Genomic DNA, 113328 nt, shown 5'->3' on the forward strand with positions numbered 1-113328 from the left:
GAACGTCGCTTTCGAGTGCGTCGCTGCGGGCGCCGTCCAGAAAAATCCAGGGGCGGATACCGTGTTCCAGCGAGGTCCAATCCGGACATGGCAATGTACTTACCACCCGACGCGTCCATCTGGACGCATCGGCCATCAAATCAGTCGCCGCTCCCGCCATGTGAGTTTCACTCGTTGATTGAACAAAAAGTCGTTCAATCTAAGGCGGAGCCGCGCCCTTGCACATATGAATACTTCGAAACTGCTGAGGCGCGAGTCTGAGTTACCAGAAAGAAAAATCCCCACGCAGCGTAACGCTTCGTGGGGATCGATCTGACCAACTTATTAAGACCGGGAAAGACGCCGGCCCTTCACGACGGCAGCCAGCGGCATTTCCGCCGCCGCGCCGCCGACCGCTCACACCGTCAGTTCCTTCCAAATCGCCAGCGGCGCTTCGGAATGGTTCAGCGTGTAGAAATGCAGGCCGGGCGCGCCGTTGTCCAGCAGCGTCTGGCACAGCTCGGTCACGACGTCCACGCCAAAGGCGCGGATCGAAGCCTTGTCGTCGCCGAATTCGGCCAGGCGCAGGCGGATCCAGCGCGGGACTTCCGCGCCGCACATCTCCGAGAACCGCAGCAGCTGCGTGTGGTTCGTGATGGGCATGATGCCCGGCACGATCGGCACGTTCACGCCCTTGGCGCGGGCCCGGTCGACGAAGTCGAAATAGGCGTCGGCATTGAAGAAGTACTGCGTGATGGCGGCATCGGCGCCCGCCTTCACCTTGGTCACGAAATGATCCAGGTCGGCCGAGGGATTGGCGGCCTGGGGATGCATTTCGGGATAGGCGGCCACTTCGATGTGGAACCAGTCGCCGGTTTCCTCGCGGATGAACGACACCAGCTCGTTGGCGTAGCGCAGCTCGCCCGCGTCGCCGCCCATGCCCGACGGCAGGTCGCCGCGCAGGGCCACCACGCGCCGCACGCCTTCGCGCTTGTAGGCCTGCAGGATGTCCCGCAGATCCTGGCGCGATGCGCCCACGCACGACAGGTGCGGCGCGGCGTCACAACCCAGGTTGCGCAGCGTGCGCACGGCGTCGGCCGTGCCGGCGCGCGTGGAGCCGCCCGCGCCGAACGTCACGCTGACGTACTTGGGCTGGATGGCCAGCATCTGCTTGGCCGCGCGCACCAACCGCTCCTGGCCGGCCAGGTCGCGGGGAGGAAAGAATTCCAGACTGAAAGCAGGAGAAATCGATTCGGACATATCAGTATTTTTATGGCTAAGCGCCGCATTCGGCCAGTGTGACAGCGCGGGGTGCCGCGGATCCGGGCTCCGCCGGTCCGCAGGCACGCCCCTGGGGGAAGCGCGCAGCGCTCGGGGGGGATCTCTACCCTACGGGATCAGCTTGGTCAGGAGACCGGAAATGATGCTGTACAGGATCGCGCCACCCACGGCCCACCAGAACCCGTTGACCTGGAAGCCCTTGAGCACTGAGCCCACGAACCAGAACAGCAAGGCGTTGATGACGATGAGGAAAAGCCCGAGGGTAACGATCGTGATGGGCAGCGTCAGCAGCACCAGGACCGGCTTGACCAGCATGTTCACCAGGCCCAGCACCAGCGCGGCGATGAGCGCCGAACCGAAACTGGCCACCGTGATGCCGGGCAGCAGGTAGGCAACGGCCAGCAAGGCCACCGCGTTCAGGATCCAGACGAGTATCAGTGTCACCATGTTCGAACTCCTGTATTGACGCTCCGCGGACCCGTCGACGCCGGGCGAAGACGGGCGTGACCCGCAGATCGGAAAATCCGCGCCGACATGGCGCGGTATTTTCCTATTGTGCTACATCCATCAATAGCGGTAGTGGTTGGGCTTGTAGGGGCCCTCGACCGGCACGCTGATGTAGTCGGCCTGATCCTGGCGCAGCGTCGTGAGCTTGACGCCCAGCTTCTTCAGGTGCAGGCGGGCGACCTTCTCGTCCAGGTGCTTGGGCAGCACGTAGACTTCGCCGGACTTGTAGGCTTCGTTGCGCGTGAACAGTTCGATCTGGGCGATCGTCTGGTTGGCGAACGAGGACGACATCACGAACGAGGGGTGGCCGGTGGCGCAGCCCAGGTTCACGAGACGGCCCTGCGCCAGCAGGATGATGCGCTTGCCGTCCGGGAAGATGACGTGGTCGACTTGGGGCTTGATTTCTTCCCACTTGCAGTCGGCCAGGGCAGCGACGTCGATTTCGTTGTCGAAGTGGCCGATGTTGCAGACGATGGCCTGGTCCTTCATGGCGTTCATGTGCTCGCGGGTGATCACATGGTAGTTGCCGGTGGCGGTGACAAAGATGTCGCCGTGGGCGGCGGCTTCTTCCATCGTCACGACCTTGAAGCCTTCCATGGCGGCCTGCAGGGCGCAGATCGGGTCGATTTCGGTGACCCACACTTGCGCGCGCAACGCGACCAGCGCCTGGGCGCAGCCCTTGCCCACGTCGCCGTAACCGGCCACAACCGCAATCTTGCCGGCGACCATGACGTCGGTGGCGCGCTTGATGCCGTCAACCAGCGATTCGCGGCAGCCGTACAGGTTGTCGAACTTGGACTTGGTGACCGAGTCGTTGACGTTGATGGCGGCAAACGCCAGCTCGCCCTTCTGCGACATCTGGTACAGGCGATGCACGCCGGTGGTGGTTTCTTCGGTCACACCCTTGATCAGCGCCAGGCGGGTCGAGTACCACCTCGGATCGCGCTTGAGCGTTTCCTTGATGGCGGCGAACAGGATGCGCTCTTCGTCGCTGCCCGGGTTGGCCAGGACGGAGAGGTCCTTTTCGGCCTTGGTGCCCAGGTGCAGCATCAACGTGGCGTCGCCGCCATCGTCCAGGATCATGTTGGCGTTCTGGCCGTTGGGCCATTCGAAGATCTTGTGCGTGTACTGCCAGTACTCTTCCAGCGTCTCGCCCTTGACGGCGAAGACCGGCGTGCCGGACGCGGCGATGGCGGCGGCGGCGTGGTCCTGCGTGGAGAAGATGTTGCACGAGGCCCAGCGCACTTCGGCGCCCAGCGCCACCAGCGTTTCGATCAGCACGCCGGTCTGGATGGTCATGTGCAGGCTGCCGGCGATGCGCGCGCCCTTGAGCGGCTGCGACGCGGCGAATTCCTCGCGGATGGCCATCAGGCCGGGCATTTCGGTTTCGGCGATGGCGAGTTCGCGGCGGCCCCAGCCGGCCAGCGACATGTCGGCGACGAGGTAGTCGGTAAAGGATTTATCAGTCACAGCGTTCATGGTGTGTAGGCTCCACGTAAATTACGAACGGCGCACGAGATGGCCGGACAACGCGAATACACCACGACAGTCGAGTGCTCGCCTTTCCCGCCATACGCGACAAAGGTGAGCGCCGTTGCTGTAGCGACGCGCAAGGCGCGGCGCTTGAACAAGGATTCCTGAGCCTGGCGAGCCGGGGTCCGCATGGGGTGGCCGCGCAAGGGGGCCACCTGGGGGACCGCAGGGTCGTCGCAACGCTCCTCAGGATTGCCGGGCATTGTACAAGGTTGGCGCCCCGAACGGCCAGCACATCCGGGCCGAGCGTCTGTATCAGGTTGTGGTGGCCCAGGCGTTGGCCGCCCCGCGCGAATCCCCCTGCGTCAGCGGCACCAGTGCATCCAGCAGGTCCGCGGCGACCGAATCCCAGCTGCGGGTCAGCGCGTGTGCCCGCACGGCGTCGCGGTCCAGCGGCAGCGCGGCCAGGCAGGCGCGCTTCAGGTCGTCGTCCAGCCGGCCCGTGACGCCCTCCTGCACCACGGCAATGGGCGCCTCGCTGCGGAAGGCGGCAACCGGCGTGCCGCAGGCCATCGCCTCCAGCATGACAAGCCCGAAGGTATCGGTCAGGCTGGGAAACACGAAGACGTCGGCCGCCGCGTAATACCCCGGCAGCGCGCCGTCCTGCTGCATGCCCAGGAAGACGGCGTCCGGAAATCGCTTTTTCAGGCGCGCCTCGTCGGGCCCCGCGCCCACCACCACCTTCGTGCCCGGCAGATCCAGGGACAGGAAGGCATCCAGGTTCTTTTCCTTGGCGACGCGGCCCACGCTCAGCCAGACGGGCCGGGGCAGATCCCGGAACGCCTGGCTGGACGCGGGCTGGAACTTGCGCGGATCCACCCCGCGCGACCAGACCCGCAGATTCGCCAGCCCGCGCCGCACGAGGATGTCGCGCACCGTGGGCGTGGGCACCAACACGCACTGCGACGGCCGGTGAAACCAGCGCAGGTAGCGCCACGGGAGCGCGGCGGGAATGCCCATGCGCGCCTGCAGGTAGTCCGGAAACATGGTGTGAAAGGACGTGGTGAAGCGCCAGCCGCGCCGCAGCGCCATGCGGCGGGCCGCCAGCCCCAGCGGGCCTTCCGTGGCGATGTGCAGCGCATCGGGAATGGTGTCGCCCAGCACGCGGCGCAATTGCCGGCCGGGCGTGAGGCACAGGCGCAGATCGGGTTCGGAAGGCGCGGGGAGGGTTCGGCTGCCCTCGGGGCTCACCACGATCAGCTCGTGGCCCCATTCGCTGAGGATCTGCCGCATGGTCGTCCAGGTGCGGACGACGCCGTTGACTTGCGGATGCCAGGCATCCGTGACGAGAACGATGCGCATGATGGAGCCGGAAGTGGGCAATGGCGCTATTGAGCCTACGCCATGTGACAAGCCCAAGACGGGGACAGGGTCCCGGCCCTCAAGGCCACGAAAGCGGTGTGGCGCCCCCGGCGCGGCGCGTCAGTTGTTGCGCCGCGGATACCCTTGCGAGCGGATGCGGATCCAGACTTCGCGCTTTTCGGCTTCCGACATGAACACCCAGTTGGCGACTTCCATGGCGGTGCGGCCGCAGCCGCGGCAGATGTCGTCAAACAGCGTGGAGCAGACGGCCACGCAGGGCGAATCCGAGGCCTTGAAGGCGCGTTGCGCGTCCTCGGCGTCGGGCAATTCGGAAAGATCGGCGAAGTAACGATTCATGGGGCGAAGGTTAACACCAGGGGTGCGTCCCTTTTTGGATATCCCTATCGCCCGCCAAGGCTTGGTCGACACGCGGACCCGCCCGGCCTGCCTCAGCGCCAACCGAAGAAATCGCCTGCCTCGGCCAGCACCGCGTCCGGTGATTCCTCGGCGAGGTAATGCGCGCCGGGTAGCGGCCCGCCCGTCACGTCGTCGGCCACCGCGCGCCACAGCGCCAGCACATCGAAGTTGCGGCCGACGGCCCCGCGCTCGCCCCACATCGCGCGCACCGGCATGCGCAGGCGCTCGCCGGCCGCGCGGCCCGCTTCGTCATGCGAAAGATCGATCGTGGCCGAGGCGCGGTAGTCCTCGCAGATGCCCGTGGCCCACCCGGGCTGACACGCGGCGCGCTCGTATTCCGCCATGGCCTCGTTGGAAAAGTGCGCCAGCCCGCCCGGCCGGCCGCCCATCACGGACCGCAGGTAGAAGATCGGGTCGTGTTCGATCATCGTTTCAGGCACGGGGGCCGGCTGGATCAGCCAGAACCAATGGAAATAGGCCTGCGCAAAGGCGCGCGTCGTGCCTTCGTACATATCCAGCGTGGGCGCGATGTCCAGCAGCATCATGCGGGCGACGGCCTCGGGATGGTCCAGCGCCAGCCGGTGCGCGACCCGCGCGCCGCGGTCATGGGCCAGGATCTCGAAGCGGTCGTGACCCAGCCCGCGCATCAACGCCACCATGTCCGCCGCCATGACCCGCTTGGAATGAGCGGCGTGATCGGCGCTGGCGGCGGGCTTGCCGCTGTCGCCATAGCCGCGCAGGTCCGCGGCCACGCAGGTGCGATGACGCGTCAGCTCGGGCCAGACGCGGTGCCAGATGGCGTGGGTCTGCGGATGCCCGTGCAAGAGCAGCAGGGGCGGACCCGAGCCGTCGATGCGGGCGGCGATCTCCACACCGTTGGCGGCAAAGCGCCGCACCGGCAGGTCGAAAAAGGCGGTCATCTGCGTCATCTCCTATCGTCGTGGCGCGGCTGCCGCGTCAGGCGGCGTCCAGCCGGTCGCGCACCTGGCGCGCCACGTCCTTCATCCACGGAAAGCGCGCCCAATGGCGGGCTTCGAAACGCGCGACCTCTGGCAACTGCTGCAGCGTCGCACCCACCATGTCCTGCCCCTGCGCGAACATGCTGCGATGACGCGCCGGCAGGTCAAAGCGGGCCTGCCAGCCATCGGCGGCGCGCACCTGGCCGGCCATCACGTCGATGCCGACGCGGTTGGATCCGGCCGCCGGGGTATTGGACACCTTCGAGAGCAGCGCGTCGACCTCGGCGGGTGGCAGCGTCACCAAGAGCAAGCCGTTGTTGAGCGCGTTGAAATAGAAGATCTCGCCAAAGCTGGACGCGATCACCGCCCGGATGCCGAACTGCTGCAAGCCCCAGACGGCGTGTTCACGGCTGGAGCCGCAGCCAAAGTTGGGGCCCGCCACCAGAATGCTGGCGCCCGCATAGGCCGGCTGATTCAGCACGCAGTCCGGCCGCGGCGCGCCCTGCGCGTCAAAGCGCAGGTCGTACAGCAGGCCCTTGTCCAGCCCGGCCTTGTCGATGATGCGCAGAAACTGCTTGGGCATGATCTGGTCGGTGTCCAGATTGGAATACGGCAACGGCGCGGCCACGCCTTCGATCATTGCAGTCATTTGGCGTCTCCCCATGCGCGCACGTCGACGATACGGCCGGCCAGTGCGGCGGCGGCGGCCATGGCGGGACTCATCAGGTGCGTGCGCCCTGCCCGCCCCTGGCGTCCCTCGAAATTCCGGTTGGTGGTGGATGCGCAGCGCTCGCCCGGGCGCAGCACGTCGTCGTTCATCGCCAGGCACATCGAACAGCCGGGCTGGCGCCATTCGAAGCCCGCCGCGATCAGGTCGGCCGCCAGCCCCTCGGCTTCGGCCTGGGCGCGCACGGCGCCGGACCCCGGCACCACCATCGCGCGCACCCCCGCGGCCACCTTCCTGCCGCGCACCAGACCCGCCACGACGCGCAGGTCCTCGATTCGGCCATTGGTACAGGAGCCGATGAACACCCGATCGATCGGCACCCCGGCAATCGGCTCGCCGGCGGCAAGGCCGATATAGTCCATCGCCTTCTCCAGCGCCAGCCGGGCCAGCGTGTCCGGCTCGTCGCGCGGATCCGGCACCGCGCCGTCGACGGCAATCGCCTGGTCCGGGCTCGTGCCCCACGTCACGAAGGGCGCAATGCGGCTCGCCTCGAACACGTGTTCCACATCGAAGTGCGCGCCGTCGTCCGAGCGCAGCGTGGCCCACCAGGCGCGCGCCTCGTCCAGCAACGCGCCGCGCAGCTGCGGCGCGTGCGCCGTGACGTAGGCGTCGGTGACGGCGTCCGGTGCGATCAGCGCGGCGCGCGCGCCGGCCTCGACCGTCATGTTGCACAGGGTCATGCGCGCTTCGGCGGACAGCGCGGCCACGGCCTCGCCGCAGAACTCCACGGCATGGCCGCGCGCGCCCTGCGCGCCGATGCGGTGCACGATGTAGATGACCAGATCCTTGGCCGACACATGCGCCGGCAGCGTGCCGTCGATGCGGATACGCATGTTGCGCGCCACGCGGTACACCAGCGTCTGCGTCGCCAGGATGTGCTCGACTTCGCTCGTGCCGATGCCAAAGCCCAGCGCGCCCAGCGCGCCATATGTGGTGGTGTGGCTGTCGCCGCACAGCACCACCATGCCGGGCAGGATCATGCCGTGTTCCGGCGCGATGACGTGCTCGATGCCCTGCAGCGGATCGGTGGTGTCAAAGAGCGCGATGCGCTGTTCGTCGCAATTGCGCTTCAGGTTCAGCGCCTGGCGCGACGAGGCATCATCGGCGATCACGCGCAGCGCGGACGGCACGGGATGCGTGGGGATGATGTGGTCCACCACCGCCATCTGCTGACCCGGCCGCAACACGCCCCGGCCGCGCGCGGCCAGGCCGCTGAAGGCTTGCGGGCTGGTGTACTCGTTCATGATGTGCAGGTCGACGTAGAGCAGCACGTGCTCGCCGTCGATCCGGGCCACCTCATGGCTGGCCACCAGTTTGTCGTATAGCGTCATGCCGGGCATGTCTGTACTTCCTTGCTTGAAGAATGCGCCCGCGGCGCGCGCGGGCGGGTAATGCGCGTTAAACCTTGAAAAGCGCTCAATTCGCCTCGATCCCGGCTTCCTTGACGATGCCGGACCAGCGCGTCATCTCCGCGGCCACCATCGCATCGGTCTTGTCCGGCGACGTGATCAGGGGTTCGAAGCCCTCTTTCTGCATGCGCTGCGTCAGCGCGGCCGATTTCAGCGCCTGGCCAAGCTTGGCGTTCAGCGTGTCGATGACCGGCTGCGGCGTCCCCGCCGGCGCGCTGATGACGAACCAGGTGTTGAATTCGTAGCCGGGCAGGCCGGACTCGGCGATGGTCGGCACGTCGGGCAGCAGCGGCGAGCGTGCCGTGCCCGTCACCCCGAGCGCGCGCAGCTTCTTGCCATCGACCTGCGGCTTGGCCGCGGACAGCACCGGAAAGCTCATCTGCACCTGTCCGCTGATCGTGTCCAGCATGGCGGGACCGCCGCCCTTGTACGGCACGTGCATGATCTGCGTCTTGGAAACGGACTTGAACAACTCGGCCGCCATGTGGAACGTGCTGCCGGTGCCGGCCGAGCCAAAGCTCAGGTCGTTGGCGGGACGGGCGCGCACATAGGCCAGCAGTTCGCTCACCGACTGCACGGGCAACGCATTGGTGACCGTCAGCACATGCTGCGACGTGCCCACCGTGCCCACGGAACGCAAGTCCTTCGCGGTATCGAACGGCATGGTCTTGAAGAGCGCCGGATTGATGGCCAGCGACATGGTGTTGATGCCCAGCGTGTAGCCGTTGGGCTCGGCGCGCGCCACGGCCGTCATGCCGATGTTGCCGGACGCGCCGGCGCGGTTCTCCACGATCACGCTCTGCCCCAGTTCCTTGGCCCACGCGTCGGAGATCAGGCGGGCCGCGATGTCCACGCTGCCGCCCGGCGCGAACGGCACGATCAGCGTCACCGCACGCTCGGGAAAGGCGTTGCTGGCGGCGGCGGAATGGGCCCAACAGGATGCGGCAAGGGCGGCGCACAATGCGCCGGCCAATCTGGCTGTCTTCATTTTTCGGGTCTCCTCGGTTGGCCGCGTGGATGCGGCTCTGTGTCGGTGAACCCAGTGTATAGACCCAGTCGGTTCTTATAATTCGGAGAAAAAATAAAGCTTTGTTAAATCGGATTTATAAATAGCCATGGATGCGCTCTCCGATCTCGCCTTTTTCTCGCTCGTGGTCAAGCACGGCAACCTGTCCGCCACCGCCCGCGAACTGGGGTTGACCCCGCCCGCGGTCAGCACGCGTCTGGCCAAGCTGGAGCAGCGCCTGGGAGTGCGCCTCTTGAACCGCACCACCCGCCGGGTCAGCGTGACGCAGGAAGGCGAGCTGTATCTTGCCGAGGGATCCCGCATCCTGGCCGACCTGCAGGCGCTGGAGCGATCGGTGTCCAGTGCGCGCGCCCAGCCCCAGGGGCTGCTGCGGCTGAACGCCACGTTCGGCTTCGGACGGGCCCACATCGTGCCGGCCGTCTCGGACTTTTGCCGGCAGTACCCCGATGTGGAAGTGCAGATGCGGCTGACCGACAGGCCGCTGAACCTGATCGAGGAAGGCTTTGACGTGGCGGTGCGGTTCGGCGACCTGCCCGATGCGCGGCTGACGGCACGCCGGATCGCGTCCAACCGGCGCCTGCTGTGCGCATCGCCCCGCTACCTGGAAACGCATGGCGAGCCGCGCACGCCCGGCGACCTGCAGCGCCACCGCTGCATCGTCGTGCGCGAGAACGACGTGGCCTACGGCACCTGGCGGCTGGAATCGGGCGCCCGCGCGGAAACCGTGAAGGTGCGCGGGCCGGTCAGCTCGAACGACGGCCAAAGCGCATTGGAATGGGCGCTGGACGGCCACGGCATCGTCATGCGCTCCGAATGGGAAACCGCGGCGCACCTGCGCGAAGGCCGGTTGCGCGAAGTCCTGACGGACTGGCGCACCCCGCCCGCCGACATCCACGCCCTCTATCCGGAACGGCTGAACCTGCCGGCCAAGACGCTGGCCTTCGTCGACTTCCTGTCGCGGCGCTTTGCGCGACGCGTGCGCGCGCCGGGCTCGGACGCCGCGGTGTGGTGAGCGCTCAGATCTCGTCGATGGGCGTGCGGGCCGCAGCGCCCGCGGGCGCGCTGTCCGCGTCGATGGCGTAGCGGTCGCGCGTGCGCACATAGAAGCTGGCGCCAAACCGCCCCACCGGAAAATAGTCCTGCAGCCGCACGCGCCACGTTTCCGTGTCGATCAGCCCGTCGCGCGCATGCAGCCAGCGGACCTGGCCGATGAAGATCTGGCGGCTGGCTGTCTCCAGGGTTTCAAAGAGCGTGCACTCGAACGCAACGGGGGCCTGCACGATCCGCGGCGGCGCCACGCGGTGGCTGGGCGCGGCGTCCAGGCCCGCATGCGCCAGTTCGCTGACATCGGACGGCAGGCGGTCGCCGCAGCGGTGCATCTTTTCCGCCATGGCCTCGTCGGTCAGGTGGACCACGAATTCCTTGTCCCGCGCGATGTTGACCGCCGTGTCCTTCAGGCCGCCGTCTTCCAGGCGGTTGATGCTGACCATCACGATGGGCGGGTCCTCGCCCAGCATGTTGAACATGCTGAACGGCGCGGCGTTGACCACGCCGGTCTCGGACAGCGTGGTGATCAGCGCGATCGGCCGGGGCACGATCAGGCTGGCCATCAGCTTGTAGCGCTGGTATTCGGTGATAGCGTCGAAGTCGATTTCCATATCAGGCCAGTCCCAGCATCTGGGCAAGGGTTTGCGCGGGCTGCGGGCGCTCCAGGCTGATGCGCCGCTCCAGGTCCGCAAGGTGGTTGTCGTTGATCCGCACGGCTTCGGCCACGTCGCCGCGCTCCAGCATGTCCACGATCAGCACGTGTTCGCCGTGTTCGCAGGCGGCATTGCCCGGCGGCTCGTACAGCGCCACGATGAGCGAACAGCGCGACACCAGCTCGGCCAGGTAGCCGTGCAGGATGGTGTTGCCGGACAGTTCGCCCAGGCGGACGTGAAAGGCGCTGGCCTGCCGCGCCCAGGCCGGTTGCCCGGCGCGATGCAGCAGCGCGTGCTCGTCGCGCAGCTGCCGGCGCAGCGAGGCGTAATCGGCGCGCGTCGCACGGGCCGCGGCCAGCGGCAGCAGCGCGGCTTCCAGCGCGCGGCGCGCCTGGAAGATCTGGCGGGTGTCTTCAGGCGTGGGTTCGGCCACCACCGCGCCGCGGTTGTGATGCAGGTCCACCACATGCTCGTGCGCCAGCCGCTGCAACGCCTTGCGGGCCACCGACCGCGACACGCCGAACAGTTCGCAGATCGCGGCTTCGGGCAGCTTGGTGCCGGGCGTGAGCCGCTGGCTCATCACGCTTTCGTAGACCGCTTCGCAGATGCGGCGCTCCATGTCGGCGTCGGGCAGGACGTCATCGTCCGCGGCGGGCTTGGCGGACTTGGACCGCGCGGTGGCGGAACTGTTGGGTTTGGCGGCGCTTTTGGTGGACATGCGGGACTCGGTTCAACAAGGGAAACACATCAAGGGGCGGGACAGCGCCTAGTCGATCACGCCCGGCGGCAGGCTGTCCACGTGCCGGCAGATCTCGCCCGGCGTGGTGAACCAGATCTCGCCCCGGTCGCGGGCGGCGGCCAGCGGCGCCAGCGCGCGCCGCAAATGACGCAGCCGGTACGGCTGGCCGACGATGTACGGATGCAGCGCGATGCCCATGACCAGCGGCTGGCGGACCGCCTGCGCGCGCATTTCCTCGAACTGGTCAAGGATCATATCGGCAAAATCGCGCGCGTCCATCTTGCGGCCCATGATCATCGGAATGTCATTGAGCTCCTGCGGATAAGGAATCGCCCACAGGTCGCCCGCGCGGGTGCGCATGCGCATCGGCTGGTCGTCATGGCACCAGTTCAGCGTGTACCGGTAGCCCGACTCGGCCAGCAGATCGGGCGTCGCGTGGCTCTCGGAGATCCAGGGCGACAGCCAGCCGGCCGGCTCGCTGCCCGCATGCCGCAGGATGCGGTCGCGGCAATGCGCAAGCAGCGCGCGTTCCTCCGCTTCGGGCAGCCCGCCCTGCCGGTGCGCGTTGCTGTACCCGTGGCCGATCAGCTCATCGCCGCGCGCGAGAAACGCATCCACCAGTTCCGGGCAGTGCTCGTACAGCGCGGTATTGATCAGCACGCCAGCCGGCAGGCGCAGTTCGTCGAACAGTTCCAGGCAGCGCCAGGCCCCCACGCGGTTGCCGTATTCGCGCCAGGCGTAGTTCAGGACGTCCGGATGCGGCGACGGCGGGCCCAGCTCGGCGCCCAGTCCCTCTCCGAAGGCGAAATGCTCGATGTTGAACCCCAGGTACACGGCCAGGCGCGCGCCATTGGGCCAGGAATAGTCGGCGCGGCCGGCGATGCCGCGATACGGAAAGCGGCCGTGGCAGGCCAGGGGTTGCGGCGTCCACGGCGACTGATCGTCGCGCCCCGGTTTAGTGCTTTGAAGCGAGGATGGATTCATTTTGGTGCAAATCCTGAAGCATGATTGTGAACAAAATCGCTGCGGTTTTGGCGACAAAATCCTGGCATCGGTGTGCACAAACCCCGTCTGCGCCGCCCGCGCCCTGCGGCGGCGGGGCGAAGTCGGCATGCGGCAGGCGGCGTGGAACAGGTGGCATGGATCTTGCATGAGGGAACGAAGCAGCACTTAACCCCATGCAAGATTCATTCCACTTTTTCAGGAGTGTCCCGATGACCCCGACCCGTCGTTCCTTCATGCGCCGCGCGACCGCCGCCGCCCTTTTCGCTGCGGGCCTGGCCACGCAGCCGGCGCTGGCCGCGGACCCGATCAAGATCGGCCTGATCACCGCGCTGTCCGGGGAGTCGGCGCGCGCGGGCGAAGCGCTCACGCGCGGCATGACGGTCGCCATCGACGAGATCAACGCGCGCGGCGGCCTTCTGGGCGGCCGCCAGGTCGTGCTGGTGCGCCGCGACGATGAAGGCAATCCCGCCAAGGGCATGGCCGCCGCGCGCGAGCTGATCTACAAGGAAAAGGTTGCCGTGCTGTTTGGCGGCCTGGACACGCCGGTCTCCATGGCCATCGTGCCCATCGTGAACCAGGAAAAAGTGCCGTTCATGGGCCCGTGGGCCGCCGGCACGGCCATCACGCAGAACAAGGGCAACCCCAACTTCGTGTTTCGCGTGTCCGCGATGGACGAGATCGTCGACAGCGCGATGGTGCAGTACGCGCAGAAGACGTTCCAGAGCGCCAAGCCCGGCATGATTCTGGTGAACAACCCGTGGGGCGAATCCAACGAAAAAGGCTTGAACGCCGCGCTGGCCGCGGCCAAGGTCACGCCCGCCGGCGTCGAGAAATTCCAGCCCAATGACCTGGACATCGTGCCACAACTGAGCCGCTTGAAGGCCGCGGGCGCCGACACCCTGTTCCTCGTGGGCAACGTGGGCCCGTCGGCGCAGGTGGTGAAGTCGCTGGACCGCATGGGCTGGAAGGTGCCGGTCGTCTCGCACTGGGGCCCTGCCGGCGGACGCTTCACCGAGCTGGCTGGTCCCAATGCCAAGAACGTGCACTTCGTGCAGACCTATAGCTTCTTCGGCAAGCAGGGACCGGTGGGCGACAAGGTGATGCAGGCGCTCAAGGCCAAGTATTCCGACATCAAGGGACCGCAGGACATCACGCCCGCCGTGGGCGTGGCCAACGCCTACGACGGCATGCAGCTGGCCGCTCTGGCCATCGCGCAGGCCGGTTCCACCGACGGCGACGCGGTGCGCCAGGGCTTCTACAAGATCGGCAAGTACGAAGGCCTGATCAAGACGTACGAGCAGCCCTTCACGCCGGCCACGCACGACGCGCTGCGCCAGGACGACTACGTCTGGACGCACTTCATCGACAACCGCATCCTGCCCGTCAAGGGCACGCAGTAACGCGGCCGGACCACGCGGGAGACGCGCATGTTGTTGATGTCCGCCATCGTCAGCGGCCTGGGCCTGGGAAGCATGTACGGCCTGATGGCCCTGGGCTTTTACCTGACCTACGCCGTGTCCGGCACGGTGAATTTCGCCCAGGGCAGCTCCATGATGCTGGGCGCCGTGCTGACCTACACGTTCGCCCAGACGCTGGGCTGGCCGCTGGCCATCGCGCTGGTGTTCGCGCTGGCGCTGTGCGCGCTCTACGGGCTGGTCGTGGAACGGCTGGCGGTCAGGCCGTTTGCCAGCCGCGGTTCGAACGCGTGGCTCATGTCCACGGTGGCGCTGGGCATCGTGCTGGACAACGTGGTCATGTTCACGTTCGGCAAGGAGCCACGCAGCCTGCCGTCGCCGCTGGCGCAAGCGCCGCTTGAAATCGGCGGACTGGGGCTGGGCATCTACCCGCTGCAACTGCTGATTCCGGTGGTCGGACTGGCGCTGGCGGCGGCGCTGCACACTTTGTCGCGCCGCACCCGCTGGGGCGTGGCGCTGCTTGCCGTGGTGCAGAACCCGAACGCCGCGCGGCTCATGGGCATCCCCGTGCGCCACGCCATCATGGCGGCCTTCGCGGTGTCCACGCTGTTTGCGGGCGTGGCCGGCGCGCTGGTCGCGCCGCTCTTTAACGTGACGGCGGACATGGGCACGCTTTTCGGGTTGAAGGCCTACGTGGTCGCCATCCTGGGCGGCATCACCAGCGCATGGGGCGTGATGATCGCGGGCCTCCTGTTCGGCGTGGTCGAAGCGCTGATCACCGTGGCGCTGGGGTCGGGGTACACGCAGATCATCAGCTTCACGCTGGTGATCGTCATGCTGGCCGTGCTGCCCAATGGCCTGTTCGGGCGCGCCGATGTGAGGAAGGTCTGATGATCACGCAATCCGCAATGCGCTGGCTGCCGCCGGCGCTGTACGCCCTGCTGGCCGCGGTGGCCCTGATGCTGGCGGCCACCGTCAACGGCTACTACGTCTTCGTGCTGGGCAACGTGGCGCTGCTGGCGCTGGCCGGCATCGGCCTGAACGTGCTGCTGGGCCTGACCGGCCAGATGTCGTTCGGCCACGCGGGCTTTTATGCCATCGGCGCCTACACGGTCGCCATCCTGACCGGCCAGGCCGGGTGGAGCTTCTGGCTGGCGTGGCCGGCCGCCGCGCTGGTGTGCGCCGCGTTCGGCCTGCTGCTCGCGGTGCCGGCGCTGCGCGTGAAAGGCCCCTACCTGGCGATGATCACGATTGCCTTCGGCTTCATCGTGGAGCACGCGCTGATCGAGGGCGGCGCCCTCACCGGCGGCCAGAACGGCCTGATGGGCATCGTGCAGCCCGCCATCGGCAGCCTGGGCGGCGACCGCGGCGTGGCCATGCTGGCCATCGTGGCGGTGTTTGCCGCGCTGATCGGCTACGCGCTGCTGTCGCGCGGCACATGGGGCGCGGCCATGCGCGCGGTCAAGGACAGCGAGACGGCCAGCGAATCGATCGGCATCAATCCGCTGGCGGTCAAGGCGGTGGCCTTCATGGTGTCGGCCGCCGTGGTCGGGCTGGCCGGCGGCCTGTATGCGCCGCTGACCGGCATGATCACGCCGCACAACTTCAACTTCATGCAGTCCATCCTGTTCGTGCTGGCGGTGACGATCGGCGGCGCGGGCTCGCTGGCCGGACCGCTACTTGGCGCGGTGGTGGTGGGCCTGCTGCCGGAAATGCTGTCCAGCCTGGAGGAATACCGCCTGCTGTTCTTCGGCGCCTTCCTGCTGGTGGTGCTGTGGGCCGCACCCGAAGGCGCCGCCGGACTGCTGGCGCGCTGGCGCCGGCGCGCGCAGACGCAGGGTCTGGCGCCCCGCCACGGCGCCATGCCCACGTCCGCGCGGTTGCGCCGCACGCTGCATGCCGACGCGCTCACCATGACCTTCGGCGGCGTGCGCGCCGTGCAGGCGGTGTCCTTCACCGTGCCGCCCGGCGCCGTGACCGCGCTGATCGGCCCCAACGGCGCGGGCAAGTCCACCGTCATCAACATGCTGAGCGGCTACTACCAGCCGACCAGCGGCAACGTGAAGCTGGGCGATGCGCCACTGGCCGCGCTGGCGGCCCACCGCGTGGCGCGCAGCGGCATTGCCCGCACCTACCAGACCTCGCAGCTCTTCGACACGTTGAGCGTCGAGGACAACGTCGCGCTGGGCATGCTGCGCGGCCGCCTGGGCGGGCTGCTGGCCTCGCACCGGTACCTGGCGGCCGACGTGCGCGAACGCGCGCGCGCCCTGCTCGCGTTCTGCGGCTACGAAGGCGCGCTGGACATCGCCGCGGCCGACCTGCCGCACGTGGACCGGCGGCTGGTGGAAATTGCGCGGGCGCTGGCCACCGACGCCGACGTGCTGCTGATGGACGAGCCCGCGGCGGGCCTCTCGCGCGAGGACAAGACGCGGCTGGCCGGACTGCTGCGGCGCATCGCCGACGCTGGCGCGGGCGTGCTGCTGGTCGAGCACGACATGACACTGGTGATGGGCGTGTCCGATCACATCGTGGCGATCGACGCCGGGCGCGAACTGGCGCAGGGCAGCGTCGCCGAGATCCAGCAATCCCCCGAGGTGCGGCAAGCCTACCTGGGCGACGAGGCCGCGCGCCGTGCGCCGGCCGCGCGGCACAGGTCGGCCGGCGAGGCGCTGCCGCCCGAGGTGCTGGGCGTGGGCAACCTGACAACCGGCCACGGCGCCAACCCCGTGCTGCACGGCATCGATCTGCAGGTCAGGCAGGGCGAGATGGTGGCGCTGTTGGGCGCGAACGGCGCGGGCAAATCCACGCTGATGCGCACGCTGGCCGGGCTGCACCGGCCGGCGCAGGGCGGCATGCACCTGCAGGGCCAGGAACTGCACGGCCTGGCCGCGGACCGCATCGTCGCGCGCGGCCTGGTGCTGGTGCCCGAAGGCCGCCAGGTGTTTCCGGGGCTGAGCGTGCTGGACAACATCCGGCTGGGCGCCTTCCTGCATCCGGAGGACCGCGAGGCGCGCGTCGAGGAAATGCTGACGCGCTTTCCGCGCCTGCGCGAACGGCTGCACCAGCGCGCGGGGCTGCTTTCCGGCGGCGAGCAGCAGATGCTCGCGATTGCGCGCGGCCTGATGGCCAAGCCCGTGATCCTGCTGCTGGACGAGCCGTCGCTGGGCCTGGCGCCCAAGATCATCGACGAGCTGTTCGAGGCGCTGGACCGGCTGCGCAAGGAATCGATGACGATCCTGCTGGTGGATCAGATGGCCGCGCTGGCGCTGTCGCTGGCCGACCGCGCGTACGTGCTGGAATCCGGCCGGGTTGCGGCGCACGGCGCTGCGGCCGACATCGCGCAGGACGGCGCGCTGGCCCGCGCGTACCTCGGCGCCTGACCGGCGGGGCGGCGGCAAGGCGGCTGCCCCGCCGGCCGCCGTCTCCCCGTCACGCCGCGTCCGGATCCAGCCGCGCCCCCGCGCGCACAATGCCGCAACGCTTGTGCGCGCGCATCACCACGCCCACCTCGCTGTTCAGCACCCCGTCCAGTTCGCCCAGCCGGCGCGTCACCACGTCCCACAGATGCAGGCTGTCGCGGCACAGCACGTGCCAGAAGAGCTGCGAGGCGCCGCTGGTGCCGAACAGGCAGCGCGTGTTGGGGTCCAGCGCCAGATGCGCGGCCAGCGCGTCGACCGCCTGCGGCCGCACCTGCACGGAAATCACCGCCTCTACCGGAAAGCCCACCAGCGCCGGCTCGACTTCGACGCGAAAGCTCAGCGCGCGGCGCTCCACCAGGTTCTGCAGCAGGCGATGCGCGGTCGGTTCGCTGACGCCGGAGCGCTCGGCCAATTCGGCCAGGCTGGCGCGCCCGTCGCGCATCAGGTGCGTCACCATGCGCTGCTCGGGATCCGTCAACGCCGCGGGCGGCGACAGCCGCGGCGCGTCCGCATCGCCGCCGGCCTGCGGCTGGATGCGCCACTGGCCCGCGCGCCGGAATGGCCGCAGCACCAGCCGCGCCTCCACGTGCTCGACGCCATCGATGGACGGCAGCACGCGGGTCACCACATCCGGCATGTCGGCCGCGTCGGCAAGCGTCAGCTCGGCCATCAGGTCGGCCGATCCGGCCAGCGTCACGACGAGCTGACTGATGTCCAGCCGCGCCAGATGCTCGGCCACGTCCGGCACGCGGCCCGATCGGCAGCGCACCCACGCGTGCAGCACCACGCCACGGCCGGTGGCCAGCGGATCCGGCTCCGCGATGACGCGCAGCGCGTCCGCGTCCATCAGGCGCTTGACGCGCCGCGCCACGGTTCGCTCTGCGATGCCGGTTGCCGCGCCCAGCTCCCGCCAGGAGGCACGAGGTTGCGCCTGCAGCGCGACGAGGCACGCGAGATCCGTCTCGTCCAACGCGCCGATTAGGGAATTACCCTTACTTGACGTGACCATATTCATTAATCTAACGTTCGCGCATTGATAAAAACACAAATTTTATTGGTCTATTTGACCAAAAAACAAAACCCACTTTGAGGACGTCATGAGCAGCACATCCGCAACCTTGCGTCAGGCGCAAGGGGCAAGCGCCCCGCCCGTATCGCGCGGCCGCACGATTCTGGCCGGTAGTGTAGGCAATGCGGTGGAATGGTTCGATTGGACCATCTACGCGTCGTTCGCCATCTTCTTTTCCAGCCAGTTCTTTCCGCCGGGCAACGAAACCACCGCCCTGCTCGCGACGTTCGGCATCTTTGCGGTGGGCTTTTTCATGCGTCCCGTCGGCGGCTGGGTGCTGGGCATCTTCTCGGACCGCTATGGCCGCAAGGCCGCGCTGGGCCTGACGATCCTCATGATGGCGGGCGGCTCGCTCATCATCGCCATCACGCCCACCTACGCCACCATCGGCATTGCCGCCCCCCTGCTGCTGACCGCCGCGCGCCTGCTGCAAGGCCTGTCGCTGGGCGGAGAGTATGCCTCGGCCACGACCTTTCTGGCGGAAATGGCGCCGCCCAACAAGCGCGGCTTCTACTCCAGCTTCGTGTTCTTCAGCGCCGCGGTCGGCATCCTGGCCGCCTCGGCCGTGGGCTGGATCCTCACCACCGTTCTCACCAAGGCCGACATGGCCGAGTGGGGCTGGCGCATCCCGTTCATGCTGGGCGCGCTGGGCGGCCTGGCCGGCATGTGGATCCGCCGCGCCATCCCGGAAACCGAAGCGTTCTCGCACGCCAAGAAGGCCGGCGTTGAAAAGCAGCCGCTGCGCACGCTGCTGCGCGACCACCCGCGCGAAGTGCTGCGCATCGTCGGCTTCTCGGTCCTGACCACGTTTGCGTTCTACATCTTCGTGGCCTACGTGCCCACCTACGCCATCCGCCAGGTCGGCGCCGACCCCAAGACCGCGTTCGCGGCCAACACCGTCGCGCTGATCGTGTTCATGCTGGTGCAGCCGCTGTTCGGCATGCTGTCCGACCGCATCGGCCGCAAGCCGCAGCTCATCTTCTTTGCCGCAGGCTACCTGATCTTCTTCTACCCGGTCATGACCACGCTCGGGCCGTCGTTCGGTTCGATCCTGGCGGTCGAGCTGTTCGGGCTGGTGCTCTACGCCATGTACACCGCGATTGCGCCCGCCATCATGTCAGAACAGTTTCCCACCAGCGTGCGCGCCGTCGGCATCGGCACGCCGTACAACCTGGTCGTCGCGCTGCTGGGCGGCACCACGCCCTACCTGCTGACCTGGCTGCAAAGCAAGGGCATGGAGCGCTGGTTCTTCTATTACGTGCTGGCTGGCGCCGTGATCACGCTGATCACCTTCATCCGCATGCCCGAGACGAAGGGCCAGGTCCTGAAATAGGCCGTCCTCTTCTCGCGCCCTTCCCACACATCGCTTTCCGGTCCCGCCGCGGACCGGAAGGCTTTTTCCTTTTCGATGAGACTTATGCCCGCCCAAGACATCGACCTGCATTTCCAGGATGCGCGCCAGCTTGCCCGCGCCATCCGCGAGCGCAAGCTGCGTTCGCGCGACCTCACCCTGCATTTCCTTGACCGGATCGAACGCGGCGCGGCGCTGGCGGCCTACAGCGTGGTCACGGCCGAGCGCGCGCTGGCGCAGGCCGACGCGGCGGACCGGCTGCTGGACGCCGGCATTTGTGCTGGCCCCCTGCATGGCGTGCCCGTCGCGGTCAAGGACAGCGTGCAGTGGGAAGGCACCGTCGTCAGCGGGGGCTCTCAGGCGCGCGCCGGCGTCGTCAGCACCGAGACCGCCGCCGCGGCTCGCGGACTGGCGGCAGCGGGCATGGTGATCCTGGGCAAGACGCGCATGACGGAATTCGCGTTCGGGCTGTCGGGACAGAACCCCACGCAGGGCACCGCCCGCAATCCGTGGGACGCCACCGTCGCGCGCGCGCCCGGCGGTTCGTCCAGCGGCGCGGGTGTGGCTGTGGCCGCGGGCCTGGCCCCGATCGCACTGGGCGGCGACACGGGCGGCTCCGTGCGCGCGCCGGCGGCGCTGAACGGCGTCGTCGGCTACAAGCCGTCTTCGGGCCTCATCAGCCGGGCCGGCTGCCTGCCGCTGTCGGAAACGCTGGACGTGCTGGGCCCGATTGCGCGCACCGTCGCCGACGCGCGTCTGCTTACGCAACTGCTGGCCACGCCGGACGTCGATGACGGCGCCACGCTTGCGCTGCCTGCCACCTGCTTCACCAGCCTGCGGCACAGCGCCCCCCGCAAGCCCGGCGCCGTCGCCGTGCTGGCGCCGCAGTCCTGGCCCGCCCCGCTCACCGACGAGGCGCTGCAAGCCTGGCACTCGGCGCAGCAACGCCTGGCGCAGGCCGGCTATACGCCCACCGCCTGGCATCCGCCCGCGTCGCTGTCCTTTGCCCGCATGGCCGACGACAACTCGCTGGTGCTGGCCTACGAGGCCTATCGGCATTTCGGCGCGCTGGCCGAAGACCTGTCGCAACCGTTGTGGGACGTGGTGCGCGCGCGCATCGCCGCTGGCGGCCGGATCACACAGGCCAGCTACGAGGCCGCGCTGTCGCGCCGCCAGGCCGACATGGCGGCCTTCGGGCAGGCCGTGCAGGGCATCGACGCCTTGCTCATGCCCGCCATCGACCAGGCCGCGCAGGCGCTGGACGCGCAGGACACGCGCCACGCCGGCCTGGGCAAGCTGCTGCGCCCGGCCAACTTCCTGGGTGCGGCGGCGATCGCGCTGCCGTCAGGGCTGGACGCGCAGGGCTTGCCGAGCGCCGTGCAATTGCTGGCGCCCGCGGGCGCCGATGCCGCGCTGCTCGATTGCGCGGCGGCGCTGGAAGCGGTGCTGTCGCCCGTGCCGCGGCATCCGGACCTGTCGGCCTGGAGACTCTGAAAAAGAAAAAGCGCCCGATCGGATCGGGCGCTTTTTTCAACCGGGGTAGCGGTTGGCGTCAGGCGGACTTCTTCAGTTCCTGGACCTTGTCCGTGGCTTCCCACGAGAACTCGGGCTCGGAGCGGCCGAAGTGGCCGTAGGCGGCGGTCTTGGTGTAGATCGGGCGCAGCAGGTCCAGCATGTTCACGATGCCCTTCGGACGCAGGTCGAAGTGCTCGCGCACCAGCTTGGCGATCTGGTCGTCGGGGATGACGCCCGTGCCTTCCGTGTAGACGGTGATGTTGATGGGTTCGGCCACGCCGATGGCGTAGCTGACCTGCACCTGGCACTGGCGCGCCAGACCGGCGGCCACGATGTTCTTGGCCACGTAGCGGGCGGCGTAGGCGGCCGAACGGTCGACCTTGGACGGATCCTTGCCCGAGAACGCGCCGCCGCCGTGCGGGCAAGCGCCGCCGTACGTGTCGACGATGATCTTGCGGCCGGTCAAGCCGCAATCGCCTTGCGGGCCGCCAATGACGAAGCGGCCGGTCGGGTTGACCAGGAACTTGGTCTTGGGCGTGATCAGGCCTTCGGGGAAGCTGGGCTTGATGATGTCTTCGATGACCGCTTCGCGGATGGTCTCTTGCGAGACTTCCGGCGCATGCTGGGTCGACAGCACGACGGTGTCGACTTCGGCGGGACGGCCGTCGACGTAGCGGAACGTGACCTGCGACTTGGCGTCCGGGCGCAGCCAGCCAAGGCGGCCGTCCTTGCGCAGTTCGCTCTGGCGCTGCACCAGGCGGTGCGCGTACCAGATCGGGGCGGGCATCAGGTCGGGGGTTTCGTCGCAGGCGTAGCCGAACATCAGGCCTTGGTCGCCCGCGCCCTGGTTCAGGTAGTCTTCCGAGCTGCGGTCCACGCCCTGCGCGATGTCGGGCGACTGCTTGTCGTAGGCGACCAGCACCGCGCAACCCTTGTAGTCGATGCCGTACTCGGTGTTGTCATAGCCGATGCGGCGGATCGTGTCGCGCGCGACCTGGATGTAGTCGACGTTGGCGGTGGTGGTGATTTCGCCAGCCAGCACGACCAGGCCGGTGTTGCACAGCGTTTCGGCTGCGACACGCGCGTTCGGGTCTTGCGTGAAGATGGCGTCGAGGATCGAATCGGAGATCTGATCGGCAACCTTGTCGGGGTGCCCTTCGGAGACGGATTCGGAAGTAAAGAGAAAATCGTTGTTGGCCACAGATGCGTCCTTAGTGTCCGGTCTTGCCGGCGCATAGGTTCTCGAGGCGCGTTGCACCCCGGTCTGCATGACAATGCCAACTGGGCGCGACGCTTTAGCGGATTTGGCACGGGCCGCGCTAAGCGCTTTGCCCTTGCCGTCGCCCCGCAAGTTGTCGGTTAACTCGGCGACTGGGCGCATTTTAAGCGAAAATGCCGTTCTTATGCTTGCGGCCGGGGTGTATCCATATGCCTCGATCAGCGGTATTACCCTGCCCGATTTCAACCTTTTGAAGCATGTTGCTGCCCCTGTTCCGACTTTTTGCCGCCCTGCCGCTCCCCGTCGCGCATGCGATCGGGCGGTTCGCGGGACGCGCCATCTACGCCTTGCCGGGCAAATACCGGCGGCGCCTGCAGGCCAATGCGGCGCAGGCCGGCTACCCCGGCGCGGCGTTTGCGCGGCGCGCGGCGGCCGAAGCCGGCGCGATGATCCTGGAAAATCCCCGCGTCTGGTTCCGCAACCAGGAAAGCCTGGCGCAGGTGGTCTCGGACGATGACGACGTTGTCGCCGCCGCCCGCGCCGAAAACCGGGGCATTCTCTTTCTGACCCCGCACCTGGGCTGCTTCGAGATCACCGCCCGCTATCTGGCCCGCCAGATGCCCATGACGGTGATGTTCCGCCCCCCGCGCAAGCAAGCGCTGGCGCCGCTGCTGGAAACGGCGCGCAACAGTTCGGCCGTCAACGCGGTGCCCGCCAACATGCAGGGCGTGCGCGAATTCGTGCGCGCGTTGCGCCGCGGCGAGTCCGTCGGCATGCTGCCCGATCAGGCGCCCAGCGTGGGCGACGGCGTGTGGGTGCCCTTCTTCGGACGCCTGGCCTACACCATGACACTGCCCGGCAAGCTCGCGTCGCAGACCAACGTCCCCATCATCCTCACCGCCGGCGAACGCCTGCCCAAGGGCCGCGGCTGGCGCATCCACTACGTCCGGGTGCCCGAGCCGCTGCCGGCCGAGCCCGAGGCCCAGGCCGCGCTCATCAACGCCGCAATGGAAACGCTGATCCGCCGCTGCCCCGACCAGTACCTCTGGAGCTACAACCGCTACAAGACCCCGCGCGGCGCCACGCCGGCGCCCGGCGCCGAACCGCCGCCCCCGGCCGCCTGAGCCTTTCCGCCGATCCCGCCGCCCGGTCTCATTCCGCATCCATGAACGATAAAAAAACGCGCACGCTGGTCTCCCTGCTGAAATGGTTCGGCCGTATCAAGCCGTCGACGCGCCTGCGCATCGGCGCCGTGCTGGGCTGGCTGGCGCCCCGGCTGGCCAAGTCGCGCGCCCGCATCGTGCGCCGCAACCTGGAACTGTGCTTTCCCGACCAGCCCGAGGCCGTGCGCGAACAATGGGTGGCCGACCACTTCCGCGCGCTGGCGCAGTCCATCGTCGACCGCGGCGTGCTCTGGTACGGCACGCCCGACGCCATCAAGGACATGGTCACGCAGACGGGCGCCGACCGCATCAACGCGCTGACCGCCGAAGGCCGCGCCGTCATCCTGCTGGCGCCGCACTTCATTGCGCTGGACGCGGCCGCCACCCGCCTAACCATGGAAGTGCCCAGCGCGGCCACCATGTATACGCCCCAAAGCGATCCGCACATCGACGCCGTCGTGGCCGCCGGGCGGGCGCGCTTCAATGAAGTGTTCCTCGTCAGCCGCAAGGACGGCGTGCGCGACCTGATCCGGCATCTGCGCGCGCCCCGCCCCGTCTACTACCTGCCCGACATGGACTTCGGCCGGCAGGGTTCGGTCTTCGTGCCGTTCTTCGGCGTGCCCGCCGCCACGCTGCTCGCCACGGCCCAACTTGCCCAGAAATGGAACGCCGCGGTCCTGCCGATCGTGGGATTCTGGAATCCGGACACCGGCAAGTACCACGTCGACGTGCTGCCGCCGCTTGAAGACTTCCCCGGCAGCGACAGCCTGGAAGCGGCCACTGCCCGCCTGAACCGCGACCTCGAAAGCTGGGTGCGCCGCTGCCCCAGCCAGTATTACTGGGTCCACCGCCGCTTCAAGACGCGCCCCGAAGGCGAGCCCAAGCTGTACTGACCGCCGTCGCTCGCCGCGCCGCGAGAATGGGCGATAATCCGGTGATGAACTGGAACTTCACCAAAATGCACGGCGCGGGCAACGATTTCGTTGTGCTCGATGGCGTTCGCCAAACCATCGAGATGACGCCCGAGCGCGCGCGCGCGCTCGGCGACCGCCACTTCGGCATCGGCGCCGACCAGATCCTGCTGGTCGAACGCGCCACGCGGCCGGACGCCGACTTTCGCTATCGCATTTTCAATTCCGACGGCAGCGAGGTCGAACACTGCGGCAACGGCGCCCGCTGCTTCGTGCGCTTCGTGCACGAGCAAGGCCTGTCCGACCGCAACCCGCTGCGCGCGGAAATCGCCACGGGCATCCTGGTCCTGGACGAAGGCGACGACGAGCAGGTCACCGTCGAAATGGGCAGCACCCGCTTCGACCCGGCGGCGCTGCCCTTTGACACCGCCGGCCTGCCTTCGGCCACGCAGGGCCAGGACACCGTCTGGGAACTGGATCTGGACGCGCCCGCCGGCCTGCCGCGCGTGGTCGCCGTGTCGGCGGTTGCCATCTCCAATCCGCACGCCGTGCAGGTGGTCGAGAACGTCGACACCGCCCCCGTCGCCGTGCTGGGTCCGCTGATCGAAACCCATCCGCGCTTTGCCCGCCGCGTCAACGCCGGCTTCATGCAGGTTGTTGACCGCCACAACATCCGCCTGCGCGTCTTCGAACGCGGCGCCGGCGAAACGCTGGCCTGCGGCACGGGCGCCTGCGCCGCGGTCGCGGCCGGCATCCGCCGCGGCCTGCTCGATTCGCCCGTGCGCGTGCAAACGCGCGGCGGTGTGCTGACCGTCGCCTGGAATGGCGAACAACTGCGCATGACCGGCCCGGCCGAATCCGTCTTCACGGGCCAGGTCGACATCGACAAGCTCGTCTTCTCCATGGCGCTGAACCGATAACCCCTATGACCGATACCGCTTTCACCGCCCAGGACATCGCAGCCTTTCTGCAAGAAAATCCCGGTTTCTTCGACGAACACGCCGACGTCTTCGCCACCCTGCAGGTGCCGCACCCTCACGGGTCGCGCGCCATCTCGCTGGGCGAACGCCAGATCCTCACGCTGCGCGAGCGCACCCGCGAACTGGAATGGCGCCTGAATGAACTGGTACGCAATGCCTCCGCCAACGAGACCATCGGTTCGCACGTGGCCAAGTGGTGCTGCCGCCTGTTGTCCGAATGCGATCCGCAACTGGTGCCCGGCGAGATCGCGCTGGGCCTGGCCGAGCAATTCGAACTGAACCACGTGGCGCTGCGCCTGTGGAACCTGTCCGAATTGCCCGATCAAGGCTACGGCGAGCCCGTCTCCGAAGACGTGCGCACCTTCACCGACAGCCTGAAGACGCCTTATGTCGGCACCGACACTGCCTTCGAAGCCGTGACCTGGCTGGACGCCAAGCCCAAGTCGCTGGCGCTGGTGCCGCTGCGTCTGGAAGCAGACGGCGCGGCCGTGGGCCTCTTGGTGCTGGGCTCCGACGACCCCGAACGATTCACGCCCGAAATGGGCACGACGTTCCTGGAGTCGATCGCCCAGCTCGCGTCCGCCGCGCTGCATCGGCTGAATCCGGCCTCGCCCAAGGCGTAAGGCTGCAGGGGCGGACAAGGACAACGCGATGCGCGACACCGAGCCGAACGCCAATCCGCCCGCCCTGCCCGATCCGATGAGCGCCTGGCTGCGCCATCTGGAGACCAACCGCCGGTACTCGCCCCATACCTTGGATGGCTACCGGCGCGAATTGCACTTTTTGCGCGAACTCGCCGACAAGGCCGGCCTGCCGCTGGACAAGCTGGGCAACGGCCACATCCGCCAATTCGTGGCGCGCCTGCATGCGCAGGGCCGCGGCCCGCGCAGTCTGGCGCGCACGCTGGCGGCCTGGCGCGGCTTTTACCAATGGTGGGCGCCGGCCGCCGAGCTGGCTGGCAATCCCGTGGCGGGCGTGCGCGCCCCCAAGGCGCCCCGCGGCCTGCCCAAGGCGCTGTCGGTCGAGCAGACCCAGGCCCTGCTGGACAGCGCGCCGGCCCAGGTCGCCACCGAACCGGCCGCCCTGCGCGACCAGGCCATGTTCGAACTCCTGTATTCCAGCGGATTGCGTCTGTCGGAGCTGGTGGGATTGGACCTGCGCTACACGCGCACGGCCGACTACGAGTCGCGCGGCTGGCTGAATCCGGACGAGGCCGAGGTCGTGGTGCTGGGCAAGGGCGGCAAGCGCCGCTCGGTGCCGGTGGGCCAGCAGGCCATGGCCGCGCTGCGCAAGTGGATCGAGGTGCGTCCGCAGCTCGCGCCGCCCTCGCCGCTGCCCGAAGACGCTGCCGCGCTGTTTCTGGGCGCGCGCGGACGCCGCATTTCGCCGCGCGTGGTGCAGTTGCAGCTCGCACGCATCGCGCAGACGGCCGGGGTGCCCACGCATGTGCATCCTCATGTCTTGCGCCACAGTTTTGCCAGCCACGTGTTGCAGTCCGCGCAGGACCTGCGCGCCGTGCAAGAGATGCTGGGCCACGCCAACATCTCGACCACACAAATCTACACGCGGCTCGATTTCCAGCATCTGGCCAAGGCCTACGACCAGGCGCATCCACGCGCCGGGCGCAAGTCCTGACACCCGCGGCCCGCGCCGCGAGCTGCCCGTCATCGACCGCTAGCCGCCCGCGGCGACCATGCCGCCCAGCAGCATCACCCCCAGCAACAGCACGGCAATCGCCGCCAGCGCCTCGATGCCGTAACGCAGCCATGCCGCGCCCGCGCTGGACATGCGGCTGCCCAGGCGCGTGGCGGCGCCCCCGGCGGCGACGGCCAGGCAGGCCAGCGCCGCCACGGTCAGCCCCGTGCCCAGGCCCATCGCCAGCGCCGATGCCACGCCCGCCATGAAAAAGCCCTGGGACAGCGCGAACACCAGCACGATCAATGCCCCGCTGCACGGCCGCAGGCCCACCGCCAGGATGGCAGACCACGCGCGCCGCCAGTTCAGCGGACCGGCGACCTGCTCGGGCGCGGGCACATGCGCGTGACCGCAACCGCAGTCGTGATCGTGGTGATGGTCGTTGTGATCGTGTCCGTGATGATGCGCGTGGGCCTCCGCGTTTGCATGTGCATGTGCATGTGCGTGTGCCTGTGCGTGTTCGTGTTCGTGTTCGTGTTCGTGTTCGTGATCATGCGCGTGTCCGTGATCATGCGCCTGCCCACGCGCGCCGGCCCGCCGCAGCAGCGGTCTCACCGCCTTGATCCACACCAGCCACACGCCCAACAGCGTCACCAGCGCATACGAAGCCAGCTCCAGCCAGCGCGTGGCTTCGTTCATGGTGGCCGCGGTGGCGTTGAACACGACCGCCAGCACCGCCACCATCACGATAGCCACCAGCGCCTGGATCAGTGACGACGCCAAGGCGAGCAGCGCCCCGTTGCGCGCCGTCTGGCGGTTGGCCAGCACATAGGATGAGATCACCGCCTTGCCGTGGCCCGGTCCCAGCGCATGAAAGACGCCATAGGCAAAGGACAGGCCCATCAGGGCCCACGCCGCGCCGCCGTCCGCCTGCCAGGCGCGCACCGCGCCCGTCAGTTGCCGGTAGAAATGCGACTGCCAGACGGACACGCTGCCAAAGAAGCTGGACAGCCAGCCGGGCCCTGCCAGCCCGCCCCCGCTTTCGGGCACGCCGAACGGATGCGCGCCTTGCGCGGCGGCGGCCGATATGCCGCCCAGCATCAGCAGCAGAACGACCGCCAGCGCGCGTTGCGGCCGGGTTACGGGCATCGCACCTCGATGCGGTGCGTGAGCCCCTTGGTGATGGCAAAAAGCTCGTCCGGCAAGGCGTCCGGGTCGGCCGGGATCGCGGCCAGTTCCTGCATGGTTTTCCAATCCAGTTCCTTGGGCTTGCGATAGTCGGCCGTGCAGGCCGCGCCCTGCGGTCCGCCCAGCGACACCGCTCCCTTCTCGTCAAATGCGTAGGCCACGAAATAGGTGGGGTCGTAGATGTCCACTTGCGCGCCGCCCGCGCCCGGCGCGACGGGCTCGGCCAGCGGCAACGTGAAGGACAGCGTGAGCCGCGTGGTCTTGGGGTTCCAGTCGACGCGGGCGTCGCGCGGCGCGGCGAATGCCGCGCTCTTGCCGTTGACCGTGACCCGGGTGAAGTAGTGGGAGATCGGTTCGCCCAGCGCCTTCATCCAGTCCTGCGCCATGCCTTGCAGCGTCGCCGCGGGCAGGGATCCGTCCTTGCCCTTTTTCAGGCCCTGCGTCGCATAGGCGCCGAACATTTCGTCGAACCGCCACACCTGCCGCACGGCGGTGATGCGCTGCTCGGCATCGACATCGATCTGCGCGCGCGCGTCGATCCACATGTGCGGGTGCGCGTTGGCGGCGCCCGCCGTCAGCAGCGCCGCCACGGCGCTCAGGGTTGCAAGGCCGCGGCAAGCTGGCGTGCGTTCCATTCAAACATTTCCAGATAGGTGGCGCCCGGCTGTCCGGGCTTGGACAGGGCATCGGAGTAGAGCGTACCACCCACCTTGGCGCCGGTCTCGCGGGCAATTTGCTGGACCAGTTTGGGACTGCTGATGTTCTCGACGAACACCGCCGGCACCTCGTCGCGCCGCACCTGTTCGATGATCGCGGCCACCTCGCGCGCCGACGGCTCGGCGTCCGTCGACACGCCCATCGCGGGGATGAACGTCACGCCATAGGCGTCGCCGAAATAACCGAACGCGTCGTGCGAGGTCACAACCTTGCGCCGGTCGGCGCCAATGGCGTCGAAGCTTTTGCGCACGCTGGCGTCCAGCGCCTGCAGCTTGGCGATATATGTGTCGGCGCGTTGGCGGTAGGCCTGCGCATGCGCGGGGTCCGCGGCCGCCAGGCCGTTGGCCACATTGCGCGCGTAGATCACGCCGTTGGCCAGGCTCTGCCAGGCATGCGGATCGGCGTCGCCGTGGTGATGATGATGGCCCGGCTCGTGGTCGTGGTCGTGATCGTGATCGTGGTCATTGTCGTCCTTGTGATCGTCCTTATGCCCATGGTCATGCTCTTCGCCATGCCCCGCGAACTTGCGCGGCGCGACGCCCTGGGACGCCGTCACCGTCTGTCCCGCGAAGCCCGACGCCTTTGTCAGCTTGGGCAGCCAGGTCTCGAAATCCAGCCCGTTCACCACCAGCACGCGCGCCTCGGCAAGCTTCTTCGCATCGCCCGGCGTGGGCTCGTAGCCGTGCGCGTCGCCGTCGGGGCCGACCAGCGTGGTCAGGCTGATGTCGGCGCCGCCCACTTCCCGCACGATGTCGCCCAGGATGGAAAAGCTGGCCACCACCTTCAACGGCTCGGCGGCCTGTGCAGTGCCCAGGACGGCCGTCAGGCAAGCGCCCGCCAGGGCCAGCAGTGCGCGGCGGCGAGCCGGCAGAATCGAACGCATGGTCAATCTCCTTAGGAAGTCTCAGGCAGGTCGCGCGCGGCGCGTTGCCCGCAGCAGCCCGCCCTGCGGGCCGCCCACGATGGAAAACAGATAGCAGGCGCCGGCCGCCAGGATGATCGCGGGCGAGGCCGGCACGTCGAAGTGATAGGAGACCAGCAGCCCGGCCACGGAAGACGCGACGCCGATCGCCGCCGACAGCGGAATCTGCCGGGCCGCGCTGCGCACCCAGAAGCGCGCCGCGGCGGCCGGCAACATCATGATTCCCACCACCATCAGCGTGCCCAGCACCTGAAAGCCCGCCACCAGGTTCACGACCACCAGCACCAGAAAGCCCATGTGCACAAGGCCGCCCATGCCGCCGCTGGCGCGCAGGAACCCCGGGTCCAGGCATTCGGCCACCAGCAGCCGGTAGATTGCCGCCAGGACAAGCAAGGTCACGCTGGCGGTGGCCGTCACAAGCAGCAGCGCCGCGTCGTCCAGCCCCAGCACCGTGCCGAACAGCACGTGCAGCAGGTCCATGTTGGAGCCGCGCAGCGACACCAGCAGCACGCCCAGCCCGAGCGAGATCAGGTAGAAGGCAGCAAAGCTGGCGTCTTCGCGCAGCGGCGTCAGCCGGGCCACCAGCCCGGCCAGCAATGCCACGGCCAGGCCGGTGGCGATGCCGCCCAGCATCATCGCGCCCAGCGACAGGCCCGCCATCAGAAAGCCCGCGGCCACGCCTGGCAGGATGGCGTGCGACATCGCGTCGCCCATCAGGCTCATGCGCCGCAATACGAGAAAAACGCCCAAGGGCGCCGCGCCCAGCGACAACGCGCAGGCGCCGGCCAGCGCGCGCCGCATGAAGCCGTAGTCCAGGAACGGCGACACCAGCCAGTGTGCAAGCGTCATGACCAGGCTCCCGCCTGCCGCTGGCGGGCCGCCTTCAGGTGGGCCTCGCTCAACGTCGCGGCAGTGTCGCCCCACGCCACCACCGAACCCGACAGCAGCAGGCATTGCGGAAAGTGATCGCGCACCAGGTCCAGATCGTGCAGCACCGCAATCACGGTGCGGCCCTGTCCATGCAGGCCGCACAGCAGGGCCATCAGGTCCTCGGCCGTGTGGCTGTCCACGGCCGCGAAAGGCTCATCCAATAGCAGCACCGGCGCGTCCTGCACCAGCATCCGCGCAAACAGGGCGCGCTGCATCTGCCCGCCCGACAGCGCGTCCACGCCCCGGTCCGCCGCATCGGCCAGGCCCACGGTTTCCAGCGCCTGCATGCAGCAATCCAGTTCCTCGCCGCCAAACCCGCGCCATCCGCCCACGCGTCGCCAGGCGCCCATGGCCACCAGGTCCAGCACCGTGGTGGGAAACGACCGGTCCAGTTCCGCCGCCTGCGGCAGCCACGCCAGCGCCGACCGCCCGGCGCCCTGGATGCGCACGCTGCCCGTCATCGGGCGCAGCACGCCCATGATTCCCTTGATGAGCGTGGACTTGCCCGCGCCGTTCGGGCCGACCACGGCGGTCATGCCGCCCGGCGCGAAACTGCCCGAGACCGAGCGCAGCGCGGGCCGCCCGTGCCAGCCGAACGAGGCGTCGGCCAGCTCGACGGTGATGGGCGCCGCCGTCATCGCAGCCACCCCGCAAGCGTCCACCAGTCCAGCGCCCAGCCGGTCAGCGCCCACAGCACGGCGGCGGCCACCGCGGCATACGCCATGCGGCGCCATGCGGAAACAAGAAAGGCGGATCGGGCGGGCGCGCGCCGGCCGGGCGCGGCGCCGGACCGCGGGGGCAGGAGCGTGAAATGGGACATGGCAGGCAACAGCGGAAAACGGCAGCGGACAGGAACAGCGATGGTTTTATTATGTTATATCATAACCAAACCGAAGTAGCCCGCCGGCCAGTTACCGGACCCAGGGGTTTTCTGCTACCTTCCAGGCATCTCGCGCGCGCATCGCGCGCGCGCTTTCCATTCAGATAAAGCCCGCCATGTCCGCACCGTCCCGTCCACCCCGCAACGACAGCGTAGGCGCTCAGCTCAGCGTCGCCGAAACGCTGTGCGCGCAGCGCGGACGCCGCCTGACCCCCATCCGCCGCAAGGTCCTTGAACTCCTGCTGCGCCATGGCCGCAGCCTGAAGGCCTACGAGCTGCTGGACGCGATGCGCGCCGTTCATCCCGGCGCCGCGCCACCCACGGTGTACCGTGCGCTGGACTTCCTGATGGACGAAGGCCTGATACACCGCCTGGATGCCGTCAACGCCTGGAGCGCCTGCCACGACGCCGGCGGCGCGCCGCACGACCTGCTCGTGGTCTGTACCGGTTGCGGCGCCGTCGCCGAAGTCTCCGACCCGGCCATGAGCCGGCAGCTGGCCGAACGTGTCGCCCAGACGGGTTATGCGCTGGCCACGCACGAAACCGAGATCCGCGCCCTGTGCCCGCAGTGCCAAAAGACGCAGCCGGCCGACGCGGGTCACCACCACCATCATCACTGAACGGGGTTCTTCCCCCTTTCGTTTCATCCGTTGGATGCGTCCGCCTGACCTGAACGTTTCAGCGCGGTTACCGCTTGGGCGCCCATGCGCTCTTGAAACCCCGCAAACCGCCCCAAAATAGGGGTATCGCGCCATACTTGACGGCGTACGGCTGCCATCTGGCGGCCACGGCCCCCCGGGTTGGCCCGGGGTTTGCCCCCTGCCCCCGACTGTGCTGTAATCCTGCGTCCGGCCGCTATCGGCGGCTGTCGCAGCCTGTGGCAGACATCTCCGGCAGGGACTGAAAACCCCGTCAGGCGCCGTGTTTCACGCCCCTGACATCACGCTAGCAGCTTCGCCATGAATACCCCGCGCAGTTTGGACAAAATGGTTCCCGTCACCATCCTCACCGGCTTCCTCGGTGCGGGCAAGACCACCCTGCTCAAACGCATCCTGACCGAATTCCATGGCCGCCGCGTCGCGGTCATCGAAAACGAATTCGGGCCGGAAAGCATCGACAACGACCTGCTCGTGCAGGACAGCGACGAAGAAATCATCGAACTGTCCAACGGGTGCGTCTGCTGCACCGTGCGCGGCGACCTGATGCGCACGCTGTCCGACCTTCGCGCCAAGCGCGAAGCCGGCGACCTGAATTTCGAACGCGTCATCCTCGAAACCACCGGCATGGCCAACCCCGGCCCCGTATGCCAGACGTTCTTCATGGATGACGACATCGCCGAGTACTACCGCCTGGACGCGGTGGTCACGGTGGTCGATGCCAAGCACGGCATGGCCACGCTCGACGCACAACCCGAAGCCCAGAAGCAGGTCGGTTTCGCCGACCGCATCCTGATCTCGAAGAAAGACCTGGTCAACGAAGTCGACTACGAAGCGCTGCGCCACCGCCTGGTTCACATGAACCCGCGCGCGCCGATCACCGCCGTCAACTTCGGCGACGTCGACCTCAAGTCCATCATCGACATCAGCGGCTTCAACCTGAATTCCATTCTGGACATCGACCCGGAGTTTCTGGCCGATGAGCATCCGGACGCCGCGCACGACCATGCCCACGGGCACGATCACGACCACGATCACGGCCACGGCCACGGCCATGACCACGATCACGGCCACGGCCATGACCACGATCACGATCATGACCACGACGGCGAATGCGGCGCGCACTGCAATCATGCCCATCATCACCACCCCAAGCACGACGACGAAATCGGCGCGTTCGTGTTCCGTTCCAACAAGCCGTTCGATCCCGCGCGCCTTGAGGAATTCCTGGGCGGCGTCGTGCAGGTCTATGGCCCCGACCTGATGCGCTACAAGGGCATCCTGTACATGAAGGGCATCAACCGCCGCATGTTGTTCCAGGGTGTGCACATGATGATGGGCGCCGAACCCGGCAAGCCGTGGACCGCGGCCGAAAAACCGTCCACCAAGATGGTGTTCATCGGACGTAAGCTGCCCCAGGAGATTTTTACCCGGGGCTTGGAGCAGTGCCTGGCGGGGTAATCCCCATTCCTGCGTGACGCGATGCGACGAAGGCAGTACTGTGAGGTACGGATAGCGTAGGCAACAAGTAACACGGACCGGGACGGACGCCCGCGCCAGGATCGATTCATAGTGGAGTGTTTACATGGCTACCAAGGCAGCAACCAAAAAATCAAGCAAGTCGACGAGCGATACGGCGATTGATCTGCCCAGCGAGAAGGAAATGCTGGCCATGCCCGAGTCCGACTACATGAACGACCGCCAATTGGCGTTCTTCAAGGAACGGCTCAAACAACTCGAGCAGGACATTCTGGCCAACGCCGGCGAGACCACCGAGCACCTGCGTGAAACGCAATTCGTGCCCGATCCCGCCGACCGCGCCACCATCGAGGAAGAGCACGCCCTGGAACTGCGCACCCGCGACCGCGAGCGCAAGCTGCTCAAGAAGGTGCAACAGTCCATCGCCCGCATCGACAGCGGCGAATACGGCTGGTGCGAAGAAACGGGCGAGCCCATCGGCATCCCGCGCCTGCTCGCCCGCCCCACGGCCACCCTGTCGCTCGAAGCGCAAGAACGCCGCGAGATGCGTCAAAAGCTGTACGGCGACTGACCCGTCCCGCATTCGCTCCGTCCCCTGAAAGGCCATGCCGGTTTCCGCGCATGGCCTTTTTTATTGTCCCCGGGGCGCATGAAGTCCCCAGACCTTGATATCCCCGCGACCGCCCCCAGCTAACTTTTTCATAGGAAGGAACGCATGGAACAATTTCACGCCACCACCATCGTGTGTGTGCGCCGCGGCAACCGCGTCGCGCTGGGCGGCGATGGCCAGGTCACCCTGGGCAACATCGTCATCAAGGGCACTGCCCGCAAGATCCGCCGCCTCTATCACGACAAGATTCTCGCTGGCTTTGCCGGCGCCACCGCCGATGCGTTCACGCTGCAGGAACGCTTCGAGGCCAAGCTTGAAAAGCACCAGGGCAACCTGATGCGCGCCGCGGTCGAACTGACCCGCGACTGGCGCACCGACCGAGTCCTGCGCCGTCTGGAAGCCATGCTGATCGTGGCTGACGCCGAGCACACGCTGGTGCTCACCGGCAATGGCGACGTCCTGGAACCCGAGCACGGCCTGGCCGCCATCGGCTCCGGCGGCGCGTACGCCCAGTCGGCCGCCCTCGCGCTGCTGCGCAACACCGACCTGCCGCCCGAGACGATCATCAAGCAATCGCTCGAGATCGCCGGCGACCTGTGCATCTACACCAACCAGAACCACGTCATCGAAACGCTGGGCGACTGACGCCCGCCACGCGGCGCAGCCTGCGCCGCGGCGCCCTCCCAGCCCGCCCTAGCATCAAGGATTCGCCCTCATGTCCGCATCCAACATGACGCCCGGAGAGATCGTCTCCGAACTCGACAAATACATCGTCGGCCAGAACCGCGCCAAGCGCGCCGTCGCCGTGGCGCTGCGCAACCGCTGGCGCCGCCAGCAGGTCGCCGAGCCCCTGCGCCACGAAATCCATCCCAAGAACATCCTGATGATCGGCCCGACGGGCGTCGGCAAGACCGAGATCGCGCGCCGCCTGGCCAAGCTGGCCAACGCGCCGTTCATCAAGATCGAAGCCACCAAGTTCACCGAGGTCGGCTACGTGGGCCGCGACGTGGACACCATCATCCGCGACCTGACCGAATACTCCATCAAGCAGACCCGCGAGCTGGAAATGCGCCGCGTGCGCACCCAGGCTGAGGACGCCGCCGAAGACCGCATCCTGGACGCGCTGGTGCCTCCGCCCCGCGGCGCCTCGGGCGAACCGCAGCGCGGCGAAGACAACAGCGCCCGCCAGACCTTCAGGAAGCGCCTGCGCGAAGGGCTGATCGACGATCTGGAGATCGAGATCGAAGTCGCCCAGACCGTGCCGCAAATGGACGTCATGACGCCCCCGGGCATGGAAGAAATGGCCGAGCAGCTGCGCGGCATGTTCGCGGGCATGGCGCGCGACAAGAAAAAGCCCAAGAAGATGAAGGTGCGCGAAGCCTTCAAGCTCATCGTCGACGAAGAAGCCGCCAAGCGCGTCAACGAAGAAGACCTGCGCAGCGTGGCGATCACCAACGTCGAGCAAAACGGCATCGTCTTCCTGGACGAGATCGACAAGATTGCCGCCCGCCAGGAATCCGGCGGCGCCGATGTCTCGCGCCAGGGCGTGCAGCGCGACCTGCTGCCGCTGGTTGAAGGCACCACCGTCAACACGCGCTACGGCATGGTCCGCACCGATCACATCCTGTTCATCGCGTCGGGCGCCTTTCACCTGTCGCGCCCGTCGGACCTGATCCCCGAGCTGCAAGGCCGTTTCCCGATCCGCGTCGAACTCGAATCGCTCACCGCCGAAGACTTCGTGCGCATCCTGTCCGACACGGATGCGTCGCTGACCAAGCAGTACACGGCGCTGATGGCCACCGAGGACGTCGAGCTCGAATTCACCGACGAAGGCGTGCGCCGCCTGGCGGAGCTGGCCTTCGAGGTCAACGAAACCACCGAGAACATCGGCGCCCGCCGTCTGTACACGGTGATGGAAAAGCTGCTCGACGAGCTGTCCTTCGATGCGACCTCCAGCCAGGACAGGCACGTCAGGATCGACGCCGCCTACGTCAACGCGCAGCTGGCCGAAGCCGCCAGCAGCCAGGACCTGGCGCGCTACGTGCTCTGATCCCGCCCCCGGCGCAACCGGGCGCAAAAAACCCCGCCGCAAGCGATTGCGGCGGGGTTTTTCATTAGGCCGGCGTCAGTTCGAGATCGCCGTCACCACGTACTTGCCGTCCTTGCGCGTGGCGGTGAAGCGCACCTTGTCGCCCGCCTTGATATTGGCCAGCAACGCCGGATCGGCCTGATAGACCAGCGACATCGCCGGCAGGTCCAGCGCCTTGATGGCATCGTGCTTGATCGTGACCTTGCCCGCAGCGGCGTCCACGCGCCGCACCTCGCCCGTGGCGTCGGCCTGCTGCGCGAACGCCAGGGGCGTGGCCAGCGAGACGACGGCCATTGCGGTGGCAACGGCCATGGGCGTTGTGTATTTGCGGTTAAAACCCATATGAAACCTCCCTATGCGGTCCGAGCGGGCAAGACGCCGAGGCGGCCTTGCCGCTTTTTACAGTGCTAGGATACTGCGCGAATGCAACAGTTCCGCTGCCAGTGCGCAACAATCCTGACGGTTGTTTGCTGACAGCCCCTGTTCGCGGTGCGCGCGCTTACCGTCGGACGCAAGCCGCTTACCTCTTTCACCACCCGCTTCTCACCACACCGAATCACATCACCATGGCCAACCGCTTATCCGTCATTGCCACCCGCACCGGTGACGATGGCACCACTGGACTGGGGGACGGATCCCGGATCCCCAAGGACGCCCCCCGCATCGCCGCCCTGGGCGACGTGGACGAGCTGAACAGCGTCATCGGCCTGCTGCTGACCGAAACCCTGCCCGAGGACGTGGCCGCGGACCTGCTCACCATCCAGCACGACCTGTTCGACATGGGCGCGGAGCTGTGCATCCCCGGCCATGTGGCGGTCAAGGACGAACAGGTGGCCCACCTGGATGCGCGCCTGGCGCATTACAACGCGGCGCTGCCGCCGCTGCGTGAATTCATCCTGCCTGGCGGTTCCCGGCCCGCGGCGCTGGCGCACATGGCCCGCACGGTGGCCCGGCGCGCCGAACGCGCCGTGGTGGCGCTGGCGGGCGTCGAGGCCGTCAACGCGCCGGTCAGGCAATACCTGAACCGGCTCTCGGACCTGATGTTCGTGCTGGCGCGCTACGTCAACCGGCATCTTGGTCAGCAGGACACCTTCTGGGCCGGCGCGCAGGCGCGCCGCTGACCTGTCCTCGCGCCTTCCGGAGCCCGCCCTCATGCCAAGCATCCTGTTATTGGGCAAGGACGGCCAGCTGGGCCGTGCGCTGCAGGCCGTCCTGCCGGCGGCGGGCGATCTGACGGCGCTGGGCCGGGATGCCCTGGATCTGCGCGACCAGGGGGCCATTACCGCGGTGCTGCACGCGCATCGCCCGGACATCATCGTCAACGCGGCCGCATGGACCGCAGTCGACCAAGCCGAGCGCGAACCCGAAGCAGCCGCCCAGGTGAACGCGGTGGCGGTGTCCACGCTGGCACGGCACGCTGCGGCCAGCGGCGCGCTGCTGGTTCACTACTCCACGGATTACGTCTTTGACGGCGCGCTTGCGCGGCCCTACACCGAAGCCGACGCGCCCAATCCCATCAATGTGTATGGCGCCACCAAACTGGCCGGAGAACGCGCCATTGCGGCAAGCGGTTGCCAGGCGCTGGTGCTGCGCTGCAGCTGGATCCATTCGCTGCACGGGCACAATTTCTTTCGCACGATCCTGAACCTGGCCCGCACGCGTGCATCGCTACATGTCGTGGCGGACCAGCACGGCACGCCAACGCCCGCTTCGCTGATCGCGCAAACCACGGTGCGCTGCATCGCCCTGCATCAGGCGCGGGGGCTGCCGTCGGGGCTTTATCACGTCGCGGCTGCCGGCTCCACAAGCTGGCATGCCTATGCGCAGTACCTTGTCGCGGGCGCCCTCAAGCGGGGCGTCAATCTAATGCTGAAACCTGAGCAGATTGCCGCCGTGGCGTCGGCGGACTATGCGGCAGACGCCGCGCGGCCGCGCAACTCACGGCTGGACACGACGGCCTTGGCGTTGGCAACCGGCTTTGCGCCGGCGGACTGGACCGCGTATGTGGACGAGAGCCTGGATGCGCTCGTGGCCTGCGGCGTGGAGAAGTTTTTTTCGCAGGCGTAGCGGGCGCGGCCACGCAAGGCCACGCCCAGACCGATCAGACGATCAATTCACGCCAGCCGCGTGCGCCTGCTCGTCGGCGTGGTACGAAGACCGCACCATCGCGCCAACCGCCGCATGCGAGAACCCCATCGCGTACGCTTCGCGCTCGAACATCGCGAACGTATCGGGGTGCACGTAGCGCAGCACCGGCAGGTGGTGTTCGGACGGCTGCAGGTACTGGCCGATCGTGATCATGTCCACGTTGTGCTCGCGCATGTCGCGCATCACCTGCAGGATTTCCTCGTCGGTCTCGCCCAGGCCCAGCATCAGGCCCGATTTGGTGGGCACTTCCGGATGCAGCTTCTTGAACTCGGCCAGCAACTTCAGCGAGTGCATGTAGTCCGAGCCCGGACGCGCCTGCTTGTACAGACGCGGCACGGTTTCCAGGTTGTGGTTCATGACGTCCGGAGGACCGGCGTTCAGGATGGTCAGCGCGCGGTCCAGGCGGCCGCGGAAGTCGGGCACCAGCACCTCGATGCGGGTGGTGGGCGACAGTTCGCGGATATGCGTGATGCAGTCCACGAAGTGGCCCGCGCCCCCATCGCGCAGGTCGTCGCGGTCGACCGAGGTGATCACCACGTACGACAGCTTCATGGCGGCGATGGTGCGCGCCAGGTTTTCGGGTTCCTTGGTGTCCAGCGGATCGGGCCGGCCGTGGCCCACATCACAGAACGGGCAGCGGCGCGTGCACTTGTCGCCCATGATCATGAAGGTGGCGGTGCCCTTGCCGAAGCATTCGCCGATGTTCGGGCACGAGGCCTCTTCACAGACCGTGTGCAGGTTGTGCTCGCGCAGGATGCGCTTGATGTCGTAGAAGCGCGAACCGGGCGCGGCGGCCTTCACGCGGATCCATTCGGGCTTCTTCAGGCGCTCGGCCGGAATGATCTTGATGGGAATGCGCGCCGTCTTGGCCTGCGATTTCTGCTTTTGCGTCGGATCGTAGACCGCCTCGGCAGGCGCGGCGGCGGATTCGTTCGAGGGCACAGGAGACTCGGCGAGCGTGGACATGGGACACCTTCGTGACCGGCGCGCAAAAACGGCCGGGTCTGGGAGAAAACAGGCATTTTACCCCTCACGGCCCGATCCGCCGCGGGAACGTCCCGCGCCCCCGGGGACCGCCGGCCCTGGGTTATCGTCTGGCCTGACACATTTCCTGTCTTTTGCCATGCCCTGCCTGCCCTCGCCCGCCCCGATTGCCGTGATTGCCGCCCGTCTGGATGCCGGCCCGACCGCCCGCGCCCTCCAGGCGTGCAGCGAGCGGCTGGGCCCCGCCGGCTATTACCTGGCGGCGGCGCCCTGGCACGACGCCGCGGCGCTGCCGCGGCTGGAGGCGCTGCAGCCAGCGGCCGCCCTCGTCGTCGGTCCCCTGGACAACGCTGCACTGCGCGCCACGCTCGCCGCGCTGGAGATTCCGGTCGTCGAAACCTGGAGCGTTTCGCCCCAGATGCTGGACAGCGCGGTGGCGATCGACAACGCCGAGGCCGGCCGCATGGCGGCGCGGCACCTGGCCGAAAAGCGCCATTTGCGCGTTGCCTGCATCAGCGCCGACACGCCCTGGGAGCGCGCCCGGCGCGAGGGCTTCGTCGGCAGCGCCGCCGCGCTGGGCCTGGAACGGGTCGCCGACATCGTGCAGCCCGAGGTCCAGCACATGAACGACGGCCGCATGGCTTTTCTGCGCTTGCTGGCCACCAACACGATCTTCGATGCGGTGTTCTGCACGTCCGACCTGCTGGCGGCCGCCGCCGTGTCGGAAGCGCACAACCGCGACCTGCAGGTGCCGCAGGATCTGGCCGTGCTGGGGTTTTCGGATGACGGCAGCGCCGTGCAGTGGGTGCAGGGCCTGACCACGCTGGGTGTGAACGCCGCCGAACTGGGCCGGCGGGCCGGTCAGTTGCTGTTGGACCGGCTGGAGGGCGAGCGCGGCGCGGGCCAGCGCGACATGATCGATGTGGTGCTGGACCTGCGGCTCAGCACCTGATCCGCGTCAGTCCGCGACCTCGTACAGGGCAGGAAAGCCGCAGTCCTGCAGCATGCCGTTGGCTTCCTTCAGGAACGCGTGCGTGGCGGTTTCGGGAACGCGCACAAGCCACGCCACGGCGTCTTCCTTGCGGCCCTGCAACAGCAGCATGCGGCCCAGGTGGAACATGCCCCGGAAATCGCCGCCCTCGGCGCAGCGCCGATAGCAGTCGAACGCGCGTTCCAGGTCTTGCGGGACCACGTCGCCCGCTTCGTGATAGCGGCCCACCACGCCAATCGACTTCACGTGACCGGCCTGCGCGGCCTGCTGGTACAGCGCCAGCGCCGCCGCCTGATTCTGCGTGACGCCGCCGCGGCCCGTGCGCAGCATGTGCGCGTAGTTGTACATGCCCCAATCCAGGCCCGCGTCCGCCGCACGCCGGAACCAGTAGGCCGCGACCGTATCGTCGGCCGCCACGCCCCAGCCGTTTTCATAGCAGCGCCCCACCATGTTGATGGCCATGGGGTGATCGGCGTGCGCCGCGCGCTTGAACCACGACAGTCCCTCGGCGGGTTGGCGTTCGACGCCCACGCCGTCCAGCAGCATCTGCCCGTAGATCGTCTGCGCCTCGGTCAGCCCCAGGTCGGCGGCGGCGCGGATCCAGGCGGCGTATTCCTCGGGCGGCCCGGATTCGCGCAGCCGGGCGAGCTGTTCGGGCGTGGTGGCGGCGACCTCGGCCGCGGTGTAGGTCTTCAATTCGTGTTCCTTCGGCGATGCCAGGCGAGCGCCAGGTTCTGCGCCAGCGCGTCGCCCGTCTCGGTGGGCGTGCGGCGCACGCCACAGGCCGCCATGTCGACGGTGCGCAAGCCTTCGTAGCCACAGGGGTTGATGCCCAGGAACGGCGCCAGGTCCATCTCGACGTTCAGCGACACGCCATGGTAGGCGCGGCCGTTGCGAATCTTGATGCCCAGCGCCGCGATCTTGGCCAGCTCACCGCCTTCGGGATGCGGCACATAGACGCCCGGCGCACCGGGCTTGCGACAGGCCCCGCCCACGCCCAACTGCGCGAGCGTGTCGATGACGGCCGATTCCAGCAGCGCCACGTATTCCTTGACGTACATGTCGGCGCGGCGCAGGTCAAAGAGCGCGTAGGCCATGACCTGCCCGGGGCCGTGATAGGTCACCTGACCGCCGCGGTCGCAATGCACGATGGGAATGTTGCCGGGGTTGAGCACGTGCTCCGGCCGGCCCGCCTGGCCCAGCGTGTAGACCGGCGTGTGCTCGCACAGCCAGATTTCATCTGGCGTGCCGGCGTCGCGCTGACTGGTGTACGCCTGCATGTCCTGCCAGACCGGCAGGTAGTCCACCGGCCGCGCGAGCCACTTGATCACAGCGGTCTTGCCTTACAGGACGATGGACACCATGGGATGGCCATGCAGCGCCCGGTACAGCGCGTCGAGCTGCTCGCGCGAGGTCGCGCGCACGGTGAAGGTCAGGCCAAGATAGTTGCCGCCCTTGCTGGGCCGCATTTCGACGGTCGCGGCGTCGAATGCCGGATCGAACTGCAATACGACCTCGGTCAGCGTCTGCGCAAAGTCGGGATGGTGCTTGCCCATGACCTTGATGGGAAAGTCGCTGGGATATTCGATCAACGAATCTTCGGGCGGAATGTGCATGATGTGCCTAAAAAGAGTTGCCCCTGAATGTTCTTATATGGGGGCAAGCGGCGCGCCGGCAAGTGCCGACGGGCGCCGCCGGGGCGGGCGGCCAACCCGCAGGTATCGCAAGCGGGCCGCCCCGCGCCGGGACTACAGCGCGGCGATGCGGGCATCATAACCCGCACGCAATTGCTCAAAAACAGGGCCGGGCTTGCCCGAACCGACCGGTTTGCCGTCCAGCGAAACGATGGCCAGCACTTCCTTGGTGGCGGACGACAGCATCAGCTCGTCGGCCTGCTCCACCTCGGCTTGCGAGATCCGGCGGGACTCGAACGGGATGCCGGCCTCGGCGGCCAGTTCACCCATCAGGCCGTAGCGGATGCCTTCGAGGATCAGATTGTTCTTGGGCGGGGCCAGCAGCTTGCCGCCGGACACGACCCAGATATTGGTGGACGCGCCTTCGGTCAGGTAGCCGTCGCGGAACTGCAGGACTTCGTCCACCTGCGCATCCACGGCCTGCTGCTTGGCCAGCACGTTGCCCAACAGAGACACGGACTTGATCTCGCAGTGCAGCCAGCGTTCGTCGGGGATGCTGATGGCGGACAGGCCCTGTGCGCGTTGCGCGGCCGTCGGCGGCGACCAGGCCGCGATCATGCCGAACACCGTGGGGGTGACGGCCGGCGACGGGAACGGATGGTCGCGCTTGGCCACGCCGCGCGTCACTTGCAGATAGACGATGCAGGTGTCCAGGTTGGAGCGGTCCAGCAACTGCTCGATCAGGTTGATCCACCCGCTGCGGTCGAACGGCTGCGCGATGCGCAAGGCGGCCAGGCTGCGGTCAAGACGGTCAAGGTGTTCGGCCATGCGGAACGCATTGCCCTGGTACACGGGGACGACTTCGTAAATGCCGTCGCCGAAAATGAAGCCGCGGTCCAGGACAGAGACCTTGGCCTCGTCCATGCGCAGGAATTCACCGTTGAGATACACCTGGCTTTCGCCCGGCACGCCCGGAATCATGAGGCACTCCTGAATTTGAAATGGAACAGGGACGAGCCGCGCGGCCCGCCCCCGAAGAATGCAAAACGGGCGTTTCGCGCACGAAACGCCCGCTGCTAGCTTACACCCGCGGCCCTGGCCGCGGTGCGCCGATTTACTGGAACCAGCGCTTGACGGTGTCGACCATGCGGCCAAAGAACCCGGCGCGCTCGACGGCGTCCTGCACCACCAGCGGTTCCGTGCGCAGCACCTTGCCGTCCAGCGTGAACTGCAGCGTGCCGACCTGCTGACCCTTGGCCAGCGGCGCGATCAGCGGATCGGTGCGCTGGGCAACCGGCTTCAAGTCGCCGGCCTTGCCGCGCGGCACGGCGATGGAAACCGGATTGGGCGGACCCAGCTTGACGTTTTCGGCGGTGCCTTCCCAGACGCGGGCGTCGATGCCCGGCTGGCTCTTGTCGAACAGCTTGACCGTGTCGAAGTTCTGGAAGCTCCAGTTCAGGAGCTTCAGGCTTTCTTCGGCGCGGGTCGCTTCGCTGTCGGTGCCCACCACGACCACCAGGATGCGGCGGTCGCCGCGCATGGCGGTGGAGACCAGGCAGTAGCCGGCCGAGTCGGTATGGCCGGTCTTCATGCCATCGACCGAGGGGTCGGCCCACAACAGGCGATTGCGGTTGGGCTGCGTGATCTTGTTGTAGGTGTAGCTCTTCTGCTTGTAGTAGTGGAAGAAGTCCGGGTGATCCGTGATGAGGTGCGCGGACAGCGTGGCCAGATCGCGCGTGGACGTCACGTGCTGGGGATCGGGCAGGCCCGTGGCGTTCATGAAGTGCGTGTTCTTCATGCCCAGGCGCTCGGCTTCCTGGTTCATCAGCGCGGCAAAGGCAGATTCGCTGCCGCCCACGGCTTCGGCCAGCGCCACGGAGGCGTCGTTGCCCGATTGCACGATCATGCCCTGGTTCAGTTCGTCCACCGTGACCGGCTTGCGCGGCTCGATGAACATGCGCGAGCCGCCCGTGCGCCACGCGTGCTCGGACACCGGCACGGTCTGCTCCAGCGTCAGGCGCTTTTCGTCCAGCGCGTTGAACACGACGTAGGCCGTCATGATCTTGGTGAGCGAGGCCGGCTCGACCTTCATGTCGGGGTTGGATGCGGCCAGCGTCTGGCCGCTATTCACATCGATGACGATCCAGGCCTTGGCCGCGATGGTGGGAGCCGGGACGGCCGACACGTCGCCAACAGGCACTGCACCCGAGGGCGACGGCGCCGGGGCCGTCGCGGCCGGCGCGGCGGCGGGTGCGGCTGGCGCCTGCTGCGCCCACGCCGGCAGTGAGGCCGCCAGCATCGCTGACAACACGGCGCCCGAGATCAGGCGGCGGGTAAAGACAACGGGGGATTGAGCGGAGTGAGGCAATTTCTTCATCGGCAACGTGGGTCCAGGAATGACGCCCGCCGGCGCGGGCCAAGTGGCTGACAATTATAGGCAGTCGATCAGACCCATCCCGGCCGCGCAGGGTTCCCTGCGCGCCTAAAACATGCAACCTGATGCAACCTGCCGCGGCGGCAAGGCCCGTTTCAGTCCAGCGCGACCTTCAGGCGGGCCTGCACCAGCTGACGCAGCACGAGCAGCTTGCCGTGGAAAAAATGCGAGGCGCCAGGCACCACCACGACCGGAATCGAACGCGGCCGCGCCCAGTCCATGGCTTCGGACAACGGCACCACCTCGTCCTCTTCGCCATGCACCATCAGCGTGTCGTCGGGCACCTGCACTTCGTGCGATTGGAAGCGGTTGACCGCCGGCCCCATCAGCATCAGCGCCGACGGCAGAACGGCGTCGCCCTGCTCGGCCAGCGCGGCGTAGGTCTGCGCGGCGACCGCCGTGCCAAACGAGAATCCCGCCAGCACCCACGGCGCCTGCGCCAGCTCGGGGTGCAGCTCGCGCATCTGCGCCACGACGGCCAGCATGTCTTCGGTTTCGCCGACGGATTTGTCGAACACGCCCTCGGAGTGGCCGACACCGCGGAAGTTGGGACGCACCGCCACCAGGCCGTGCTGCACGCAGGCGCGCGACAAGGTCGTGACCACCTTGTTCTCGCGTGCGCCGCCCTGCAGCGGATGCGGATGCAGCACCAGCGCCCAGCCGCGCGGCGCGTCGGCGGGCCAGTCGATGGCGCAATCGATACGGCCGGCGGCGCCGACGAAAGCGTGGGTTTCAGTGCGTGCGGACATGGCGGGACTCAACGTGCGGAAAAAGGAACGATGTTAACCGCCCGGCCCGCGCGGCGAAATCCGGGTCAACCGTCAACGGCGCGCGCAAGCGCGAGCCCGAGCTCACTTTCCGCGCGCGGCGGCAGGCGGTCGCAGCGTCGCCGCCAGCCATTGCGCAAGCTGGTCGCTGGCCTCGTCGGTGGCCTGGCGCAGCGCGGCCACGCCGCCTGCGGCATCCTGCGTGGGCGCGGGCGCGGCCACCATGATGCGCTTCTGGCCCACGACCTCGCGCCCGTTCAGCAACACGGCTTGCAGCAGCAGGCGTCCCTGGCTCGACTGGCCGTCCTCGGTGAACACCTGCTCGAACTGCGCCAGCGACACCTGCAATTGCGGCGTCTGCAACGTGACGCGGTCGCCCAGCACCGCGCCCTGGCGCGACAGGCGATCGGTGATGCGCTGGCGCACCAGCTCGGCGGGCGACGCCGCCCAGCGATAGGTGGCGTACGACCGGGGCGCGGCGCTGTCGCCCACGCGCCAGATCATGCCGGTGTCGGACAGCCCCGGCGCGGCCTGGAACGACAGCGCGATCGGATCGCGCGCCGGCAAGGCAGGCACGGGCCGCGCGTCCAGCCCCAGGTCGAACAACTGGGGCGGCGCGTCCACGCGGCCGATGCCGCAACCGGCCAGGGCCAGGGTCAGGATCAGAATGGCGCTGCGCATCTTCATGGGATCTATCTCCGGAATCCGGCAAAGCCGGGCTCGCCGGGTCCCGGCGCAATGGGCGCGGGACCGAACAGGAACGATTGCGGCGTGCTGTCCACACGGCGCAAGGTGGTGGTGGCGCCCCGTGCGGCCGTGCTGACATCGTTGGCCATGGTGGTGAAGGCCGGCAAGGTCTCGCCATCGAGCCGCGCGGCGGCCAGCGCGATGTCGTTCAGGCTGCGGGTCGCGACGGCCAGCGGGCCGTCGGGCGCGTTCAATCGCGCGAGCGACTGGCGGGCCTGCTGGGCCAGGTCGCCGATCTCGCGCGCGGCGCGGTCGGCCTGGCGCGAGGTAGTGTTCAAGGAATCCATCAGCGGACCGAGCTTGGCCAGCGTGGGCGCCAGATCACGGGTGGCGTCCTTCAGGGACTGCGAGATGTCGGTGGCGTTCTGCAGGCTGGCCGTGAGGGCCTGCACGTTCTGTTCGCTCAGCACGCGCTTCAATTGCTCCGTCGCCACCTCGACGTTGGAAATCAGCTTGTCGCCGCGCTTTTCGATGCGGTCCAGAAAGCCCGGACGCAGCGGAATGGCGGCCGGATGCTCGGCGGTGGACGTCAGGCGCTTGAGCGACGAGCCGTCATCGCGCAGGTCCACGTTGGCCATGCCGGTCACGCCCTGCACGCCCAGTTCGGCCCAGGTCGATTCGGTGATCGGCGTGTTGGGAGCCACGCCGATACGGATACGCACCTGCCCCGGCTTGTCGGGATTGAGCGCCAGCGACTGCACGCGGCCCACGGGCACGCCCTGGTACCGCACGGCCGATTGCGGATTCAGGCCGGTGACGGCCGTGGCCGAAATGATTTCGTATGGCTGCAATTGCGTCCGGTCGCGGCCGATCCAGATGGCCGTCAGCGTCGCGGCAGCCAGCAGGACCAGCGTGAAGATACCGGCCATGAGCGCATGACTACGGTTTTCCATGGTGCATTCCCTTCGGTGCCAAATCTCCCAGCGCGCGCAAGCCGCGCTCGCCCAGGAAGAACGTATGAATGAACGGGTGATCGAACTTCAGGACTTCAGGCACCGTGTCGCAAATGATCACCCGTTTCTCGGCCAGCACGGCCACGCGCGTGGCCAGCGCCAGCAGCGTGTCCAGGTCGTGCGTCACCATGACGACGGTAAAGCCAAGCTGCCGGTGCAAACTGCGCACCAGGTCGACGAATTCGTCGGACCGCAGCGGATCGAGCCCCGCCGTGGGCTCGTCCAGGAACAGCAATTCCGGGTCCAGCGACAGCGCGCGCGCCAGCGCCACGCGCTTGACCATGCCGCCGGACAGGTCCGAGGGACGCTTGTCCGCATCGCGCGACGACAGGCCCACCATCGCAAGCCGGCACATGACCACGTCACGCACCAGGTCTTCGGGCACCGTGCGCAATTCGCGAAGCGGCAGCGCCACGTTGTCGAACACCGACAGCGCCGAGAAAAGCGCGCCCGCCTGGAACAGCATGCCCCAGCGGTATGACAGGCGCCGGCGTTCGCCCGGAGACAGTTCCGAAAGCGTATGCCCCAGCACCTTCACGGTGCCCGCGGCCGGCACGTCCAGCCCGATGATCTGCCGCAGCAGCACCGTCTTGCCCGTGCCCGAGCCGCCGACCAGCACCAGGATTTCTCCCGGAAACACCGTCAGGTCCAGGTTCTCGTGCACCACGTGATCGCCGAAGGCCGTGCGAAGGCCGCGCACGGTGATGACCGGCTCGACGGTCACGCCCTCTTCGGTAAACAGCCGGTGCTGCGCGGCGCTATTCATCAGATGCCCACCGTGCTGAAGATGACCGCGTACACCGCATCCAGCAGAATCACGCCCGTGATCGACGTAACCACGGATGTCGTGGTGCCGCGTCCCAGGCTTTCGGTGTTGGGCTGGATGCGCAGGCCGAAGTGGCACGCAATGAGCGCGATCAGGATGCCGAAGGTCACGCCCTTGAGCATGCCGATCCAGTAATTGGTTAGCGAGATCGCATCGGGCAGCGATTGCAGGAACCACTGCGCGGACACGCCCAGCTGCGCCATCGCCGCCAGCATGCCGCCCAGGAGCGCCATGGTGCTGGTCCACAGCACCAGCAGCGGCATCGTGACCGCCAGCGCCACCACCCGCGGCAGGATGAGGCGCTGGCCGTGCGAAATGCCCATCACCAGCATCGCGTCCAGTTCCTGCGTCACGCGCATCACCCCGATCTGCGCCGTAATCGCGGATCCCGACCGGCCGGCCACGAGGATCGCCGCAAGCACCGGTCCCAGCTCGCGCACGATGGAGACCCCCAAAAGGCGCACGATGAAGCGGTCGGCGCCGAACATCTGAAGCTGCTGGGCCGACAGGTAAGACAGCACCACGCCGATCAGAAAGCCCACCAGCGCCGTGATGCCCAGCGCCTGCGCGCCGGTCCGGTACACCTGCGCGGAAATCTCGCGCCACGGGCCCAGCCAGGGCCGGCGCAGCATGGCGCCGACATCCAGCACGAGCTGGCCCAGCATGATGAGCAGCGCCTTGCCGTTTTCGGCGGCCTGCAGGACGGCGCCGCCGGTGGCGCGTACCCACGACCATGTCTCGGGCTTGGGCGCCGCCGCGGGCGTCTCGCCCTTGTTCATCGCCAGCGTGTTGAAGACATCCTGCTGCCCGGCGCCCCAGCGCACGCGCTCGGGCAGCTTCTCGCCCCAGGCCTGCCAGATGATCAGCGCGCCGATGGTGTCCAGCCGATGGATGCTGTGCATGTCCCAACGGGCGCCGTCCTTGGCCGCCTGCGCGAGGGCCGCGCGCCTTCGTTCGACCTCGCCCGACTCGGCCAGCGCCAGGACGCTCCAATCGCCGCCCACGTGGCAAACCCCGCCTTCGTAGCGAAAAGGCGCGGCGGCGGTCGCAAGCAGTGCGGAATGCGGCATGTCGTCGGGGTACCGATGCAAAATGTATCGCCAATCATAAACGCTGGGGCCCCGCAGCCGCGAGCGCGGCCCGCGTGCCCTACAATCGCGGCCATGCCCGCCCCCGTTTGCCCCATCGACCTGCCCGCCCCGGAAACGCTTGCCCGGACGCTCGCGGACCGCCTGCCCGCCTTCCAGGACATTGCCTGGACCCGCAGCACCGGATCGACCAATGCCGACCTGCTTGCGCGCGCGCGCTCGGGCGCCGGCGCGGGCAAGCCCTGGCTGCTGGGCACGCATCTGCAGGAGACCGGCCGGGGCCGCGCCGGCCGCCCGTGGCAGAACCGCTCGGGCTCCACGCTGATGTTCTCGTGCGCATTCGACGTGCACCTGCCGGCCACGCAACTGGCCGCGTTGTCGCCGCTGGCCGGCGTGGCCGCTTGCGAGGCGCTGCGCACCGTCGCCGGGCGCCAGCCGCGCGGCCTGTGCATGAAATGGCCCAACGACGTCCAATGGCACGACGCCAAGCTGGCCGGCATCCTGGTGGAAACCACCCGCAATCCGGGCGGCCGCGACGCCGGATACACCGTGGTGATCGGCATGGGCGTGAATCTCATCGATGCGGCCGAGCTGTCGCTTGCCCTGGGCCGCGAGGTCGCGGACTGGACCCAGGTGCAGGCCGGCGCCGCGCACGCGGCTGCGGCCGCCGACCTGGTCTGCGCCAGCGCCACGGCCTGGCACGAAGCGGTCCGCACGCTCGAACGCGAAGGCTTCGGCGTATTCCGGCAGCGTTTCGACCAGGTGGACGCCCTGGCGGGCCGCAAGGTGAACGTGCTGGACAAGGGCGCTATTCTTCTAAGCGGCACCGCCTGTGGCGTGGACGATCAAGGCCGCCTGCTGGTGCAAACGCCCGAGGGCGCCACACCGATCTCGGTCGGTGAAATTTCGATTCGACGCCAAGCATGATTATTCTCATCGACTCCGGCAACAGCCGACTCAAAGTGGGTTGGCTGGACGCCAGCAATCCGGACATGCCGCGCGAGCCCGCGGCCGTCGCCTTCGACGGCCTGGACCTGAACGCGCTGGATGACTGGCTGGCCGCCCTGCCGCGGCCGCCGCTGCGCGCGTTGGGCGTGAACGTCGCCGGCGCGGCCCGCGGCGACGCCATCGCGGACATCCTGAGCAAACACGGCTGCGCGGTCACCTGGTCGCTGTCGCAAGCAACGACGCTGGGTCTGGTCAACAGCTATCGCACCCCCACCCAGCTGGGCGCCGACCGCTGGGCATCGCTGCTAGGCGTGCTCTCGCGCCTGCCGGGCACGCATCCGCCTTTCGTGCTGGCCAGCTTCGGCACCGCCACCACCATCGACACCGTCGGACCGGACAACGTCTTCGCGGGCGGCCTGATCCTGCCGGGCCCGGCCATGATGCGCACCTCGCTTGCACACGGCACGGCCAACCTGCCCATCGCCAACGGCCAGGTCGTGCCCTACCCCACGGACACGCACGAGGCCATCGCCTCGGGCATTGCCGCGGCCCAGGCCGGCGCCGTCGTGCGCCAATGGCTGGCGGGCCGCCAGCGGTACGGCCAGACGCCGCAGATCTACGCGGCCGGCGGCGGCTGGCCCGAAGTGCATCAAGAAATCGAACGCCTGCTGGCCGATGCGGGCGGCGCGTTTGGCGCGACGCCCGTTCCCGTCTACCTGGACCATCCCGTCCTGGACGGGCTGGCCGCCGTGGCGCGCGCCACCTTGAACACCTCTTTCTGACGAAGGTCCGGCATGCGCGTGCTCTTCATCCTGATCCTGCTTGCGAACCTGGGCGTCTTTGCGCTGGGACAGGGCTGGCTGGGCGCCCGGCCCGAGGACGAGGGCCGGGATGCGCGGCGGTTCAGCCAGGAATTGAACCCCGGCGCCGTGACGCTGACGCCGCGCAAAACGCCTTAACTAGTGCCTTGACGAGCGCCTTACCGGCGCGCAGCCGGCTCGTCCAGCCAGGGCGCCAGCGCGGCCATCGTGCGCGCCGTCGCGCCGGCGTGCTGGTCGAACCAGGCCCTGGCCGCCTTGCTCGCCTGCCGCCTGCCGTCCGTATCGCTTAGCAGCGCCATCGCGGCGTCCACCGCTTGCGCCGGATCCGCCGCGCGGCGTGCCGCGCCGGCCTCGATGGCATCCTCGGCCGCCTGCTTGAAATTGAACGTATGCGGCCCGACGATCACGGGCACGCCCGCCGCGCAGGCTTCGATCAGGTTCTGGCCGCCCAGCGGCGCAAAACTGCCCGCCACGATCGCCACATCCGAAGCCGCGTAATAAAAAGCCATTTCGCCCAGCGTGTCGCCCAGCAGCACGGCGGTATCCGGCGATGTGGCGGCGCCCGCCGAGCGCCGTTCGAACGGCACTTTCGCGTTCGACAGCAGCCCCGCCGCTTCGTCAAAACGCTGCGGATGCCGCGGAATCAACAGAAAGAGCGGCGCGCCCGGTGCAGCCGCGTGGCGCTTGATTGCCGCGATGAACGGGGCGTCTTCGCCCTCGCGCGTGCTGGCCACGGCCACCACGGAACGTCCCAGTTGCGCGCGCCAGGCGTGTCCTGCCTCGACCTGCGCGGCAGGCAGCACAAGGTCAAACTTGAGATTGCCGGTGATCTCGGCCGCAGGAGCCCCAGCCTGCGCCAGCCGGCCGGCATCTTCCGCCGTCTGCGCCAGTACTTTGTCCAGACCCGCCAGCGCCTCGCGCATCACGCTGCCCATCCGGCGCGCCTGCCGTAGCGACGACGCGGAATAGCGCGCGCTGACGAGCGCCATGGGCACCTTGGCCTGCCGGGCCGCTGCCAGCAGATTGGGCCAGATCTCGCGCTCCATGAGCAGGCCGCAGCGCGGCCGGTGCGCCGCCATGAAACGGCGGGTCGCGCCGGGAAAATCGTAGGGAAGCCAGGCTTGGCGCAGTTGTCCCTGGGCGATTGCGTCCTTGAAGAGGCGCTCGCCCTCGGCACGGCCCGTCGCCGTCGTGTGCGTCAGCAACACAGGCAGGCCTTGCGCCAGCAACGCGATCAAGAGCGGCAGCGCGGCCCGTGTCTCGCCCAGGCTGACGGCATGCACCCACACGGGGTTGTCCGGCGACTGCGAGGCGGGCTCGGGGCGGCCAAAGCGCTCGGGAGAAAAGATTTCCCAGCGGCCGCCTGCGCGTTTGGCGCGGCGGGCCATCCACAGCCAGATCAGCGGCGCCAGGGTCCGCAGCGCGAGCGTGTAGACGCCGCGGTTCATGTCACTGCGCGGCGAGCGCCTGCTCGACCGAGGCCATGACGGCCTCACGCGACGGCGAGGCGCCGCGGTCGCCCAGGCTGGCGGTGTAGTTGGATCCGACCAGCGGGGTGCGCACCGGCGTGGATGCGCGGTAGATGCCGATCGTGGGACGGCCCAGCGCGGCCGACAGATGCGTGAGGCCGCTGTCCAGCCCCACCATCAGGCGCGCGCCGGCAAGCAGCTTGGCCACCGCGGTCAGGTCCATGCGGGGCATCACCTCGGCCCCTTCCATGCCGGCCACCAGCAGCTGGGCGCGTTCGGCTTCCTGTTCGTTGCCCGCCAGCAGCTTGAGCGTGCAGCCGGCCTCGCGCAGGCGGCGAAACACCACGCGCCAGTCCTCTTCGGGCCACAGCTTGTCGTCGCGGCTGGCCGACGGCATGATCACCGCATAGCCGCGGTCCGTGTCCAGGTGATGCAGCCGGGGCAGCTCGGCGGCGTTCAGGCCGCCGCTGCCCACTTCCACGACCGGCTCGGGCGCCTGCGTGGCCTGGCGCGCAAAGGATTGCAATCCAAAATCCGGCAGGCCGGCATGCTGGTAGCCGAACGTCAGGCCGGCCAGCTTGCGCTGGCGGATCACGGCGGGCTGCCAGAACTCGACGCGATGACGCACGTTGTAGAACAGCGAGGCCAGCGGTTCGCGCGCCGACCGCCAGTCCAGCCCGTGCTTGACGCCCTGCGTCTGGCGCACCAGCCAAGCCGATTTCAAGAGGGCCTGCATGTCCAGGACGATGTCGTAGCGCACGGCGCGCAGGCGCTCGCGCAGCGCGCGGCGCTCGGCCCGCACTTGGGCAGACCACCACGACTTACGCCAGCGCCGGTGCGCGACCTTGATGACTTCGTTGACGGCGGGATGCCACGTCGGTATCTCGGCAAACGCTTCCTCGACGACCCAGTCGATCTGCGCGTCCGGCACATGCCGGGCGATATCCGTGATCGCCGGCAGCATGTGGACGAGGTCGCCCAGGGAAGACGTGCGGACAATGAGAATGCGAGTGGGCATCAAGAAGAATGCAATGGTTCAGGCCGTGTGCAAGCGTCGATCACGGTTGCTTGGACCAATTGAAAGGCAATGGAAAATCGCGAGAATTCCGGCAATTTACAACAAACCGCCGGATCCATGCGCGCCCGCTGCCTTGCCTAGGGTTCGAACTTTGATGGCCGATAGCCCAGGTCGCGCTGAGCGTCGTCATGCGCGAACACCAGGTCTTCGTTCATGCGTTCGGCCATGCCGACCGACCAGTGCCTATAGCGCGGCACGAGGCGCACGCCGGCCAGCGCAAGCTTGAAGATGCCCAGCGGCACGGTCAGGATGCGCGGGCGCTTGCCCATCGCCGCGAACACCCGGGCCACCATCTGCCGGTATTGCAGGGTTTCGCCGCCCGACAGGTTGTACGCCTGATTGCCCGCCGCCGGCGCGGTGACGGCCGCAACGCTTGCCGCCGCGATATCGGCGGCCTTGACGGGCTGACGCAGGCCGCGCGCGGCGCCAAACACCGGGAACATGCCGAACCGGCGGATGAAACGGGCAATTTCGGAAATGTTGCCGTCGTGCTCGCCCCCGTAGATCAGGGTCGGACGCAGGATCACGTACTCGACGCCGGCCGCTTCAGCCCAGGCGATCAGCGCGGCCTCGGCGTCGATCAGCTTGCGCGCCAGGGCCTGTTCGGATTCAACCGAAGACGACGTCTTGGTGAACCGGCTGGTCGAGGACAGGGCGACAATTCGCTTGGCCCCGCTGGCGCGCAGCGCGTCGAAATATTGCGGCAGGATCCAGATGGGCGCCAGCGACACCCATACCGGAATATCTTGTTCGCCAAACACCGATTCCGGCTTGCCGCCGGCCTCGGGAAGCGCGCGCCACTGGACGCCATCGTCCGCGGACGCGGCGCGCCGGCGGGAATAGGCGATGGGCGCGAATGATTGGGCCTTCAGTTCGCTCAGCAGCGCGGGGCCCACCAGGCTGGTCGCGCCCAGCACGCCCACGCGACGCGGATCGGTGCCGGCCATCATGACGAGGCCTCCGTGCGCGCGGAAACGCCCGCCATCCCTTCAGACCCGGCCTCATGCGCCTTGGGCGTGTACTCCGGCACCCATCGCAACAACCCGGCGCGCACGACTTCGTCGCTGTAGGTCTTGCTGCTCTCGAGCCATTCGGTCAATTCACGCAGGAACGCCGGCGGCACGGGCCGCGAGCGGGCGATGCGCAACTTGGTATGCGGCGTCGGCCGCGTCTGTTCGCAATCGGCCAGCAATTCTTCATAGAGCTTTTCGCCTGGCCGCAACCCGGTGAACTCGATCCGGATCTGCTCTTCGTCGTACCCCGACAGGCGAATCATGTTGCGTGCCAAATCCACGATCTTGACCGGATACCCCATGTCCAGCACATGGATCTCGCCCCCGTCTCCCATGGCGGCCGCCTGCAACACCAGCTGCGCGGCTTCGGGAATGGACATGAAATAGCGGGTGATGTCCGGATGCGTGACCGTGACCGGCCCGCCGTGCTGGATCTGCTGATGGAATTTCGGGATGACGCTGCCGGTGCTGCCCAGCACGTTGCCGAATCGGACGATGCCAAAGCGCGTCCCACCCTTTTCGGCCTGGAAGGCCTCGCAAACCATCTCGGCCAGGCGCTTGGTCGCGCCCATGACATTGGTGGGGTTGACCGCCTTGTCGGTGGAAATCAGGACGAAGCGTTCAGCCTTGTGCCGCTGCGCGCACTGGGCCACGACCAGCGTGCCGCCCACGTTGTTGCGCACCGCCTGCCACGCGTTGTCGACCTCCATCAGGGGGACATGCTTGTACGCGGCGGCGTGGAAGATCACCTGCGGCCGGTAGCGCGCAAAGATCTCGTCCATGCGGTCGGCGTCCTTCACATCGCCCGCCAGCGTGATCAGGCTGACGCCCGGCCAATGCGTGGAAAACCATTGTTCGATCTTGTAGAGCGCGTATTCGCTCGTTTCGACCAGCACGACGCGCGCCGGCGCAAAGCGCACGAGCTGATGGCAAAGCTCGCTGCCGATCGACCCGCCGGCCCCGGTCACGAGCACGGTGGTGCCCCGCAACAGGGTGCTGACGTGGGCCGAGTCGATCTGCACCGGGTCGCGGCCCAGCAGATCCTCGATCTCGACAGGCCGCATCTGGCTGATGGCGACGCGTCCGCTCATCAGGTCGTCCACCTCGGGCAGCACGAATACCTGCGCACCCGAATGCACGGCCAACTCCGTCACGCGGCGCTTGACGTCGGCCGACGCGCCCGGCATGGCCAGGATGATGTGCCGCGCCTTGAATTCCTGCAACACGCTGGGCAGGCGATCCAGCGATCCCACGACGGGATATCCGCCCAGTTCCCGGCCCCACTTCTTGGGGTTGTCGTCGACAAGCGCGACGACCTGCCAGTCCGGGCTGCGCTCAAGCTCGCGCACCAGCGAAGCGGCGCGCATGCCCGCCCCCACCAGCACCACGGGTTTGCCTTGGGCGATCAGGCCGCCGTACAGCCGGTGCTCCTTCCACATCCGCCACGCCGCCCGGCCGCCGCCCATGAACAGGAGCAGCAGCAGCGGGTACAGCAGGAACAGCGAGCGGGGAATCGAAAACGAGGGGGGAACCAGGTTGGCGACGATCAGCAGCGCGATCGCCGAGACCGCCACGGCCTTCAGGACGCGCTTCAGGTCGGGCAGGCTGGCGAAGAGCCATATGCCGCGATAAAGACCGGCCCAACGGCAAGCGATCGCGTGCACGATCAGCAGCAGCGGCAGGCCGAACAGCATCTGGTTGCCGTAACCCACCGGCCATTCGAAATTGAAGCGCAGTAGAAAGCCCCCCACCCAGGCGACGAGGGCCGCCAACAGGTCGAACAGAAACACCATGAGGGAACGAAAAGCGATGGGTAATGGCACGATTTACGTCCAGCGACGTCCAGTTAAAGGATTGACAACAAATTCGGACAAGGCGAATCAATTGCTCAAAGCGGTTCCCGGGGGATACACCGTGTCCGGGGGAACGACCACGCCATAGCCCGCGCAGCAGCCCGCCTGAAGCCAGGCGCCGGCGCCGACTTTCACGCCGCCGGCCAGATGCACGCCGGTGCCCAGGTGCGCATAGTTTTCCAGATGGGTATCGTGATCCGCGGTGCTGTGCGCGTTCAGGATGGACCCCGTGCCAATATAGGCGCTCGCCCCCACCATCGCCATCGCCAGAATGGCAGTGCCTGCCTCGATGGTGGCGCTGGGACTGACGCAGGCCGCCGGATGAATCACCGTCGCCAGGGGCAAGCCCGCAGCTTCGATGGCCTTGACCCAGCCGGCGCGCAACGCGTTATTGCCAACTGCCGCAATCGCCTGGGCCTGATCGGCCGCCAAGCCGCTCAGGCCCGCCAGATTGGACACGACCTTGCGGCCAGCGGTCTCCTGCAAGGCGGGCCAGCGGTCGTCCACAAACAGGATTTCCTGCCAATGGCCGCTGAGCTCGGCGGCCTCAGCCACCGCGCGTCCGTGCATGCCCGCCCCGATAATCACTAGCGATCTCGCCATCGTCTCTTATTGTCCCTTTTTGTCACCCCAACCGAGCGGCATCTGCCGGAAACTCATGCCGCTCGTCATTGTGGGCGTTTGGTCTTCGTGGTCTCAATCCAAGACTCGAAATGAAAGTGTAGCAATACGGCCGCCACTGAAGCGGACCGCGAAAAACACATAACGGAGGTTTCCTCGGCGCCGTCTTATGACGCCTGCGGATGGTGCCCGGGGTTCTCGGGCACGCCCGCCTTGCAGCCTATCGCAAGCGCCAGCAAAGGGCCATACGCCAAAGGCACACCTGCCAGCGGAGAGAGCCAGCCGCGCGCCACGCAAAGCGCGATGGGGAACAGCCAGAACACATTCAACGCAATCACCGTCAGCAGGACCGGCTTGTGCGCGCCGAAGCGTCGCGTGGCGTGCTGGTACGCGTGCATGCGATGTGCCAGATAGACGCGCTCGCCGCGTCCAAGCCGTCGCAAGAGCGTCCAGGTTGCATCCACGGCAAAGACGCCCAGCAGGATCAGCCAGGCCCACAGCAAGGCCGGTTGCTGCCACGCGCCGTGCAGTGCCAAACCACCCAGGACGATTCCCAGAAAGCTGCTGCCGGCATCGCCCATGAAAATGCGCGCCGGCGGGAAATTCCACAACAGAAAACCCGCCACGGCCGCAGCCAGCAGCAGGGGCGCCACAATGGCGCCTTCATGGCCGGTCAGAACGTAGATCACGCTTGCCCCGACCGCCGCGCAGATCGCTTCCGACGCAGCCAGGCCGTCGATGCCATCCATGAAGTTGTACAGGTTGAGCAGCCAGACCAGCGCAAAGACACCCAGCACGCTAGCCACGGCCGCCCAGAACGCGGACGCCTGACCCAGCGCTTCCGCGGGCAGCCCGCCAAACCAGGCCATCAGCCAGACCGCGCTGCCAAAATGAACCAGCAGCCGCCAGCGGACCGCGACATGGCCGCGGTCGTCCAGAAATCCGATGATGGCCACGGCCGTGCCCGCTCCGCCCAACGCCACCGCGGTCACCGCGGGCAGCAGGCCCAGCCAGACAAGCACCGGCAGGCCGAGCAGAAAGCTCAACACAAAGGCCACGCCGCCGCCACGCGGGGTGGTGACCACATGCGAACTACGGCTGTTCGGGACGTCAAGCAGCCTGCGGCTGGCCAAGGCATACCGGCGCAGCGCGCCGGTAAGTACCCAGGCCAGACCCAAGGCCGCCGCCAGAATGCACCAGAAAATCACTGTAGGCATGATTCAGCAGTCAGGTGACGGTTCAGGATTTCGACCACACAGTCCGGTTCACATAGTCCGTATAGCTCAACACCACGCGCACGACCTGCTTGGAGACCGGGCCGCCTTCGTAGTCCTTGACCACGGGAATCACGCGCTCGCCGCGGCGATGCTGGCTGGTGACCACACGAACCGCGTCGGCCACCCGCTCGGCCTTCAGGCCGCTCATGATCAACGTGCCCTCGTCCATGCCTTCGGGACGCTCGTGCGCATTGCGCACGGTGATGGCCGGCAGGTTCAGCAGCGACGCTTCTTCCGTGATCGTGCCGCTATCGGACAGCACGCAGAATGCGCCCATCTGCAGCTTGATGTAGTCAAGCAGACCAAACGGCTTGACGAAGCGGATCAGCGGATGGTCCAGCGCGTCGCCCAACGCCTCCAGGCGCTTGCGGGTGCGCGGGTGCGTCGACACGATGATCGGGTATTCGTACGTGTCGGCCAGGTGGCGCAGCGTGTCGAGCAGATCGCGCAGGTTCTGCGGCGTGTCCACGTTTTCTTCGCGGTGCACGCTGACCAGGAAGAACTTGTCTTCGGTCAGGCCTTCGCGCGCCAGCACGTCCGACTTCTGGATGTCGTCCATGTAGTACGCCAGCACTTCCTGCATGTGCGAACCGGTCTTGATGATCGTCTCGGGACGGATGCCTTCGGCGATCAGGTAGCGGCGCGCATGCTCGGTCAGGACCATGTTGATGTCGCTCAGGTGGTCGAGCACCTTGCGGTTCAGCTCTTCGGGCACGCGCTGATCGAAACAGCGATTGCCCGCCTCCATGTGGAACACCGGAATCTTGCGGCGCTTGGCGGCGATTACCGCCAGGCAGGTGTTGGTGTCGCCGTACAGCAGCAGCGCGTCCGGCTTTTCCTGTTCGAAGATCTCGTCGGACTTGATGATGACGTCGCCGATCGTCTTGGCCGCGGTATCGCCCGCCGCGCCCAGAAAATAATCCGGCTTGCGAATCTGCAGGTCGTCGAAAAACACCTGGTTCAGTTCGTAGTCGTAATTCTGGCCGGAATGCACCAGTACATGATCGACCTGCGCATCCAGTTCCGCGATGACGCGGCTCATCTTGATGAGTTCCGGACGCGTGCCGACCAGCGTCATGACCTTAAGCATCGATCTGCCCCCGGATGTATTCCAGATTCAACAGCAACTTCTTCACACCTTCGACATCCAGTCGCTCCGTGTTGTGCGACGTGTAATCGTCCAGCTCGGAAATCTCGGTTTCGCCTTCGACGAAATACTTCTTGTAGTTCAGATCCCGGTTATCGGCGGGAATCCGGTAATAGCGGCCCATGTCTTCGGCCTTTGCCATTTCCTCGCGCGAAATCAGCGACTCGTACAGCTTTTCACCGTGCCGCGTGCCGATCACCTTGAGCGGGCTGTCACCGCCAATCAGTTCCTTGAGCGCAACCGCCAGGTCGGCGACGGTGGAAGCCGGCGCCTTCTGCACAAAGATGTCGCCTTGCTTGGCGTGCTCGAACGCATGCAGCACCAGGTCCACCGAATCCTCGAGCGACATCAGGAAGCGCGTCATGTTGGGATCGGTGACGGTAAGCGGTTCGCCCGTCTTCAGCTGGCTGATGAACAGCGGAATCACCGACCCGCGCGAGGCCATCACGTTGCCGTAGCGCGTCGCGCAGATCACCGGACCGTTATTGACGGCGACGCGGGACTTGGCCACCACCAGCTTCTCGGCCATTGCCTTGGAGATGCCCATGGCGTTGATCGGGTACACCGCCTTGTCCGTGCTCAGCACGACCACACGCTGCACGCCCGCTGCAATCGCCGCGTTCAGGACGTTTTCCGTGCCGAGCACGTTGGTCTTGACCGCTTCCATGGGATAGAACTCGCAGGACGGCACCTGCTTGAGTGCCGCCGCGTGAAACACATAGTCCACGCCGATCATCGCCTGGGCGATGCTGTCGTAATCGCGCACGTCACCGATGTGGAACTTGACCTTGTCGTCGGCCAAGGCAATGCGCATGTCCTCTTGTTTTTTTTCGTCGCGGCTGAAGACGCGGATCTCTCGCACATCCGTGGAAAGGAAACGCTTGAGCACCGTATGTCCAAAGGACCCGGTACCGCCGGTAATCATGAGAACTTTATTGTCGAACATAAATTAACCATTTAATCCGTTAGGGAACCAGGCGATGCGCGTGCATTTCACGAATCAATTCCGGCCACGAGGGAGGCACATAACCCGTCGCCTGCAAGAGGCGCGTGGCATCCAGCGACCGGTCGATCTTCAATTGATCGTCTGCAATGATGTCGATGTCCTTGCCATACACCTGCGCCACGAGCTTCAGAAGCGAATACTTGTCGATCGGCGCAACGGCGCAGTGATACAGGCCGTGCAGCTCGGGGTGGGGAATCACGAAGTCCTTCATCACCCGCGCCAGCTCGGTGGTCGGCAGGCCGGAAAACACGGCGCGCGTGAATCCCTTGACGGGGCCCGGTTGCGACAGGAACCAGTCCACCAGCGCCACATTGCTGCCCAATTCGTGACCGATGATCGAGGTGCGCAGGGTGATGGCGTTGACGTCGGACGTGACCTCGCCAATGTACTTCGACTTGCCGTAAAGGTCCTCGGCATCGGAGGGATCCGATTCCAGGTACATCCCTTTGCGACCATCGAACACGCAGTCGGTGCTGACGTGGATCAGGCGGGCCGACGCCAGCGCGCAAAGGCGCGACAGCCGGTGCGGCAGCATGGCGTTCACCGGCAGCGCCGCCAAGGGATCCTTGGCATCGGCAAGCTGCTTGATCAATCCGACACAGTTGATGACCACGTCCGGCTTGACCCGGGCCATTACCGTCACGAGGGAATCATTATCCAGCACGTCGACGCCGGTCAGCAGATTATTGCGATGGCGCTCATCGAAATGGCGCAGGCCAGCCGCACCGCGCAGCGTCCCGTATGTCTCGAATGCCGGATCGTCGCTGAAGCGCGAAAAAACCGCGCTACCCAGCATGCCCGTTACCCCTAGAACCAAAATTTTCATGCTAAGCCTTCTCTTTCAATTCGAGTTTCTCAGAAAGAATACTCACTAATCGGTCGACCTGACGGGTTATCTCGTAATGCTCAAGGTAGAACCGGCGGCCGGAGGCGGCAAGCGCCTCGCGCTCGCCCTCATTCATTGCGCGCAGTCGTTCTATGCAGTCGGCCAGACCATCCGAATCCTCGGCGGCGCATACCAGCCCGGCGCCTGCATCACGAATGACCTCGGCGCCCGCCCCGTCCAGCGCGCCGATGATCGGCCGGCCCGCGGCCAAATACGCCTGCACCTTGCTGGGAATCGTCTGCGCCAGGATCGCGTCCCTATTTAAAGTGACCAGCAACGCCCCCGCCCTGTCAAAGATATGCGGCATCTGATCGTTGGGAAAGCGCCCGGCAAGCACGACATTGGATAAGCCTTCTCGCTCCACCTCGTCGCGGATTCGCCCCAGCATGCTGCCGCTGCCCACCAGCACGATTCTGGAATCGTTGCGCCCTTTGAGCTTGCGCGCGGCGGCAAGGATTGTATGCAGCGACTGGGCAGTCCCAAGGTTACCTGCAAAGACGACGCAAAAATTATTCTCCAGCGTTGCCAGCAGGGAAGCGGGCAACGTGCAAGGCTTTAGTGGCGTTGCGCGGGGATCGGGGCTTGAATTGGGGTAATAGACGATCTTGCGGTCAGAAGCCAGGCGTGCAACGGGCTCGCGGAATGCCTTGGACTGCACAAGCAGCAGCGATGCGGCCCCATATATCGCGCGCACCATCATGCCCACGCCGGCAAGAATCGTGCGGTTTCGCACGAAGCCGGTCGCGCTCAGGCTTTCCGGCCAGAGGTCCTGGATCCAGATCGCCAGCGGCAGTTTCTTGCGCCATTTGAGGTAAATAGCGGGGATTACCGACGTGATCGGCGAAAATGCCACCGCCAGGACGACATCGAAATCCTTGTGCCCGACAGCCCGGTACCCATGGCGCAGCCCGTTGACGACAAACGACAAGTAATTGAGGACCAGATTCTTGCCGCCGCCCGCGCGCCGCGTGCGCAGCGGTACCCGATGAATCACGGTGCCGTCATCCCACTGCTCGCTCGTGCAACCCTCTTCGGTATAGCCGTCGAAGATCTTGCCGTCCGGATAGTTGGGCTTGCCGGTCAGCACCTCGACCACATGCCCCTGCGCCGTCAATGCGCGCACGAAGTCGTTGATGAAGAACTGCTCCGGCCAGAAATACTGGCTGACGATCAGGATTCTCACGAGGCGCTCGCTACTGAGGAGTCGGCACGGAGCCGGGCCCAGAACTGCGCGGGTGTTTCGGGCGCCACCACCGGGCTGGGCGCGTCCAGCTGGCGGCGCACCGCCCGCGCAATCGACGTGGCCGAGCCCGGATCGAACGTCTGGACGGGCACGCACACGTCGCGCACATAATCGAGCTCGGACGCCACGATCGGCAGGCCGGCATTGGCGGCCTCGATCAACGGCAGGCCAAACGATTCGCCGAACGATGGGAACACCAGCGCGCCCGCCTGCGCATACAGCGCCGCCACGCCTTCACGCGTCAGCTCGCCCCGATTCTCGACCCGCAGCCCATGGCGGTCCGCCACGGCCAGAAGTTCCTGCGCCAAGACCTTGTCCCGAGGGCCCAGGGTCAAAACGAGCGACGGTCGCAAACCGTCCTCGGCCAGCAGCCGCCAAGCGTCGAGGAGGCGCCGATGATTCTTGTGCGCCACGCCGTCGGCCACATAGACAAAATCCCACTGGCGGGTCCGCTCTGTCTGCACTGCGGGATCGCCCACGGTGATGTCGGCCACGAAAGGCGCGATCCTGACGGGCGGCACGCGCTCGGCGGCACCAAGCCAATCCAGCACCTCGCGGCGCATGGTCGGCGTCTGAACCACGTACTCCGAGACCCGATGACGGAAACACCGCCCGATTGTCCGCTCGAAGATCAGGCGCAGCCGCGTGGGCAGCGGAAACTGCGACAGCCGCACGCCGCGCAGGTAATTCCGGTTCTGCAGGAACACGACGACGCGAGCGCGCGAAGGCAGCACCGGCGGCAGGCCATGAAAGCAGAAAAGTATGTCGTCGGGTCCCGCGGCCCGGCGCGCCGCGAATTCTCCCTTCAGGCGGGCAAGCGCCGTCGGCGCTACCCAATGCACGGCAGCGCCCTCGGGAATCTGCACCCGCGGTTCGTTGCGGGCATCCAGGAACAGACGCAGCGGCGAACCGGCCGGCCAGGCGCCCAAAAGCGCCTGCAGCAGCACAAGGCCGCCGCCGGTGTGCACGTTGGGTGCGTATAAGACGACTTCTACAGCCATATTGATTAGTAGCTTATGGGCATGGATATGCGGGAACCGGCGTTGCCTGCGGGCAAGCCAGCGTCAGAGCCCCTCCAGGATCTTGCCAAAGCGCTGCGCGATCCGATTGCCGCTGAATGTATCGCGGTAGGCCTGATTGCACCAATCGGACCCGTCCTTGCGCAGCACGTGGTCCACGGCGCCTTCAACCGCCTTCTCGATATCCTCGACCTCGGACGGGCGGGCGTGCCAGCAGCCAAGGTGCTTCATTGCGTCCTCGGAACCGCCCGGCGGCGTCAGGCCCACGATGGGCGTATCCGCGCCGATGTAGTCGGACAGCTTGCTGGGCAGGAACAGGTTCTGGCGCACATTGGCTTCGATCAGCAGCAGAATGTCCGCGTCGTACATCTGCTCCAGCGATTCGACGAACGACACGTTGCCGACGGCGCGCACGGTGCCCTCCGGCAGGCTCAGGGCGGCCTCGGTGGCAAGCATCTCGGGCGGCACCAGGCCGATCAGCTCGAGGCAGAGCACGCCGCGCAGGTCCGGCCGCCGCTGAAACAGGCGTCCCAGTGCCTGGAACAGCGGTTCGGGCGAGCGGCGGCCGTACAGCACGCCCACATAACGCATGACGATGCGATCGTTCCTTGCCTTCGGCCGCTGCGGGAAGAGGGCTTCATCGAAGGCATGGGGAATCACATCGGTGCGGCGGCGCACGGATTCGGGCTGCCCCTGCATCATCAGATCCAGGGAATATCGCGAGCTGTGCACGATGAAATCGGCCGCCGCCACCGCGCGCGGCTCGTGCCGGGCGTTCCACAGCTTGGTCAGCCGGCTGACCTCAAGCGGATTGCCCGCCCAGGGGTCGCTGAACTGTGCCAGCCACTTCACGTTGCGCCGCGCCTTCTTCACGCGCGTCATCACGGCGTTGACCGAATGAAACGGCGACCAGGTCATCACGGCGTCGTACTGGCTGAGATCCATGTCCATGAGCTTGCTGTACGCGGATTCGCGCAGCACGGTCATCAGGTCCGGCACGCGATCGAGCTTGCGGATGGAGGACCGCACGAGGCTCATCAGGTTCTTCGCGGGCCGCAGCCGGTCGATCCGGCCGAACGTCTTCTCGGCGAACGGCAGCAGGCTGTGATCCAGCGGCAATTCCGCGCAGAAGGAGTCCGCGCACACGACGTCGACGTCGTATCCGGAACGGGCAAGCGCAGCCATGGGCTTGTAGACCGCTGCCGTCATCTGCACCTGCATGGGCGGGAAGGCGTAGCTCAACAGCAGAATCCTGCCCTTGCGCGCGTTCGGATGGTCCATGGTGGTCGAATCGTTATCCGGCGACACGGCTGGCTCCCGGAATCAGGCGAATCGCGGCCGCGATAACACCGCAGATGAAAAACGTGCTGAGGGAAATCAACAGGATCACGAGCCCGGCAGGCAGGTGCTCCGTCGCAATGCGGATCGCGCTGCTGAAGCGAACATGCTCCAGCACCACCACATGCACGAAAAAGATGATGAAGGCGCGGTCGCTCAGCCATTTCGCAATCGCCGCGGACCGCGCCGACAGATCTACCGTCACGAACGCCAGAAACGCCGCGATCGAGGCGATGACCACGTTAGGCGTGAAATAGACGTAGGCACGTTCGACGGGCACGCCGGCCTTTTCGCTAAAACGCCACGTCAGATAGAACGTGATCGCCGAGCAGATGGCATAGACGGCAATGCACGCCCACCGCGGGATGGCCTTGCGGTCAACGCCGGCCAAGAGGCCGCCCAGGATGAACAAGCCGCCATACCCAAGAAAGCTGGTGAGCTGCATGATCCGCAGGACCGGCAGCGGCCAATACTGCGGCACGCTGGTGACGGCAAACCAGATCACGAAGAAATAGACGCTCAGCGCCGGTCGGCTGCGCAGCACTTCGTAGATTGCCTGCAGGAAAGGCAGCAGGACATACAGCCCGACGATCATGTACACGAACCACAGGTGGTACATCACCGGCTCGGAAAACATCGCGAGCAGGCCCGCGCCGTAACTGCCCAGCGCACCGTTGCGGTACAGGAACGCAGCGCTCCAGAAGACCAGCGGGATGAATACCTTCAGCACCCGGCGCAGGATGTTGACGGTCGAGACCACCTGCATCCCCGGGCGCAGCAGCATCGCGCCTGAAATCATCACGAACAGCGGCACCGCCACGCGCACGGCGGAATCCAGCGCGTTGGCCGACAGCCAGTCGGGCAACGGACTCTTGCCGAAGGCGTAGAACGCCGCGCCGCAGGAGTGAATCAGGATCACGCCATAGATGGCCACCACCCGGCACAGGTCCGCCCAGGCCGCTCTCTGTTTGCCAGGCACCGCCTCGGACTTCGGATCCGCAATCCTGGTGGTCAACGTATCCGCCGTTGTCATTTTCCTGACTGCCTTCCGTGGATCACACGTTCGTAAACGTCCACCATACGCTCGGCCTGCAAGCGTATGTCATAGTGCTGCTCGGCCAGCTGGCGCGATCTTGCGCCTCGTGCCAGCCGCTCCTGCGGATCGCCGATCAGCCGCTCCATCGCCGCCGCCAGCGCGGCCGAATCGCGGGACGGCACCGCCAGCCCCGCTTCCGGCGTGAACACGACCTCGGGCAAGGCGGTCCCTTCGAAGCAGATGGTGGGCTTGCCGCAAGCCATCGCCTCGACCGCCATCAACCCAAACGAATCGGCCAGTGACGGCATGAGGAACAGGTCAGTCGCACTATAGACGTCCTGCATCACGCTATCGTCATTCGTCCAGCCCAGTTCGACGACCTGAAACCTGTCCTTGAACTTCTCGATCCGACCCTTGTCGTTGAGCGTCAAGAGGCAGATGGGCACCTGCGTCTGCAAGCGGTCCAGCGCCTCGATCACATACTGCAGGCCCTTGAAATCGTTGACCACGGACCGGAAGCACAGCACCAGCCGATGCGGCTCGATGCCCAGGCGGGCCTTGGCCGCTGCCTGGTCACCGGGTTTGAAGAAATCCAGGTCCAGGCCAAACGGCACCTTGTGAACGGCCACGCCGTCCATCAGGGGCGACTGCCGGACCATGTTCTCCATCCAGCTCGAGGCCACGAGGATCTCGAAGTTCGAGCGCCGGTAGGCCATCCGCTTGAGCCGGAAGTTCAGCGCTGTCGTGTCGCGCTGGATCGCAAAATCGGTCTTCAGATCGGGGCACTGGCCACAGCCCGTCTTCCATCGCTGGCACGAAAAAGGGTGAATGCAATGGCCGGTCATCGCCCACGGATCGTGCAGCGTCCACAGCGAGGGCTTCTCGGCGGTCATCGCCGGCAGCGACTGCATGCTCAGAAAACCGGAATGGATGATGTGGTAGTGAACCAGGTCCGCTTCGCGGAACGCCTCCATGCGGCGCATGTGCATGCCGTTCGAATACAGCTGCGATTGCAGCGACAGCACTTTCTCGACGCCCCGCGTCAGCCGGTTGACCTTGCGCAGCAGCTTGCCGTGCAGGCTCACGACGCCTTCTTCCTGACGGTCCTGCTCCCACACGAAATGCTTGGAGGAAACACCAAGCGCCTCGAGATGAGGCTTCAGGGACAGCCCATTGAAGCGGCGTCCCGGCGACTGGTATCCGTTAACTTGCAAAACTCTCATCGTGTGCCCGCCAATCCTCTTATGTCGAACCAGGCCTGTTGCGAACGCTGACCATGTACGTTTTTCATGGTTTCCCCTCCGCCTGGCGCTACATGGGATTTCATTCACTCTTGTAATGGCGACAACGCAACCATGCGCTACTGTCGTCGCCCCAAAAACCGCGTAAGGCTCAGGCGGACCGTCCAAACAACGCGCGGAACGCACGCCGCCACCGGGAGCCGGCTTCCGCAAGCGCCCTGCTTTGATATTGTTCCAGCGTCGTGCGCATGGCAGCGATCTCCGCGGCCTGCGTCTGGATCACCGCCTGCTGGTTCGCGTCATGCGCCTTGGCGTCGTCGAGCAGCGCGCGCATGTGCCGGCCGTCGATGCGCACCACCAGCTTGGCGGACTTGACGTAGGTAACCCAAGGCGCGCCGATGCGGCCTTCAACGCCGCCGTTGATCCAGTGCTGCACGCTGGATTCCTGTGCGATGTACTTCTCGACGTGATCATCAGTGATGCCGATGCTCTGCATCCGCAGCGATTCACGCAACAGTTCCAGGATTTCCAGCGGCGTGCCTTCGGCGGGCTGGGCGCAGCTGGAAACGCTGGCCAGACTGCCGAACAGGCCACGCAAGATCACGTAGGACAGCGTCAGGTCCGATTCGAGCTTCCATTCCTTGTCGAAGAAGGCCAGCTCGCCGGGCGCGACTTCCATGCAGTTCAAGGGGGTCCAGTCGAACAGAGCGCCGGGCACCGACTTGTCCAGCGACAGCGACACCGCCGGGCCCAGATCCGCCTCGCGGCAGATCGCGTCGATCCAGGGCCGCGCCCAGTTGCACACGTCCATCGCCGACCAGCCCGGCGTGTTCAGCACCTTTACCAGGCTCAGCCACCAGAGATTGCCCTTCAGATACGGGCCATCGTCGATCGAATGGCTGACCGGCAACGCCGGCGCGGCTTCCTGCGTCACGCGGTCCCGCGCCGTGCGGACTTCGCCGCCGTCCAGGTAAAAGCGCTTCGCGGTGGCAAACGCCGGGTGGCGCTCGACGCTATAGTGCCAGGCAAGATCCTGCGCTTCGCGCAGCGCGGCCACGGCCCGCTCCGACTTGCCGGCAATGATCAGAAACGAGTTCGCCAGGTCTTCAGCCAGGCCGTTTTCGTGGATCGAGGCCCAGGCCTGCTCCAGCGAGAAAGCCGGCACGATCCAGTCGGGCCGGGCGCGGTCGCGGCCGACCGTCCCGGTCAACAGCGGACGGGCGGCAAACTGGCCCTTCGGATCCAGCCCCTTCGAGGTCAGGAGCGACACCGGCATGTGATAGTCCGGCAGCGGGAAATACACTTCCTGCGCGCTTAGTCCGACGGAACCCAGGATGCCCTTGAGCTCATCCAGCCCGAAACGGATGATGGTCTCGGGCCCGTATTGCCCCTCCACGCCGTAGTAGGGCACGTCCACGTTCGGCTCGGGAAAGCCCGAGAAATACTTCAGACCCAGCTTGTTCTGGATGGCGATGACCAGAACGCCGTCGTCATTGAGCTGGCGCGCGGCATTGGCCAGCAGGTCCAGTTCGGCGCGGTCGCCGCAATGGGAAAAAAGCCGGGCGTACTGCAATACGCCGATCATCGTCACGACGTCGAATTTCTTTTCGGCGTTGAAATCTTCGATGCGGTCGCAGACGACGGTGACATTGTTCAAGTCGGCCGTGCGCTGGCGCGTGATCGAGGCGCGGTGAGCCGAGGCCTCCAGGGCCACGACATCGCCGCCCAGCTCGCCCAGATACCGCGTGATGATGCCGCACCCGGATCCCAGTTCCAGCACGCGGCCCCGGCACAGCTTCTCGAGCGGGCGCAGGATGTTGGCGCGCACGGGCGACAGGTGGCAGGCGGACCGCCAGTCCCAGATGGCGCCCACCAATTCGCGGGAAAACAGCGAGCGATCCTTGGCGTCGGCGATGATGCGCTCGATCTGCTGTTCGAAGTCGGCGCCATCGGTGTACGTGAATTCGGGAATACTGCCGTCCGTCTCCGGAAACAGCATTCCTTTGTGTTCTTTGTAATCCGTCGGAAGATTGTGCATTTCAGTTCTCTATCCTGCCAGGCGTCGCCGATTACTCGGAAACGGCATCCAGCAAGATCCTGGGTTGAAATCCGATGTCGAAAAGGCCAGTGGCTGGACGCGGCTCGTCAGCCATCACGCGAAACACGATCGCGTCGACAATACGATGATGCAATGAACCGTCCTCGCCCTGAGCGGCGAAGGTGCAAAAATACGTTGCCGGGTTCAGCGAGCATTCAAACTCGAATTCCAGGTCCAACGAGGTGCCGGCGGTGAAGTCGATGCCGTGTTCGTCCAGGATGGGGTGGGCGCAGCCCGCCAGATCGATACCCGACGTGGTGCGGATCAGCGCGTAGAACCGGACCGCGGGGCAATCCTCGGTGAACTGCACGCTGCACTTGAGCTTGTAGCGATGGCCACGAAGAATGTGATTGACCTGCGCGCCGCCCAATGTCTGAAGCATGGGCGCGGACAGCTTGGCGCCCACTTCGTCGTAGGACAGCGTATCCGGCACGAAGCTCGCATCGAAGAACGGCTCCAGGCCGCCCGACGGGACCGAATCGGCGGCAGCGGCCTGCTTGGCTTCGTCGGCCGCCGGCTCGGCCAGACTGGCCGCGCTCTCGCCCTCGGCGTCGATCCGGCGGATTTCCGCGATCAGCTCGACGGCTTTATCGCTGGTGGTGTTGCCGAGCTTCTGGCCAAAATAAACGGCCCGCTTCGGAATACCGGTGAACAGGCGTTCGCCTGCATTGAGCAGCACCGCGCGGTCGCACAGATTGATAATGGCCGCGCCAGAATGCGAAACAAACAGAATCGTGGCGCCGCGATTCTTGATCGCGTCGATTCGCGCAAAACATTTGCGCTGGAAGGGTTCGTCGCCAACGGCCAGCGCCTCGTCGACGACGAGGATATCCGGGTCCACGTTGATCGCCACAGCGAAAGCCAGGCGGGCGTACATGCCGCTGGAATAATGTTTGACCGGCTGCTCGATAAACTGGCCAATATCGGCAAATGCCGCAATCTCATCAAAACGCGCCTCGATTTCGGGCTGACTCAACCCCAAAACCATCGCATTCAGAAACACATTTTCGCGCCCGGTGAACTCGGGGTTGAATCCCGCGCCCAGTTCCAGCAGAGCGGCGACGCGGCCTTGCGTCTCCACGGTGCCCGAGGTCGGCATCAGCGTGCCGCAGATCATCTGCAGCAGGGTGGACTTGCCCGAGCCATTGCGGCCAATGATGCCCACGGTCTCGCCGCGGCCCACATTGAAGGACACGTCGCGCAACGCCCAGAATTCGCGGAAATAGTTGACCGGCGGCCGGCCAAGCATGCTGCGCAGACGGGGCGCGACAAACTGCTTCAGCCGGTCGTGCGGCCGATCGTAGATCTGATAACACTTGCTCAGGCGATCTACGCGAATGACATTGCCATCAGAGGACATCAGCAAACCCCTTGCGCGCCTTCTGGAACCACCAAAAACCTGCCCACGCAATCACCATGCTGATGGCTGCGTAAATACCAAGCGCGCCCCAATTCGGCAATTCGCCGTAAAGCAGCACCTTGCGGGATTCTTCAATAATCAAGGTAAGGGGATTGAGCATCACAACCATCTGCACCTTGGGCGGCAGATTTGAAATCGGATAGAAAACCGGAGAGACGAACAGCAGCACCGACATCAACAGGCCGATCGTCTGGCCGATGTCGCGAACATAAACGCCCGTTGCCGACAGGAACCAGGCAAATCCCATGGTCACCATCAGCAGCGGCATCAGCACGACCGGGAAAAATATCGCCGTCCAGCTGATGGAGCCGCTGAGCACCAATTGAGCAATCAAGAGCACGCACACGCTGATCGCCGCATGAAAAAGCGCGGCGCCCATCGCCACCCACGGAAAGATCTCCAGGGGAAAGACGACCTTTTTCACGTAGGTCACGTTGCTGTGGATGAGGCCCGGCGCGCGGCTGATGCACTCGGAAAACAGCCCGTGAACAATCAGCCCGACGAACAGCACGACCGCGAAATTCGCGTGGCTGGCATCCTGGCTGACGCCCCAGCGCGCCTTAAACACTACGGTAAAGAAAAACGTGTATACCGTCAGCATGAGCAGCGGCGTGAAAAAAGACCACGCCAGCCCGAAGATCGAGCCGCGATAGCGGCCCAGGACTTCCCGCTTGCACATTTGAACCGCGAGCTTTCGATTGCTCCAGATGCTGTCGAACATCGCAGCCGGAGATACACGCTGTGCCTGATGAGGATTCACACTACCTATCCCACTTGACCGTCCCGCTTCTTACGAAATCCGGGGCGGACATAAAGTTATTGGAAATAATTGCATTACTGACGCCGCCAAAACCCGGGAGCGGCCATTCAGAGGCTGATTCATCAGGAAAAAAGCGCCGTAATATGCTGCCGACCTATCGCTTTAAAGCCCGGGCGTCCAAATTACAACCAGAAAATTATTCGCAACATTGGTTTTGCAAATTATTCAAAATGAACGGACGAAACCTCAGGGCGCAAGGTGCGCATACTAAGTTTTAGTGCAACTGGATATCATAACATGCTGAAAACGCAGGCCGAAGCGGATTTTCCGACGGTATTACTCATTCAGATCTACAAACAATAGTACGTCTCACTATTACTAAGACCTGGCAGTGCCGTCGTCTCGTGGCTATTTTCTCCAGACCGGTCCACAATGGATTCACAACACTGTTGGAACAGGGAGACAGCCATGCGCATTGCCGATGCCCAATGGATTCCTTCGACGCAGCACCAGACCTGGGATGCGTTGACCGACCCGCGAGTGTTACAGAAGTGCATTCCGGGGTGTGTGGAAGTCGCGATGCGCAGCCCGACCGAGTACGCGGTCACGCTGCGCGCCAAGATCGCCGGTATCGACACCGACTACGACGGTGAGATCCTGCTCTCCGATGTCAACGCCCCAAACAGCTGCACGCTGGTGTTCGAAGGCAAGGGGCGAGCCGCCTGCCTGGCGATCGGCACGGCGCAGGTCAACCTGACCACCAAGGACGAGGGCACCCGCGTGGCCTACACCGTTGCCGGCATGGCAGGCGGCAAGCTGGGCGAGTGCGGGGAAGGCGTGCTCCTGAAGGCCGCCGAGAAAATCGTCGACAAGTTCTTCACTGCCTTCATCGACCACATGGCGGCCCAGCCGCGTCTGGCGCCCCCGCCACCGCCGCCCGAACCCGAACCGCGGGGCCTGTCCAATTCCAGCTGGTCCTGGATGCTTGTCGTATTGGTGATCGCCGTATTCTGGGGATACCACGCTTTTTACAAGTGATAACCCTAGGGTGCCGGTGATATCCTAGGCGGCATGACTCCGCCGCCGCCACCCGCTCAGCCAGCCACTGATCCCGCACGTTCAAGACGGGACTTGCTGATGGCGATGGCGGGGGTGTCGGCCACTGTTGTGCTTGCCGCCCTGGATTCCACCATCATCAGCACCACGCTGCCGCGCGTGGCCGAGGCCCTGAACGGCATGGCGCTGTACGCCTGGGTCGGCACGGGCTATCTGCTTGCCACGGCGGCTTCCATCCTGATCTTCGGCCGGCTTGGCGACATGTTTGGCCGCAAGCCCCTGATGCTGGTGTCGGTGCTCATCATCGCGCTTGGCTCCATTGCCTGTGGCCTGGCGCAGTCCATGACGCAGCTGATCGTGTTCCGCACCCTGCAGGGGGTGGGCGGCGGCATGATGATCGCCACCGCCTTCGCCGCGCCGGCGGACCTGTTCCCCGACGCCAAGCAGCGGGTCAGATGGATGGCGCTGGTGTCCGCCGCTTTCGCCATGGCCAGCGGCATCGGCCCCGTGCTGGGCGGCGCGGCCACGCAGGCCCTGGGATGGCGCGCCGCGTTCTTCATCTCGCCCATCGCGGCCGCGGGCGCGTTTTTCCTCCTGGCGCGTTATTTCCCGCGCATCCGGCCCATCCATGACGGCAGCCGCAAGATCGACTGGCTTGGCGCCATCCTGCTCGTGCTGGCCGTGGGCGCGCCGCTGGCCGCGCTGGAGCTTGCCTTTGCCAGCGGCGAACACGCGCACCCGATCCTTGGCCTGACGCTGGCGCTGGTCGGCGCCGCCGCCATCGCCATCCTGATTCCCACCGAGCGCCGCGTGAAGTCGCCCATCTTCCCGCTGCGCGTGCTCTCGGGACACGAGCCGCGCCTGCTGAACGTGGCGGCAATGATGGTCGGCGCGGTGATGTTCATCCTGATCTTCTACAGCCCGCTGCTGCTGCAACAGGTGCTGGGCTATACGCCCAGCCAGGCGGGACTGCTGCTGACGCCGCTGGTGGCCGCGATCTCGGTGGGCAGCATCATCAACGGCCGGATGTTTCCCAAGCAGACCGAACCGCAGCGCCTGATGGTGTTCGGCGGCGTCCTGCTGGCGGCCGGATCGCTGATGGTGCTGCTGATTTCGCCAGGCACGTCGGCGTGGTGGATTCTTGGCGCATTCTTCGTCAACGGCTGTGCACTGGGCTTTCTGCTGCCCAACCTGACGCTTTTCATGCAGATGCTCAGCGAGCGGCGCGACGTGGGCGTCGCCTCGGCGCTGGTGCAGACAACGCGCGCCATCGGCAGCGCGCTGGGTACCGCCGTCGTCGGCATCCTGATTTCCCACAGCACGGTGCTCTCGGGCGTGCGCACCGGCCTGATCCTGTGTATTTTCCTCTCCCTCTCGTGCGCGGTGCTGGCGCACCGGGTGAAGATGAGAAACCTGGTCACGAGCCGCAGCCACGGTTGATTCAGAGCTGAACATGCAACGCCGCGATCTGCAGGACCTGTTGATTCTAGCCGCCGTCTGGGGCGGCTCTTTTCTTTTCATGCGCGTCGCCGTGCCGGAGTTCGGACCGGTGGCGCTCATCGAACTGCGCGTGGGACTGGCTGCGCTCTTTCTCCTGCCCGCCGCGATCTGGCGCAACAAGCTGCCCTTGATCGCACGCCGCTGGAAAGCCATTCTCATGGTCGGCACCTTGAATGCCGCGCTGCCCTTCCTGCTTTACGCCTACGCCGCCCAGTCGTTGGGCGCGGGCTTTTTGTCCGTCGCCAACGCCGTGACGCCGGTGTGGGGCGCCGTGATCGGCTGGCTGTGGCTGAAAGACCGGTTGCCGTGGACGCGCTCGCTGGGGCTGCTGATCGGTCTGTCCGGCATCGTGGTGCTGGTCTGGGACAAGCTCGACTTTCAATCCGGCGGCACGGGCTTTGCCGTGCTCGCCGCCGTCTCCGCGCCCGTCTTCTACGGCGTTGCCGCGAACTGGACGAAGCGTTTCCTGACAGGCGTGGACCCCTTGACCAGCGCAACGGGCAGCATGGTGTCGGCCGCATTGGTCCTGCTGCCCGCTGCCGTGGCCACCTGGCCGCAACAGCCGGTGTCCTGGGAGGCCTGGGGCGCGACGGTCCTGCTTGCCGTCGTGTGCACCGGCGCCGCATACATCGTGTTCTTCCGGCTGATCGCCAACGTGGGCCCGACCGGCGCGGTCAGCGTCACGTTCCTGGTTCCCATCTTCGGGGTGGTCTGGGGCGCGTGGTTTCTGGACGAAGCCATCACCGCGCCCATCCTCGCGGGCGCGGGCATCATTCTTGTCGGCACCGCGCTGGCGTTGGGACTGGTCGGAATGAAGCGCCCCCGCTGAACGCCCCGCTAGGCCGGCGCCATCCGCGGCGCTTGCGCCAGGGCGAGGCCACGGCGGTCGCTGTCGGACAATATCGGCTCGGCCTGCACCGGCCAGGCAATCGCAATCGCCGGGTCGTTCCACATCACGCATTGCTGATGCGCCGGCAGGTACGGCGCGGTCGTCTTGTAGACCACATTGGCGTATTCGGACAGCACCAGAAATCCGTGCGCAAAGCCTTCGGGCACCCAGAGCTGGCGCAGGTTCTCCGACGACAGGATCTCGCTCGTCCATTGGCCGAACGTGGGCGATCCTTCCCGCATATCGACCGCGACATCGAAGATCTCGCCTTCGGTGACGCGCACCAGCTTGCCCTGCGGTTGCAGCGTCTGATAATGCAGGCCGCGCAGGACGTGGCGCCGCGAGTGCGACTGGTTGTCCTGCAGAAAGCGGACCGGCCGGCCGGCTGCCGCGTCAAAGACCGATTGCACATAGGTCTCGACGAAATAGCCGCGGTCGTCCTGGTGCATCACGGGATCGATGCGCAGGACCTCGGGCAGGGACAAGGGCGTCACGCGCATCAATGAGGCAGCCGGGTAAGAAGGTTCATCAGGTACTGGCCATAGCCGCTTTTGACCAGCGGACGGGCCAGCGTTTCCAGTTGCGCCGCGTCGATCCAGCGCTTACGGAATGCGATCTCTTCAGGGCATGCCACCTTCAAGCCTTGCCGGCGTTCAAGCGTCGCAATGAACTGCGATGCATCGAGCAGGCTATCGTGCGTGCCCGTATCCAGCCACGCATGCCCTCGTCCCATGATTTCGACGTTGAGCGCCCCGAGTTCCAGGTACGCCTGATTCACGTCGGTGATTTCCAGCTCGTTGCGCGCGGACGGACGGATCTGGCGCGCCAGGTCGATCACCCGATTGTCGTAGAAATACAGTCCGGTCACCGCGTAGTTCGATTTGGGCGACGCGGGCTTTTCCTCGATACGCAGCGCGTTGCCGTGCGCGTCGAACTCGACCACGCCGTAGCGTTGCGGATCCTGGACATGGTAGGCAAAGATGGTGGCGCCCGCCTCACGCGCCATGGCGCCGGCAAGCAGCTGGTGAAAATCGTGCCCGTAGAAAAGGTTGTCGCCCAGCACCAGCGCGCAGGGCGCCTGCCCGATGAAGTCCGCCCCGATCAAAAACGCCTGCGCCAGGCCTTCGGGCGCCGGCTGCACCGCGTATTCCAGCGACAGGCCCCACTGCCCGCCGTCGCCCAGCAACTGCCGGAATCGCGGCAGGTCGTCGGGGGTGGAGATGATCAGGATCTCGCGTATGCCGGCCAGCATCAGCGTGGTCAGCGGGTAATAGATCATGGGCTTGTCGTATACGGGCATGAGCTGCTTGCTTACCGCCAGCGTCGCGGGATGCAGCCGCGTGCCCGACCCGCCCGCCAGGATGATCCCCTTGCGCGCGCCCGTTGCCGTCATGATGCGTCTCCTTCAGCCGGGCGCGCGTGCCCTGCCCCATCACGCAGCCACTGCGGATGATCCAGATACCACCGGACGGTCTTTTCCAGGCCCGAGGCAAACGTTTCGGCGGGCTGCCAACCCAACGTCTGCCGCGCCTTGTGCGCATCGATGGCGTAGCGGCGATCGTGGCCGGGCCGGTCGGCGACCAGCGCAATCAGGTCGCGGTACGCCCTGCCATCGGGCCGCGGCCGCAAGACATCCAGCAAGGCGCACACCGCCTCGACGACCTGCAGCGTGGTGCGCTCGTTACCCGCGCCCAGGTTGTAGGTTTCGCCAGGCCGGCCGTGTTGCAGCACCTTGCGCAAGCCGTCGCAATGGTCGGCGACATACAGCCAGTCGCGCGCGTGCAGGCCATCTCCGTAAACGGGCAGTGGCTTGCCCGCCAGCGCGTGATGGATCATCAGGGGAATCAGCTTTTCGGGAAACTGCCGGGGGCCGAAATTGTTCGAACAGTGCGTCATGAGCACCGGCAGTCCGTAGGTCTGCGCCCACGCGCGCACCAGATGGTCCCCGCCCGCCTTGCTGGCGGCGTAGGGATTGTTGGGCTGGTAGGGGCTGGTTTCGGTAAAGCCCGGATCGGATGGCGCCAGCGAGCCGTAGACCTCGTCCGTCGACACATGCAGGAACCGGAACGCATCGCGCGCGGCGCCGTCCAGTTCGCTCCAGAACGTGCGGGCGGCTTCCAGCAAGCCGAACGTGCCGCCGACGTTGGTCCTGACGAAATTGCCAGCGCCCGCGATCGAACGGTCGACGTGGGTTTCGGCGGCAAAATTGATGATGGCGCGCGGACGATGCTGGCGCAGCACCTCGGTCACCCGATGCGTGTCGGCGATGTCCGCCACGACCAGCACATGGCGCGCGTCGTGCGCCAGGCTACCCAGATTGGCGCGGTTGCCGGCGTAGGTCAGCTTGTCCAGATTGACGACCGTCTCATCGCCAAGCGCCAGCCAATCCAGCACGAAGTTGGATCCGATGAACCCGGCGCCTCCGGTGACGAGAATGCTCATTGCGTTGTGCCTGATCGGAGGGCTGGCCTCCAAAGCGGGTAGTTTACTGCCGCGCCGGCGTGCGCCCGTGCTCAGTATTTGTCCGACGTTCCCGTGAACGCCACGCCGATCCGCAAGAGCGCGTAGGACGCCGCGTCGATCCAACGCCGCACGAATCCCCGGCGCTGATAGTCCAGCGGCCGGATGAAGCGCCCGCCCTCGCGGATGGCGGTTTCCAGGCGTTCTTGCAGGTCCCACGCGAACGGCTGGCTGTCGACCACGACGTTGGCCTCGCGCGCCAGCAGCAGGCTGAAGGGGTCCAGGTTGGACGAGCCCACGGTGGCCACGTTGTCGATCACCGCGACCTTGGCGTGCAGGTAACCCGGCATGTACTCGTAGATCTCGATGCCGTCGCGCAGAAGCTTGTCGTACAGCGAACGCGTGGCGTGGTACTGCATCCGGTACTCGACCTTGCCCTGCAAGAGCAGGCGCACCCGCACGCCGCGGGCCGCGGCCTTGGCCAGCGCGCGGCGAAAGCGCACGCCGGGAAAGAAATAGGCATTGGCGATCAGGATGTCGCGGCGCGCGCGCGAGATGCCGAACAGATAGGCGCGCTCGAACGTGCGCCGAAAGCGCAGGTTGTCTCGCAGCACCAGCGCGGCGCGCAGCATGCCGCCTGGCGGCGCGGGAACGTCGCGCGGCTTGAGCAACTGCAGGCGATGCCAGTCGCGCGGATGGCGCCGCAGACGCGCCCAGTTCAGGCGCACCCATAACAGTTCCTGCGCGTGGGCCGCCTGCGTGACCAGCGGGCCTTCGACCTGCACGGCGAAATCGAACCGCGGTCCCGTCAGACCGTCGGTCGGATCCAGATCGTCGTAGTCGTCGATGACGTTGATGCCGCCGATGAACGCCATGCGGCCATCGATGATCGTGACCTTGCGATGCAGGCGCCGCAGGCGGCTGCGCGACGGCACGTACCGCGCGAACCAGCGGGGCTCAGGCCGGAAGATGCGGCACTGCGCGCCCGCATTGGTCAGCGCGACCCGCACGCGCTCGCCATGCAAGGCGCTGCCAAACCCATCCAGCACCACGCGCACCTTCACGCCACGGCGCGCGGCCGCCGCCAGGCACTCCAGCACCTTCGCGCCGGTGCGGTCGATCATGAAGATGTAGGTTTCCAGATGCACGCTCACGGTGGCGGCATCGATCGCCGCGCACAGCGCGGGAAAGAAGTCGGCGCCGTTCTCGAGCAGACGGATATCGTTGCCCGGCACCCATTCCAGCCTGTCCTGCTCGTCCTTCACGGGAGTTCCAGCTCCGCGAGCAAGGGGGAGTGATCGGACAGCCTGGCCCATTCGCGGCCGCGCAGCACCCGGGCGCTGCGCACCGCGAAGCCGCGCTGGTAGATGCGGTCCAGGCGGAACCAGGGAAACACCGCCGGGAACGTTCGCGGCGGCGGCGCGAGCAACGAGCTTCCCCCCATGCCAAGCTGGTTGGTGCGCTCCATGACCGAGACGCCGCTATTGGGCAGTCCGCGCAAGGCGTTGGACAGCCGTTTGACCGAGTCGCGCAGGCGCGGCAGATCGCCACCATGGCTGCGCGGGGCATGCGAGAACACTTCGTACAACCCGAGCTGCTGCACGAACATCGGCGCCAGCCTGTCGTTCCAGTCGTTGAAATCGCCCGCGATCAGGATGGGCTCGCCATCGGGCACCATGCGCTTGATGCGCTCGGTCAGCGCCAGGATCTGGCGGCTGCGGCTGCCGGCGAACAGGCCCAGATGCACCACGAAGCAATGCACGGCACGATCCCCGACCTCGACGCGCGCGTGCAGAAGTCCACGCTGCTCGAGACGGTGATCGGAAATGTCGAGATTTTCGTGGTCGATGATGGGATAGCGCGAGAGCAGCGCGTTGCCATGATCGGTGGCATGGCGCACGGCATTGCGGCCGTAGGCCACATCCAGCCGCAAGGCCGCGGCAAGGGATTCGTGCTGTGCGTCGAGCAGCGACTTATGCTCGTTGCGGCCCTGGACCTCCTGCAGGAAGACCAGATCTGGGCGCAGGCCATACAGGCCCAGGCGAAGTTCATTCAGGGAGTCGCGCCGGCCTAGTGCCGAACGGCCCTTGTGTATGTTGTAGCTGACGACTCGGATGAGCGACATGGAAGCAATGGCGCCTTTCAAATCTTGGGAACTGCCGGCCGGGTCCCGGAAGGTCCTCTGGCCAGCCGCCGCCGTGGTTGGCGGCGTTAGCCAGATTACTCCATTTCAGCCGGGCAATCTCATCTTTGCCACGGCACCGGTGTCTGACACCCGCGCCAGAGGCCCTTCAATCCGAGAGCCCCGCACCTGGGTGTCAGACACCGCTTCCGAAGCGCCAAGGACGCTTCGGAAGTGGTTACGCCTTTTCGACGTTGCGCAGGCGGATGTGCAGCTCGCGCAGTTGCTTCTCGTCGACTTCCGAGGGCGCTTGCGTCAGCAGATCCTGGGCGCGCTGCGTCTTCGGGAAGGCGATCACGTCGCGGATCGATTCGGCGCCGGTCATCATGGTGACGATGCGGTCCAGGCCGAAGGCGATGCCGCCGTGCGGAGGCGCGCCGTACTGCAGCGCGTCCAGCAGGTAGCCGAACTTCTCGCGGGCTTCCTCGGCGCCGATCTTCAGCGCGCGGAACACCTTGCTCTGCACTTCCTCGCGGTGAATACGGACCGAGCCGCCGCCGATTTCCCAGCCGTTCAGCACCATGTCGTAGGCCTTGGCGAACGCCTTGCTGGGATCGGATTCCAGGAAGTCCTCGTGGCCGTCCTTGGGGCTGGTGAACGGGTGGTGGGCGGCGGTGTAGCGGCCGTCTTCCTCGTCATACTCGAACATCGGGAAGTCGACCACCCACAGCGGCTTCCAGCCGGCCGTGAACAGACCCGTCTTCTTGCCGAATTCGCTGTGGCCGATCTTCACGCGCAGCGCGCCGATGGCGTCGTTGACGACCTTCTCGCGGTCCGCGCCAAAGAAGATGATGTCGCCGTCCTGGGCGCCGGTGCGCTTGACCAGTTCAGCCAGCGCGGCGTCGTGCAGGTTCTTGACGATGGGCGATTGCAGGCCGTCGCGGCCCTTGGCCACTTCGTTGACCTTGATGTAGGCCAGGCCCTTGGCGCCGTAGATGCCGACGAACTGCGTGTAGGCGTCGATCTCGCTGCGCGACATTTCGGCGCCGCCCGGCACGCGCAGGGCGACCACACGGCTGCCGGGCGCCGTGGCGGCGGCGGCAAACACCTTGAAGTCCACGTCGCGCATCACGTCGGTGATGTCGGTGAACTCGAGTTGCACGCGCAGATCCGGCTTGTCCGAGCCGTAGCGGCGCATCGCTTCGGTCCAGGGCATGATCGGGAACGGCGACGGCAGGTCGACGCCCTGCACCACCTTGAACACGTGGCGGATCAGGTTCTCGAAGATCTCGCGGATTTCGATCTCGTTCAGGAACGAGGTCTCGCAATCGATCTGGGTGAATTCCGGCTGACGGTCGGCACGCAGGTCTTCGTCGCGGAAGCACTTGGTGATCTGGTAGTAACGGTCAAAGCCCGACACCATCAGCATCTGCTTGAACAGCTGCGGCGACTGCGGCAACGCGAAGAAGTGGCCGGCGTTCACACGCGAGGGCACCAGGTAGTCGCGCGCGCCTTCGGGCGTGCTCTTGGCCAGCATCGGGGTTTCGATGTCGATGAAGCCCAGCTCGTCCAGGAACTTGCGGGTTTCGATGGACACGCGGTAGCGCAGCATCAGGTTGCGCTGCATCTGCGGGCGGCGCAGGTCCAGTACGCGGTGCGTGAGGCGGGTGGTTTCCGACAGGTTGTCGTCGTCCAGCTGGAACGGCGGGGTGACCGACGCGTTCAGGATCTCGACTTCCTTGCAGAGCACTTCGACTTCGCCGGAGGCCAGTTCGGCGTTGGCCGTGCCCGCCGGACGCTCGCGCACCAGGCCGGTGACGCGGATGCAGAATTCATTGCGCAGGCGCTCGGCGGTGGCGAAGGCGGCGTTGTCCGGATCGAACACGATCTGCGCCAGGCCCGCGCGGTCGCGCAGGTCGATGAAGATGACCCCGCCGTGGTCGCGGCGGCGGTTCACCCAGCCGTACAGGGTGACGGTCTGGCCGAGATGGTCACGGCAAACCTGGCCGGTGTAGCAGGTACGCATGCGGGATGACTCCGTTGTGTGCTTGGTGTTTAAGGGTTACGAATCGGCGCGGGGTGCGTCCTGCACGCCCGGCGCCGGAGCGAGCGCAGCCGGCCGGACCACGGGCGTTGCCGCCGGGGCCGGGGCGACTACGCCCATGGAAACGATGTACTTCAGGGCCGCGTCCACGCTCATCTGAAGGTCGATCACCTCGGCGCGAGGCACCATCAGGAAAAAGCCGGACGTGGGGTTGGGCGTCGTCGGCACGTACACGCTGATGTGGTCGCCAGGCAGGCTGTCGGCCACTTCACCGCTGGGCGTGCCGGTGACGAAAGCGATGGTCCAGGCCCCCGCGCGCGGATACTGCACCAGCACCGCGCGGCGAAACGCCTGTCCGTTGGGGGCAAGCACGGTATCGCTGACCTGCTTGACCGAGTTGTAGATGGAGCGCACGAGCGGGATGCGGCCCAGCAGACTTTCCCACTGGTCGACCATCGTGCGGCCGATCAGGTTGGCGGCGAACACGCCCGTCAGAAGCACCACCGCGATCACCAGGACGAAGCGGAAACCGGGAATGTCCAGGCCGAACAGCGATTCGGAGGACAGAAAGCCAGGCACGAACCCTTCCAGGGTGGCGACCAGCAGCCCCAGTACCCACACCGTGATGACCAGGGGAACCCAGATCAACAGCCCGGTGATGAAGTACTTCTTGATGACGCGCATTCGCATCGCGAGCGCTCTAGGAGGCGGCGCTGCCGGCAGCAGGCGCCGCCGGGGCGGGCGTGGCTGCCGGCGCCGCGGCAGGCGCGGCGGCGGGAGCGGCGCTTTCAGCCGGGGCTGACGCGCCCGCGGGCGCTGTGCCCTGGCTGCCGCCGCTGCCGTTGCCACGGAAGTCCGTGACATACCAGCCGGAGCCCTTGAGCTGGAATCCAGCCGCGGTCACCTGCTTGGAAAACGTGCTTTGACCGCATTCGGGGCATTCCGAAAGCGGCGCGTCAGAGATCTTCTGCAAGACGTCTTTGGCATGGCCGCAGGCGCTGCACTTGTAGGCATAGATGGGCATCGAGGACTCCCAGGCGAAAAGCCGGGCATATCAAAATCGGCCTGCCGCCGCGCGCGGGCGCGGGGCGCGGCCGCTGGGCCAGGCTAGAAAAATACGGGAAAGTCTTGAATTTTAGCGGTTTTTCATAAAGCGTCGGAGTCCGGCCCAGCGTGCAGGCCCCGGGCCGCGCCCGGGGGGCAGACCGCCCGGGCAGGCGGACGGCTCGCTACACGGGCAGCAGGAACATCAAGGCCGCCACCAGGGTCGGCCCCAGGGCGCACAGGAACAGGCGCCCGGACGAGATGCTGCCGTCCGGGAAATGGTTCTTCAGGATCGCGAAACCGGCCGGGTTCGGCGCATTGGCGATCACCGTCAGCCCGCCGCCCGTGACCGCGCCGGCCACCAGCATGTAACGCCAGGCCTCGCTGGTGCCCTCCACGAGCGAACCCAGGTAGGTAAGCGCGGCGTTGTCGGTAATCGCCGTGAGCGCGGTCGCGCCCCAGAACAGGACGAAAGGCTCCAGCCCTCCCAAGAGGTCCTGCAGCCACCATTTCTGCAGTCCGCCCAGCACCACCAGCCCGGCCAGGAAGAAGCCCACCATCAGGCCTTCCTTGATCATCAGACGGTCCTGGTGGCGCTTGTAGGCCTCGGCAAACCCGATGAACATCATCAACAAGCCCAGGAAAATGGCCGGATGATGCGCAGTCAGCACGATGGCGATGAGGAACACCAGGTGCACCGCGATCACCAGGGCGGGAACTGGGCCACGCTTGCCGGGGCCTTCGGGGGCATCGACGCCACCGCGGGTGCCCACCGAGCCTTCCAGCAGCGCCTTGCGGCAGATGAACGTCAGCAGCCCCGCATTCAAGCAGACCGCCAGCGCCGCGCGCCAGCCGAAATGCTGGAGCATGAAGGCCGAATCCCAGCCGAACGTGCTCGCCACCATCAGGACGGGCGGCGCCGCGTAGGACGTCAGCACGCCGCCGATGGACACGTTCACGAACAGCACGCCGAGCGTCAGGTACTTGAAACCGGCCCGGCCGCTGCTGCGGAAGTAGGCGTCGCGCAGCAGGATCGCGGCCAACGTCATCGCGGCCGGTTCGGTGATGAACGAGCCGCCCAGCGGCACCATGGCCATCACGACGAAGAAGGTGGACAGCTCGCGCGGCATGGGTAGGGCTCGCGCGACGATGCGCACCAGCAGCCCCACCAGCTCAAGAATCGGCCGGCTGGCCGCCACGACCATGATCGCGAAAACGAACAGCGGCTCCGTGAAGTTGCGCGTGTCCATGTAGTCGATGGCGCCCGCCGGTCCGGCCAGCGCGGCCATGGTCACGATCAGCGCGAACGCCCAGACGCCGAAGACGGCCTCGACCTCGGAGAACAGATGCCAGAAGCCCGCGTGCGGCCCCCCTCGATGCGCGAGCCGCGCGAAGAAGGGAACCGAGAAAGTATGGAGGACCGCCACGGCGAACAGGATGGTGGCGATGACCTCTAGCGTCTGAGGCATTTGCGGCATTTCCTAGGGTGCCGGGCGGCTACGGGCGCCGCCGGGCTTGTAAGACAAGCGTCGCAATATAGCCCAGCGCCCGGCCGGTGTAACGCCGGGTCAACACTGATCCCTGCCGCCTTTTCTATGCGATCGGGGCCGGCGGCTCGGCGCCCGCCTGCGCCGCCTTCATCTCCATCAGCAGGCTATGCAGCATTTCCGTGGACAGCCCGTGCAGCACCAGCCGGTAGCCCGCGCGCAGCGTGGACATCGGCACCAGCGGATGGTTGTTGTTGACCAGGATGAGGTGCTGCGGAGCCCCCAGCAGCTTGGCCGCATAGATGCCCACGGTCTCGTCAAGCTGAAGCGAATTGGCCGCGCGCCAGAAATCGTTGTCGGTCAGCAAAAGCTGGTAAAGCGGCGTGAACAGCTCGATGGCGCTTTGCAGGTCCAGGAAATTCAGCTTGCCCTGCGGCATGTCCTCCAGCCGGATCGGCGGATCGCGCAGCATCGAATAGTCCACCGTCTGCGGGGCATGCATCTCCACGCCCGCGTCGCGCAGCGCCTGGTTCAGCCGGATGACGAAGTTAAAGAGATTCAGGTCGTGCTTGACGAACAGATCGTCCTTCAGATCGTCGATCGTCATCGGCTCGAGCGGCGTCGTGCTGATGGGCACCGGCGAGTTCGCGGCGATGAACGACAGCGCCTGCGCCCCCAGATGGAAGTGCCGCAAAATCAGCCAGTTCGCCTCGGGCGACACGAACCGCTTCAAGCCCCAGGCCAGGATGCGGTGCAGCAGCCGCGAATGCGACCAGCGGCGCGGCAGGAATGTCTTGACGATCTGGATCAGGATGATGAAGGCGCGCGCGATCGGCCGCAGGAACGGCAGCAGGTATTGCCGCGACGCGCAGCTGGAATCCGTCAGCCACGCTTTCTTGACCTTGTCCGGCAGCGGCGTGCTGCGATCCAGGTAAAGGGCCAGCCAGGGGCTGGGGTCTGCCGGATCGTGTTCCCGGGCAAGGAATTCGGGTTCCTTCTTCATGCCGCATCCGCCTCCATCACATGATGAAACTGCATCAGGTAAAGCGCCGCCGTGCGGCGCGCGGTGTCGACGATGCGCTGTTCGGCGCGCCCATCCTCGTCGCAATCGAGCGCCAGTTCCACCGCCGACAGCCACCGCGCCAGATGGTGCTCATCGTTGTGGCCGTGGTACTCCAGGAAGCGGAAGGCGTCGGGCGGCAATTTCAGGCTGGCCTTGAGCAGCGGCAAGAGCGCAGGCACGATGCGTTGCCCCGTGCCTTCGATGATGTAGATCGCGCCCAACAGGCCGATGGGGTCGCGCGTGGCGGCCACGCTGTGCAGATAGGCGTTCAGCGCTTCGCCGCCCGGATTGCGGCGCAAGGCGTCGATGCTGTCCACCGCGCCGCCGGCGTTGCGATAGTCCTGGAACAGGATCTGGAAGTCGTTCTGCTCCTCGCCCGCGTGCATGTCGATCAGCGCGGCCAGCGGCGCGTATTGCTCGGTCAGCGACGCGGCGCCCTCGCGCATCCACTTGCTGCCTTCGCGCACCTGCGGAATCCAGTTCTCCATCCACGCCAGGTAGTCCGCGGTCTGGAACTGCCGGTTGCGCAGACGCCGGATCACCGGCGTGCGCCACACGCGCGAGCGGTAGTCGTGCCAGATCGCCGCCAGCTCGGTCAAGAGTTGTCCCAGGCCCTGCGGCGCCATGTCGGGATCATGCGGCGGCGCGATCGCGTCGGCATCGGCGGATCCCGCATCCTCGCGCGCGGCCGCGGCGGGCGCACCGGCAGCCACTGCAGGCGTTGCATGCACCGCTTCGGCCTCCAGCAGCATGTAGGCCGCCATGAAACGTCCGGATTCGGGGATGTAGCAGAAGATCTGCTCGCCCGGCTTGACCTCCCGCGTTTCCAGGAACTCGGCCAGCATGATCATGATGGATGCCGCGCCCGTGTTGCCGCGCCACGCCAGGTTGCTGAACCAGCGCTCGCGCGGGATCACCAGCCCGGCCTTCTCCATCAGGTCTTCCACAACGGGAATGAATTTCTCGGACGAGTAATGGCACAGGAAATGATCGACCTGGTCCGGATCCACCCATCCGTCGCGCACCAGCTTGGCGTACTCGTGGATGCCGATGTCGAACAGATGCGGCAACAGGCGGATGTCCTGGCGCAGCGACAGCGCACCGTCGGTCTCGGCCTCGTTCCACGAGGGGTAGTCCAGATGCCCCTTGCTCCGGTCGGCGGACAGCCCGAGCTGCATGCAGACGGGATAGTCGCCCGAGAACGCGCGCTGATGCACCCACTTCAGGCGCAACCGCACGCCCTGCGAGGCGCCGGGCAGCGGCCGTCCGCTGTTGCCCAGCAATACCGCGCCGGCCCCGTCCGACAGCATCCAGCGCAGGAAGTGCGCGTCGAAGTCGGCGTCATAGCCGCGCGCGGCAAAGCGCGAGCGCTTGAACAGGCGCGACGGCAATTCGCTGGCGACCGCCAGCGCGCTGGCATGCGCGCCCAGTTCGACGCCTTGCGCGGCCGCCTGGATCGCCGACACTCCGGCAGCGCAGATGCCATGCACCGACAGCGTTTCCATGGGCGGCGCGGCCAGCTCGCCCTGGATCATGTTGGAAAACCCCGGCATCAGCGCATCGCCCCCGGACGAACCGCTGGCCAGCATCGATATGGCCGACAGGTCGGTGTCGTGGCGCCGCAGGCAATCGCGGATGGCGTTGGCCGCCAGCTGCGCATTGGAAAACACGGTCGTGCCCTCGGGGTCGATGGCGTAATAGCGCTGCTTGATGCCGTTCTCGGCCAGGATGCGGGTCTTGATCCGGCTGGACATGCGGTTCAGCGGGGCGATGTAGTCATCCATGGCCTCGTTGGACACGGGCTCGCCCGGCATGAAATAACCGGCGCTCTCCAGGTAGACACGATGAAACGCAATGGGCATGACGGATCTCTGGTTGAAAAAGGGGGAGTGCGGCGCTAGCGGACGTGCTCGGGCGCCATGCAGGAACGGCTGCGAAACCTGGGGATGAAGGCGCCCAGCACGAACACGCGGAACATGTAGGGCGCAAGGCCGCGCTCATTCAATTCGGCGCGCACGCGGCCGCGGTAGTGCTCGCGATGCAGGCGGGTCAGTTCGGACCAGTGCGCGCGCGGATGTTCGTGGTGCGCAGTGTGCAGGCCAATGTTAAAGAGCAGCGGATTGACCAGCCCCTCGAAGTTGCGCGCGTAGTTCAGGCCCGCCACCTGCCGCGGCCCGCCGTCCGCGTGCGCGTGCTGCAGATAGTTGGTGGCCAGCAGCCAATGCAGGCCGTGAAGCTGCGGCACGATCACGAACACCAGCGCCTTGACAGGATTCACGGCGATGAGGCCGGCCCACAGGCCCAGCCACGCGCCGTACTGCGCCATGCAATAGCGCCAGGCGCCTGGCCAGTGCCGGCGCAACCGGCCCAGCCACGCAAAGAACAACGGATACAGCACCCAGGCCGCCTGCACCGGATGGATAACGTAGCCCCACAGATGGTTGGTATCGCCGCCAAACCGATAGGTGCGCGCCACATCGCGCGCGCCGTGCTTGAAGCGGTGGTGATTGGCGACGTGGGCCGGGTAGAACACGAACGTCGGATGGCCCTGCAGCAACGTGATCCAGAAATCGGTGATGCGGTTGGCGCGGCGGCCGCGCCACATCCTCAAGTGCGTGTGATTGTGATGGATGACGCCGATGCCCAGCGTCAGGAACAGCATCAGCGCGTAGGCCGGCCACCAGAACCCGTGGAACCACTGCCAGCCGGCAAGCAGGGGCAGCGCGGCCAGGTAGGCCAGGCTCTGCCAATCGCGCCGGTTGCGCAGCGCGGGCAGCGTGCGCCGCGGGCCCAAGCTTGGCGCCACTATGCGGAGCCTCGCAGGCCGGCGCCGGATTCGCGCTGGCGATGGGCCTGCAACTGGCGCTCGGCGGCGTCCGCCCCCAGCCGCGTGCGGAACAGGCGATCCATGAAGGTGAACTGGAAGCCGTAGTTGCCGTTGTAGCAGGCATGGTGCAGATGGTGCCGGCGGCTGGCGGCAAACCAGTGCGCGTACGACACCTTGGGAAAGAAATCGTAGTTGGCGTGACCGATGCAATTGAAGAACAGGCTGAACAGCGGCACCGACAGCAGCGACCAGAAGCTGAAATCATGCACCACCATCGGCAAGAGGATCACGTTGCCCAGCATCAGCGCCTCGATGGGATGAAAGCTGTAGGTCGAGAACGGCGTGGTTACGACCGAGCGGTGGTGCGGCAGGTGAAAACGGCGCAGCAGCCGCGTATGCAGCAGCCGGTGGTTGATCCAGAAATGCACGTCGTTCCAGGCCACGAGCGCCAGGATTTCCAGCACGATCTGCTGCCAGCTCGCGTCCGGGTCCAGGCGCGCCCAACCCAGTTGCAAAAGGCCCCACGGGAAGATCATGCCGGTGCCGAACAGCAGGATCGACAGACCCGACTGCGCCAGTTCGCGCCGCAGTTGTCCCGGCGCCAGGGGCCGCGGATCGAGCGGCCGGCCCAGGCCAAGGGCCGGCAGGACGTGCCGCGTCAGCAGCCAAGTGGCCGCGCCAAAGACCAGGTAGATGCCGCCGAAAAAGAGCAGCCCCGCCAGCATGACCTGCCAGGCGGACAAGGCTTCAAAAGCTTGGCCCATGAAGGTTTTGTTTCACCCCGAAGAATGGCCGCATCATAAGCAATCCGTCAGCTTCCCGGTAGGGCAGGTATTACCAATTGAATCCGGACGCCACAAACCGCTCATGCCGCGCGCAGCGCCGGCCCACCCGCCGGAAGCTGCCGATCCAGCGCATCCACCGCGGCATCCAGCTGCGCCGCGAGCGCCGCGCTGGCCGGCAGCATGGGCAGGCGCAATTCGTTCGACAGCAGCCCCTGGCGGGCAAGTTGCGCTTTCAGCGGCCCCGGATTCGGCTCGCCGAACGTCAACCCGATCACTGGCGCCAACGCATGAAACAGGGTCCTGGCCTCGTCCAGCCGCTGCTCGCGCACCGCGCGGTGCATGGCCACGAAAAGATCGGGACGCACATGCGCGGCGGCAGCGATCATGCCCGTGGCCCCCAGGCACATTGCGGACAGCGACTGCAGGTCTTCGCCCGCCAGCACGTTCATCTGACCATCGGCAATCAGCGCCACCGTCTTTTCCAGGGATCCGCCGCAGTCCTTGATGGCGGCGATATTCGGGTGCGCCGCCAGCGCCAGCAGCGTGGACGTGTCCAGCGTGGTGCCGGTCCGGTACGGAATGTCGTAGAGCACCAGCGGAAAGCGCGAGGCATCGGCCAGGCAGCGGAAGTAGGCGGCGGCGCCTTCCTGGCCCGCGCGCACGTAATACGGCGCGGGCGCCAGGATGCCGGCCAGCGGCCGCGTACCGAAGGCCGACAGCCGCTGCAGCACATGGCCCTGGTGATTGCCGGCCAGTCCCATCACGATGGGCAGCGGGCCGGCTTCGGCCAGCACCGCGTCCAGCACGGCGAGCTGCTCGGCATCGTCCAGGGCCGCCGCCTCGCCGGTGCTGCCGCATACGACCAGGCCGTCCACGCCCGCCGCCAGATAGTGACGCACGAGGCGGCGCAGGGCTCCGCCGTCGACATGGCCGCCCGAAAACGGCGTGACCAGGGGCACCCAGACACCCTGGAACAGAGATTGATTCGATTGCATGAGAACACTCCTTCGTATGGACCGTTGGGGGACCGTACAGAAGTGCTCGGGATATCAGTGGGGGTGCGCGCGGGTGCGCCAAAGCGCTGCCGGCAGGCCGCTGTTCCGTCGCCCATCTGACGGAACAGCATGCTCCGGTCAGATGAGCGGCTGTTTTTTGGATTTCAGGCCGGCGGCAGCCAGCACCACGCCAAGGGCGCGGAGGTGGCTAGCAGTCTGGTGGGCCTGATGAATCATGAATGATCGGGGACGCGATAGGCGGCGGATGCAGCAATCTACCGGGCGGGCGCGGCGGTGTCAACGACAGGCATTTCCGGCCGAATCCGGTGGCCGCGGGACGGCAGTCAGCCGAGCGTCGCGAGGAACACCTGGCACAGCGCTTCCATGCCCTTGCGGTCGTCTTCGTCGAAGCGGTCCGGCACGGGGCTGTCCACGTCCCACACGCCAATCAGTTCGCCCCCGTGCACCAGCGGCACCACGATTTCCGAACGCGAAGCCGCGTCGCAGGCGATGTGGCCGGGAAAGGCATGCACGTCCGGCACGAGCTGCGTCTGGCGCTGGCTGGCTGCTGCGCCGCACACGCCGCGATCAAGCGCAATGCGCACGCAGGCGGGCTTGCCCTGGAAGGGGCCCAGTACCAATTCCGTGCCGTCGAAGAAATAAAACCCCGCCCAGTTCAGTTCGGGCAGGGCCTGGAACGCCAGCGCGCTCAGGTTCGCGGCGTTGGCGATGCGGTCGGGCTCGCCTTGCAGCAGCGCACGCGCCTGGACGGCCAGTTCGGCATACAGGGCGGCTTTGGACTCGGCGACGATGGGAGCGGCTTCGAACATGGAATGTAACTGTACAGGCGGTTATCGATGCAGGTGATTTTAGGGGTTCCCCCCGATAAAGGGGCCGGGCTGTTACCGTATGGGACAATACTTTGTTGTCAACCGTATCACCCGACCCACCCTTCTTGATCAAGAAGCACTCCATGGACAAGCCTATCGAACCTGCGTTTTCCTTTTCGGAACGCGCCCTGCAACTCACCAGCTCCGCCATCCGCGAGATTCTCAAGGTCACCGAGCGCCCCGAAGTCATTTCGTTCGCAGGCGGTCTGCCCGCGCCCGGCGGCTTTCCGGTAGAAGTGGTGCGTGCGGCATTCGACAAGGTCCTGTCCACCAACGGCCGCGCGGCCCTGCAATACGGCCCCACCGAAGGTTATGCGCCCCTGCGCAAGTGGGTCGCCGATGAACTGACCGCGTCCGGCGCCGACGTCGCCCCCGACCAGGTCCTCATCGTCTCCGGCTCGCAGCAGGCGCTGGATCTGCTGGGCAAGGTGCTCATCGACAAGGACAGCAAGGTGCTGGTCGAAGACCCCAGCTATCTGGGCGCGCTGCAATCGTTCAGCCTGTACCAGCCGAACTTCGTGCCGGTGCCCACCGACGAAGGCGGCCTGATCCCCGAAGCGATCACGCCCGAACTAGCCGCCGGCGCCCGCTTCCTGTACGCCCTGCCCAACTTCCAGAACCCGACGGGCCGCACGCTCAACCTGGAACGCCGCATCGCGCTGGTCAAGCGCGCCGCCGAACTGGGCCTGACCATCGTCGAGGACGATCCCTACGGCGAACTGCGTTACGCCGGCGAGCCGCAGCCCGGCCTGATCGCGCTTGCCAATGAATACGGCGCGAACGTCGTCCGCCTGGGCACGTTCTCCAAGGTGCTGGCGCCGGGCCTGCGCCTGGGCTACATCGTTGGCGGCCGCGCCCTCATCAACAAGCTGGTGCAGGCCAAGCAGGCCACGGACCTGCACACGCCCACGCTGACCCAGATGGCCGTGTACGAAATCGTCAAGGACGGCTTCCTGGCCGAACACCTGCCGAACGTGCGCGAGATCTACCGCGCCCAGGGCAGCTGCATGCTGGACGCCATCCAGAAGGAATTCCCGTCCACCGTCACCTGGACCAAGCCGGAAGGCGGCATGTTCATCTGGCTGACGCTGCCCGAGCACATCGACAGCACCAAGCTGCTCGAAAAAGCCATCGCGCAGAACGTGGCCTTCGTGCCCGGCGCGCCGTTCTACAGCGGCGAAGGCAAGCGCAACACGCTGCGCCTCAGTTTCGCGACCGTGCCGGAAGACAAGATCCGCACCGGCATCGCCATCCTGGGCAAGCTGCTGAAGGCGGAATGACCAGATCCGAAGCCGTCCCTTGACGGGGCGGCGCGGATGCCGTGATTACCGATCGGCCGGGCGCAGCGCCCGGCCGTTGTTTTATGCTGTCGGCTTTCCCGACCTCTTTTGACCGAGACAGTGAGCGCTTCGCAACCTTCCCCCGCCGACCTCAGTGACATCGTCTTCACCGACTGGGTCGAACGCTGGCTTCCGAAGTCATGGCGTCCCTATGCCCGCCTGTGCCGCCTGGACCGTCCCATCGGCACCTGGCTGACCCTGCTGCCGGCGATCGCCGCGCTGGTCCAGGCCGCGGGCGGCCTGCCCGACTTCAAACGCCTCATCGTCTTCTCGCTGGGCGCGTTGCTCATGCGCGGCATCGGCTGCACCGTCAACGACATGTGCGACCGCAACTTCGACAAACACGTCGAACGCACGCGCTTCCGTCCGCTGACCAGCGGCCAGCTGTCGATGAAGAACGCCATCTGGTTCCTGCTCGGCCAGCTGCTGGTCTGCGGCTCGCTGCTCTTTTTCCTGAACGATATGAGCCGCTGGCTGGCCGTGGCGGTTCTGCCCTTCGTCTTCATCTATCCGCTGTGCAAGCGCGTCACGTACTGGCCGCAGGTCGTGCTGGGCATCTGCTTTAACTGGGGCATGCTCATGGCCTGGTCGGACACGCAGAACCATGTGCCGCTTGCCGCCATCGCCATGTGGATGGGCGCCGTGCTGTGGCAAGTGGGCTACGACAGCATCTACGCCTACGTGGACGTGCGCGACGATCGCAGCCTGGGCCTGCACTCGACCGCCATGCGCTTTGGCGACCAGGGCAAGCTCTGGATCGGCGGTTTCTACGTGGGCACGGTGCTGTTGTGGGCCTGGGGCGGGCATGCGATGGGCCTGTCGTGGGCGTATCAGGTGGGCATGATTGCCGTGGCGGCGCACCTCGCGTGGCAACTGAAAGTCTTCGACATTCAGCGCCCCGACCGTAACTTCATGCTCTTTCGCGCCAACCTGTGGCTGGGCGCGCTGCTTGTCGTGGCCGCGCTGGCGGGTGCGCTGATCCGCTGATCCCCGGCAAGCGCCACGGCGCCCGGCCGTGGCGCTTGCCGCTTTGGCCCGCCTGTTTGCGGGATTGCCGCGCGCGGGCGATGATGGCCCTTCCGCCCACGTCACGGAGTCACCGCATGCCCGCATCGTTCAAATCCCTCACTGTCGCCGCCGCCGCGTGCGCCCTCTTTGCCGCAATGCCGGCGCAGGCCGCCACCGACTGCGCACCGCTGCGCGGTTGCGCGGCCAAGTTCTGCCACATCGAAAACGACATCGCCGCCGCGCAGGCGCAGAACAACACGCGCCGCGAGGCAGGCCTTCGCAAGGCGCTGTCCGAGGCCAAGGCAAGCTGCACCGACAGCCGCCTGCAATCGCAGCGCGAAGCCGACGTGCGCGAGAAGCAATCCAAGGTCACCGAGCGCCAGCAGGAGCTGAAAGAGGCCAAGGCCAAGGGCAAACAGGACAAGATCGACAAGGCCCAACGCAAACTCGACGAAGCGCAGGCCGAATACAACGACGCCCTGGCCGATCTGAACCGCTGATCCGCCGCAGTCTGCTGGCCAGGGCGGCTCGCCGCACTGGCCACCTCCTTCCGGCCGACTTCCGGCCATCTCCTTCTGGCCGACTTCTGGCCCCCTCCCCCTGTCTTCGCCGCACCCGCCAGCCCCCGGCGCGCTGCCGGAAATCTGACACGTCATCCCATGGAAATATCGCCACCCATGGCGCCAACATGGACAATCCATGTCGATTAGCCATGATTATGGAAAGATGTTTTCAAGGAATAAGGGTTTATCCCAGGGTTGTTTAGGCACAGAATGCCTCTCATCGGGACACAGCAAGCGAGCCCCAGGCAATCAGGTCTGAGGCTCGAATCCCAAGCTCACAAGACTCGGAGGTCTGCCATGAAAACCCTTGCTACCGCATTGATGTTGTCCATGTCCGTTCTGGCCGCCGGCGCCCAAGCCGCCGAAGCCGACCAAGCCACCACCCGCGCTCAGGTTCAAGCCGAGCTGCAACAAGCCAAGGTTTCGGGCCAATACACCTTCGGCGAAGAAGGCTATCCCGCCCCCATCGCCCAGCGCAGCAGCCTGACCTCGCAGCAAGTGCAAGCTGAACTGGCCCAGGCCAAGAATGCCGGCCAGGTCACCTTCGGCAACATGGACTACCCGCCCGTCGCGGCGTCGGCTTCCGCCTCGACGCTGACCCGCGCCCAAGTTGAATCGCAACTGGCGCAAGCCAAGACCGAAGGCCTGGTGACCTTCGGCAACATGGACTATCCCCCCCACCTGGGCAGCTGATCCACGGTCCGCGCCGGCCGTGAATCACAACCAGGCAGCCCTCTGGCCTCAAGCCAGAGGGCTTTTTGTTTGACGCTTCGACAGATAAATAAGTCATAACGACGTTACTTAAAGCCGATTCGACATTTTTGCTGCTACAAATCGACAGCACTCCCGCATAGGATTGAGGCCACTTCCCTTCCCTCTCATTGCAGGAGCAGCATCATGTCCACGCACACCAAACCCATCGTTCTGTTGGGCGCCGGAAAAATCGGTTTCGCGATCGCGCTGATGCTGGAACGCAGCGGCGATTATTCGGTTCTGGTCGCGGACCAGGACGCCGGCCGCCTTGCCGTGCTGGCTGAGCTGGGCTGCGAAACGCAACAGGTAAGCGACGACGCCGGCGTGGCCCGCTGCATCGAAGGCGCTTACGCCGTGGTCAATGCGCTGCCCTTTCATCGCGCAGTCGCGGTGGCGGGCCTATGTGCCAAGGCCGGCGTGCATTACTTCGACCTCACCGAAGACGTCGCCAGCACGCATGCGATCCAGGCGCTCGCCAACGAGGCGCGCGGCGTGCTCATGCCGCAATGCGGCCTGGCGCCCGGCTTCATCGGCATCGTCGGCAATGCGCTGGCGCGCCGCTTCGACACTCTGCTGGACCTGCGGATGCGGGTCGGCGCACTGCCGCGCTATCCCTCCAACAGCCTGCGCTACAACCTGACGTGGAGCACCGAGGGGCTCATCAACGAATACTGCAATCCGTGCGAGGCCATCGTCGACGGGCAATTGACCAGCGTGCCCGCATTGGAAGGCTACGAAACCTTTGCGCTGGACGGCGTCGAGTACGAGGCCTTCAACACCTCGGGCGGCCTGGGTACCCTGCCCGCCACGCTGCTGGGGCGCGCCCGCAACGTCGACTACAAGTCGGTGCGCTACCCCGGTCATTGCAGCATCATGAAGCTGCTGCTCAATGACCTGCGCCTGCGCGATCGCCGCGATCTGCTCAAGGACATCTTCGAGTCGGCCATCCCCACCACCGAGCAGGACGTGATCGTCATCCAGGCATCGGCCTCCGGCTATCGGCATGGCCGCCTGGAGGAAGAGTCGTATCCGATCCGAGTGTTCGGTGCCGAGGTGGACGGCCATCGGCTCAGCGCGATCCAGTTGTCCACCGCTGCCGGCATCTGCGCCGCGCTCGATCTGGTGGCGCACGGCGTGCTGGCGCAGCAGGGCTTTGTGGGACAAGAGGCCATCGGTCTGGACGCCCTCCTCAACAACCGCTTCGGCCGCATCTATGCGGGCAAGCCGCTGGCGCTGGCTGGCTGCGCGGTAGCCGACCGCTAGCGGTCCCGGGGCAGCACGCGCGACCCGCACTTTCGTGCGTGCGGCGTTACGTCCAGCCTTCCAGGCGCAGCGTCGCACGCACCAGGCGCTGCTCTTCCTGCTCGATGTCCGCCAGGCTCTGGCGCACGCTATCCACATGGTCCGCCGCCGCCTTGCGGGCCTGCTCGGGCTGGCGCCCGATCACGGCATTGAAAAGCCGCGTGTGCTGCCGGTCGATCTGCCGCTTTTCCGGTTCGCGGTGATACAGGTTGTTCACGCAGGCGAACACCGACCCCAGCAGCAGATCCGTCAGCGATTGCAGCGTATGCACCAGCACGGGATTGTGCGAGGCCTCGCAGATCGCCAGATGAAAGGCGTGATCCAGATGTGCATGGGTGGCGGTGTCGGTGGCGGCGCCCTGCGCGGACACCATCTCGTCATACCGGCGCCGGATCATGATGAAATCCGCCTCGGTTCCGCGAATGGCCGCCAGCCGCGCCGATTCGGCCTCCAGCAACGACCGCACTTCCAACAGGTCATACAGCGTGCGCGGCTGCGAATTGAACAGATGCATCAGCGGGCCGGCGTCCACCTTCGAGATTTGCGCCACGAACGAGCCCTTGCCTTGCGCGGTGTGGATGATCTCGCGCGCGCGCAGCAGCTTCAGGCCCTCGCGCAGCGCCGTGCGCGATACGCCCAGCTTTTCGGTCAGGCGCCGCTCGGACGGCAGGGCCTGTCCCGCCTTGAGTACGCCATCCAGAATCAGGCGCTCGATCCGTTCGGCGACTTCATCGGCCACCTGACGGGGCTTTTCTTCGATTTCCGCGTGCATGCAATCTCCGCACCAGTGGTATGACCATGCGCGGTCGACGCTTGCGCGGCTCGGCCTTGCCTCGGTAAGTTGCTGATATCAAACCACAAAAATCGGCGCTTCGCCTGACGACCGCCTCACAAACTGGTATGACCAGCTGGTTTTCGTATGGACATCGGGGCGGGCGCGGACGATGATGTCAGCACCCCTCACCCGGCGCGGCGCGCCGGTCTGCCTTACTTATCGCCAGAGATCCGCATGACTCAACGCATCCAGCACCACGGCCTGCAAGTGGCGGCCAATCTCAGTCAATTCATTGAACAGGAAGCGCTGCCCGGCTCCGGCCTGGATGCCGACGGCTTCTGGCAAGGCTTTGCAGCCCTGGTGCACGATCTGGCGCCGAAGAACCGGGCCTTGCTCGCCGAGCGCGACCGCCTGCAGGCCGAGCTCGACGCCTGGCACCGCGCCCATCCTGGTCCCATTACGGATCCGGCCGCCTACCGCAAGTTCCTTGAAGGCATCGGCTATCTGCTGCCGCAACCGGCCACCGTGCGCGCCACCACCGACAACGTGGACACCGAAATCTCGCAGCAGGCCGGCCCGCAGCTCGTCGTGCCGATGTCCAATCCTCGTTATGCGCTGAACGCCGCCAACGCGCGTTGGGGCAGCCTGTACGACGCCCTGTACGGCACCGACGCCATCCCCGCCACGCCCGGCGACACGGGCCGCGGCTACAACCCGGAACGCGGCGCCGCCGTCATCGCGCGCGCGCGCAGCTTCCTGGACACGGCCGCGCCGCTTGCGCAGGGCTCGCACGCCGATGCCAAGGGCTACACGGTCGAAGGCGGTGAGCTGCGCGTGGCGCTTGCCACCGGCGCAACCGGCCTCAAGTCCGGCGCGCAATTCGTCGGCTACCAGGGCGATGCGTCCGCCCCGACGGCCATCCTGCTCAAGAACAACGGCCTGCATTTCGAGATCCAGATCGACCGCGCCAGCACCATTGGCAGCACCGATGCGGCGGGCGTCAAGGACGTGGTGGTCGAAGCGGCGCTGACCACCATCATGGACTGCGAAGACTCGGTCGCCGCGGTCGACGCCGACGACAAGGTCCAGATCTATCGCAACTGGCTCGGCCTGATGAAGGGCGACCTGACCGAGGACGTCACCAAGGGCGGCAAGACCTTCACCCGCAAGCTCAACGCAGACCGCAACTACACGCGGCCGGACGGTTCGGCGCTGACGCTGCATGGCCGCTCGCTCATGTTCGTGCGCAACGTGGGCCATCTGATGACCAACCCGGCGGTGCTGGACCGCGACGGCCAGGAGATTCCCGAAGGCATCCTGGACGCCGTCGTCACCAGCCTGGCCGCGCTGCAGGACCGCCAGAACAAGCTCAATTCGCGCACGGGCTCGGTCTACATCGTCAAGCCCAAGATGCACGGCCCCGCCGAAGCCGCGTTCGCCAGCGAGCTCTTCGACCGCGTCGAAGACTTGATCCGCGTGCCGCGCAACACCCTGAAAATGGGCATCATGGACGAAGAGCGCCGCACCAGCGTCAACCTGAAGGCCTGCATCGAAGCCGCCGCCTCGCGCGTCGCCTTCATCAACACGGGCTTTCTGGACCGCACCGGCGACGAGATGCACTCGGGCATGGAAGCCGGCCCCATGATGCGCAAGGGCGACATGAAGTCCAGCGCATGGATCGCCGCCTACGAACGCAACAACGTGCTGGTCGGGCTGGACGCCGGCCTGCGCGGCCGCGCCCAGATCGGCAAGGGCATGTGGGCCATGCCCGACCTGATGGCCGCCATGCTCGAACAGAAGATCGCGCATCCCAAGGCGGGCGCCAATACCGCCTGGGTGCCCTCGCCCACGGCCGCCACGCTGCACGCGCTGCATTACCACCAGATCGACGTGCAGGCGGTCCAACAGGAACTCGAACGCACCCGGCTGGACAGCGTGCGCGACGAGCTTCTGAATGGCCTGCTCACCGTGCCGGTCGGCGATCCTTCCAAATGGTCCGCCGCCGACATCCAGCAAGAGCTGGACAACAACGTGCAAGGCATTCTCGGCTATGTGGTGCGCTGGATCGACCAGGGCGTGGGCTGCTCGAAGGTGCCCGACATCCACAACGTGGGGCTGATGGAAGACCGCGCCACGTTGCGCATCTCCAGCCAGCACATCGCCAACTGGCTGCGCCACGGCATCACGAACCGCGATCAGGTCATGGAGACCTTCAAGCGCATGGCCAAGATCGTCGACGGGCAGAATGCGGGCGATCCGCTCTACCAGCCGATGGCAGGCAACTTCGACACCTCGCTGGCGTTCAAGGCCGCATGCGCGCTGGTGTTCGAAGGGCTGACGCAGCCCAACGGCTACACCGAGCCGCTGCTGCACAAGTACCGCCTGGAGTACAAGGCCGCACGCGCCTGAGCCTGACCGTGCAGTGACCACGCCGGACGGCATTGCCGTCCGGCTTTTTTTCGGCTGACGCTGCCCACAAGGCCGGTCGCGCAAGCCGGATCTCACGCTAGCATCCGCCCCGAATTAAAGGTGGCGATCTTTTCGCACGATCGTGCTAAATTTCCGCCATGACAGCAAAAACCGAGAAAAGCGAACTCACCTTCGCGGCGATCGTGAACACGGCGCTCGACATGGCCGCCGCGCAAGGCATGGAAAGCCTTTCGCTGGGCCAGGTCGCCAAACGGCTCGGCATCAGCAAGAGCGGCGTGTTCTCGCGCGTCGGATCGCTGGAAGCCCTGCAGCAGGCGGTGCTGGATGAATACGACCGGCGCTTCGTCGAAGCCGTCTTCACGCCGGCCATGGCGTATCCGCGCGGTCTGCCGCGCCTGAATGCCCTGGTTTCGCTGTGGATCGACCGCGCCAGCAATGTCGAGACGCTTACCGGCTGCATCTACGTAGCCGGCGCATTTGAATACGACGACGTCGACTCCCCGCTACGCTCGGTGCTGGAACACAACCTGAAACGCTGGCGCGCCGCCATGGTGCGCACGGTGAACCAGGCGCTGGAGGCCGGGCATTTGCGTCCCGACACCGATCCGCAGCAGCTGGTGTTCGAGGTCTACAGCCTGATGATCGGCTTGATGCACGACGCCCGGTTCCTTCGCGACCCCAAGGCGCACGAGCGCGTGAGGGCAGGTTACGAACGCCTCATCTCCACGTACCGCAGCTTCAAGTACATCGAGTAGTCCCACTTCGCCGGCTCCGTCCCGGCATTTACTTTCGCTAAATTTCGCACGACCGTGCGAATCTTGACAGGAGCAGGCCATGTGGATTCTCATTCCGATAGGCGCATTAGGCGTATCCTCCGTCCTTTGGCGCCAGTGGCGCGCGCTGCTGCGCCAGTTGCCCGACCGCGCCGACCATCTTGTGCTGTTCTGAGGCCGGGCGCCCGGGAATACCGTCCGGTTTCCACTCCGCCCCACACACCATGACGCGCTCCATTCATCTGCTGATCGTCGACCCGCAAAACGATTTTTGCGACCTGCCCGACGCTTATCGGCCCACCGATCCCCTGACCGGATCGCCGGTCGAGCCCGCCCTGCCCATCGCAGGCGCGCACGCGGACATGCAGCGGCTGGCGCGCTTCATCGACGCCACCGCTCACGCGCTCTCGTCGATCACGGTCACACTCGATTCGCACCACCGGCTGGATATCGCGCACCCCACCTTTTGGCGCATGGGCAACGGCGACCCGGTGCCGGCCTTCACGCCGATCACGGCCGCTCAGTTGCGCGCGGGCGAATTCGTGCCACGACATGATGACGACGTGCCGCGCACCCTGAACTACCTGGACGAACTTGAAGCCCGCGGCCGTTACACCCTGATGGCGTGGCCGGTGCATTGCGAAATCGGCACCTGGGGCCACAACGTGCATGCCGACGTGCGCGCCGCCTACGGCCGCTGGGAGGAAGACCGCCAGTTCATCGTGCGCAAGGTGCCCAAAGGCGCCAACCCCTGGACGGAACACTACAGCGCACTGATGGCCGAGGTGCCGGACGCCGACGACCCGCGCAGCCAGCTCAACCGCGGCTTGCTGGATTCGCTGGACCGCGCGGATCTGATTCTTGTGGCGGGCGAAGCGGGCAGCCACTGCGTGAAGGCCACCGTCGAGCACCTGGCCGAGCATCTGCCCGGCGGCAATCTGTCGCGCATCGTGCTGCTGACCGACTGCATGAGTCCGGTCGCGGGTTTTGCCAACGCGCAGGCCGGTTTTCTGCATCGCATGCGGGATCTTGGCGTGCAGCAACGCACCAGTACCGACATGGCGCGCGCGTTGGCGTAGAACCGCTGCTACGAGACCCGCGGGCCCAATGGCAACGGCCGCCTGCAAGCGCAAGGCGGCCGTGAATCCGTGAAAGGCGGGTGCCGAAGCACAACGTTCAGGCTGCGTGTCCCGTCGTCTTGCCTTCGCATTCGACGTAAAGCGCGCTGATTGCTTCGCACAGCGCCGGCGGCTGCTGAAACAGTCGCGACACCAGCAGGCAGCCCTGGATCGTCGCGAACACGGCGCGCCCCGCGGCTTCGGGCGTTCCGGAAAACTTCAGCGTGCCCTGCGCCGCGCCTTCGGCCAGCACGCGGGCCAACCACGCTTCGTGCGCGCGGAAAAATCCCTGCAACGCGCCGCGGACCCGCTCGGACAGGCTCATCACGTCGGCGGCCAGCATGCCGCCCAGACAGAGTTCACCGGAACCGCAAGCGGCCGATTCCATCATCGAGAGGTATTTCTCAAGCTGCGCCTGCGCCGGCAGCGTGGTATCGATTCCACGCACCGCGCCAAGTGCGCGCGTGCTGTAGGCTTCGACGGCTTCGTAAAGCAGGTCGTCCTTGCCCGGAAAGTAGTAGTGGATGCTGGACGTCTTCACGCCCACATGCTCAGCCAGGTCGCGGTAGCTGAAGCCATTGCATCCGCGCATGCGGATCAGCTTCTCGGCATGCGCCAGAAGCAATTCGCGAGTGGTGTTGGAAGTCGGGGTATCCATGGCTGCATATTACCTACTAATAGGTCGGCTCGTCATTGGGACGGTCCCTGATCGGTATTGCCGAGAGGGCCGCTCAAGCCGCCGACAGTGCCAGCGAACCCCGGCCGGGAATGATCCCGTTCCCGGGGTCCGCTTCGATTGCCATCTGCTTCAGCCTTGCACGGGCGGGTAGTCCAGTTCGCCGCCGTCGGTCAGGCCTTGGGCGCGGGCGGCGGCCAGTTCCTGCTTCACTTGGGCACGGGTCTTGTCGCCGGCGTGGGCATACGCAGTGGCGGCGTAGCCTTCTTCGCCCGACACCAGTTCACCGTTGGCGCGTGCGGCGGCCAGTTCTTGCTGCACCTGAGCGCGCGTCACCGTACTTTGCGTGTTCAAGGCAGGCGGGTAGTCCAGTTCGCCAGCTTGGGCGGCGCCGATGAAGGAGGCGGACAGGATCAGGGCGGATACGAGGGTCTTCATGAGAATGCTCCAGTCAGTGTGAGTTGCTATATCGAAGTTGGTTATTGCTATCTAGTTGTAGATAGGTAAGCGGTCGGAAAAAATCAGCCTTGAACGGGCGGGTAGTCCAGTTCGCCGCTTTCGGTCAGGCCTTGAGCCCGGGCGGCAGCCAGTTCCTGCTTCACTTGGGCGCGGGTCTTGTCACCGGCAAAAGCGATCGGGGCGGCGGCGTAGCCTTCTTCGCCGAACACCAGTTCGCCGTTGGCACGGGCGGCGGCCAGTTCTTGCTGCACTTGAGCCCGGGTCACGGTGCTTTGGGTGTTCAGTTCGGGCGGGTAGTCCAGTTCGCCGGCTTGGGCGGCGCCGATGAAGGAAGCGGACAGGATCAGGGCGGATACGAGGGTCTTCATGAGAATGCTCCAGTCAATGTGAGTTGCTGCGTCGAAGTTGGGTTACAGCTATCTAGTTATAGATAGATAAGCGGTCGAAAAAAATCAGCCTTGAACGGGCGGGTAGTCCAGTTCGCCGCTGTCGGTCAGGCCTTGGGCGCGGGCGGCAGCCAGTTCTTGCTTCACTTGGGCGCGGGGCTTGTCACCGGCGAAAGCGATCGGGGCGGCGGCGTAGCCTTCTTCACCAAACGCCAGCTCGCCGTTGGCACGGGCAGCGGCCAGTTCTTGCTGGACTTGAGCGCGGGTCACCGTGCTGTGCGTGTCCAGGGCAGGCGGGTAGTCCAGTTCGCCGGCTTGAGCGGCACCGATGAACGAAGCGGAAAGAATCAGGGCGGATACGAGGGTCTTCATGGTCAATCTCCGAGATAAGTTAAAGTGTGCGTTTCAGTTAGCTATCTACTTGTAGGTAGATGTCGAGCGAAATAAAAAAGCGGACCTACTGTATTTCTGGGTTCGGCGCCGGGCGGTTTTGTTGGGTGCGCTGCGTCGATGGATGAATCTTACCTACTACTAGATAGACAGCGCAAGCGGTTTAAGTGAAACAATTTATTTCTTGGGGCGAATTGGCAACACAGCTTGTAGGGACCCGGCGGCACGCAACGCTGCCGCCGGGCCGCCCGGCGACTCAGCCAACGGAGCCGCCCCACCCTGCGTCACGCCGACAGTGCGCGCATGACGGCATACAGATCCGACTTGCCCTCAAAGCCGATGCCAGGCAGATCGGGCATCGTCACATGGCCAGCTTCCACCTTCACGCCATCTGGAAACCCGCCGAACGGCTGGAACAGATCCGGATAACTTTCATTGCCGCCAAGCCCCAGGCCCGCCGCGATGTTCAACGACATCTGGTGCCCGCCATGCGGCACGCACCGGCTGGCAGACCAGCCGTGCTGACGAAGCATCGCCAATGTGCGCAGATACTCCACCAGCCCGTAACTGAGCGCGCAATCGAACTGCAGATAGTCGCGGTCCGCGCGCATGCCGCCGTAGCGGATCAGGTTGCGGGCATCCTGCATCGAAAAGAGGTTTTCGCCCGTCGCCATGGGCTTGTCGTAGTAGTTGCGCAGCGTCGCCTGAAGCTCGAAGTCCAGCGGGTCGCCGGCCTCCTCGTACCAGAAGAGATCGTACTGGGACAGCGCCTTGGCGTATGCAATCGCCGTGTCCAGATCGAACCGCCCGTTCGCGTCGACAGCCAGCTTCTGGCCGTCCTGCAGCACGCTGAGCACCGAGTCGATCCGGCGCAGGTCTTCGTCCAGCGATGCACCGCCGATCTTCTTTTTCACGACCGTATAGCCGCGGTCCAGATAGCTGCGCATCTCATCCTTGAGCTTGGCGTGGTCCTGTCCCGGATGGTAGTACCCGCCTGCCGCATACACGAACACCCGACGGTCGGGCTGGCCATTGCCATAGCGTTCGGCCAGCAACTGAAATAGCGGCTTGCCTTCAATCTTTGCGACTGCATCCCACACGGCCATGTCGATGGTGCCGATCGCGACCGATCGCTCGCCGTGGCCGCCGGGCTTCTCGTTCCTGAACATCGCATCCCAGACCTTGTGCGGGTCCAGGTTGCGCCCCGTGGCATCCGCGAGCGAATCCGGGTCCGCCTCCAGCACGCGCGGGATGAAGCGCTCGCGCATCAGCTTGCCCTGGCCATAGCGGCCGTTGGAGTTGAACCCGTAACCGACCACCGGCTTGCCGTCGCGGATCACGTCGGTGATCACCGCGACCAGGCTCAGCGTCATCTTGCTGAAATCGATGTAGGCGTTGCGGATAGGTGAACTGATGGGCAGGGTCTGCTCGCGGATATCGACGATTCTCATGGCTTGTCTCCAGTTGGGGCGCATCGTGAATCGATAGATTAGTGGCGCATCCCTGCCCTAGAATTCACCCAAGTTCATTTGATTATTAACTTCCAGTGAAAGCGGACCTTGCCTCAGAGCTGCAATTCTTTGTGCTGATCGCGCGGCTGGGCAGCCTGTCCGCGGCGGCGCGGCAGCTGGACCTGACGCCTCCCGCGGCCACCAAGCGGCTCGCGCTGATGGAAAAGCGCCTCGGCGTGCGGCTGGTCAACCGCACAACGCGCAGCATCAGTCTGACCAATGAAGGCGAAACCTATCTGACCTACGCGGCTCGGATCCTTGCCGACCTGCGGGAAATGGAGGACGTGGTGTCGAGCAGCAGCGCGCAACCGCGCGGCCTTATCCGGGTCAATGCCACGCTGGGTTTCGGCCGCACGACCATCGCGCCGCTGGTCTCGGACTTTGCAAGGCGCTATCCGCCGGTCCAGGTCGAACTGGAGGTGACCGACCGTCCCATGGACCTGGTGGAAGGCGGCTTCGACCTGGCCATCCGCTTCGGCGAACTCCCCGACAAGCGTCTTGCCGCGCGGCGCATCATGACCAATCGCCGCTTTCTTTGCGCCTCGCCTCACTACCTGAAGGCGCACGGCACGCCCGCCACCCTTGCCGACCTCGCTCATCACCAATGCATTCTTCACCGGCAAAACGACGAAGCGCACGGCGTCTGGCGCTTCACGCATCAAGGCGGGGTGGAAGTGGTGAAGGTCGAAGGCGGGCTTTCCAGCAACGACGGTGACATCGTTCTGGGCTGGGCCCTGGACGGCCACGGCATCTTGATCCGGTCGGAATGGGATCTGGCCAAATACCTGGAAAGCGGCCGGCTGCGGGTGGTGTTGCCCGATTTCGCGCTGCCGTCGGCCGACCTGTTCGTCTACTATCCGCAGCGCCGCAATCAGACGGCCCGCGCGCGCGCCTTCATTGATTTTCTGGTGCAGGCCTTTCTCCCGGCCGGCGCCCCACCGACGCCGGCGCCCGGAAAAAAGTAGCCGCCGCCACTGGCAGCGTCCGGTGCGTCAGCGCTTGACCGCCTTGTCCCAGCTCCAATGACGGCCCGCCATGTGCGCCTTGAGCACCGCCGGCGTCTGAGCCACCGTATCGATGGCACCGGTATATTCCCGCCCGCCGGCAACCGTGGGACGCAATGCCCGGCGCAGTAGCCTGACGAGCCGCTGGCGGCGATAACGCCTTTTCTCGAATGCCACTTTCTTAAGGAAATCAGAGCGCGGCATGCCGACGATACCCGCGGCCAGCGGAATCGCCTGCTCAATCTCAGAAGCGTACTCGCCGTGCAACGTCTGGCACACGGCGATCAACCGAGCGAAATTGAATCGCGACACCTCGGCCGGGGATATTTTTGCAATGGTCTCCAGCGCCGCATGCGCCCAGACGGTTTCAACGGAAAAAAAGCGCGGCACCCCTTCCGTCCAACCGGCGCTTACGAACGCCTTGGTTTGCGATTCGACTCCCAGCTTTCCCTTGTGCTGATTCATGGCGCTGCGGCCCGTATTGCTACCGCCCGATGCACCAGGAATGGTCAGGGGATAGTCGATCTCCACGAACCGGCCACCGCACAGCGCCAAGCCGATCGCGCCGGACACATCGGGGCTGGATCCATGGAAAAAGGCGCCAGACAGCGCTTTCATTTTTTCGAGCAGGCTGCGCCGCACGATCCCGTGGTAGATCTTTGGAAGGCCATCCGTTCCCTGGGCGGCATTCAACAAGGCTGCGGACAGGCTGTCGGATGACTCGCGAACAACCACGGGTCCGATCCGGCTCGGCAGATACAACCTGCCGGCGTGCCCCGCGCCAAAAATCTTGGACCTGAAATCCGGCCACACATAATTCGACATGACCTTCGGCGCGATAACGTCGATCTGATTTTCCTTGGCCCACCGCGCCGCCAGCAACGCGTCTTCCGTGATGGTGTCGTCGTCGCCGATCAGGCAGACAAACTCTCCGGAGGCGGCGCCGATCACATTATTGTGATTCCCGGTCATATCCAGCTTTTCTGCGGGCCGCAAATATTTGAACCGGGGGTCATCGCAGGGCGGATTATCACCCTGGCGAACCAACTCTTCGAGCAGTCCGTCTGTACTGGTGTCACTGACAACCAGTTCCAGGCTGCGATCCCCGATGGCCAGTATGGAGCGAACCGCATGAATCGCATACTTGGAGCGATTGTGCGTGGGAATCACAACGGATAGCAATATTTCCATTTTCTGAATAACTTATCGCAATTATCATCAGTCTTCCCGAGCCGGCGGGGAGGGCGTGTGTCAGTGCCAGAATCAACATGAATACAAGCAACACTTCGAATGCTGCCGAACCCACCAGGGGCTCGAACAGGGAAAACACCAGCAGTACAACAAAAACCACGCGCAGATAGCGGAACCACGGCGACGTCTGCTCTGCCCGGACCAGGTGCCTATAGATTAGCCGCAAGTACCATCCATACAATACGGCCCCGAATAGTCCGTAATTCAGAAGCAGCTGGAGGATGGAGTTATGCGTCCCCCAGACGTCCTCGATGCCCGGGTTGGCCTCGATGAACGTCCGGAATGTATTGGGGCCAATGCCAAACCAAGGGTGCTGAAGCCAAAGGTCGAAGCTGAACGCCCACAGCAACATGCGATTTACCGCGGAGCTCAGTTCGCTGGCAAACGGCCCACCATAGTCACGAAGCTGGTTTTGACCATCAATCGAAAAAAATAGAATCGCCAACGCGAATCCGACCACTGGCACGACCCACACGAGCCACAGCAGCCGCTTCCTGTCCATCAGTAGCGCAACGAGGTACAACGCCAATATGATGGCACCGCCGCGGGACATCGTGCACAAAATGGCGATCGCAAAAAGCCACCGCAGCACGCGCATTCTAGCCGAAGCAAGTGCAAACAAAAATACGAGAAAGGCGGCAAGATAATTCGATCTGCCAAGCGGCGTCGCGATAAACAACTTACGCGCGTAATAATCGCCCGGACTATACGCAGCGATGTAGAACAGCACGATGACGGTAAGTGCCAGCACGACGCCGCCGGCCAGCATCATGCGCACGATCCAATCCTGCTTGATGAACTGGTGAAACTGCGCGTAAAAAATCAACGTGCAAATTGCATAGATCATCGGCAAGGCGCCGGCGGCCGCCCGCATATGTGCGCCCTCGGGTGTCATCGCCACGCCAACCGCCCCAAAAACTACCGCTCCCGCCAGCAATATGGCGGGCGCGGGAATCACAATCCGGGGAAGCGCAATTGCCGTGAGCAGCAGCGGCAGGACAATGAATAATCCCATCGGCACAGTCATCGTGCTTACGCCAACGGGCACCTGTATATCGCCGACGAACAACAGAAAGAACGGAAGCAGGATGACAAACAACGCAAGCCGCGTGTCGAAACGGTAAGGCAACGCCATATCCTGAGTCATGCCCTGCTCCCACGGCCGAAACGCGCGCTGCCGCGCATAGCAATCAACAGCACCAATGCGACAACCGCAACCAGCCAGGCGGCACGGACGGATGGACTTGGCACGAGCGCTCCCACGAATCCCACTACTGCCAGGCCTGAAACCGAAAGGAGCCGGAGTTTCGCACTGGTGAACATCGAACGGTTCAGCACAAGCTTGACGCCCCAGAACATCAAAATGGCGTCAACCGCGACACGGAGAAACCACGCGATGGCGGCCCCTGTCAGGCCATAATTCCGCGCGAGAAGAAGCAACGCTCCCAGAAATAGCGGCACCTCGATCAGATGAAATATGGCAGTCAAATGCGATTTTCCGGCCCCTTGAATGACGGTGAAGGGTATTTGAGCAATACAGGTAATAAACATGCCAGCCGAGAATATCTGCAGCAGCACATAGCTTTGCGACGCAAAGGATTCACCCACCCACAACGTCAAAAGCTCTTTCGCAAAAATCGCGATGGCCACCGTAATGGGCAACAGGGTCAGGAAAATCCAGCCCACTGCCTTGTTTATCAACGGCATTACCGCTTTGTCCTGCCGGGCAATCTGCGCCGCCAAAGCCGGGAATAACACGGCCGTCAAGGCGCCAGGCAGGATCGACAATTTGGTGATCAACTCTTGCGGCGTAACATAATAAGCAACGGCGGCCGACGAGATGACAGCGCCCACAATGAATCGATCAGCGTAACTCATGACGGGGCTGACGATATTGCTGATTGTCATCCAACCCCCTGAACTGCATAGCGGCCGAATCAGTGACTTGTCGAACTTGAAGGGCCCCACATCGTCCGGCAGGTAGCGCTTCGCGTACCACGCATGCAAGGCGCACGTCACCACGCGCCCACCGGCCAGAACCATCGTTATCACGTCCAGCCGGGGCGGGCCATAAAGCACCACGGCCAGAGGCCCCAAAAAGGTCAACAGGCCCATCGGCAGCCTGATCAGATTGATGACCGCGAATGCGTGCCTGGCCTCCAGAATCCCTCGAAAGCCCGCAGTCAACACGACAGCGGGCATGGCCAGCGCCATGATCCAGATGGCATTGAGCACTTCCGCCTGGTCCGGCACGGCGCTGATGAATCCCAGCCCCCAGGGGCCCACCGCAGCCATCAATGCGCCCGCAACGATGCTGAAAAGCGCAATCACTGCGATAGCGGTAACCACCAGGGCGCCCACGCGCCGCCGCTCCTTGCCTTCGAGCATCACCGCAAGATGCTGCGTCAACGCACGGCCGAGTCCCAAGTCAAACAGGCTCAAGTAGCTGACGATTGCCCAGATCAGCGTCAACAGCCCAAATCGGGCATCCCCCAACTCGCGGATGAGAACCGGAATGCTGAATACTGCGGTGAGTAGCGGAAGCCCCAGGCCGAGCAGGTTGTAAACGGAATGTCGGATTAATTTCACGGATAGACCAAAGGAAGTTTCCGTAACATAAAGGACGCTCTAGGGCTGACATTCGAAGCCCTTCCAGGCAATCTTCGCTGCTACGAGCCCACAAGCCGTCAAGGATGCCGCGGGCGCCGCGTCAAGACGTCAATTGCTACTTCAAAAGAACAAAACGCGTCTTGCCTCGAATAACCAAAAAGATGAAGCCGCACAAAATCCCCAGCAACATCGCGGGAGGCAGCAGATTTCTCAGTCTTGGAGCTACCGGCTGCACAAGAATTTCGGCTTGGGCGACATCCGCCGAATAGTGTCCCGCCAAAGCAATGCGATCATCCAACTCGTCTATGGATCGGCGCAATATTCCGATCATCAGTTCGCTCTGGGAAATTTCGGCTCTTAATTGCGGAGCAAGCCAGAGCGACACATCAGGATCGCCCCGCACAACGTAGTTGTACTTGCGGCCCAAGCTCTCAAATTTTCTTCCCTCCGCCGCGACCTCGCCATCATATTTATTACGTAAGTCAATCAGCGCTTCCAGGCGCGCGTCCATCACCTTGTCGTGAGACGCGCGTACCTGCTTTTCAATTGCGTTGACATAGGCCTGCAGCTGGTGGTGCGAATATCCCAGGTAATCCACTCTAAGCAGTTGGGTGCCGGGAATCGGCCTTACAGTCAGCGACTCACGAAAGAGTTTAGCGTCGCGCGATGCGCCGCCAGCCTGGCCGGGCGACGCAGCATTTGCCGACGACACCACCGCGTCAACGAATTCGTGGCTTTTTATCCACTCCGAGGTCAGCGAGACCTGTTCAAGCAATTCGGGTTTTAGCTCGTGCCCTGCTCTGACATCACCGACGCGGACGATAAGAATCGTCGGCCATTTCTTCGGCACGACAAAATAAGCCGCAATGCCGCAGGCGACTCCAAACACCGCAGCGATTGCCAGTGCTTTCCAGTTACAGAATAAACGCCGCCAAAAAATATCCCGTTGATAATCGCCAAGCGGCGTCGCCGGCGCTTCAGCGCCGTTATCCGGGGCCGCGGCGTTCATCAAGTTATTGTCGCCCACTATCGATGTTCCTTTTTCGCAGCATTTTAGGCCAGTAACGGACCATTTTTTCAGAACAATCGGTTGACCGCCGAAGAGGCTATCAGAGAGTCACGTCCGGGGCAAGCGGCAGCGCACGTTTCAAACGGATGAAAAACCGGGGTGCGCTTAAATCAACGGGTGGAGTCAAACTCCGATTTTCATATTGTTACCAATACCAACGAACCTTTGCGATAATTGCCAAAAAACTCTTGAAAGGGCTTGCGCAATTCATGAGCGATTCAGTTGTTACAGACCAATTTCATTTATTCGGGAGATTTTCAAACCGCTAAATAAAAAAAGCGCCTTCTATGGAGGCGCATCTTGGGGTACCCACGCCTATTGCCAAATTGAAAAGCGCAGGAATGCGTGCGAATGCTGTCATTTCACCGGCAGCAGATCCCGATGCTGCGACAACCGGGCCAGCAGGCCGCCCGGGATGTTTACCAGGAACATGCCCAGGCGAAACGTCAGATAGATGGTCGCAAATGGACCAACCATCCCGGACAATTCCTCGACCACTTCCGCGAACGCGACCTCGCCCACACCCAGTCCACCAGGAGTGATGGGTATTGCGGAAAACAAATTACCAAACACGCCAGCCACTGCCGCGACCAACGGGTCCGGGCCAAAGGGAAAAATCTTTGCGATGAGGACGATACTAAGCGCAACCAACGCGCTAGCGGCAACCGATATCACCGCACAGAATAACAATTCAAGCCATTTCGTCTTGTACACACTGGCATTCTGGCGAAATATGCGTGCATATTCGACCAACCGGGCAGGCAAGAACCTGCCCAGATTAAAAAATCTGGCCGCCCCGAATGCAATCAGCGTCGCGATCCCGTCTGCACAAGCTGCAATGAAGATCCATTCAATCCTTCAAAATAGGAAGCGGCCTTTGCTCCTTCATCCGAAGGCATGACGAGATACACACTGAGCAGACAGGCTGCGGCTAACATTGGGGGGCGTTCCTTCCCCAATTGCCATCCTGCTTTTCTTGACCCCAGCGCCCCAAGGCGCTCCTTTCGTCGCGATCAGCCCAACACTTGCCGGCGTGGCCGAGTGGGCGCGATGGCCGTGCCGATGGGTTGTCCAGACGCCGGCACAGCGCGTTCGCGGCCCCACGCGCGAATGCTCTCGATCTGCTCCGGCGCGGTCTTCGACAGCGGCACCACGTTGCGGAAGCTATCTCGAAACAGATCGGGCGTGGCGGCGGCATCACCGTTCAGATAGGCCTCCTTCACGACCTCGCGCACGGCGGCTTCCAGGTCGGAGCCCGCAAAGCCGTCGGACAGTTCCACCAGCTCTTCCATCAAGGCCTGCGGCTGCGCGGCCTTCAAGCCGCGCTTGACGTAGATGTCGATGATTTCGAGCCGCTCCTGAGGGGTGGGCAGATCCACGAAAAACAGCTCGTCAAACCGGCCCCGGCGCAACAGCTCTGGCGGCAGCTTGGAGACGTCGTTGGCGGTGGCGACCACGAAAACGCGCGCGCGCGCCTCCTGAAGCCAATAGAGAAACTGGCCGACCAGACGCGTCGATGTGCCACCGTCGCCGGAACCTTGCGCTCCTGCCAGCCCCTTCTCGATTTCGTCGATCCAAAGAATGCAGGGCGACACATGGTCAGCCGTTGCAAGTGCATCCTTCAAGCGCGACTCGCTTTGTCCGAGGTATTGACCGTGAATGGTGGACAGGTCCAATCGATACAGTGGCAGGCTCCAGCTGGCGGCGATAGCCTTGGCAGAGAGCGATTTGCCGCAACCTGGCACCCCCACCAGCAATACCCCGCGCGGCGGCCGGATGCCACGCTCGCGCAAATCGGCAGTGAGGAGCGGGCGCTCCTTGTCGAGCCATGCTTTGAGTCCGCCGAGCCCGCCTACGCTCAATTCAGTGCCCCGGACCGTCACCCGCTCGATGCCGCTGATGTCCGCAAAAATTCGATCCTTCGCATGCATGAGTTCGACCATGTCGCTCTTCGCAATGCGGCCGTTCGCCAACAGCGTGGCGATAATGTTTTCGGCCTCGATGCGCGAAATACCCGCGAGGATAGCGGCCGCCCGGCGCTCGTCATCGCTATCCCACTCGATCTCGAAGTGGCCGCGATAAGCCTCAAGCGTGTCATGAATGATGGCGTACATCTCGTCCTCGCTGGGCGCGGACAGCGTCAGAGCCATGCCGGCACGCTGCAATTGCCCCCACACGGGCTTTGTTGTGATGACGACAACCACGCCGCTATGCTCGGCGGCCAGCATCACGACGTCGAGCAGGTGCCGCGCGGACGCGGTGTCGTCTTCGATGTCCGAGATTTCAGTCAGCACGCACGACAGGTTCTGACGCTGCGCGAACTGCTGGCTGGCAAAGTCCACGGCGCCGGTGACCGAACGGTCCTCATTCACGCTGCGACCCGTAGTCAGCTCGCGTGTTCCTTGCGACAGGGTGTGCACGTACACGGGCGCATTGAGTGGCGCCACCACCTCTCGCAGGAGCTCAAGCACCCGGCTGCGCTCGGCGCTTCGGATAGAAATGAAGGGGATGCGGGCCTTGAGATAGCGCGTCAGCGTGGCTTTGAACTCGGTCGTGTCGCTCATGGGTCGATGTCAGAGAATGATGTTGCGCCGGCGCACGCCGGCTTGCGTGAGAGGCGCTTGCGCGGAGGCCATGACCGTCTTTGCGGCGGGCACCTCGGCGGATGGGTCCGGTGTGGCAGGCTCGTAGCGGGGCAGCGGATTGTTGCGCAGCAGCACCAATAGGCGTCCACTTCGGTCTCCTTTGGCGCTGTCCTCCAACGACTGCTGCGCGCGCTGCGCAAACTTGCGCACTTCGTCGGTGAGGTGGCTGCGAAGCGTGTCGGGAAATATCTCGACCTGCGCCACGCGATGCAGGAAGGTCAGGCACGTGCGCGCGTTCAGAATGGCGCGCACGACCAGGTTTTCGTCGCCGCCGATACGCAGATCGCGAGTCAGGTGTTCTGAGCAACGCGTCAAGCGAGCGTTGAACTCGCCGGCCAGACGCTGAGAGAACAGGGTAATCACCGCGCCGCTGGCATTGAGCTCTCCTGCACGCATGGCCTCCAGGCACGCCTCATCCTCGAGGCCCTCGGCCAGGCGGTCCAGGCAGGCGGACCATTGCGCATAGCTGCGCGGTGTTTCGATAAGCGCGGACGCGGCGCTCACTTGACGCGGCGAATGAAGGG

General features: G+C 65.7%; 113 protein-coding genes and 1 riboswitch (2 of these 114 only partly in view). Of the genes, 34 read left to right on the forward strand and 79 right to left on the reverse strand.

Annotated features, from left to right (window positions below):
• The 10 genes from LN047_RS27440 to LN047_RS27485 form a co-directional block, all read right to left on the reverse strand.
• On the reverse strand, positions 1-136 hold the 5' end (the start) of the coding sequence (locus LN047_RS27440) for a DUF4123 domain-containing protein (RefSeq protein WP_373980754.1). The gene continues 779 nt to the left of window position 1, outside the view; only the first 136 of its 915 coding nucleotides appear in the window; its start codon is at positions 134-136; the stop codon falls past the left edge of the window.
• 260 nt (positions 137-396) lie between these two features.
• Positions 397-1239, reverse strand: coding sequence for a methylenetetrahydrofolate reductase [NAD(P)H] (gene metF / locus LN047_RS27445; protein ID WP_062838890.1), 843 nt, complete (start codon positions 1237-1239; stop codon positions 397-399).
• 129 nt (positions 1240-1368) lie between these two features.
• Positions 1369-1704 (reverse strand): phage holin family protein, encoded by a 336-nt coding sequence (locus tag LN047_RS27450; protein ID WP_056327402.1) that lies wholly within the window; start codon positions 1702-1704, stop codon positions 1369-1371.
• A gap of 123 nt (positions 1705-1827) precedes the next feature.
• Entirely contained in the window at positions 1828-3246 is a 1419-nt protein-coding gene (gene ahcY, locus LN047_RS27455; protein WP_373980755.1) for an adenosylhomocysteinase, read from the reverse strand.
• A 100-nt stretch (positions 3247-3346) separates the two neighbouring features.
• Positions 3347-3494, reverse strand: a riboswitch (S-adenosyl-L-homocysteine riboswitch).
• Between the two features lie 61 nt (positions 3495-3555).
• The gene (locus LN047_RS27460) at positions 3556-4602 is read right to left on the reverse strand and encodes a glycosyltransferase family 4 protein (RefSeq protein WP_373980756.1); all 1047 of its coding nucleotides are present in this window, start codon (positions 4600-4602) and stop codon (positions 3556-3558) included.
• 120 nt (positions 4603-4722) lie between these two features.
• Positions 4723-4959, reverse strand: a complete 237-nt coding sequence (locus tag LN047_RS27465; protein WP_056327298.1) for a DUF1289 domain-containing protein — start codon at positions 4957-4959, stop codon at positions 4723-4725.
• Positions 4960-5051: 92 nt separating this feature from the next.
• On the reverse strand, positions 5052-5939 hold the full coding sequence (locus LN047_RS27470) for an alpha/beta fold hydrolase (protein WP_373980757.1): 888 nt from the start codon (positions 5937-5939) through the stop codon (positions 5052-5054).
• 37 nt (positions 5940-5976) lie between these two features.
• Positions 5977-6627, reverse strand: coding sequence for a 3-isopropylmalate dehydratase small subunit (gene leuD, locus LN047_RS27475; protein ID WP_063953737.1), 651 nt, complete (start codon positions 6625-6627; stop codon positions 5977-5979).
• Positions 6624-8045, reverse strand: a complete 1422-nt coding sequence (gene leuC / locus LN047_RS27480) for a 3-isopropylmalate dehydratase large subunit (protein ID WP_373980758.1) — start codon at positions 8043-8045, stop codon at positions 6624-6626. The genes leuD and leuC overlap by 4 nt, the downstream gene beginning before the upstream one ends.
• Before the next feature lie 76 nt (positions 8046-8121).
• Entirely contained in the window at positions 8122-9102 is a 981-nt protein-coding gene (locus LN047_RS27485) for a tripartite tricarboxylate transporter substrate binding protein (protein WP_056327290.1), read from the reverse strand.
• Positions 9103-9229: 127 nt separating this feature from the next.
• Between LN047_RS27485 and LN047_RS27490 the strand changes: the two genes are divergently transcribed.
• Positions 9230-10153: a LysR family transcriptional regulator gene (locus tag LN047_RS27490; protein ID WP_056327288.1), complete on the forward strand. Its 924-nt coding sequence runs from the start codon at positions 9230-9232 to the stop codon at positions 10151-10153.
• A gap of 4 nt (positions 10154-10157) precedes the next feature.
• Here the strand turns inward: LN047_RS27490 and LN047_RS27495 are convergent, their stop codons facing one another.
• Genes LN047_RS27495 through LN047_RS27505 form a run of 3 tightly spaced genes read right to left on the reverse strand, consistent with a single transcriptional unit; the run spans position 10158 to position 12564 of the window.
• Positions 10158-10799: a flavin reductase family protein gene (locus tag LN047_RS27495; protein WP_063953734.1), complete on the reverse strand. Its 642-nt coding sequence runs from the start codon at positions 10797-10799 to the stop codon at positions 10158-10160.
• A gap of 1 nt (position 10800) precedes the next feature.
• Positions 10801-11559 carry a GntR family transcriptional regulator gene (locus tag LN047_RS27500; RefSeq protein WP_056327284.1) on the reverse strand — a complete coding sequence of 253 codons (759 nt, stop codon included), beginning with the start codon at positions 11557-11559 and terminating at the stop codon, positions 10801-10803.
• 48 nt (positions 11560-11607) lie between these two features.
• On the reverse strand, positions 11608-12564 hold the full coding sequence (locus LN047_RS27505; protein ID WP_179690592.1) for a polysaccharide deacetylase family protein: 957 nt from the start codon (positions 12562-12564) through the stop codon (positions 11608-11610).
• A 230-nt stretch (positions 12565-12794) separates the two neighbouring features.
• Between LN047_RS27505 and LN047_RS27510 the strand changes: the two genes are divergently transcribed.
• From LN047_RS27510 to LN047_RS27520, 3 genes are read left to right on the forward strand one after another with little or no spacing between them, the layout of a single operon-like run.
• Positions 12795-13985 carry an ABC transporter substrate-binding protein gene (locus LN047_RS27510; protein WP_373980759.1) on the forward strand — a complete coding sequence of 397 codons (1191 nt, stop codon included), beginning with the start codon at positions 12795-12797 and terminating at the stop codon, positions 13983-13985.
• Between the two features lie 27 nt (positions 13986-14012).
• Positions 14013-14891, forward strand: coding sequence for a branched-chain amino acid ABC transporter permease (locus tag LN047_RS27515; RefSeq protein ID WP_056327280.1), 879 nt, complete (start codon positions 14013-14015; stop codon positions 14889-14891).
• On the forward strand, positions 14891-17380 hold the full coding sequence (locus LN047_RS27520) for an ATP-binding cassette domain-containing protein (RefSeq protein WP_373980760.1): 2490 nt from the start codon (positions 14891-14893) through the stop codon (positions 17378-17380). The genes LN047_RS27515 and LN047_RS27520 overlap by 1 nt, the downstream gene beginning before the upstream one ends.
• A gap of 49 nt (positions 17381-17429) precedes the next feature.
• Here the strand turns inward: LN047_RS27520 and LN047_RS27525 are convergent, their stop codons facing one another.
• Entirely contained in the window at positions 17430-18434 is a 1005-nt protein-coding gene (locus LN047_RS27525; protein WP_062838880.1) for an Lrp/AsnC family transcriptional regulator, read from the reverse strand.
• Between the two features lie 82 nt (positions 18435-18516).
• On the opposite strand from LN047_RS27525, the gene LN047_RS27530 reads away from it, so the two are divergent.
• Together LN047_RS27530 and LN047_RS27535 are read left to right on the forward strand one after the other, a co-directional pair.
• Positions 18517-19821 (forward strand): MFS transporter, encoded by a 1305-nt coding sequence (locus LN047_RS27530; RefSeq protein ID WP_142052337.1) that lies wholly within the window; start codon positions 18517-18519, stop codon positions 19819-19821.
• Between the two features lie 84 nt (positions 19822-19905).
• Positions 19906-21333 carry an amidase gene (locus tag LN047_RS27535; protein WP_373980761.1) on the forward strand — a complete coding sequence of 476 codons (1428 nt, stop codon included), beginning with the start codon at positions 19906-19908 and terminating at the stop codon, positions 21331-21333.
• A gap of 58 nt (positions 21334-21391) precedes the next feature.
• Here LN047_RS27535 and metK read toward each other — a convergent pair whose 3' ends face one another.
• Positions 21392-22555 (reverse strand): methionine adenosyltransferase, encoded by a 1164-nt coding sequence (gene metK / locus LN047_RS27540; protein ID WP_056327270.1) that lies wholly within the window; start codon positions 22553-22555, stop codon positions 21392-21394.
• A 275-nt stretch (positions 22556-22830) separates the two neighbouring features.
• On the opposite strand from metK, the gene LN047_RS27545 reads away from it, so the two are divergent.
• The 5 genes from LN047_RS27545 to xerC are packed head-to-tail and all read left to right on the forward strand — an operon-like array spanning position 22831 to position 27262.
• The gene (locus tag LN047_RS27545; protein WP_062838878.1) at positions 22831-23697 is read left to right on the forward strand and encodes a lysophospholipid acyltransferase family protein; all 867 of its coding nucleotides are present in this window, start codon (positions 22831-22833) and stop codon (positions 23695-23697) included.
• A 41-nt stretch (positions 23698-23738) separates the two neighbouring features.
• A complete protein-coding gene (locus tag LN047_RS27550) occupies positions 23739-24629 on the forward strand; it encodes a lysophospholipid acyltransferase family protein (RefSeq protein ID WP_056327266.1) in 891 nt (296 codons plus the stop codon).
• 26 nt (positions 24630-24655) lie between these two features.
• The gene (gene dapF, locus LN047_RS27555) at positions 24656-25567 is read left to right on the forward strand and encodes a diaminopimelate epimerase (RefSeq protein ID WP_056327263.1); all 912 of its coding nucleotides are present in this window, start codon (positions 24656-24658) and stop codon (positions 25565-25567) included.
• Between the two features lie 5 nt (positions 25568-25572).
• The gene (locus LN047_RS27560) at positions 25573-26250 is read left to right on the forward strand and encodes a DUF484 family protein (protein ID WP_063953724.1); all 678 of its coding nucleotides are present in this window, start codon (positions 25573-25575) and stop codon (positions 26248-26250) included.
• A gap of 28 nt (positions 26251-26278) precedes the next feature.
• Entirely contained in the window at positions 26279-27262 is a 984-nt protein-coding gene (gene xerC, locus LN047_RS27565) for a tyrosine recombinase XerC (RefSeq protein ID WP_142052329.1), read from the forward strand.
• 39 nt (positions 27263-27301) lie between these two features.
• Here xerC and LN047_RS27570 read toward each other — a convergent pair whose 3' ends face one another.
• The 6 genes from LN047_RS27570 to LN047_RS27595 are packed head-to-tail and all read right to left on the reverse strand — an operon-like array spanning position 27302 to position 31839.
• Complete coding sequence (locus LN047_RS27570; RefSeq protein WP_373980762.1) at positions 27302-28411, reverse strand: nickel/cobalt transporter; 1110 nt, start codon at positions 28409-28411, stop codon at positions 27302-27304.
• A complete protein-coding gene (locus tag LN047_RS27575) occupies positions 28402-29085 on the reverse strand; it encodes a DUF1007 family protein (RefSeq protein ID WP_128829606.1) in 684 nt (227 codons plus the stop codon). Before LN047_RS27575 ends, LN047_RS27570 begins: the two co-directional genes overlap by 10 nt.
• On the reverse strand, positions 29046-30050 hold the full coding sequence (locus LN047_RS27580; RefSeq protein WP_373980763.1) for a metal ABC transporter solute-binding protein, Zn/Mn family: 1005 nt from the start codon (positions 30048-30050) through the stop codon (positions 29046-29048). Before LN047_RS27580 ends, LN047_RS27575 begins: the two co-directional genes overlap by 40 nt.
• 21 nt (positions 30051-30071) lie before the next feature.
• On the reverse strand, positions 30072-30938 hold the full coding sequence (locus tag LN047_RS27585) for a metal ABC transporter permease (RefSeq protein ID WP_062838871.1): 867 nt from the start codon (positions 30936-30938) through the stop codon (positions 30072-30074).
• Positions 30935-31657: a metal ABC transporter ATP-binding protein gene (locus LN047_RS27590; RefSeq protein ID WP_373980764.1), complete on the reverse strand. Its 723-nt coding sequence runs from the start codon at positions 31655-31657 to the stop codon at positions 30935-30937. The genes LN047_RS27585 and LN047_RS27590 overlap by 4 nt, the downstream gene beginning before the upstream one ends.
• On the reverse strand, positions 31654-31839 hold the full coding sequence (locus LN047_RS27595) for a hypothetical protein (RefSeq protein ID WP_062838869.1): 186 nt from the start codon (positions 31837-31839) through the stop codon (positions 31654-31656). Before LN047_RS27595 ends, LN047_RS27590 begins: the two co-directional genes overlap by 4 nt.
• A 176-nt stretch (positions 31840-32015) precedes the next feature.
• Here LN047_RS27595 and LN047_RS27600 point away from each other — a divergent pair, with 176 nt between their 5' ends.
• The 5 genes from LN047_RS27600 to hslU all read left to right on the forward strand — a co-directional run bounded on the left by LN047_RS27600 (position 32016) and on the right by hslU (position 36694).
• Complete coding sequence (locus LN047_RS27600; protein ID WP_056327248.1) at positions 32016-32519, forward strand: Fur family transcriptional regulator; 504 nt, start codon at positions 32016-32018, stop codon at positions 32517-32519.
• A gap of 339 nt (positions 32520-32858) precedes the next feature.
• Positions 32859-34016, forward strand: a complete 1158-nt coding sequence (locus LN047_RS27605) for a GTP-binding protein (RefSeq protein WP_373980765.1) — start codon at positions 32859-32861, stop codon at positions 34014-34016.
• Positions 34017-34140: 124 nt separating this feature from the next.
• Positions 34141-34605 (forward strand): RNA polymerase-binding protein DksA, encoded by a 465-nt coding sequence (gene dksA / locus LN047_RS27610; RefSeq protein ID WP_152382951.1) that lies wholly within the window; start codon positions 34141-34143, stop codon positions 34603-34605.
• Positions 34606-34749: 144 nt separating this feature from the next.
• On the forward strand, positions 34750-35289 hold the full coding sequence (gene hslV, locus LN047_RS27615) for an ATP-dependent protease subunit HslV (protein ID WP_056327243.1): 540 nt from the start codon (positions 34750-34752) through the stop codon (positions 35287-35289).
• Positions 35290-35359: 70 nt separating this feature from the next.
• Positions 35360-36694 carry an ATP-dependent protease ATPase subunit HslU gene (hslU, locus tag LN047_RS27620; protein WP_056327241.1) on the forward strand — a complete coding sequence of 445 codons (1335 nt, stop codon included), beginning with the start codon at positions 35360-35362 and terminating at the stop codon, positions 36692-36694.
• A 75-nt stretch (positions 36695-36769) separates the two neighbouring features.
• Here the strand turns inward: hslU and LN047_RS27625 are convergent, their stop codons facing one another.
• Positions 36770-37075, reverse strand: a complete 306-nt coding sequence (locus LN047_RS27625; protein ID WP_056327239.1) for a copper-binding protein — start codon at positions 37073-37075, stop codon at positions 36770-36772.
• Between the two features lie 224 nt (positions 37076-37299).
• Here LN047_RS27625 and LN047_RS27630 point away from each other — a divergent pair, with 224 nt between their 5' ends.
• Together LN047_RS27630 and rfbD are read left to right on the forward strand one after the other, a co-directional pair.
• Complete coding sequence (locus LN047_RS27630; RefSeq protein ID WP_056327237.1) at positions 37300-37854, forward strand: cob(I)yrinic acid a,c-diamide adenosyltransferase; 555 nt, start codon at positions 37300-37302, stop codon at positions 37852-37854.
• 31 nt (positions 37855-37885) lie between these two features.
• On the forward strand, positions 37886-38800 hold the full coding sequence (rfbD, locus tag LN047_RS27635; RefSeq protein ID WP_373980766.1) for a dTDP-4-dehydrorhamnose reductase: 915 nt from the start codon (positions 37886-37888) through the stop codon (positions 38798-38800).
• Positions 38801-38842: 42 nt separating this feature from the next.
• On the opposite strand, the gene lipA is transcribed toward rfbD, so the two are convergent.
• Positions 38843-39847 (reverse strand): lipoyl synthase, encoded by a 1005-nt coding sequence (gene lipA / locus LN047_RS27640; RefSeq protein WP_056327233.1) that lies wholly within the window; start codon positions 39845-39847, stop codon positions 38843-38845.
• A 157-nt stretch (positions 39848-40004) separates the two neighbouring features.
• On the opposite strand from lipA, the gene LN047_RS27645 reads away from it, so the two are divergent.
• Entirely contained in the window at positions 40005-40817 is an 813-nt protein-coding gene (locus LN047_RS27645) for a LacI family DNA-binding transcriptional regulator (protein ID WP_373980767.1), read from the forward strand.
• A 6-nt stretch (positions 40818-40823) separates the two neighbouring features.
• Here LN047_RS27645 and LN047_RS27650 read toward each other — a convergent pair whose 3' ends face one another.
• The 10 genes from LN047_RS27650 to LN047_RS27695 all read right to left on the reverse strand — a co-directional run bounded on the left by LN047_RS27650 (position 40824) and on the right by LN047_RS27695 (position 49287).
• Positions 40824-41552, reverse strand: a complete 729-nt coding sequence (locus LN047_RS27650; RefSeq protein ID WP_226847555.1) for a tetratricopeptide repeat protein — start codon at positions 41550-41552, stop codon at positions 40824-40826.
• On the reverse strand, positions 41549-42187 hold the full coding sequence (lipB, locus tag LN047_RS27655) for a lipoyl(octanoyl) transferase LipB (protein ID WP_152382955.1): 639 nt from the start codon (positions 42185-42187) through the stop codon (positions 41549-41551). The genes LN047_RS27650 and lipB overlap by 4 nt, the downstream gene beginning before the upstream one ends.
• Positions 42188-42199: 12 nt before the next feature.
• Positions 42200-42472: a YbeD family protein gene (locus LN047_RS27660; protein ID WP_056327226.1), complete on the reverse strand. Its 273-nt coding sequence runs from the start codon at positions 42470-42472 to the stop codon at positions 42200-42202.
• 132 nt (positions 42473-42604) lie between these two features.
• A complete protein-coding gene (locus tag LN047_RS27665) occupies positions 42605-43471 on the reverse strand; it encodes a D-amino acid aminotransferase (protein ID WP_056327224.1) in 867 nt (288 codons plus the stop codon).
• Positions 43472-43604: 133 nt separating this feature from the next.
• Entirely contained in the window at positions 43605-44867 is a 1263-nt protein-coding gene (locus LN047_RS27670; protein ID WP_142052305.1) for a D-alanyl-D-alanine carboxypeptidase family protein, read from the reverse strand.
• Between the two features lie 152 nt (positions 44868-45019).
• Entirely contained in the window at positions 45020-45673 is a 654-nt protein-coding gene (locus tag LN047_RS27675) for an alpha/beta hydrolase (protein ID WP_056327219.1), read from the reverse strand.
• Between the two features lie 102 nt (positions 45674-45775).
• A complete protein-coding gene (locus tag LN047_RS27680) occupies positions 45776-46378 on the reverse strand; it encodes an ABC-type transport auxiliary lipoprotein family protein (protein ID WP_175156911.1) in 603 nt (200 codons plus the stop codon).
• A gap of 5 nt (positions 46379-46383) precedes the next feature.
• Positions 46384-47331: an MlaD family protein gene (locus LN047_RS27685; RefSeq protein ID WP_056327214.1), complete on the reverse strand. Its 948-nt coding sequence runs from the start codon at positions 47329-47331 to the stop codon at positions 46384-46386.
• Positions 47318-48157 (reverse strand): ABC transporter ATP-binding protein, encoded by an 840-nt coding sequence (locus LN047_RS27690; RefSeq protein WP_056327212.1) that lies wholly within the window; start codon positions 48155-48157, stop codon positions 47318-47320. Before LN047_RS27690 ends, LN047_RS27685 begins: the two co-directional genes overlap by 14 nt.
• The gene (locus tag LN047_RS27695; protein ID WP_373980768.1) at positions 48157-49287 is read right to left on the reverse strand and encodes an MlaE family ABC transporter permease; all 1131 of its coding nucleotides are present in this window, start codon (positions 49285-49287) and stop codon (positions 48157-48159) included. The genes LN047_RS27690 and LN047_RS27695 overlap by 1 nt, the downstream gene beginning before the upstream one ends.
• 93 nt (positions 49288-49380) lie before the next feature.
• Between LN047_RS27695 and LN047_RS27700 the strand changes: the two genes are divergently transcribed.
• From LN047_RS27700 to LN047_RS27710, 3 genes are read left to right on the forward strand one after another with little or no spacing between them, the layout of a single operon-like run.
• Positions 49381-50232, forward strand: a complete 852-nt coding sequence (locus LN047_RS27700; RefSeq protein WP_373980769.1) for a biotin--[acetyl-CoA-carboxylase] ligase — start codon at positions 49381-49383, stop codon at positions 50230-50232.
• Entirely contained in the window at positions 50229-51035 is an 807-nt protein-coding gene (locus LN047_RS27705; protein ID WP_226847557.1) for a type III pantothenate kinase, read from the forward strand. Before LN047_RS27700 ends, LN047_RS27705 begins: the two co-directional genes overlap by 4 nt.
• Positions 51036-51047: 12 nt before the next feature.
• A complete protein-coding gene (locus LN047_RS27710; protein ID WP_174245407.1) occupies positions 51048-51212 on the forward strand; it encodes a hypothetical protein in 165 nt (54 codons plus the stop codon).
• A gap of 20 nt (positions 51213-51232) precedes the next feature.
• Here the strand turns inward: LN047_RS27710 and LN047_RS27715 are convergent, their stop codons facing one another.
• The 17 genes from LN047_RS27715 to LN047_RS27795 all read right to left on the reverse strand — a co-directional run bounded on the left by LN047_RS27715 (position 51233) and on the right by LN047_RS27795 (position 71540).
• Positions 51233-52522: a 3-deoxy-D-manno-octulosonic acid transferase gene (locus tag LN047_RS27715; protein WP_373980770.1), complete on the reverse strand. Its 1290-nt coding sequence runs from the start codon at positions 52520-52522 to the stop codon at positions 51233-51235.
• A 1-nt stretch (position 52523) separates the two neighbouring features.
• Positions 52524-53561: a lipopolysaccharide heptosyltransferase I gene (waaC, locus tag LN047_RS27720; protein ID WP_062838855.1), complete on the reverse strand. Its 1038-nt coding sequence runs from the start codon at positions 53559-53561 to the stop codon at positions 52524-52526.
• A 137-nt stretch (positions 53562-53698) separates the two neighbouring features.
• A complete protein-coding gene (locus tag LN047_RS27725) occupies positions 53699-54571 on the reverse strand; it encodes an NAD-dependent epimerase/dehydratase family protein (RefSeq protein ID WP_373980771.1) in 873 nt (290 codons plus the stop codon).
• A complete protein-coding gene (locus LN047_RS27730; RefSeq protein ID WP_373980772.1) occupies positions 54568-56457 on the reverse strand; it encodes a polysaccharide biosynthesis protein in 1890 nt (629 codons plus the stop codon). The genes LN047_RS27725 and LN047_RS27730 overlap by 4 nt, the downstream gene beginning before the upstream one ends.
• 57 nt (positions 56458-56514) lie before the next feature.
• Positions 56515-57057 (reverse strand): acetyltransferase, encoded by a 543-nt coding sequence (locus LN047_RS27735; RefSeq protein WP_373980773.1) that lies wholly within the window; start codon positions 57055-57057, stop codon positions 56515-56517.
• A gap of 218 nt (positions 57058-57275) precedes the next feature.
• Positions 57276-58325 (reverse strand): glycosyltransferase family 4 protein, encoded by a 1050-nt coding sequence (locus LN047_RS27740; protein ID WP_373980774.1) that lies wholly within the window; start codon positions 58323-58325, stop codon positions 57276-57278.
• A 22-nt stretch (positions 58326-58347) separates the two neighbouring features.
• The gene (wecB, locus tag LN047_RS27745; RefSeq protein WP_056327194.1) at positions 58348-59475 is read right to left on the reverse strand and encodes a non-hydrolyzing UDP-N-acetylglucosamine 2-epimerase; all 1128 of its coding nucleotides are present in this window, start codon (positions 59473-59475) and stop codon (positions 58348-58350) included.
• Entirely contained in the window at positions 59468-60478 is a 1011-nt protein-coding gene (locus tag LN047_RS27750) for a polysaccharide biosynthesis protein (protein WP_056327192.1), read from the reverse strand. The genes wecB and LN047_RS27750 overlap by 8 nt, the downstream gene beginning before the upstream one ends.
• A gap of 19 nt (positions 60479-60497) precedes the next feature.
• Positions 60498-61364, reverse strand: a complete 867-nt coding sequence (locus LN047_RS27755) for an SDR family oxidoreductase (protein WP_062838849.1) — start codon at positions 61362-61364, stop codon at positions 60498-60500.
• A gap of 1 nt (position 61365) precedes the next feature.
• Positions 61366-62607 (reverse strand): glycosyltransferase family 4 protein, encoded by a 1242-nt coding sequence (locus LN047_RS27760; RefSeq protein ID WP_373980775.1) that lies wholly within the window; start codon positions 62605-62607, stop codon positions 61366-61368.
• Positions 62604-63668, reverse strand: coding sequence for a glycosyltransferase (locus tag LN047_RS27765; protein WP_373980776.1), 1065 nt, complete (start codon positions 63666-63668; stop codon positions 62604-62606). Before LN047_RS27765 ends, LN047_RS27760 begins: the two co-directional genes overlap by 4 nt.
• Positions 63669-63731: 63 nt before the next feature.
• Positions 63732-64994 carry a hypothetical protein gene (locus LN047_RS27770; RefSeq protein ID WP_373980777.1) on the reverse strand — a complete coding sequence of 421 codons (1263 nt, stop codon included), beginning with the start codon at positions 64992-64994 and terminating at the stop codon, positions 63732-63734.
• Positions 64981-66039, reverse strand: a complete 1059-nt coding sequence (locus LN047_RS27775; RefSeq protein WP_373980778.1) for an acyltransferase — start codon at positions 66037-66039, stop codon at positions 64981-64983. Before LN047_RS27775 ends, LN047_RS27770 begins: the two co-directional genes overlap by 14 nt.
• Positions 66040-66053: 14 nt before the next feature.
• On the reverse strand, positions 66054-66905 hold the full coding sequence (locus tag LN047_RS27780) for a glycosyltransferase (RefSeq protein WP_373982191.1): 852 nt from the start codon (positions 66903-66905) through the stop codon (positions 66054-66056).
• A 547-nt stretch (positions 66906-67452) separates the two neighbouring features.
• Complete coding sequence (locus LN047_RS27785) at positions 67453-69300, reverse strand: class I SAM-dependent methyltransferase (protein ID WP_373980779.1); 1848 nt, start codon at positions 69298-69300, stop codon at positions 67453-67455.
• Positions 69301-69370: 70 nt separating this feature from the next.
• Positions 69371-70759, reverse strand: a complete 1389-nt coding sequence (locus LN047_RS27790; protein WP_373980780.1) for an ABC transporter ATP-binding protein — start codon at positions 70757-70759, stop codon at positions 69371-69373.
• On the reverse strand, positions 70749-71540 hold the full coding sequence (locus tag LN047_RS27795; protein WP_056327174.1) for an ABC transporter permease: 792 nt from the start codon (positions 71538-71540) through the stop codon (positions 70749-70751). Before LN047_RS27795 ends, LN047_RS27790 begins: the two co-directional genes overlap by 11 nt.
• Before the next feature lie 507 nt (positions 71541-72047).
• Between LN047_RS27795 and LN047_RS27800 the strand changes: the two genes are divergently transcribed.
• The 3 genes from LN047_RS27800 (at position 72048) to LN047_RS27810 (ending at position 74964) form a co-directional block, all read left to right on the forward strand.
• Entirely contained in the window at positions 72048-72617 is a 570-nt protein-coding gene (locus LN047_RS27800) for a carbon monoxide dehydrogenase subunit G (protein WP_373980781.1), read from the forward strand.
• A gap of 99 nt (positions 72618-72716) precedes the next feature.
• Positions 72717-74075: an MFS transporter gene (locus LN047_RS27805; RefSeq protein WP_373980782.1), complete on the forward strand. Its 1359-nt coding sequence runs from the start codon at positions 72717-72719 to the stop codon at positions 74073-74075.
• 13 nt (positions 74076-74088) lie between these two features.
• On the forward strand, positions 74089-74964 hold the full coding sequence (locus tag LN047_RS27810) for a DMT family transporter (protein ID WP_373980783.1): 876 nt from the start codon (positions 74089-74091) through the stop codon (positions 74962-74964).
• Positions 74965-74972: 8 nt separating this feature from the next.
• On the opposite strand, the gene rfbC is transcribed toward LN047_RS27810, so the two are convergent.
• The 15 genes from rfbC to LN047_RS27885 all read right to left on the reverse strand — a co-directional run bounded on the left by rfbC (position 74973) and on the right by LN047_RS27885 (position 90681).
• Complete coding sequence (rfbC, locus tag LN047_RS27815) at positions 74973-75524, reverse strand: dTDP-4-dehydrorhamnose 3,5-epimerase (RefSeq protein ID WP_062838840.1); 552 nt, start codon at positions 75522-75524, stop codon at positions 74973-74975.
• Positions 75524-76417, reverse strand: coding sequence for a glucose-1-phosphate thymidylyltransferase RfbA (rfbA, locus tag LN047_RS27820; RefSeq protein WP_373980784.1), 894 nt, complete (start codon positions 76415-76417; stop codon positions 75524-75526). Before rfbA ends, rfbC begins: the two co-directional genes overlap by 1 nt.
• Positions 76414-77466 (reverse strand): dTDP-glucose 4,6-dehydratase, encoded by a 1053-nt coding sequence (rfbB, locus tag LN047_RS27825; RefSeq protein ID WP_373980785.1) that lies wholly within the window; start codon positions 77464-77466, stop codon positions 76414-76416. The genes rfbA and rfbB overlap by 4 nt, the downstream gene beginning before the upstream one ends.
• A gap of 71 nt (positions 77467-77537) precedes the next feature.
• Entirely contained in the window at positions 77538-78749 is a 1212-nt protein-coding gene (gene clsB, locus LN047_RS27830) for a cardiolipin synthase ClsB (protein ID WP_373980786.1), read from the reverse strand.
• Positions 78746-79609 carry an endonuclease/exonuclease/phosphatase family protein gene (locus LN047_RS27835; RefSeq protein WP_373980787.1) on the reverse strand — a complete coding sequence of 288 codons (864 nt, stop codon included), beginning with the start codon at positions 79607-79609 and terminating at the stop codon, positions 78746-78748. The genes clsB and LN047_RS27835 overlap by 4 nt, the downstream gene beginning before the upstream one ends.
• Before the next feature lie 235 nt (positions 79610-79844).
• The gene (aspS, locus tag LN047_RS27840) at positions 79845-81632 is read right to left on the reverse strand and encodes an aspartate--tRNA ligase (RefSeq protein WP_056327158.1); all 1788 of its coding nucleotides are present in this window, start codon (positions 81630-81632) and stop codon (positions 79845-79847) included.
• Positions 81633-81668: 36 nt separating this feature from the next.
• Complete coding sequence (locus LN047_RS27845) at positions 81669-82334, reverse strand: DUF502 domain-containing protein (protein ID WP_373980788.1); 666 nt, start codon at positions 82332-82334, stop codon at positions 81669-81671.
• 16 nt (positions 82335-82350) lie between these two features.
• On the reverse strand, positions 82351-82674 hold the full coding sequence (locus LN047_RS27850) for an FmdB family zinc ribbon protein (protein WP_373980789.1): 324 nt from the start codon (positions 82672-82674) through the stop codon (positions 82351-82353).
• Positions 82675-82879: 205 nt separating this feature from the next.
• On the reverse strand, positions 82880-84163 hold the full coding sequence (locus LN047_RS27855) for a putative Na+/H+ antiporter (protein WP_373980790.1): 1284 nt from the start codon (positions 84161-84163) through the stop codon (positions 82880-82882).
• Positions 84164-84287: 124 nt separating this feature from the next.
• Complete coding sequence (locus LN047_RS27860; RefSeq protein WP_056327150.1) at positions 84288-85184, reverse strand: hypothetical protein; 897 nt, start codon at positions 85182-85184, stop codon at positions 84288-84290.
• Positions 85181-87106: an iron-containing redox enzyme family protein gene (locus LN047_RS27865; protein ID WP_373980791.1), complete on the reverse strand. Its 1926-nt coding sequence runs from the start codon at positions 87104-87106 to the stop codon at positions 85181-85183. The genes LN047_RS27860 and LN047_RS27865 overlap by 4 nt, the downstream gene beginning before the upstream one ends.
• Positions 87107-87141: 35 nt before the next feature.
• Positions 87142-88050 (reverse strand): fatty acid desaturase, encoded by a 909-nt coding sequence (locus tag LN047_RS27870; RefSeq protein WP_373980792.1) that lies wholly within the window; start codon positions 88048-88050, stop codon positions 87142-87144.
• A complete protein-coding gene (locus tag LN047_RS27875) occupies positions 88050-88835 on the reverse strand; it encodes a sterol desaturase family protein (protein WP_373980793.1) in 786 nt (261 codons plus the stop codon). The genes LN047_RS27870 and LN047_RS27875 overlap by 1 nt, the downstream gene beginning before the upstream one ends.
• 101 nt (positions 88836-88936) lie before the next feature.
• Entirely contained in the window at positions 88937-89851 is a 915-nt protein-coding gene (gene dapA, locus LN047_RS27880; RefSeq protein ID WP_373980794.1) for a 4-hydroxy-tetrahydrodipicolinate synthase, read from the reverse strand.
• A gap of 344 nt (positions 89852-90195) precedes the next feature.
• The gene (locus LN047_RS27885; RefSeq protein ID WP_373980795.1) at positions 90196-90681 is read right to left on the reverse strand and encodes a GAF domain-containing protein; all 486 of its coding nucleotides are present in this window, start codon (positions 90679-90681) and stop codon (positions 90196-90198) included.
• Positions 90682-90824: 143 nt separating this feature from the next.
• Here LN047_RS27885 and LN047_RS27890 point away from each other — a divergent pair, with 143 nt between their 5' ends.
• The 5 genes from LN047_RS27890 (at position 90825) to LN047_RS27910 (ending at position 95668) form a co-directional block, all read left to right on the forward strand.
• Entirely contained in the window at positions 90825-92021 is a 1197-nt protein-coding gene (locus LN047_RS27890; RefSeq protein WP_373980796.1) for a PLP-dependent aminotransferase family protein, read from the forward strand.
• A 120-nt stretch (positions 92022-92141) separates the two neighbouring features.
• Positions 92142-93068, forward strand: a complete 927-nt coding sequence (gene ubiA, locus LN047_RS27895; protein ID WP_056327135.1) for a 4-hydroxybenzoate octaprenyltransferase — start codon at positions 92142-92144, stop codon at positions 93066-93068.
• A 116-nt stretch (positions 93069-93184) separates the two neighbouring features.
• Positions 93185-93589: a DUF1090 domain-containing protein gene (locus LN047_RS27900; RefSeq protein WP_373980797.1), complete on the forward strand. Its 405-nt coding sequence runs from the start codon at positions 93185-93187 to the stop codon at positions 93587-93589.
• Positions 93590-93949: 360 nt separating this feature from the next.
• Positions 93950-94345 carry a DUF4148 domain-containing protein gene (locus tag LN047_RS27905; RefSeq protein WP_082586414.1) on the forward strand — a complete coding sequence of 132 codons (396 nt, stop codon included), beginning with the start codon at positions 93950-93952 and terminating at the stop codon, positions 94343-94345.
• Positions 94346-94549: 204 nt separating this feature from the next.
• Positions 94550-95668: a saccharopine dehydrogenase C-terminal domain-containing protein gene (locus LN047_RS27910; protein ID WP_373980798.1), complete on the forward strand. Its 1119-nt coding sequence runs from the start codon at positions 94550-94552 to the stop codon at positions 95666-95668.
• A gap of 46 nt (positions 95669-95714) precedes the next feature.
• On the opposite strand, the gene glcC is transcribed toward LN047_RS27910, so the two are convergent.
• Positions 95715-96479, reverse strand: a complete 765-nt coding sequence (gene glcC / locus LN047_RS27915; protein ID WP_056327127.1) for a transcriptional regulator GlcC — start codon at positions 96477-96479, stop codon at positions 95715-95717.
• Positions 96480-96716: 237 nt separating this feature from the next.
• On the opposite strand from glcC, the gene LN047_RS27920 reads away from it, so the two are divergent.
• The 3 genes from LN047_RS27920 to LN047_RS27930 all read left to right on the forward strand — a co-directional run bounded on the left by LN047_RS27920 (position 96717) and on the right by LN047_RS27930 (position 100764).
• On the forward strand, positions 96717-98891 hold the full coding sequence (locus LN047_RS27920) for a malate synthase G (protein ID WP_373980799.1): 2175 nt from the start codon (positions 96717-96719) through the stop codon (positions 98889-98891).
• 158 nt (positions 98892-99049) lie between these two features.
• Positions 99050-99667 carry a TetR/AcrR family transcriptional regulator gene (locus tag LN047_RS27925; protein ID WP_373980800.1) on the forward strand — a complete coding sequence of 206 codons (618 nt, stop codon included), beginning with the start codon at positions 99050-99052 and terminating at the stop codon, positions 99665-99667.
• 242 nt (positions 99668-99909) lie between these two features.
• Complete coding sequence (locus LN047_RS27930) at positions 99910-100764, forward strand: cysteine hydrolase (RefSeq protein WP_373980801.1); 855 nt, start codon at positions 99910-99912, stop codon at positions 100762-100764.
• A 97-nt stretch (positions 100765-100861) separates the two neighbouring features.
• Here the strand turns inward: LN047_RS27930 and LN047_RS27935 are convergent, their stop codons facing one another.
• From LN047_RS27935 to LN047_RS27955, 5 genes are all read right to left on the reverse strand, one after another.
• On the reverse strand, positions 100862-101461 hold the full coding sequence (locus LN047_RS27935; protein ID WP_108696301.1) for a TetR/AcrR family transcriptional regulator: 600 nt from the start codon (positions 101459-101461) through the stop codon (positions 100862-100864).
• 150 nt (positions 101462-101611) lie between these two features.
• On the reverse strand, positions 101612-101917 hold the full coding sequence (locus LN047_RS27940; protein WP_056327117.1) for a DUF4148 domain-containing protein: 306 nt from the start codon (positions 101915-101917) through the stop codon (positions 101612-101614).
• An 83-nt stretch (positions 101918-102000) separates the two neighbouring features.
• Positions 102001-102306 carry a DUF4148 domain-containing protein gene (locus LN047_RS27945; protein ID WP_152382986.1) on the reverse strand — a complete coding sequence of 102 codons (306 nt, stop codon included), beginning with the start codon at positions 102304-102306 and terminating at the stop codon, positions 102001-102003.
• An 84-nt stretch (positions 102307-102390) separates the two neighbouring features.
• Entirely contained in the window at positions 102391-102696 is a 306-nt protein-coding gene (locus tag LN047_RS27950; RefSeq protein WP_373980802.1) for a DUF4148 domain-containing protein, read from the reverse strand.
• A 302-nt stretch (positions 102697-102998) separates the two neighbouring features.
• Positions 102999-104165 (reverse strand): mandelate racemase/muconate lactonizing enzyme family protein, encoded by a 1167-nt coding sequence (locus LN047_RS27955; RefSeq protein ID WP_056327112.1) that lies wholly within the window; start codon positions 104163-104165, stop codon positions 102999-103001.
• Positions 104166-104260: 95 nt separating this feature from the next.
• Between LN047_RS27955 and LN047_RS27960 the strand changes: the two genes are divergently transcribed.
• Entirely contained in the window at positions 104261-105190 is a 930-nt protein-coding gene (locus LN047_RS27960) for a LysR family transcriptional regulator (RefSeq protein ID WP_373980803.1), read from the forward strand.
• A gap of 27 nt (positions 105191-105217) precedes the next feature.
• Here the strand turns inward: LN047_RS27960 and LN047_RS27965 are convergent, their stop codons facing one another.
• The 8 genes from LN047_RS27965 to LN047_RS28000 all read right to left on the reverse strand — a co-directional run.
• Positions 105218-106399: a glycosyltransferase family 2 protein gene (locus LN047_RS27965; protein WP_373980804.1), complete on the reverse strand. Its 1182-nt coding sequence runs from the start codon at positions 106397-106399 to the stop codon at positions 105218-105220.
• Positions 106305-107627: an O-antigen ligase family protein gene (locus LN047_RS27970; protein ID WP_373980805.1), complete on the reverse strand. Its 1323-nt coding sequence runs from the start codon at positions 107625-107627 to the stop codon at positions 106305-106307. Before LN047_RS27970 ends, LN047_RS27965 begins: the two co-directional genes overlap by 95 nt.
• The gene (locus LN047_RS27975) at positions 107624-109069 is read right to left on the reverse strand and encodes a flippase (RefSeq protein ID WP_373980806.1); all 1446 of its coding nucleotides are present in this window, start codon (positions 109067-109069) and stop codon (positions 107624-107626) included. Before LN047_RS27975 ends, LN047_RS27970 begins: the two co-directional genes overlap by 4 nt.
• Positions 109070-109205: 136 nt before the next feature.
• Positions 109206-110117 (reverse strand): hypothetical protein, encoded by a 912-nt coding sequence (locus LN047_RS27980; RefSeq protein ID WP_373980807.1) that lies wholly within the window; start codon positions 110115-110117, stop codon positions 109206-109208.
• Positions 110118-110516: 399 nt separating this feature from the next.
• Positions 110517-111014 carry a lysylphosphatidylglycerol synthase domain-containing protein gene (locus LN047_RS27985; protein WP_373982192.1) on the reverse strand — a complete coding sequence of 166 codons (498 nt, stop codon included), beginning with the start codon at positions 111012-111014 and terminating at the stop codon, positions 110517-110519.
• A 158-nt stretch (positions 111015-111172) separates the two neighbouring features.
• Complete coding sequence (locus LN047_RS27990) at positions 111173-112723, reverse strand: AAA family ATPase (protein ID WP_179690674.1); 1551 nt, start codon at positions 112721-112723, stop codon at positions 111173-111175.
• A 9-nt stretch (positions 112724-112732) separates the two neighbouring features.
• Entirely contained in the window at positions 112733-113308 is a 576-nt protein-coding gene (locus LN047_RS27995; protein WP_373980808.1) for a hypothetical protein, read from the reverse strand.
• On the reverse strand, positions 113305-113328 hold the end of the coding sequence (locus LN047_RS28000; protein ID WP_373980809.1) for a hypothetical protein. It continues 171 nt past the right edge of the window; 24 of the gene's 195 nt are visible here — the last part of the coding sequence; its start codon lies beyond the right edge, outside the window; its stop codon occupies positions 113305-113307. Before LN047_RS28000 ends, LN047_RS27995 begins: the two co-directional genes overlap by 4 nt.

It is taken from the genome of Achromobacter sp. JD417, assembly GCF_041879325.1.
Taxonomy (GTDB): Bacteria; Pseudomonadota; Gammaproteobacteria; order Burkholderiales; family Burkholderiaceae_B; genus Achromobacter; species Achromobacter mucicolens.

Coding starts and splice junctions, on each gene's coding strand:
- metF (WP_062838890.1), bottom strand. CDS start 1,239: ATGTCCGAATCGATTTCTCCTGCTTTCAGTCTGGAATTCTTTCCTCCC.
- ahcY (WP_373980755.1), bottom strand. CDS start 3,246: ATGAACGCTGTGACTGATAAATCCTTTACCGACTACCTCGTCGCCGAC.
- LN047_RS27460 (WP_373980756.1), bottom strand. CDS start 4,602: ATGCGCATCGTTCTCGTCACGGATGCCTGGCATCCGCAAGTCAACGGC.
- LN047_RS27465 (WP_056327298.1), bottom strand. CDS start 4,959: ATGAATCGTTACTTCGCCGATCTTTCCGAATTGCCCGACGCCGAGGAC.
- LN047_RS27470 (WP_373980757.1), bottom strand. CDS start 5,939: ATGACCGCCTTTTTCGACCTGCCGGTGCGGCGCTTTGCCGCCAACGGT.
- leuD (WP_063953737.1), bottom strand. CDS start 6,627: ATGACTGCAATGATCGAAGGCGTGGCCGCGCCGTTGCCGTATTCCAAT.
- leuC (WP_373980758.1), bottom strand. CDS start 8,045: ATGCCCGGCATGACGCTATACGACAAACTGGTGGCCAGCCATGAGGTG.
- LN047_RS27485 (WP_056327290.1), bottom strand. CDS start 9,102: ATGAAGACAGCCAGATTGGCCGGCGCATTGTGCGCCGCCCTTGCCGCA.
- LN047_RS27490 (WP_056327288.1), top strand. CDS start 9,230: ATGGATGCGCTCTCCGATCTCGCCTTTTTCTCGCTCGTGGTCAAGCAC.
- LN047_RS27495 (WP_063953734.1), bottom strand. CDS start 10,799: ATGGAAATCGACTTCGACGCTATCACCGAATACCAGCGCTACAAGCTG.
- LN047_RS27500 (WP_056327284.1), bottom strand. CDS start 11,559: ATGTCCACCAAAAGCGCCGCCAAACCCAACAGTTCCGCCACCGCGCGG.
- LN047_RS27505 (WP_179690592.1), bottom strand. CDS start 12,564: ATGAATCCATCCTCGCTTCAAAGCACTAAACCGGGGCGCGACGATCAG.
- LN047_RS27510 (WP_373980759.1), top strand. CDS start 12,795: ATGACCCCGACCCGTCGTTCCTTCATGCGCCGCGCGACCGCCGCCGCC.
- LN047_RS27515 (WP_056327280.1), top strand. CDS start 14,013: ATGTTGTTGATGTCCGCCATCGTCAGCGGCCTGGGCCTGGGAAGCATG.
- LN047_RS27520 (WP_373980760.1), top strand. CDS start 14,891: ATGATCACGCAATCCGCAATGCGCTGGCTGCCGCCGGCGCTGTACGCC.
- LN047_RS27525 (WP_062838880.1), bottom strand. CDS start 18,434: ATGAATATGGTCACGTCAAGTAAGGGTAATTCCCTAATCGGCGCGTTG.
- LN047_RS27530 (WP_142052337.1), top strand. CDS start 18,517: ATGAGCAGCACATCCGCAACCTTGCGTCAGGCGCAAGGGGCAAGCGCC.
- LN047_RS27535 (WP_373980761.1), top strand. CDS start 19,906: ATGCCCGCCCAAGACATCGACCTGCATTTCCAGGATGCGCGCCAGCTT.
- LN047_RS27545 (WP_062838878.1), top strand. CDS start 22,831: ATGTTGCTGCCCCTGTTCCGACTTTTTGCCGCCCTGCCGCTCCCCGTC.
- LN047_RS27550 (WP_056327266.1), top strand. CDS start 23,739: ATGAACGATAAAAAAACGCGCACGCTGGTCTCCCTGCTGAAATGGTTC.
- dapF (WP_056327263.1), top strand. CDS start 24,656: ATGGGCGATAATCCGGTGATGAACTGGAACTTCACCAAAATGCACGGC.
- LN047_RS27560 (WP_063953724.1), top strand. CDS start 25,573: ATGACCGATACCGCTTTCACCGCCCAGGACATCGCAGCCTTTCTGCAA.
- xerC (WP_142052329.1), top strand. CDS start 26,279: ATGCGCGACACCGAGCCGAACGCCAATCCGCCCGCCCTGCCCGATCCG.
- LN047_RS27570 (WP_373980762.1), bottom strand. CDS start 28,411: ATGCCCGTAACCCGGCCGCAACGCGCGCTGGCGGTCGTTCTGCTGCTG.
- LN047_RS27575 (WP_128829606.1), bottom strand. CDS start 29,085: ATGGAACGCACGCCAGCTTGCCGCGGCCTTGCAACCCTGAGCGCCGTG.
- LN047_RS27580 (WP_373980763.1), bottom strand. CDS start 30,050: ATGCGTTCGATTCTGCCGGCTCGCCGCCGCGCACTGCTGGCCCTGGCG.
- LN047_RS27585 (WP_062838871.1), bottom strand. CDS start 30,938: ATGACGCTTGCACACTGGCTGGTGTCGCCGTTCCTGGACTACGGCTTC.
- LN047_RS27590 (WP_373980764.1), bottom strand. CDS start 31,657: ATGACGGCGGCGCCCATCACCGTCGAGCTGGCCGACGCCTCGTTCGGC.
- LN047_RS27595 (WP_062838869.1), bottom strand. CDS start 31,839: ATGTCCCATTTCACGCTCCTGCCCCCGCGGTCCGGCGCCGCGCCCGGC.
- LN047_RS27600 (WP_056327248.1), top strand. CDS start 32,016: ATGTCCGCACCGTCCCGTCCACCCCGCAACGACAGCGTAGGCGCTCAG.
- LN047_RS27605 (WP_373980765.1), top strand. CDS start 32,859: ATGAATACCCCGCGCAGTTTGGACAAAATGGTTCCCGTCACCATCCTC.
- dksA (WP_152382951.1), top strand. CDS start 34,141: ATGGCTACCAAGGCAGCAACCAAAAAATCAAGCAAGTCGACGAGCGAT.
- hslV (WP_056327243.1), top strand. CDS start 34,750: ATGGAACAATTTCACGCCACCACCATCGTGTGTGTGCGCCGCGGCAAC.
- hslU (WP_056327241.1), top strand. CDS start 35,360: ATGTCCGCATCCAACATGACGCCCGGAGAGATCGTCTCCGAACTCGAC.
- LN047_RS27625 (WP_056327239.1), bottom strand. CDS start 37,075: ATGGGTTTTAACCGCAAATACACAACGCCCATGGCCGTTGCCACCGCA.
- LN047_RS27630 (WP_056327237.1), top strand. CDS start 37,300: ATGGCCAACCGCTTATCCGTCATTGCCACCCGCACCGGTGACGATGGC.
- rfbD (WP_373980766.1), top strand. CDS start 37,886: ATGCCAAGCATCCTGTTATTGGGCAAGGACGGCCAGCTGGGCCGTGCG.
- lipA (WP_056327233.1), bottom strand. CDS start 39,847: ATGTCCACGCTCGCCGAGTCTCCTGTGCCCTCGAACGAATCCGCCGCC.
- LN047_RS27645 (WP_373980767.1), top strand. CDS start 40,005: ATGCCCTGCCTGCCCTCGCCCGCCCCGATTGCCGTGATTGCCGCCCGT.
- LN047_RS27660 (WP_056327226.1), bottom strand. CDS start 42,472: ATGCACATTCCGCCCGAAGATTCGTTGATCGAATATCCCAGCGACTTT.
- LN047_RS27665 (WP_056327224.1), bottom strand. CDS start 43,471: ATGATTCCGGGCGTGCCGGGCGAAAGCCAGGTGTATCTCAACGGTGAA.
- LN047_RS27670 (WP_142052305.1), bottom strand. CDS start 44,867: ATGAAGAAATTGCCTCACTCCGCTCAATCCCCCGTTGTCTTTACCCGC.
- LN047_RS27675 (WP_056327219.1), bottom strand. CDS start 45,673: ATGTCCGCACGCACTGAAACCCACGCTTTCGTCGGCGCCGCCGGCCGT.
- LN047_RS27680 (WP_175156911.1), bottom strand. CDS start 46,378: ATGAAGATGCGCAGCGCCATTCTGATCCTGACCCTGGCCCTGGCCGGT.
- LN047_RS27685 (WP_056327214.1), bottom strand. CDS start 47,331: ATGGAAAACCGTAGTCATGCGCTCATGGCCGGTATCTTCACGCTGGTC.
- LN047_RS27690 (WP_056327212.1), bottom strand. CDS start 48,157: ATGAATAGCGCCGCGCAGCACCGGCTGTTTACCGAAGAGGGCGTGACC.
- LN047_RS27695 (WP_373980768.1), bottom strand. CDS start 49,287: ATGCCGCATTCCGCACTGCTTGCGACCGCCGCCGCGCCTTTTCGCTAC.
- LN047_RS27700 (WP_373980769.1), top strand. CDS start 49,381: ATGCCCGCCCCCGTTTGCCCCATCGACCTGCCCGCCCCGGAAACGCTT.
- LN047_RS27705 (WP_226847557.1), top strand. CDS start 50,229: ATGATTATTCTCATCGACTCCGGCAACAGCCGACTCAAAGTGGGTTGG.
- LN047_RS27710 (WP_174245407.1), top strand. CDS start 51,048: ATGCGCGTGCTCTTCATCCTGATCCTGCTTGCGAACCTGGGCGTCTTT.
- LN047_RS27715 (WP_373980770.1), bottom strand. CDS start 52,522: ATGAACCGCGGCGTCTACACGCTCGCGCTGCGGACCCTGGCGCCGCTG.
- waaC (WP_062838855.1), bottom strand. CDS start 53,561: ATGCCCACTCGCATTCTCATTGTCCGCACGTCTTCCCTGGGCGACCTC.
- LN047_RS27725 (WP_373980771.1), bottom strand. CDS start 54,571: ATGATGGCCGGCACCGATCCGCGTCGCGTGGGCGTGCTGGGCGCGACC.
- LN047_RS27735 (WP_373980773.1), bottom strand. CDS start 57,057: ATGCACGGACGCGCGGTGGCTGAGGCCGCCGAGCTCAGCGGCCATTGG.
- LN047_RS27740 (WP_373980774.1), bottom strand. CDS start 58,325: ATGCCTACAGTGATTTTCTGGTGCATTCTGGCGGCGGCCTTGGGTCTG.
- wecB (WP_056327194.1), bottom strand. CDS start 59,475: ATGCTTAAGGTCATGACGCTGGTCGGCACGCGTCCGGAACTCATCAAG.
- LN047_RS27750 (WP_056327192.1), bottom strand. CDS start 60,478: ATGTTCGACAATAAAGTTCTCATGATTACCGGCGGTACCGGGTCCTTT.
- LN047_RS27755 (WP_062838849.1), bottom strand. CDS start 61,364: ATGAAAATTTTGGTTCTAGGGGTAACGGGCATGCTGGGTAGCGCGGTT.
- LN047_RS27765 (WP_373980776.1), bottom strand. CDS start 63,668: ATGGCTGTAGAAGTCGTCTTATACGCACCCAACGTGCACACCGGCGGC.
- LN047_RS27780 (WP_373982191.1), bottom strand. CDS start 66,905: ATGACCGGCCATTGCATTCACCCTTTTTCGTGCCAGCGATGGAAGACG.
- LN047_RS27785 (WP_373980779.1), bottom strand. CDS start 69,300: ATGCTGTTTCCGGAGACGGACGGCAGTATTCCCGAATTCACGTACACC.
- LN047_RS27790 (WP_373980780.1), bottom strand. CDS start 70,759: ATGTCCTCTGATGGCAATGTCATTCGCGTAGATCGCCTGAGCAAGTGT.
- LN047_RS27795 (WP_056327174.1), bottom strand. CDS start 71,540: ATGTTCGACAGCATCTGGAGCAATCGAAAGCTCGCGGTTCAAATGTGC.
- LN047_RS27800 (WP_373980781.1), top strand. CDS start 72,048: ATGCGCATTGCCGATGCCCAATGGATTCCTTCGACGCAGCACCAGACC.
- LN047_RS27805 (WP_373980782.1), top strand. CDS start 72,717: ATGGCGATGGCGGGGGTGTCGGCCACTGTTGTGCTTGCCGCCCTGGAT.
- LN047_RS27810 (WP_373980783.1), top strand. CDS start 74,089: ATGCAACGCCGCGATCTGCAGGACCTGTTGATTCTAGCCGCCGTCTGG.
- rfbC (WP_062838840.1), bottom strand. CDS start 75,524: ATGCGCGTGACGCCCTTGTCCCTGCCCGAGGTCCTGCGCATCGATCCC.
- rfbA (WP_373980784.1), bottom strand. CDS start 76,417: ATGACGGCAACGGGCGCGCGCAAGGGGATCATCCTGGCGGGCGGGTCG.
- rfbB (WP_373980785.1), bottom strand. CDS start 77,466: ATGAGCATTCTCGTCACCGGAGGCGCCGGGTTCATCGGATCCAACTTC.
- LN047_RS27835 (WP_373980787.1), bottom strand. CDS start 79,609: ATGTCGCTCATCCGAGTCGTCAGCTACAACATACACAAGGGCCGTTCG.
- aspS (WP_056327158.1), bottom strand. CDS start 81,632: ATGCGTACCTGCTACACCGGCCAGGTTTGCCGTGACCATCTCGGCCAG.
- LN047_RS27845 (WP_373980788.1), bottom strand. CDS start 82,334: ATGCGCGTCATCAAGAAGTACTTCATCACCGGGCTGTTGATCTGGGTT.
- LN047_RS27850 (WP_373980789.1), bottom strand. CDS start 82,674: ATGCCCATCTATGCCTACAAGTGCAGCGCCTGCGGCCATGCCAAAGAC.
- LN047_RS27855 (WP_373980790.1), bottom strand. CDS start 84,163: ATGCCTCAGACGCTAGAGGTCATCGCCACCATCCTGTTCGCCGTGGCG.
- LN047_RS27860 (WP_056327150.1), bottom strand. CDS start 85,184: ATGAAGAAGGAACCCGAATTCCTTGCCCGGGAACACGATCCGGCAGAC.
- LN047_RS27865 (WP_373980791.1), bottom strand. CDS start 87,106: ATGCCCATTGCGTTTCATCGTGTCTACCTGGAGAGCGCCGGTTATTTC.
- LN047_RS27875 (WP_373980793.1), bottom strand. CDS start 88,835: ATGGGCCAAGCTTTTGAAGCCTTGTCCGCCTGGCAGGTCATGCTGGCG.
- dapA (WP_373980794.1), bottom strand. CDS start 89,851: ATGCAATCGAATCAATCTCTGTTCCAGGGTGTCTGGGTGCCCCTGGTC.
- LN047_RS27885 (WP_373980795.1), bottom strand. CDS start 90,681: ATGTTCGAAGCCGCTCCCATCGTCGCCGAGTCCAAAGCCGCCCTGTAT.
- LN047_RS27890 (WP_373980796.1), top strand. CDS start 90,825: ATGGACAAGCCTATCGAACCTGCGTTTTCCTTTTCGGAACGCGCCCTG.
- LN047_RS27900 (WP_373980797.1), top strand. CDS start 93,185: ATGCCCGCATCGTTCAAATCCCTCACTGTCGCCGCCGCCGCGTGCGCC.
- LN047_RS27905 (WP_082586414.1), top strand. CDS start 93,950: ATGAAAACCCTTGCTACCGCATTGATGTTGTCCATGTCCGTTCTGGCC.
- LN047_RS27910 (WP_373980798.1), top strand. CDS start 94,550: ATGTCCACGCACACCAAACCCATCGTTCTGTTGGGCGCCGGAAAAATC.
- glcC (WP_056327127.1), bottom strand. CDS start 96,479: ATGCACGCGGAAATCGAAGAAAAGCCCCGTCAGGTGGCCGATGAAGTC.
- LN047_RS27920 (WP_373980799.1), top strand. CDS start 96,717: ATGACTCAACGCATCCAGCACCACGGCCTGCAAGTGGCGGCCAATCTC.
- LN047_RS27925 (WP_373980800.1), top strand. CDS start 99,050: ATGACAGCAAAAACCGAGAAAAGCGAACTCACCTTCGCGGCGATCGTG.
- LN047_RS27930 (WP_373980801.1), top strand. CDS start 99,910: ATGACGCGCTCCATTCATCTGCTGATCGTCGACCCGCAAAACGATTTT.
- LN047_RS27935 (WP_108696301.1), bottom strand. CDS start 101,461: ATGGATACCCCGACTTCCAACACCACTCGCGAATTGCTTCTGGCGCAT.
- LN047_RS27940 (WP_056327117.1), bottom strand. CDS start 101,917: ATGAAGACCCTCGTATCCGCCCTGATCCTGTCCGCCTCCTTCATCGGC.
- LN047_RS27945 (WP_152382986.1), bottom strand. CDS start 102,306: ATGAAGACCCTCGTATCCGCCCTGATCCTGTCCGCTTCCTTCATCGGC.
- LN047_RS27950 (WP_373980802.1), bottom strand. CDS start 102,696: ATGAAGACCCTCGTATCCGCCCTGATTCTTTCCGCTTCGTTCATCGGT.
- LN047_RS27955 (WP_056327112.1), bottom strand. CDS start 104,165: ATGAGAATCGTCGATATCCGCGAGCAGACCCTGCCCATCAGTTCACCT.
- LN047_RS27970 (WP_373980805.1), bottom strand. CDS start 107,627: ATGACTCAGGATATGGCGTTGCCTTACCGTTTCGACACGCGGCTTGCG.
- LN047_RS27990 (WP_179690674.1), bottom strand. CDS start 112,723: ATGAGCGACACGACCGAGTTCAAAGCCACGCTGACGCGCTATCTCAAG.